Source organism: Pseudomonas sp. 1121_17 (assembly GCF_052850745.1).
In genome coordinates this window covers 1-113,962 of record NZ_VXCX01000001.1, presented here as the reverse complement: position 1 = coordinate 113,962, position 113,962 = coordinate 1, and the positions used below count along the sequence as shown (strand labels likewise).

The window sequence follows — 113,962 nt, the reverse complement described above, 5'->3', positions numbered from 1 at the left end:
TTCCATGGCCGCCAGCAGGTTTTCATTGGGGCGCAGGCGCTGCAAGCGATCACGCATGCGGTTGAGCGCCGAGAACAGGTTGGCCGCGGTGGGCCGCGCTTCGGCCAGATCGAGAAAGTCTTCTTCGATCGACTCTTCCCAGTCGCCCTTCTCGGCAAGCCGGGCACGCAGCGCCAGGACCAGCCCGTAAGCGGCGCTGATGCCGATGGCCGGCGCACCGCGCACCGCCATCGAGCGGATCGCGCTCACCACCTGAGACACGTCGGTACAGGCCAGCCAGCGCTCTTGCGCCGGCAGCAGGCGCTGGTCGAGCAGATGCAGGGTGCCGTCACGCCACTGAATGCCGGTCACCTTCTCTGCCGCCATAAGTCGCTCGCGCATCGCCTCTCCCCGTGCTTTGCTGATCAAAAGCCGGCGATTATAGCGAGCCTCAGCCGCGGGCGCTCGGGTATACTGCGCGATCCGCCCAAACCCTTCAGGTAGCTGCCGCATGCCGACCTCCGTAGCCCCCCTCGACCTGCTCCTGGTGCCGACCTGGCTGGTGCCTGTGGAGCCAGCCGGCGTGGTACTGGAAGGGCACGCGCTGGGCCTGCGCGACGGCTTGATCGCCTGGCTCGGCCCGCGCGAGCGCGCGCCGGCGGCGCTACAGGTGCGCGAGTTGCCCGACTGCCTGCTGTGCCCAGGCCTGATCAACGCCCACGGCCACGCTGCCATGAGCCTGTTCCGCGGCCTGGCGGACGACTTGCCGCTGATGACCTGGCTGCGTGAGCACATCTGGCCGGCCGAGGGCCGCTGGGTCGATCCGGGCTTTGTCCGCGACGGTACCGACCTGGCCATCGCCGAACAGCTCAAGGGCGGCATAACCTGCTTTGCCGACATGTACTTCTTTCCGCGCGAAGCCTGCGAGCAAGTCGAGCAGAGCGGCATTCGCGCCCAGGTGGCGGTGCCGCTGCTGGACTTCCCGATACCCGGTGCAGCGACTGCGGACGACGCCCTGCATCAGGCCATCGAGCTGTTTGGCGAGTTGCGCCACCACCCGCGCATCACGATCGCCCTCGGCCCCCACGCGCCGTATACGGTCGGTGACGAGACGCTGGAGAAGATCCGCGTGATTGCCGATCAGCTCGATGCGCCGCTGCACATGCACATCCACGAGACCGCCAGCGAAGTCGAGCAGGCCGTTGCCGAGCACGGCGAACGGCCGCTGGCTCGGCTGGCGCGGCTTGGCCTGCTGGGGCCGAGCCTGCAGGCGGTGCACATGACCCAGATCAGCGACGACGACCTGGCGCTGCTGGTAGAAAGCAACACCAGCGTGATCCACTGCCCGGAATCCAACCTGAAACTGGCCAGCGGCTTCTGCCCGGTTGAGCGTTTGTGGCAGGCCGGGGTCAATGTCGCTATAGGCACCGATGGCGCGGCCAGCAACAACGACCTCGACCTGCTCGGCGAGACCCGCACCGCTGCCCTGCTGGCGAAAGCGGTGGCCGGCTCGGCGTCGGCGCTGGACGCCCATCGCGCCTTGCGCATGGCGACCCTTAATGGCGCTCGCGCCCTGGGTCTGGACGCACAGATCGGCTCGCTGGAGCTGGGCAAGGCCGCCGACCTGGTGGCGTTCGACTTGTCTGGCCTGGCCCAGCAGCCGGTACACGACCCTGTGTCACAATTGATCTATGCCACCAGCCGCGACTGCGCGCAGCATGTCTGGGTCGCCGGCGAGCAGCTGCTCGAAGAGCGCCGCCTGACCCGTATGGACGAGGCGGCACTGACCGCCATGGCCCGCGCCTGGGGCGCGCGCATCGCAGGCAAGGAATGACCACGCTCCAGCTGCGGCTGGCGCTTAGTGACACCTTTTATTCAAGTTTCAGAGGATCTGTTCAATGAGCAACGTCGACCACGCCGAAATCGCCAAGTTCGAGGCCCTCGCCCACCGCTGGTGGGACCGCGAAAGCGAATTCAAACCCCTGCACGACATCAACCCGCTGCGGGTCAACTGGATTGACGAGCGCGTCAGCCTGGCCGGCAAGAAGGTGCTCGATGTCGGCTGCGGCGGTGGCATCCTCAGCGAAGCGATGGCGCAACGCGGCGCCACCGTGACCGGCATCGACATGGGCGAAGCGCCGCTGGCGGTAGCCCGCCTGCACCAGCTCGAGTCGGGCGTCGAGGTCGAGTACCGGCAGATCACCGCCGAGGCCCTGGCCGAAGAAATGCCCGAGCAGTTCGACGTGGTCACCTGCCTTGAGATGCTCGAGCACGTGCCTGACCCGTCGTCGGTAATCCGCGCCTGCTACCGCATGGTCAAGCCGGGTGGCCAGGTGTTCTTCTCGACCATCAACCGCAACCCCAAAGCCTACCTGCTGGCGATCATCGGCGCCGAGTACATCCTCAAGATGCTGCCGCGCGGCACCCATGACTTCAAGAAATTCATCCGCCCGTCCGAGCTGGGCGCCTGGAGCCGGGTTGCCGGGCTTGAAGTCAAAGACATCATCGGCCTGACCTACAACCCGCTGACCAAGCACTACAAGCTGAGCAGCGACGTCGACGTCAACTACATGATCCAGACCCTGCGCGAGGTGTGAGCATGCGTTTGCGAGCAGTACTTTTCGACATGGACGGCACGCTGCTGGACACCGCGCCTGACTTCATCGCCATCTGCCAGGCGATGCTCGCCGAGCGCGGCATGGCGCCGATCGCCGACAAGCTGATCCGCGACGAGATCTCCGGCGGCGCGCGGGCGATGGTTGCCGCGACCTTTGCCATGAGCCCTGAAGACGAAGGCTTCGAGGCATTGCGCCTGGAATTTCTCGAGCGTTACCAGCGTGACTGTGCAGTGCACAGCAAGCTGTTCGAAGGCATGCCCGAGCTGCTCGACGATATCGAAAAAGGCGGCCTGATCTGGGGTGTGGTGACCAACAAACCGGTGCGTTTCGCCGAGCCGATCATGCAGCGCCTGGGCCTGGCCGAGCGCTCTGCGTTGTTGATCTGCCCGGACCATGTCAAGAACAGCAAGCCGGACCCCGAGCCACTGATCCTGGCCTGCAAGACCCTGGATCTGGACCCGGCCAGCGTGCTGTTCGTCGGTGACGACCTGCGTGATATCGAGTCGGGGCGCGACGCCGGGACCCGCACCGCAGCGGTTCGCTATGGCTATATTCATCCGCAGGACAACCCCAACAACTGGGGTGCAGACGTGGTGGTGGACCACCCGTTGGAGCTGCGCAAGGTGCTCGACAGCGCGCTGTGCGGCTGCTGATCAATCGCTGAGGGCGCGCCCGCCGCGCCCTGGCTTGCAAAGGATAGACCTATGTTCGATTACACCGCCCGCCCTGGCCTGCTCGCTGGCCGAGTGATCATGGTGACTGGCGCCGGCCGCGGCATTGGCGCTGCGGCGGCCAAAGCCTATGCCGCGCTTGGCGCGACCGTGCTGCTGCTGGGCAAGACCGAAGCCAACCTCAATGAGGTCTATGACGAGATCGAAGCCGCTGGCCACCCGCAACCGGTGGTGATCCCGTTCAATCTGGAAACCGCCCTCGCGCACCAGTATGACGAGCTGGCAGTAATGATCGAGAACGACTTCGGTCGCCTTGACGGGCTGCTCAACAACGCCTCGATCATTGGCCCGCGCACGCCGGTGGAGCAGCTCTCGGGCGACAACTTCATGCGCGTGATGCACATCAACGTGAATGCCACGTTCATGCTTACCAGCACGCTATTGCCGCTGCTGAAGTTGTCCCAGGATGCGTCGGTGGTGTTCACCTCCAGCAGCGTCGGGCGCAAGGGCCGGGCTTACTGGGGTGCCTATGGTGTGTCGAAGTTCGCTACCGAGGGCTTGATGCAGACCTTGGCCGACGAGCTGGAAGGCGTAGCACCGGTGCGCTCCAACAGCATTAACCCGGGCGCGACCCGCACCGCCATGCGTGCGGCGGCGTATCCGAGCGAGAATCCGCAGGACAATCCGTTGCCTGAAGAAATCATGCCGGTTTACGTGTATTTGATGGGGCCGGACAGCAAGGCGGTGAATGGGCAGGCGTTCAACGCCCAGTAACACCGCGGTGGCTGGATTGGGGCTGCTTTGCAGCCCTTCGCGGGCAAGCCCGCTCCCACAGGGTTAGCGTTGTGGCGCCAAGTCGCGATCAACCGGCTGCAAGACCCAGCCGCGTACGCCCAGCCTGACGCTGCTCGAGCTGCATGCAGCGCTCGAGGAACAGGTACATGCAGTCGTAGCTCTTGCACACCGCCTTGCGCAACTCGGCGCGCAGCAACGGCGTCGGGCTCTCCCCCACCAGTGTGCAGATGATCTCCAGCGCCTCCCAAGGGTGCGCATCGTCATACTGGGCATGCATTTTCAGCCACTTCATGGCGCGCTTGCGGGTCTCTTGCGGGAAGCCCTCGGCATACGCGCCATCCGCACAGACCACCGCCGACCATTCGCCGGTTGCGCCTTCAATCGCATAGTTGGTGGCCGCCATGGCAATCGCCAGCGACTCGGTCGAGCACACCCGCCAGCACCAGTCATTCAAGCCATTGAGCTCGGCCGGCACGTCCTGCGCCTGCAGATCACCCAAGGTCACACCGTGGGCATGGCACCAGTGCACCCAGTAATCAGCATGGTTAAGTTCGACGCGGATATTGCGCATCAGCCAGCGCCGGGCCATGTCCTCGCCAGGGTGGCGGGCAAAGCGGGTCTTGGTCAGATTGTGCGCCATGTACAGGGAAAACTGCTCAACCACTGGCCAGCCGCCAATCAGGTACTGGCGAATGGTCGCTTGACGCAGTTGACCATCGCGCAGGCGCTGGTAGAACTCGTGCTCGACTACCCGGCGCTTGCTCTCGCGGCAGTCTTCGATCATTTGTTGCGCCCACTGCGGGTAGCTGGCGGGATCCATCAGCGGCCCAATCCGAACGAATGCGTCACTCACTGTCAGCTCCTTGATTCCCTGTGATTTAGCCGTCCACTCTCAGCGAAACGTCCCTGGCGCGCGCTGCAGCAAAGGCCGTGCTGCAATTCGTTGGCGTTGCAGGCTATCGCAGGTAAACACCTGCGGCCGCTCGATCAGGTAGCCCTGGGCGTAGTCCACGCCGATTTCCTGCAGGGCCTGCTCGATCAACGGCGTTTCAACAAATTCGGCGATGGTGCGTTTGCCCATGACGTGGCCGATGTGGTTGATCACCTCAACCATAGCGCGATTAATCGGATCATCCAGCATGTCTTTTACAAAACTTCCGTCGATCTTCAGGTAGTCCACCGGCAAATGCTTCAAATAAGCGAATGACGACATTCCGGCGCAGAAGTCATCCAGCGAGAATTTGCAGCCCAGCCCTTTCAATTCATTGATGAAGCGAATGGCACTGCCCAGATTGGCGATGGCGCTGGTTTCGGTAATTTCGAAGCAAATCATCCGTGGCGGGATTTCAAACTCGCTGAACAGCCGTTGCAAATAATCAAGAAATTTATCGTCGCCGATGCTCGAACCGGACAGGTTGATCGCCACCAGTGCCAACGGCCCCGGGCGCCCCTCGTTCAGGCACTGGCGGATAACCTGGAATACGTTGCGCACTACCCAGCGATCAAGCGCCGTCATCAGCCCATAACGCTCGGCGGCGGGGATGAAGCTGTCGGGCAGAATGGTCCGCCCGCTTTCGTCGTGCAGGCGCAGCAGGATCTCGATATGCCCCGGCCCTTCCTGATCACTGAGGGCGGCAATCTCTTGGGCGTACAAGCAGAAGCGGTTCTCCTCGAGCGCCACATGCAGACGCTGAATCCAGGCCATTTCGCCAAAGCGCATGGACAGCTCGCTGTCGTCGGCGTGGTACACCTGAACCCGATTGCGGCCCTTCTCCTTGGCCATGTAGCAGGCCATGTCGGCAGCGCGCAAGGAGGCCTCAAGGGTGCCGGGCGCTTGCGCCATGCTCACCAGGCCAATGCTCACAGTGGTAATGAACGGCCGCCCCTTCCAGACAAAATGCAGGCTCTGCACCGCCTGGCGCAGTTGCTCGGCGATGCGCTCGGCCTGCTCCTGCGGACAGTTCTCGAGCAGTACGCCAAATTCGTCTCCCCCCAGCCGCGCCAGGGTGTCGCCCTCGCGCAGGCCGGACTGCAGCACCGCACAGATGTGGCGCAGCAGCTCGTCACCCGCGGCGTGGCCACAGGTGTCGTTGACCAGCTTGAACTGGTCCAGATCGAGAAACATCAACGCATGCCGGCCAGGCTGACGCGCCAGGCCGTTGAGCGCCTGTTCGAGGCGGTATTCAAACTCGCGGCGGTTGGCCAGCCCGGTCAGGGCGTCATGGGTGGCCTGCCACGACAGGTTGGCAATGTACTGCCGCTCCTGGGTCATGTCATGCAGCACCAGGACGATGCCAGTGGCCTGGCCATCGCTGAGGATCGGTGAGCCCACCAGGTTGACCGAGACCGTGCTGCCATCCAGGCGCTGGATCAACCGTGCATGCTCGGCGCCGCCGCGCAGGCTGCCTGCCAGCACCTGCTCGATCAAGGTGCGCGCGTCTTCATCGCTGTGCTCGTCGAGCAGGCTGAACAGCGCCGACAACGGCAGCCCCTGAGCTGATGCAGCTTGCCAGTGGGTCAGCTGCTCGGCGGCGGCGTTCATGTAGAGGATATTGCCGTCGACGTCGGTGGTGATCACCGCATCGCCAATCGAGGCCAGGGTGATCTGCGCACGGTCCTTTTCGGCCTGCAGTGCGCTGGCAAACGCCTGGCGTTGGGACAACAACTTGCTCGAACGGCGCCAGGCCATTGTAATCAGGAAGATTGCCGTCAGCAGGTTGCTGATCAGCAACACCTTGAGCAGCACCCGCGAGCCTTCGCCCAGGGCGTCGCTGAAGGCCTTGGCGGCCGGCGTCACGCCTTCGTTGATGGTGGCGATGCGCGCCTTCCACTCATTGACCTGCTCCAGGGTCGGCTGGCCGCTGCTGAAGCTGCTGTGGATTTCAGTCGCGAGCAGGTCGAGCTGGCGCAGGTAGTCGTCGCCGATATCCCAATAGGCAATGGCCTTCTGCATGAAGCTGATGTTACGAAAGTAGCTGTAGAACCAGATGATCCTACTGACGTCTTCAGGGTGGTTGCCGCCCTGCAGGATGCCGGTGCGGGCTGCAGCGTAGTCGGGTGTGGGCTGGTCCAGCGCGATGCGCAGTTCGTGATCGCCCTGGGGCACGGCGATGGCTTGGTGAAAACGCTGCAGAAAGCGCGGTTCAGGCCGCTCGGCGTATAAATTGAGGTAATAGATGGCGTCTTTCTGCGCCTTCGACCAGAGGCTCTCGCCGGCGACATAGGCACGCACGGCCGAAAGCGTGTACAGGCTCAGGCCGGCCAGCAAGACCTGCAGGATCACCACGGCGACAAACGGCCAGATGATACCCAGCAGCCTAGGCGCTTGATGAATTTGAGTTCCCTTCATGGAGTCCCTGTCACGGCGGCAGATAAAGCACTAATCAAACCAGACAAGCACAGCGTAGGCGAGAAACCGCTACTAGCTAGACGTTCGCATTGCAAATAAATGCAGGATTATCCTGCTCATGCAGCGCCGCCGGCGCCAGCCACTGCTCAGGTCTGCTGCAGATGGCCGTACAACTTGGCGTAAAGCCCACCGTCAGCTATCAATTGCTGATGATCACCGTCTTCGGCGACGTGCCCGCCGTCAAATACCAGGACCCGGTCGGCCTGCTTCACCGCCGAAAGCCGGTGGGCAATGATCAACGTGGTACGGCCACTGAGAAATCGCGCCAAGGCCTGATGCAGGTTGTATTCAGTGGCGGCATCGAGGGCCGAGGTGGCTTCGTCGAGGATCACCACTTTAGGCTCGGCGAGGACCATCCGGGCAATCGCCAGGCGCTGACGCTGGCCGCCGGACAAGCGCACACCAGAGCGGCCAACGACGCTATCAAGGCCCTGCGGCAAGGCACTGATGGTGCTGTCGAGCTGGGCGATGCGCAGCGCCTGCCAACAGGCTTCGTCACTGCACTCGCGGCCCATGGTCAGGTTGGCGCGCACGCTATCGTTGAACAAGGCCGGATGCTGCAGCACTACCGCAACGTTTTCGCGCAGGGTCTCCAGGCCAATCTCCTGCAGGCTGGCGCCGCCGAAACGAATGGTCCCGGCCTGAGCGGTGTACAGACCCAGCAGCAACTGAACGAGGGTGCTCTTGCCGCCGCCGCTGGCACCGACAATCGCGACCTTTTCGCCTGGCGCAATCGACAGATCGAGGTGCTCCAGCACCGGCTCGTCAGCGTAGGAGAAACGCAAGTCGCGCACCTCGATGCCAACCGTGTCGCGCCCGGCAAACGGATCGCTGGCAGCGGCGTATTGCGGCTCGTCCTCGCGCGCCAGCAGCTCGTTGAGGCGGCTCAGCGCGCCACCGGCGGCGTAGTAGGCGTATTGCAGATTGAGCAGCTGCTCGACCGGGCCGATCATGAACCACAGGTAGCTGAACACAGCGAGCATCTGCCCGATCGACAGGTCGGAGAACAACACGGTGAGCATCGCAGCAGCACGGAAGATGTCGATGCCGAACTGGAACAACAAGCCGCTGGCGCGCCCGCTGGCATCGCTTTTCCACTGCGAGGCCACGGCGTAGTCACGCACTTCACGGGCGCGCAGGCCAAGCCGACCGAGGAAATAACCCTGACGGTTGCCGGCGCGGATTTCCTGAATGGCATCCAGCGTCTCGGTCAGCGCCTGGGTAAAGCGCCCAGTGCTGTCGTTCTCGAGTTTCTTCAGGTGTTTGACGCGCTTGCCCAACTGCACGGTGAAGTAGATCACCAGCGGGTTGAACAGCAGAATCAACAATGCCAACTGCCAGTGCATCCACAACAGGATTGCCGCAGTGCCGGTCAGGGTCAGCATCGCCACCAGGAAGCGACTGAGGGTTTCGCCGACAAACTTGTCCAAGGTGTCGAGGTCAGTGACCAAGTGAGTGGCCACGGTGCCACTGCCCAGGCTTTCGTATTCCTTGAGCGAGATACGCTTGAGGCGCTCGATCAGGCGAATCCTCAGGCGGTAGACAATGTCTTTGGCCAGGCCGGCAAACAGCTTGGCCTGAACCACGTTGAAGGCCAGCGCGCAAACCCGCAGGCAGAATGTCGCCGCGAGCATCAAGCCGATATAGCCGGTTGCCTGCTGCCAGTGGCTTGGCAGCAGATGATTCATCCACTTGAGTGCAGCGTCGCCGTGGCCCAGCAGCACCTCATCGACCAGCAGTGGCAGCAGCAACGGGATCGGCACGCTGCACAGCACCGCCAGCATCGCCACCAGGTTGGCGCCCCACAAGGCCTTGCGGTGATGCAGTGCCAGCCGGCGGATTTCTGCCCAACTCAACCGATCAGGGGCGCCATGAGGCTTCCCCGGTACAGGGTCGGGCGACCCCGGCAGGTCAAGCACACGCGGCCTGCTGCAGCCAGCGGCCGAGCAAAGGCTGCAGGCTGGTCAGCGGCTGATAGCCGTTGGTCAGCAAGGCCAGTTGACCATTACGTTCGGCCAGCAGGGTCGGGAAACCGGCGATACCCAGGTCTTGCACCCAGCTGAAATCAGCGGCGGTAGCACTGCGGGTTTCGCTGCGAATCAGCGCTTCAGCGAACTGCGCGCGATCAAAGCCGGCCTGCTCGGCCAGGTCGACCAGTTGCGGCGGGCGGGTCACGTCCAGGCCTTGCTCGTAGAAGCCGGCCTGAATCAGCGCCAGCAACGGCCAGGCGCGTTCGGCGTCGAGCTCGCGCGCAGCAACCAGGGCACGGCAGGCCGGCTCGGTGTCATAGACAAAACCATCGGGCAGCGCGTCGTCGAATCGAAACGGCTGGCCGGTGGCTTCGGCGACCGCCTGCCAATGCTCGAGGATGTAGCGCCGAGTAGCGACATCCAGGGCGCTGCTGGCCGAGCGCAGGCCGCCCACCACCAGCCGCGTCGGCACGCCCGCCTCGGCTGCCTGGGCGATCAGCGCCGCAGCCACCGGGGCGAACCCCCAGCACCAGGAGCACATCGGATCCATCACATACAGCAGGCGTGCAGACATGCCTCAGGCCTCGGCTTTGTAATTGAAACCAATCGGGTGTGGCTGGTTGCGCGCCTTGGCCAGTTCGATCTGTTTCTGCCGGTCGATGGCGCTGCGGCGAGTCTTCTCGCTCAGGCTGTCCCAGCAATGCGGGCAGCTGACGCCTGGCGAATAATGCTCGGACGCACGCTCTTCGGCGTTGATCGGGTGACGGCAGGCATGGCACTGGTCGTACTCGCCCTCGGTCAAGTCGTGACGCACCGTGACGCGGTTGTCGAAGACGAAACAGTCACCATCCCACAGGCTCTCTTCCTGAGGCACTTCTTCGAAGTACTTCAGCACGCCTCCCTTGAGATGATAGACCTCCTCGAAGCCCTCACCGAGCATATAGCTGGAGGCTTTTTCACAGCGGATGCCGCCGGTGCAGAACATTGCCACCTTCTTGTGCTTGCTCGGGTCGAAGTTGGCCTTGATGTACTCGGGAAACTCGCGGAAGGTCTCGGTCTTGGGGTCGACCGCGCCCTTGAAGGTGCCGATCGCCACTTCGTAGTCGTTGCGGGTGTCGATCAAGAGCACTTCAGGGTCGCTGATCAGGGCGTTCCAGTCCTTGGGCTCAACGTAGGTGCCCACCTTGTGGTTTGGGTCCACGCCAGGCACGCCAAGGGTCACGATCTCTTTTTTCAGCTTGACCTTGGTGCGGTAGAACGGCTGCTCGTCGCAGTACGACTCTTTATGATCGATGTCGACCATGCGCGGGTCGCTGCGCAACCACTGGAGCAGGCCGTCGATCCCTTCGCGGGTGCCCGAGACAGTACCGTTGATGCCTTCCAGCGCCAGCAGCAGCGTGCCTTTGACGCCGTTGTCGAGCATGGCCTTGAGCAGCGGCTCGCGCAGTTCGAGGTAGTCTTCCAGGGTGACGAATTTGTACAGCGCCGCGACGACGATAGCTTGTGACATGTAACGAGTTCTCCAGGTGGTCACCCTCGTAAGGGGCGGACCGGAATGACAGTTTGAGCGGGTGGCCTTGAAACACACATGGGAGCGGCGATGCGCTGACCCAGGCTGAAAACAGCTCGGGTCAACGCACCACCGCTCCCACGGGGGATGTTGCGCAGTTTACCAGAATGCCTGGGAGGTTTCAGTGACCGCCGCCAGCACACACCGGCGATGCCGGTGCTGCGCCAACCTTGGCCCACTCCTCAGGGGTGTAGGTGTGAATGGCCAGGGCATGAATCTGCCCCATCAGATCGGCCATGGTCGCGTACACCCGCTGGTGGCGCTTGACGCTGTTGAGGCCAGCGAACTGCTCGCTGACCAGCACCGCCTTGTAGTGCGTCTCCAGCCCACGGCTGTGCATGTGGCTTTCGTCGAGCACCTCAAGGTGCACGTTGGCCAATGCCGCCAGTTGCTGTTCGATGCGTTGTTGCATGTTCATCAGCGTTGGCTCACTTCTTCGCAGGAGCGGCTTTGCCAGCGTTCGGGTCGAGCTCTTTGGTCATGTCTTCAAGCAGCTTGTTGACCACCGGTACCGCTGGCTCCAGGCTCTGCTGGGTCAGCTGGGCCGACTGCTGAGTGACCTTGGGCATTTCGCGCAGGACTTTCTTGCCCAATGGCGACTCGTAGAACTTGACCAGGTCCTGCAGCTCGCCTTCGGTGAAGGTCGCGGTGTACAGGTTGACCATCTGCGGCTTGAGCTTTTTCCAGCCAATGGCGTTGTCCAGAGCAGCGTTGGCCTTGGCCTGGTAGCTGTCGAGCACGGCTTTCTTGGAGGCTGGCGCCTTGGTCTGCTCGAAGCGCTGGGCAAACATCTGCTGCACCTGCATGTACACCGGAGTGCCCAGCTTGTCGGCATTGGCCAGGGTCAGGAACTTCTCGGCGGCTTGGTTGTGCGCAGGGGTTGCGGCAAGAACCGAACCGCTGGCGCAGGCCAGGGCGACGGCGGCACAAAGGACACGGAGACGGGTCATTGCAAATCCTTCAGGAAAGGGAGGCGAGTACCTCAGAGACGAGCATTCTGCGCCGCGCCGGGCGCTCTACTCAAGTAGCACGATGAGCGATTGAACCGCTCGGTCGAATCGGGGCCTAAACTGCGGATTCAGACGATTATGGAGTGAACGCCGCATGAGCCGTATCGAAACAGACAGCCTGGGCCCGGTCGAAGTTCCTCAGGACGCCTACTGGGGCGCGCAAACCCAGCGCTCGCTGATCAACTTCGCCATCGGCCAGGAGCGCATGCCGCTGGCCGTTTCGCACGCGCTGGCGCTGATCAAGAAGGCCGCCGCACGGGTCAATGACCGCAACGGTGACCTGCCGGCGGATATCGCCCGGCTGATCGAACAGGCCGCCGACGAAGTGCTCGATGGCCAGCTGGACGAGCAGTTCCCGTTGGTCGTGTGGCAGACCGGCAGCGGCACCCAGAGCAACATGAACGTCAATGAAGTGATCGCCGGGCGCGCCAACGAGCTGGCCGGCCAGGGCCGCGGCGGCAAATCACCGGTGCATCCGAACGATCACGTCAACCGCTCGCAGAGCTCGAATGACTGCTTCCCCACCGCGATGAACATTGCCGCGGCGCAGGCAGTGCACGACAAGCTGCTGCCAGCGATTGCCGAGCTTTCGTCGGGGCTGGCCGAGCTGTCTGCGCGCCATCACAAACTGGTCAAGACTGGCCGCACGCACATGATGGATGCCACGCCGATCACTTTCGGCCAGGAGATCTCGGCGTTCGTCGCCCAGCTCGACTACGCCCAGCGAGCGATTCGCGCAGCGCTGCCAGCAGTGTACGAGCTGGCCCAGGGCGGCACGGCTGTGGGCACCGGCCTGAACGCACCGCATGGCTTTGCCGAAGCCGTCGCCGCCGAGCTGGCGGCATTGTCCGGGCTGCCCTTCGTCACTGCGCCGAACAAGTTTGCCGCGCTCGCCGGGCATGAGCCGCTGGTCAACCTGGCCGGCGCGCTGAAATCACTCGCCGTAGCCCTGATGAAAATCGCCAACGACTTGCGCCTGTTAGGCTCCGGCCCACGTGCAGGGCTGGCCGAGGTGCGCCTGCCGGCCAACGAACCGGGCAGCTCGATCATGCCCGGCAAGGTCAACCCAACTCAGTGCGAGGCGTTGTCGATGCTGGCCTGCCAGGTGCTGGGCAACGACGTCACCATCGGCTTTGCCGCCAGCCAGGGGCATCTGCAGCTGAATGTGTACAAGCCGGTGATCATTCACAACCTGCTGCAGTCGATCACCCTGCTCGCCGACGGCTGCAGCAACTTCCAGCAGCACTGCGTGGCCGGCATCGAGCCGGATGCCGAGCAGATGGCCGAGCACCTTGAGCGTGGTTTGATGCTGGTGACTGCGCTGAACCCGCATATTGGTTATGACAAGGCGGCGGAGATTGCCAAGAAGGCTTACAGCGAAGGGACGACCTTGCGTGAAGCTGCCCTGGCGCTGCAGTATTTGACCAATGAGCAGTTCGATCAGTGGGTGCGCCCGGAGAACATGTTGGCGCCTGGCGCCAAGGGCTGAGTGAGTCGGGGCGCTGCGCGCCCCCATCATTATTAGCGGCCAACAATATTCAACCAACCTGCAACCGCGCACGCCTTGCCCGCCAACTGGCCAGCAGCGACGGCCCCAAGGCCACCAGCGCCGAACCCAGCACCACCGTCACCGCGCCGATATAACCCAGCGCATTGATCTGTTCGGCATGCACATACTCCGGCCACAGCCACGCAGCCAGCGCTACAGCGACAAACGTCACCAAGGGCGTCAACGCCAATGTCGCACTGACCCGCGACGCCTCCCAATGCGCCAGCGCTTCCGCAAAAGCGCCATATGCCACCAGAGTATTCAAACAGCAGGCCAACAGCAGCCAGCCTTGCAAGGGGCTCAACTGCAGCGCCTCGAGCGGGTGCACCCAGGGCGTCAGCAGCGCCGCGCAACCCAGGTAGATCACCATCATCACCTGCTGCGAATTCCATACGGTCAGCAGCTGTTTTTGGCTAAGCGCATAAAACACCCAGATGCTGGTCGCCAGCAAAATGGTCAAGACACCCGTGGTGTAGGTGCCCAACGACCCCAGCAGCTCGGCCAGGCGCTGATTGAAAAACAGCCCAAAGCCCAGCAGCAGCACGACCAGGCCCATGCCCTGGCCCCAACTGAAGCGCTCCCTGAATACGAATACGCTGGCCACCAACAACAGCACCGGGCCGATCTGCACCACCAGCTGGGCAGTGCCGGGGCTGAGCAGCTTGAGCCCGATCAGGTACAGCACGTAGTTGCCGAGCAGGCCGAAGATGGCCAGCGCCACCAGGCCGGTACGCTTGCGGCCCAGGCCGGCAAATGGCGGCAGGCGGCGCTTGGCCGACAGCCAGATGAACAACAGGCCACCGGATACCAGCAGGCGATACCAAGTCACCGTGACCGGGTCCATCACCTGCAGGACCTGCTTCAACTTGATCGGCAGGATGCCCCAGAGCAGCGCGGTCAACAGTGCCAATAGCAGGCCATGGACCCAGCGTCCGGAAGTGGTGTGCATAACGTCCTCGATCAAAGCCCGTGGTGGGGGTGATCGCAGTCTAAGGGCTTGGCGGGTGTAACAGGTCTAAAATGACTGGAAAAAAATGCATCAGGTCATTCCCTGGCGGCATGCCTACCTGCTGCGCGCTGGGCGCGACGCCGCAGGCAGGCCGTTTGCGGTTACTTCTTGTGCTTGGCGAACGCTGCTTCCAACGCCTCGTTGATGGTGCGCAGGACCTTGACCCGCGCCCAGCGCTTGTCATTGGCCTCGACCAGCGTCCAGGGTGCAATCTCGGTGCTGGTGCGGTCGACCATATCGCCGACAGCTTCGGTATAGACGTCCCATTTTTCGCGGTTGCGCCAGTCATCTTCGGTGATCTTGTAGCGTTTGAAGGGTATTTGCTCGCGCTCTTCAAAGCGCTCCAATTGGGTCTGCTGATCGATCGCCAACCAGAACTTGACCACTACCACGCCGGCGTTGCTCAGCTGCTCTTCGAAGTCATTGATTTCACCGTAGGCGCGCATCCAGTCGGCAGGCGTGCAAAAACCCTCAACCCGCTCCACCAGCACCCGGCCATACCACGAACGGTCGAAGATGGTGAACTTGCCGCGCGCCGGCACATGCCGCCAGAACCGCCACAGATAAGGCTGGGCGCGTTCCTCTTCAGTGGGTGCAGCAATCGGCACGATGCGGTACTGGCGTGGGTCGAGCGCAGCGGCCACACGGCGGATCGCGCCGCCCTTGCCGGCCGCATCGTTACCTTCGAACACCGCGACCAGGGCATGCTTGCGCATGTGCTTGTGACGCAGCAAACCGGCCAGGCGCGCTTGTTCGCTGACCAGCTGCTGCTCGTAGTCCTTCTTGTCCAGGCGCTGGCTCAAATCCAGCGCGTTGATCAGGTTGAGGTCGTCGATGCTGCGGCCCAGCGGGGCGACGTTGCCCTTGTGCTTGGCCTTGGGGTCCACAGCCAGCGCGGCCTGCATGCTCTCCAGCAGAATCTGACCGACGGCCAGGCTACGGTAATGCGGGTCGGCGCCTTCGATCACGTGCCAGGGCGCATAGTCGCGGCTGGTGCGGCGCAGCACGCGCTCGCCGAAGCGCACGAAGCGGTCGTAGGTCTGCGACTGTTGCCAGTCCAACGGGCTGATCCGCCAGCTGTGCAGCGGGTCGTCGCGCAGGGTCTTGAGGCGCGCCTTCATCTGCTTCTTGGACAAGTGAAACCAGAACTTGATGATCAACGCGCCTTCATCGCAGAGCATCTGTTCCAGCCGCTCGGCGCCGGCAATCGCTTGATCGAGCACGGCGTCCTTGAATTGGCCATGCACCCGGCCTTGCAGCATCTGGCTGTACCAGTTGCCGAAAAACACCCCCATCCGGCCCTTCGGTGGCAGCGCCCGCCAATAGCGCCAGGCGGGCGGCCGGGCCAGTTCTTCGTCGGTCTGCTGATCGAAGGTCAGCACGTCGATCAGGCGCGGGTCCATCCACTCGTTGAGCAACTTGACCGTCTCGCCCTTGCCGGCGCCTTCGATGCCATTGATGAGGATGATCACCGGTAGGCGAGACTGCTGCTTGAGCTCGTACTGAGCGTCGAGCAGCGCCTCGCGCAGCGCCGGCACTGCAGCATCAAAGGTGTCCTTGTCGATGTGGTGACCGATTTGCGCAGATTCGAACATGCTGGCGTGGCTCCTTCATTGGAATGACAAGACTAGCGGATCGGCAGCGATTTATGCGCTTGCGTGCAGCCTAAGACCTGCGCAATGGCTTAAAATCCCGCTTCCGCTGCCGCCGAGCCGACCATGCCAGACCCTACCCTCCCCCAGCACGCCCAGATTGACTGGGACGATCAGGGCCGCCCGCACTCGCGGCAATACGACGACGTGTACTTCTCCACCACTGAAGGCAGCCTCGAAACCCAGTACGTGTTCATCGAAGGCAACCGCCTGCGCCAGCGCTTTGCCGAGCTGCCAGCCGATGGCTGCCTGGTGATCGGCGAGACCGGGTTTGGCACCGGGATGAACTTCTACTGCGCCTGGCAGCTGTTTGCCGAGCAGGCCACGGCCGGCGCCCGCCTGCATTTCGTCAGCGTCGAAAAGTACCCGTTGAGCCATGCCGATCTGAGCCGCGCCGTTAAGCTGTGGCCGGAGCTGGCGGCTTACTGGCAGCCGCTGCTGAACCAGTACGTGGCAGTGCATCCGGGCTTTCAGCAGTTCACCTTCGACGGCGGCCGGGTGACCCTGACCTTGCTGATCGGTGATGTACTCGAGCAACTGCCGCTGCTCGATGCGCGCATCGACGCGTGGTTTCTCGACGGCTTCGCGCCCGCGAAAAACCCTGACATGTGGACACCCGAGCTGTTCGCGCAACTGGCGCGGCTGTCGCATGCAGGCACCAGCATCGGCACCTTCACCACCACCGGCTGGGTCCGCCGTAGCCTGATCGAGGCCGGCTTCAGCATGAAAAAGGTGCCTGGGCTGGGCACCAAGTGGGAGGTGATGCACGGCCACTACAGCGGCCAGCCGGCGGTGACGGCCACGGCACCGTGGTACGCCCGCCCAACAGCCACCGGCGGCCCGCGCCAGGCGCTGGTGATCGGCGCCGGGCTGGCTGGCAGCGCCAGCGCCGCCAGCCTGGCCACACGAGGTTGGCAGGTCACGGTGCTGGAGCGCCATGCTGCGCCTGCACAGGAAGCCTCGGGCAATCCGCAAGGCGTGCTGTATTTGAAGCTGTCTGCCCATGGCACAGCGCTGTCACAGATGATCGTCGCCGGCTTCGGCTACACCCGCCGTTACCTCGAACGCATGCAGCGCGGACGCGACTGGGATGCTTGCGGCGTACTGCAACTGGCCTTCGATGACAAGGAAGCCGTGCGTCAGGCCAAGCTCGCTGGCGCCTTCGACAGCAGCCTGCTGCGCCCGCTGAGCCAGCTCGAGGCCGAGCAGGTGGCAGGGGTCAGCCTGGCCAGTGGCGGCCTGTTTTATCCACAGGGTGGCTGGGTGCACCCGCCGGCGCTGTGCGCTGCGCAATTGCAGCACCCGCGCATTGAAGTAAAGGTGCATCAGGAAGTGCTCGAGCTGCGCCAGGTTGATGGCCTCTGGCAAGCCTGGGCCGGCGCGCGTCTGCTGGCCACTGCGCCGGTGGTGGTGCTGGCCGGCGCGGCCGATGTGCGCGCCTTTGCGCCGTGTGCGGAGCTGCCGCTCAAACGCATCCGTGGGCAGATCACCCGCTTGCCGGCCACTGCCGAGAGCCGCTCGTTGAGTACGGTGGTATGTGCCGAGGGCTATGTGGCGCCGGTGCGCGATGACGAGCACACGCTTGGCGCCAGCTTTGACTTCCACAGCGACGACCTGACCCCGACCGTGGCCGAGCATCAAGGCAACCTCGAGCTGCTCGAGGAAATTTCCACCGACCTCGGTCAGCGGCTGCAGCTCGCCACGCTGGACCCGGCACTGCTGCAAGGGCGCGCAGCGTTTCGCTGCACCAGCCCGGACTACCTGCCGATTGTCGGGCCGGTTGCTGACGCTCATGCCTTCAACGAGGCGTACGCCATGCTGCGCAAGGATGCTCGGCAGCTGCCTGCAGTTGACTGTCCTTGGCTGGATGGCCTGTATGTAAACACCGGGCATGGCTCGCGAGGCCTGATCACCGCCCCGCTCAGCGGTGAGCTGCTGGCGGCCTGGATCAGTGGCGAACCCTTGCCGGTGCCGCGGTCGGTAGCTGAGGCGTGCCACCCTAATCGCTTTGCATTACGCGCCCTGATTCGCGGCAAGGCCTGAGCAACGGGCTGCTTGCAGCCGACTGACCACTCATCCCTTATAACCGATTGATATAAAACTCTCAGAAACTGCTCCGGTCACTACCTAAGTGCCCGTCATCCGGCGAGGCACCTTCCCCAACGGCAAAACCGGTAAGGACTTATGTGCGGATTAGCTGGAGAGTTACGTTTTACCCCGATCAATCAGGCCCCGCGCCCCGCGGATCTCGCTGCGGTTGAGCGCATCACCCACCATCTGGCCCCACGCGGCCCAGATGCCTGGGGCTTCCATAGCCAAGGGCCGATTGCCCTCGGTCATCGGCGCTTGAAGATCATGGACTTGTCCGACGGCTCGGCGCAGCCGATGGTCGACAACAACCTCGGCCTGTCGCTGGCGTTCAACGGCGCCATCTACAACTTCCCGGAACTGCGCCAGGAGCTGCTCGACCTGGGTTATACGTTCTGGTCCGACGGCGACACCGAAGTGCTGCTCAAGGGCTATCACGCCTGGGGCGCCGCGCTGCTGCCCAAGCTCAACGGCATGTTCGCGCTGGCCATCTGGGAGCGCGACACCCAGCGCCTGTTCCTGGCACGTGACCGCCTTGGCGTCAAGCCGCTGTACCTGTCGCGCAACGGTGAACGCCTGCGCTTCGCCTCGACCCTGCCGGCACTGCTCAAGGGCGGCGATATCGACCCGGTGATCGACCCGGTAGCGCTCAACCACTACCTCAACTTCCACGCTGTGGTACCGGCGCCGCGTACCTTGCTGGCCAATGTGCAAAAGCTCGAGCCTGGCACCTGGATGCGTGTCGACCGCCACGGCGAAGTCGAACGTCAGACCTGGTGGCAGCTCAAGTACGGGCCAAATGCCGACGAGCAGAAGCTCGACCTCGAAGACTGGACCACCCGCGTCCTCGACGCTACCCGCGATGCGGTGGCGATCCGTCAACGCGCCGCAGTGGACGTTGGTGTACTGCTGTCGGGCGGGGTCGATTCGAGCCTGTTGGTCGGTCTGCTGCGCGACGTTGGCGTGGACGATCTGTCGACTTTCTCGATCGGCTTCCAGGACGCTGGCGGTGAGCGCGGCGACGAGTTCGAGTTTTCCGACCTCATCGCCCGCCACTACGGCACCCGCCACCATCAGTTGCGCATCGATGAGCACGAAATCATCGACCAGTTGCCGGCGGCGTTCCGCGCCATGAGCGAACCGATGGTCAGCCACGACTGCATCGCTTTCTATCTGCTATCGCGTGAAGTCGCCAAGCACTGCAAGGGCGTACAGAGCGGCCAGGGCGCCGATGAGCTGTTTGCCGGTTACCACTGGTACCCGCAGGTCGATGGCGCAGCGGACCCGTACTCGGCCTACCGCGATGCGTTCTTTGACCGCAGCCATGCCGAATACCGCGAGACGGTGCAGGCACCGTGGCTGCTGGACAACGACGCAGCAGGTGATTTTGTTCGCGAGCATTTCGCCCGCCCTGGCGCGGCCGATGCGGTAGACAAAGCGTTGCGCCTGGACAGCACGGTGATGCTGGTCGATGACCCGGTCAAACGGGTCGACAACATGACCATGGCCTGGGGCCTGGAGGCGCGCACGCCGTTCCTCGATTACCGCCTGGCGGAACTCTCGGCGCGGATCCCGGCACGCTTCAAGCTGCCCGATGGCGGCAAGCAGGTGCTCAAATCCGCCGCACGTCGGGTCATCCCGCATGAGGTGATCGACCGCAAGAAGGGTTACTTCCCGGTCCCTGGCCTCAAGCACCTGGAAGGAGCCACCCTGGGTTGGGTGCGCGACCTGCTGACCGACCCAAGCCAGGACCGTGGCCTGTTCAACCCGGCCATGATCGACAAGCTGCTGAGCAACCCGCACGGCCAGTTGACCCCACTGCGCGGCTCCAAGCTGTGGCAGTTGGCGGCACTGAACCTGTGGCTCAGTGAACAAGGAATCTGATCGATGAAAGCCCACGAAACAGCCTACGGCCAGCGCTTGCTGCGCGGCCAGGCCCCGTCCTACGCGCGGCTGCAGGCGCGCCTGGCCGAAGATGGCAGCGAGCCGCACGACCAGCCACGGGCAGTCCACTGCGGCTGGGGCCGGCTGCTGATCGGCCATACCTACCCGGACCCGAGCTGCCTGGCACAGGCGCTGCTGGATGAGGCCCCCGGTGAACGCGACATTGCCCTTTACGTGGCGGCGCCGCATCAGGTACTGGCGCACGCTCCGCAACAGCTGTTTCTCGACCCCTCGGACACCCTGCGCCTGTGGTTCAGTGACTACCGCCCGGCGCAGCGGGTGTTCCGCGGTTTTCGTATTCGCCGGGCACAGAGCGAAAGCGACTGGCAGGCGATCAATGCGCTGTACCAGGCGCGCGGCATGCTCCCGGTCAACGCCGAGCTGCTCACCCCGCGCCATCAAGGCGGGCCGGTGTACTGGCTGGCCGAAGATGAAGACACCCATGCTGTGATCGGCAGCGTGATGGGCCTCAATCACAGCAAGTCGTTCGATGACCCCGAGCATGGCAGCAGCCTCTGGTGCCTGGCCGTCGACCCGCGCTGCAGCCGGCCTGGGGTCGGCGAGGTGCTGGTGCGGCACTTGATCGAGCACTTCATGAGCCGCGAGCTGGCCTATCTGGATCTGTCGGTGATGCACGACAACCGCCAGGCCAAGCGCCTCTACGAAAAGCTCGGCTTTCGCAACTTGCCGACCTTTGCCGTCAAGCGCAAGAACGGCATCAACCAGACCCTGTTCCTCGGCCCTGGGCCTGAGGCCGAGCTCAACCCGTACGCGCGCATCATTGTTGACGAAGCCCACCGCCGCGGCATCGAAGTGCAGGTCGACGACGCCAAGGCCGGCTTGTTTACCCTCAGCCTGGGCGGGCGCCGGGTACGCTGCCGCGAGTCGCTCAGCGACCTCACCAGCGCCGTCAGCATGACCCTCTGTCAGGACAAGCGCCTGACCCAGCATGCGCTGGAAAAGGCCGGGCTGAAGGTGCCGGTGCAACAGCTGGCCGGCAATGTCGACGACAACCTGGCGTTTCTGGAAGAGCACGGCGCGGTAGTGGTCAAGCCGGTCGATGGCGAGCAAGGCCAGGGTGTGGCGGTCAATCTGACCACGCTTGAGGAGGTTTCCCAGGCCGTCGCACACGCCCAGCGTTTTGATAGCCGCGTACTGCTCGAGAGCTTCCATCCGGGGTATGACCTGCGCATCGTGGTCATCGGCTACGAAGTGGTGGCCGCAGCCATTCGCCACCCGGCACAGGTGATCGGTGACGGCACGCACAGCGTCAAGGCGCTGATCGAGGCCCAGAGCCGCCGCCGCGAGGCTGCCACGGCTGGTGAAAGCCGCATTCCGATGGATGAAGAAACCGAGCGCACCGTGCGTGCGGCAGGTTATGAATACGGCGATATTCTGCCGGCAGGCGAGCACCTGGCGGTACGCCGTGCGGCCAATCTGCACACCGGCGGCATTCTCGAAGATGTCACCGAACGTTTGCATCCGGCCTTGGCCGATGCCGCCGTGCGCGCGGCGCGGGCGCTGGATATTCCCGTGGTCGGCCTGGACTTCATGGTGGGCGATGCCAGCCAGCCCGACTACGTGATCATCGAAGCCAACGAGCGCGTTGGCCTGGCCAACCATGAACCGCAACCCACGGCCGAGCGCTTTGTCGATCTGCTGTTTCCGCACAGCCGGGCACCAGCCTGAATCACCCAGGGGGCCTGCGCGGTAACCGCGTCAGGCCACCCTCCCCCACCGCCTAGGAGTGACTATGTCTGTAACCCACCCCGAACCGGATCTGGACTACCTGAAACGCGTCCTGCTGGAAATGCTCGCCATCCCCAGCCCGACCGGCTTTACCGATACCATCGTGCGCTATGTCGCCGAACGCCTGGATGAATTAGGCATTCCGTTCGAGCTGACCCGCCGCGGCACCATCCGCGCCACCCTCAAAGGCCGGCAAAGTTCGCCTGACCGCGCTGTATCAGCCCACCTCGACACCATCGGCGCCAGCGTGCGCCAGTTGCAGGACAACGGCCGCCTGGCCCTGGCGCCGGTCGGCTGCTGGTCGAGCCGGTTTGCCGAGGGCAGCCGGGTCAGCGTGTTTACCGACACCGGTGTGTTCCGCGGCAGCGTGTTGCCGCTGATGGCCAGCGGGCACGCCTTCAACACCGCTATCGACCAGATGCCGATCAGTTGGGACCACGTCGAAGTGCGCCTGGACGCCTACTGCGCGACCCGCGCCGACTGCGAGGCGTTGGGGATCTCGATTGGTGATTTCGTCGCCTTCGATCCCCTGCCCGAGTTCACCGAAAGCGGCCATATCAGCGCCCGCCATCTGGACGACAAGGCCGGTGTGGCAGCGCTGCTTGCTGCGCTCAAGGCGGTGGTGGAAAGCGGCCAGCAGCCGCTGATCGACTGCCACCCGCTGTTCACCATCACCGAAGAGACTGGCTCTGGTGCTGCAGGTGCATTGCCGTGGGACGTCAGTGAATTTGTCGGCATCGACATTGCGCCGGTGGCACCTGGTCAGGCCTCCAGCGAGCATGCGGTGAGCGTGGCGATGCAGGACTCGTCGGGGCCGTACGATTACCACCTGTCGCGGCACCTGCTCAAGCTTGCCAATGACCAGCAACTGCCGGTACGCCGCGATCTGTTCCGTTACTACTTCAGCGATGCGCACTCGGCGGTTACGGCGGGCCATGACATCCGCACGGCGTTGGTGGCGTTTGGTTGCGATGCCACCCACGGGTATGAGCGGACCCATATCGACAGCCTGGCAACCCTCAGCCGGCTGCTCTCGGGTTACCTGCTCAGCCCACCGGTGTTTGCCAGCGATTCGAACCCGGCCAATGCTTCGCTGGAGCGCTTCAGCCACCAGATAGAGCATGACGCGCAGATGGAGAGCGATACCCGTGTGCCGCCGGTTGACAGCCTTTTGGGTAACAAGCTGTGACGCCTGTGGTGCGCGAATCGCGTAGCATGGCGGGATTGTCGATCAATCTACGAAGTTGCCCATGCTGATCCCTTACGACCAACTCGAAGCTGAAACCCTGACCCGCCTGATCGAGGACTTCGTGACGCGCGAAGGCACCGATAACGGCGATGACACGCCGCTGGAAACCCGTGTGCTGCGGGTGCGCCAGGCATTGGCCAAGGGTCAGGCGTTTATCCTGTTTGATCTGGAAAGCCAGCAGTGCCAGCTGCTGGCCAAGCATGATGTGCCCAAGGAGCTGTTCGAGTAATGCTGTGGGGGGCTGCGAGCCGGTCCCCCTTTTTACTGCTCCTGCACTTTGCGGGCTTTGATTCGCTTGTAGATTTCACAGCGGTGTACGGGTAGGTCGCGTGGGGCGTCGATGCCCAGGCGGACGATGCCATGGTCGATCGCTACTACCACGATCTGGATGTCATCGTTGATGGCGATGACCTGGCCAACTTCGCGAGTCAGTACCAGCATGCTTTGATCCTCCTCGTTCCAGGGAAGATTGGAGACTGCACTGGGTACATTCGCCTACACAACGTTGCTCCTGCTAAATAGATCGGTCCTACGCTTGAGGGTAAAAACCCCTACAGATTTGGGGTGGTTTTGAGGGGGGTGTTTCTTGATTGGGGTGGGCTTATCCTTTTTTTGTGGTGGCGGGTAGGGCCCCTTTCGCCCTTACGGCGAGTCACTTTTTTGACAAACGCCTCAAAAAAGTAACCAAAAAAAGGCTGGCTCCTACATCCGGCCCCTTCGCTGCGCTGCGGGGTTCCCTCGCTCCGGCCTTGCTCCCGGGAGGACCGCGCTGTACGGGCCTCCTGGCCCGCAGCGCTTGCCGGCCATCCATGGCCGTCACCTCCCTCCGCAAGACCTGCGCTCGGCCTCCTGAAGTCGCAGGTAGATCAAGATCAAAAGCAGATCAAGATCAAGAGCACGCCTCGCTGCGCTGGCGCAGATCAAGAACGCAGATCAAAAGCGAAGGTCAAAAGCGAAGGTCAAGGCTGGGGCAGCTTTGTGGCCATCCGTAGCGGTCCGCCTTGCCCGCGAAGGGCCGCGCCGCGGCCCCGCTCTTGATCTGCGCCAGCGCAGCGAGGCGTGCCTTTGATCTTGATCCACCGGCGACTCAGGAGGCCGAGCGCAGGTCTTGCGGAGGGAGGTGACGGGCATGGATGCCCGGCAAGCGCTGCGGCCCAGGATGGGCCGTACAGCGCGGTCCTCCCGGGAGCAAGACCGGAGCGAGGGAACCCCGCAGCGCAGCGAAGGGGCCGGATGTGGAGCCAAGACCTTTTTTGGTTACTTTTTTGGGGCGTTTGCCAAAAAAGTGACTCGCCGTAAAGGCGAAAGGGGCCCGACCGGCCAACACAACAAACGGATAAGCCCCCATAACCGAGCACGACCCACCGAAGCCGAGAGCTGAACATCAACCAGCAAATCAGCCCTGCTGCAACCGCGGCCCAAACACAATAATCGTGGCCCCTACCACACACAACAGCGCCCCGATCCAATCACTCCCCAACGGCCGAACCCGCTCAATCAGCGCCAACCAGAGCAGCGAAGAAACGATATAGATCCCGCCATAAGCCGCATAAGCCCGCCCCGCATAGGCCGCTTCGACGCGCGTCAAAATCAGCCCAAACACACTCAGGCTGACCAGGGCCGGCACCACCCACCAGGCACTCTTGCCCAACCGCAACCAGAGGTAAAACGCATAGCACCCGCCAATCTCGAACAACGCCGCAAGAAAGAACCAGAAGTAATTGACCACAGCCACGCCCGTGCAGATTCAAAGCTGCCGAGCATACCTCACTCGCCCACTACTGCCGTGCCTTGGCGCGCATCTTCACCGCCATCCCAGCCATCTCCGCATACAACAATTCCGGCGTCTGGCACTTAAGCTTCCAGGCAGCACGCCCCGCCTCATGCGGCAAGATCAAAAACTCATCCGCAGCAATCCGCTCATGCATGTAATCGGCAATTTCGGCAGCGCTGATCGGCGAGCCTTCGAGCAACTTGCCCACTTGGGCTTTCATTGCCGGGTCCGGCCCGCGGAAAGAATCCAGCAGGTTGGTCTGGAAGAACGACGGGCACACCACATGCACCGCCACCTGCACCTGACGCAGCTCGACCAGCAGGCTTTCCGATAACGCCAACACCCCGGCCTTGGCCACGTTGTAGTTGCTCATGCCTGGGCCCTGCATCAATGCTGCCATCGAGGCGATGTTGACGATCCGCCCCTGGCTGCGTTCCAGTAACGGCAAAAATGCCTTGCAGCCCTTGACCACCCCCATCAAGTTGACCGCCAATTGCCAATCCCAGTCTTCCAGTGACAACTCGGCAAAAAAACCGCCCGAGGCCACCCCGGCGTTGTTGACGATCATGTCGATGCCGGCAAACCTTTCTTCACAGGCCTGGGCCAGCGCCGTCAGCTGGCTGTAGTCGCGAACGTCGCAGCGCTGCACGAACCCTTCGCCACCGGCGGCCTGCACCCACTCAAGGGTTTCCCGCAGGCCGGCCTCGTTGACATCGGCCAGCGCCAGGCGCCAACCCTCGCGCGCCCAACGCAGGGCAATTTCACGGCCGAGGCCAGACCCGGCGCCGGTAATCATCATTCGCTTGTGCATGCTGCAGGCCTTGTTCGGTGGGCAATAGCGCGAGTCTAGCCAAGGCCGGCCAGGGCCTGGTGCGCTATCGAAATGCTGAATGAGCGAACATGCCGACAAGGCAGACAATCGATTGAATTTTCTTGTAACAGCTGCGGTCGGAAATGTAAGCGGCCAGGATTGCCCGGCCCCTTCCCCCACGAAAACACGCAAGGATTCTGCCCATGACCACGATCCTCATCATCATCCTGATTCTGCTGCTGATTGGCGGCTTGCCAGTCTTCCCTCACTCGCGCAGCTGGGGCTATGGCCCGTCCGGCATCATTGGTGCGGTCCTGGTGGTTCTGTTGGTGCTGTTGCTGCTTGGCATGATATGACCCGGCACCGGTTCGGCTGACAGCTTCTCCAGCTGTCCTTCGAGCTGGTGCATAGCCAGGTGCAGCGCGTGTTTCGCGCGCTGCACTACGGCCACATTGCTTGGCTGTTGACGACAGCATCGCTCAAGTTCTTCACACGCTTCCAGCAACGGCCTCGCTCGGGCTATCTGCGCCCCGCCTTTGATCCGATGGGCCAATACGGCCAGTTCTTTCGGATCGTCTGGTTGCTGCTGTAACTGCCGTGAATCCTCGGTCAAACTCCCGCGTAAATCATTCAACAAGCCGCGCAAGGCCTGCTGATCATCGCCGACCAGACGTTGCAGATGGGCAAGGTCCAGCGCTGCGCCTACTCTGGCCGCCCCGGCCTGTGACGCGCCAGCGGTCCCCGCACCTGGGCCGGTCGCCAGTGCTGCGGCCAGGCTGCTCAGTGCCAGCGGTTTGAACAGGCAAGCGTCCATACCTGCCGCCCGGCAGCGCTGGCGTTCCTCCTGCACCGCATTGGCGGTCAGCCCGAGCACGCGGCATCTGGGCCTTCGCGTACGCCGCTCATGCAGGCGAATGGCCCGGGCCAGCGCGTAGCCATCCAGGCTTGGCATGCTGCAGTCGCTGATGACCACATCAAATGGCTGGCCAAGCCACAGGCGCAAGGCTTGCGCACCTTCTTCGGCAATGCAGGTGCGGTGGCCGAGGTATTCCAGTTGCTGGGCCAACAGCAGACGGTTGGCGGGATAGTCGTCGACCACCAGCACCCGCAGGTGGTGCTCGGCTGCAGGCGGCACGGCGAGCGGCGCCGGCTGCCGCTGGCCGTGCCAACGCTGACAACTCAGCAGGATCAACGCCTGTGTGCCGGCGCCGAGCACACTACGCAGGCGCAACTGGCCGCCCATCAGCTCGCACAGGCTGCGGCTGATACTCAGCCCCAAGCCGCTGCTGCAACGCGTTGATTGCTTTTGCCCGGCCTGGCGAAACGGCTGACCCAGTTCGGCCAGGTCTGCCTCGGCGATACCACTGCCGCTGTCCTTGACCTGCAGCTCCAGCGCCAGGCTTTCGCCACGCTCGCGCACACACAGACTGACCTCGACGCGTCCCGCGCGAGTGAACTTGATCGCATTGCTCAACAGGTTGGCCAGCACCTGCTTGAACCGCAGTGGGTCGAGCAGAACCTGGACATCGCCCGCACCCTCGCTATGCAGCAGCAGCGTCAGGCCTTTACGCCGCGCCTGCTGTTGAAACAGTTGCACCACCTGCTCGACCTGCTCGCGCAACTGCACCGGCTGCATTGCCAACTGCAGTTGCCCGGCTTCGATGCGGGTGATGTCCAGAATATCGCCGATCAGCGCCAGCAAGCCGCGCCCGGCATCGGCCGCCACATCAATCGCCACACGGTCCAGTGTGCCTTGCTCGGCCTTGTGCTGAGCCAGTTCGAGCATGCCCAGCAAGGCGTGCATGGGCGTGCGAATCTCATGGCTCATGGTCGCCAGAAAACGCGTCTTGGCCAGGTTAGCGGCTTCTGCCGTGTGCTTTGCGTGGCGCAGTTCGGCATGCAGCCGGCGCAGGTAACGGACCCACAGCAGCGCCAGCAGCAACAGCAATAGCATCAGGCCGAAACCGAGCAGGATGTTCAGTCGCTGACGCGGCCACAGGCCATCGGCGACGATCATCGGATTGCGCCAGCGCCGCACCAGCGTCTCCGTCTCGCGCGGGGTCAGGCTGAGCAGTGCCTTGTTCACGATACCCTGCAGCTCGACCTCGCCTCGCAGGCTGGCCAAGGCAAAGTGAGCAGGTGGCATGGTCAGGCTGGCGCTGATGCGCAACTGACGTGGGTACCAGCGCGCGATCAATGGGCGCGCATCGTCGAGGGTCAGCACTGCAGCCGTCGCCCGGCCGATGGCCACCGCTTGCAGCGCGGCCAGCGGCCCTTGAACCTGGAGCACGCGTACCTGTGGATAATGCTGGGCCAGTTCATCTTGCACAGCGCTGCCCCACACCACTGCCAGCGACTGCCCCGCCAACTGGCCAAGGCTGCTCGGCGCGGCCGGCTCGGTACGGCTGACCAGCACACGCGCAGCGCTCAGGTAAGAGCGACTGAAGCTCAACTGCTGGGCCAGCGCCGGGCTCTGGGGCAAACCAGCGATCAGTTGGGCGTGGCCCTGGCGCAATTGCCCAAGCATGCCCTCGACGCTGCTTGCGGAGGCCAGCTCGAACTGCAGGCCGCTGCGCCGGCTGATCAATTCCAGCACCTCCACGCTTAAACCGCGCCAGTGGCCGCTGCTATCGCGGTAGCTCAGCGGCAGCGAGTGCTCGTCGAGCAGTACATTCACCGTTGGATTGGCCTGCAACCAGCGTTGCTCATCTTCGCTCAGCTGCAACAGCACAGGGCTCGAGGGGACGGCACCGGTCACGCTCCAGCGCTGCTCGATGCGGGCGCGTTGCCTGGGCGACAACCCTTTGAGCACTGAATCGAGCATGTCAGCCAACGGTGCTGCGTCGCGGCGCAGGGCAAAGCCAATATCCTGCCCGGCCAGGCCAGCATTGCCGATTTCCTCGATACCGCGCGGCGAGGTCCGCGCCAGAGCATAGCGCCCCGCCAGGGCATGCCCCAGATACAGGTCGGCCTGGCCCAGGGTCAGTGCGGCCAGCGCGCTCAACGTTGTCGAATGCAGCTCGATCCGCGCCAGCGGATAGAGCTGGCGCAACTGCTCGACGGTGCGATAGCCCTCAACTGCAACCAGTCGAAACGCAGCGCCAGGCGGCGGCGCGGGCTGATCGCCTTGGCGTGCCATCAGCAGCGGCTGGTCCTGCGCATACGCATGCGACAGGCGCAGGCCTGCGGTCTGGGCACGCTCGCGGCTTACCGAGCCGAGCAGGTCAACCACGCCATCGCGTAATCCGGCCACGGCGGCGTCAAACGAGGCAAAGGTATGCACGCTGATGGACAGGTTCAGTTGCTCGGCCACGAGCCCGGCATAGTCGGCAGTGATGCCTTCATAGGCCTGGCCAGTGCCGAGGATGTCCAGTGGCGCATCGTCACGCGCGATCACCCCCAGGCGCAGTTGCCGGCGCGCCCACAACCAGCGCAGATCAGCATCGTCGGGCTCGACTCGCTGGTCATCGAGGCTGGCCCTGGCGTGCAACAACGGGGCGGCACCGGCCGGCAGCGTGAACAGCGCCAGAACGCCGCACAGGGCTGCCAGAAAGACACGCGGGCGCACCGGCTGACGACGTCAGAGCAGTTCATTGCGGCGGGCGAAATCCGCCAGATCGATCAACGAATGCAGGCGCAGTTTTTCCAGCAGCCGGCTCTTGTAGGTGCTGATGGTCTTGTTGCTGAGCAGCATCGTTTCGCCGATGGCCTTGTTGCTCAAGCCGCGTGCCAGGTGCTGCAACACCGTCAGCTCGCGGTCGGTGAGGCCGGCAATGCACTCCCGTTCGGTGGCGCGCAGGTCCTGGCTGCGCACCGAACTCAGGGCCACATCGGGGAAATAGGTAAAGCCGGACAACACCGCACGCACCGCCTTGTTCAGTTCAGCCAGATCGTCGGTTTTCGACACATAACCCGCGGCGCCCGCCTGCAGGCAGCGCAACGAGTAGGCTTCGGCCAATTGCGAAGTGAGGATCACCACCTTGGCCGGTTGCGCCAGGCTCTTGAGCCTGGCGATCACCTCGAGGCCATCCAGTCCAGGCATGGCGATATCGAGGATGATCAGGTCCGGTGCATGCTCACGGGCCAGCAACACGGCGTCGACGCCGTTGTCGGCCTGCGCTACCACCTCGACCTGTTCCCGGCGCAGCAGCATGCACACCGTGGTGCGGATGAATGGGTGATCATCTACCACCAATGCCCTATGCATGGTGCGCTCCGCCCACACTCAGGCAGTCAGAGTTCAGCATCGAAGATCACCGTAGCTTCGCCGGAATAAGTAGTGCCCGGTTGCTTGAGCATGGCCTGCACACCGTTGCGGGCCACGCTGAAATGCAGCTGGCCGCCACGGTTCAGGGTTGGCTGCATCGATTCGAACTGCAGCGCTGCCGCAGGCCCGGTGGGCAACGACAGTCGGGTCACCGGCCGGCCCTGGTGGAGGATACCTGCGGGCAGGGTCATGGCAATCTCCACCGGAACTTGATCGTGGTGCTGATTACGGATGCCGCATTGATCGCCAAGCGTGTACTGGCAAGTTTTGTAGACCTTGAACGGCCCGGTCGACCACAGCCGGAACGGCAGGTCACGGTACACCTGCGACGGCGCCGCTGCCCCGCCCAGCCATGCCTGCCAACCGTCTTTGGGCTCCAGCACCGCCCGCTCGGAGCCGGGTGGAAACTCAAAAATGAACGCGTGCTGCACATCAAGCACGAAATTGACCGTGAGGCTGTCGCCGCTCAGCGCAGTGACACCGCTGCCAAAGTCAAAATCACCACCAGGACCAATGCTGTAGGTCAGGCTACCGCGATAAATGCCGGCGGCGAGGCGGTAAGGCGGCGGAATATCCAGCAGAAATGACACCCCCATCTGGGTGACTTCAGAGTTGTCGACATGATTCACCGGCGCCCAGGAATAGCTTGCCCAGCACGGCTCCGGGGCCTGCGGCTGGCGCATATAGGTATGGAAGGTGACCGTACGCGCAGCATGGCTGGAGAGCCGGCTGCCATTACTGCAACCGCCATGCACACTACCCTGCAACGGGCTGTAACTGAAGTTCGACGGGGTATGCACCTGTTGGCTGACCGAGAGGATGTCAAAATTCATCCGGCGCATTTCGCCATTGAGCTCGTGAAACACCTCGACCTGTTTGCGTGACGGCATCTTCAGGTAGTACCTGTCGCGTAGATCCCCCGCGCTTTGCTGGCTGCGTTTGGAGTAGGCAATCGGCACGTCGACGGTGGATTTGCCGTTACACAGTCCCGACCACAGCCGACACAGCGCAGCCGGTGGCGTGGTATTGACGAACCGCCCACTGCCACCACCGCGATACTCGGCGCTGATGGTCACCTCCAGCGCCTGTGCCGTAGGCAGCCAGCCGAGTATCGCCATGGCCGCACCCGCCCAACGCAGCGTGTATCGAAGGCCCCGTGCACTGCTCACCCGGGCACCACCAGTGTCTTGCGCTGGTCGCCTTCGTACATCTCGAACTGGAACACCGGCTTGCCCGCCACCGGCTCGAAGCGCCGCGTACTGCCGGGCAACAAGTGATGCTTGGTGGCGGCTTCGCATTTCTGGTCGGCCGCCTGGCACTGGCGAAAGTGATCCAGCACCACCGTGGCGTTGCCTTGATTGACCACCTGCAGGCGACCGCCCTGGCCCGTTACATCGGTCTGATACTGCGCCGCCGCCGGGTGCACGAACAACAGTGTGCCGTAGCCGGCCAGCAGGTTGACGCCCGCCTTGAGGCTGTCGCGATAGCTTTCGGCCTCCGCTTCGGTGACGACAAAGCCATCGCCCTGCTCGGGCAATACCGGGATGAAGCGCAGGCGGAAATAGCGTTCCTGGGCTCGCTCACCGCGGTACAGCAAGCGCACCGCCTGCATGCCACGTGCGGGGATGATCAGCCGCGCCGGGCTGGCGATCAGGCCGCGCTGCTCCAGTGGCAGTTGCGTCTGGTCGATCTCGCGGGGCACACCGTCGGCGTCGTACACCAGCTCGGCGACGCTGAGCTTGACGAAGGCGGTGCTGTCGCCGCCATTACGCACCCGTTTGAGCAAGGTGCTGCGGTTACCGTCCAGGTAATCGTACAGCCCACCGACGTTGAGTTCCGGCGCAGCCTGCAGCGGCAATGGCGCCAGCAGTAGCGACAGGTAAAAGAGTTTCCACGGTTTCATCTGCAACCTCGTTGGATGGTGCCAGGCAAACAGCCAGCGCTCATTTGTGCACATGTGCTGCCGGCAAGAAAGTCAGACCGTTCCGATAAAAAAGAAGAAATTTCCTAGAGACGACTGCTACTCACAGCTCATCATCGAAGACCACACCTGCGCAGCTTCGACCAGCGGGCCGCAGGCAACCAGCAGTGCGCTGGGCAGCGCCAGCAGCAACCGATACAGTCTGCCGTTCATCCTCGTTCTCCTGTGCTCAGCGGATCACTGCCACCCAGCAATTGCGGTGGCGCGCAGACCTGATCGCCGGCCAGCAAGACATTGCCCTCGCGAGGCAGCTGCTTTGGCTCGAGCCTGAGCAGGCAAGCGATCTTGCCCGCCTGGCGTATCTCCAGCGTCGGCGTGCCTTCACTCATCTCCACCGCAAAGATCCCGCTGGCCTCGCTGACGCTGCGGCTGGCGTGATTGATCACCAGCGCACCGCGCATGGGCTGGCGCTGCTGATCGAGCAGGCGGCCAAGCACGGTCACCGTGCGCAACACCTTCAACTGGCGATACTCGACGCCGCCGCGATTGAGGTGGTAGTCCAGGCTGGCCGGCTGAATCACCGCGTCGGGGTCATGTTTGCCAGCGAAATCGAACTGCACGGTGCCAGCCCGATAGGCACTTACAGGGATAATGTTGCGCCCTGGGCGCAGGGTGGCACCCAGCCCGTTGAAGTCGTCGGCGCGCAGCTCCAGGTCATCCAGATCGCTGTCGATGTCGACCACCAGCCCGGCCTCGTGGGGCAGGTATTGGCCACTCAGGGCCAGCTTGCCGCCGCCCATGGCGAGCGTGCTCTGCAGGTTCAGGCCGGCGCTGAGCTGGCCGCTGTAGGACGACGACTGCGCGTAGGCGTCGCCATACACCTGCTGGTTCTGAAACTGGGTGTTGGCGCCGAAACCTGCCCCGTAGCGGTCGACATTGAGCGTGCCGCCAACACTTCGTATTGCGCCCAGCTGCACGTCCTGCTGATAGCTCAGCGATGCATTCTGATCGCGTCCGCCATCGCGCGAAGTGCGACTGCCAAAGCTGGCGGCGATGCGCTGGCCGGGGCCGCCAAGGCTCATGCTCAGGCTCAGGTTGACGCCACGGTTGCGGCTGTCGCTCGTGCTTGCGGTGCCAGGGCGGTCGAACAGCGACAGGCGCCAGTTGGCATCCGAGCCGCCGAGCTTGCCATAGTACGACCAGCCCAGGTCGATCCCCAGGCCGTTGGCGGCACCAGAGCTGTGGGCCAGGCGCAGGCTCGCCGTGCTGCGTGCATCGAGACGCTGGCTGAGTGACAGCGAACTCTGGCTGATCTCCTGCTGGCGGCGTGCGCCACGCCAGCCTGAATTGCCGGTGTCGATCCAGGTGCGGCTGTGGCTCGCCACCAGCGAGCCATTAGGCAGGTTGCTGATCACCTGCAGGTCGTAACCGGTGCCTTGATTGTCGCTGCGGTAGACGTTGCCATACAGCTTGAGCTGGTCGAACGCATCCCAGTCCAGCGAGGTGCCGTACTGGATGGCTTCGTCGACCCGCTGTGCGGACACACCGAGCACGGCGCGCGGGTGCAGCAGATAGTTGGCCAGCACGCCCGCGCCGAGGCTGTCCTGGTGGTCCTTGTCCCAGTTGCTCAACAAGTTGCTCTGGCGACCGGCGTAGACGTTGTAACGCCAGCGGCTGTCGGGATTGCTCCAGTTGCTTGGTTTGTAGATGAAGGCGTCGCTGCGCGAGGTTTCCTGGCCGTCTTCGAGCAGGCGTACCTCGATCTGATAAATGCCGCCGGGCAATACCCGCGTGTCGAGGGTCTGCAGACCGGCCTGCACCGGCTGACTGTTGATCAGCACGCCGTTGCGGTAGATCTCGACCACGCCTGGCCGATTGGGGGTGACATACACCGGGGTGGCGCTGGCTTGGCCGTTGTCGATCAACAGGCTGTCACTGCTGCCGAACATCACCCCCAAGGTGGTATCCGGGCTGCTGCCCAGCAGGCGCGGCTGGCGGGTCAGGCCTTGCGCGCTCGGGGTGAAATAGCCCAGCCGCAGAAATTGCTGGTCGAACAAGCGCTCGGCGTACAACTGATCGAGGCGGTGACGGACCCGGTCGGATTGATCGTTGCCGCGGTCAAACTGCGCATCGGCGAGGGTTGTCCAGTTGCCGATGCTGCCTTGGCCCTGGGCGGCGAAGCGGCCGTTGGTCTGGCTGCCGTTGCGCACCAGATTGAGCTGGTTACGTAGCAACAGGCCGCTGCTGCCCTGTTCGGGAAGGCTATAGTAGCGCGGCTGCTCGAGGTTGGCTTCGGCGCTGGAGGTCACCAGCGATAGCTGTGAATTGACCAGGCTGTAATGAATGGCCTGGAGCCCGTCGGCACAGTCGCTGACGCAGGCCCCCAGTGGTCGCCCGTCAGCCAGGCGCTGCAACCAGCGGCTGCGCAGTTGCGCCGGTTCGCGGCTTTCCTGGGTGTCGGTGAACTCCAGCAACTGAACCTGGCTGGCGCGGCTGAGCACCACCATCGCATCGCCCAGGTAACGGCCATCCAGATCGACGCGTACCGCGAGCGGCACATCAAAGAAATGCGCTTCGAATTCTTTCGGCAAGCCTTGCGCCTGGCTCACCATGTTCAACGCTGCCGGCGGCGCCGCCCAGGCTGGCAACAGCGCGCAGCAGGCGCCGAGGGCGATGCCCCAACGCCGGGTAACAGCATATGTAGGAATGGACGGCATGACCCTGCCTGCAAGCAATGACCGCCCTCGCCGCCGGAGAGCAGCCGGGCGGCAAAGGGGGGTACAAACGGATGAAGAGGATGCGCTGCGGGATGCGATCAAGGGATCGGCGCGGCGGTCTCGAACATCATGCTGACCAGGCCTTGGTAGCTACCCGGCTGATAACCACCGGCCGGTACGGTTGGCTCGACCATGAAGTCCAGGGTCGTGCCGGTAGCGGCTTGCGGCGCTGCGAGCACCTCGGTTGCGGTGGTGGTCAGGGTGGTAGCGCCAACCTTGACGTTCAGATCGATCACGTTGACACCGCTGGTGACGGCGGCCGGAGTCAGCAGGTGCGCGGTGATCGGGCCGATGGTGCTTTTGGCTTGCAGTTGCTTGCGGATCGGCTCGAGGGTGCCTTGAAACGAGTTCCAGGCCATGTCTTGAGGGTCGTTCATCCAGTTGCCGCCGACCGGCTCGACGTAGAACGCGGCAGTCGGGACGGTGGCGGTGATCAGCACCTGTTTTTCGATCGGGTCAGCCGCGATGGCCGAATTGGCGGCCAGAACAGCCAGGGGAAGCGCCAGCACAAATGCTTTCACGAATGTATCTCCTTGGATCCTGTAAGGAACGCCACAGGAAGCGTGCACAAGCGGCACAGCGCCGTTGGCAGGAGCGATTATTCGGAAATGCCGGTGGGCAAACTCTAGGATTGGTCTGACCGCGCTTGGGAAATTTCCCAGCGTGCGGGTTGAGCAGTTCTTGCCGCAGCAAAAACGACAACGCCCCGACTATGCGGGGCGTTGTTCAATGCTCAGAGCAGGTTAGTGAGAAACCGCACCACTGGCACCCAGGCCGGTTTGCGAACGAACGAACTGCGGGAAGAACAGCGCACGCTCGTTGGCTGCCTCCTTGGACTTGTCGGTGACCGAGAAGAACCAGATACCGACGAAGGCAATCAGCATCGAGAACAGTGCTGGGTATTCGTACGGGTAGATGGCTTTTTCGTGACCGAGGATCTGCACCCAGATGGTCGGGCCAAGCACCATCAGGCCAACGGCACTGATCAGGCCCAGCCAGCCGCCAATCATGGCGCCGCGGGTGGTCAGCTTCTTCCAGTACATCGAAAGCAGCAGAACCGGGAAGTTGCAGCTGGCGGCGATAGAGAACGCCAGGCCGACCATGAAGGCAATGTTCTGTTTCTCGAACAGAATGCCCAGGCCAATGGCCAGGATGCCGAGGAAGATCGTGGTGATCTTCGACACGCGGATCTCGTCCTTGTCGTTGGCCTTGCCTTTGCGCCAGACGCTGGCATACAGGTCATGCGACACTGCCGAGGCACCGGCCAGGGTCAGGCCGGCAACCACCGCCAGGATGGTGGCGAAGGCCACTGCCGAGATGAAGCCGAGGAAAATACTGCCCCCCACAGCGTCAGCCAGGTGCACCGCAGCCATGTTGTTGCCACCCAGCAGCGCGCCGGCGGCGTCCTTGAAGTCCGGGTTGGTGCTGACCAGCAGGATCGCGCCGAAACCGATGATGAAGGTCAGGATGTAGAAGTAACCAATGAAGCCGGTCGCGTACAGCACGCTCTTGCGCGCTTCCTTGGCATCGCTGACGGTGAAGAAGCGCATCAGGATGTGCGGCAGGCCGGCGGTACCGAACATTAGTGCCAGGCCCAGCGAGAACGCCGAAATCGGGTCTTTGACCAGGCCACCCGGGCTCATGATTGCTTCACCCTTGGCGTGTACCTTGATCGCTTCGGAGAACAGCGTGTTGAAATCGAAGTTGACGTGTTTCATCACCATCAGCGCCATGAAGCTGGCACCGGACAGCAGCAGCACGGCCTTGATGATCTGCACCCAGGTGGTCGCGAGCATGCCGCCGAACAGCACGTACATGCACATCAGGATGCCGACCAGAATCACCGCAACGTGGTAGTCCAGGCCGAACAGCAGCTCGATCAGCTTGCCGGCGCCAACCATCTGCGCAATCAGGTAGAACGCTACCACCACCAGCGAGCCCGAGGCCGACAGGGTGCGGATCTGTTTTTGCCCGAGGCGATAGGACGCCACGTCGGCAAAGGTGTACTTGCCCAGGTTACGCAGGCGCTCGGCGATCAGGAACAGAATGATCGGCCAGCCGACCAGGAAGCCGATCGAGTAGATCAGGCCGTCGTAACCGGAGGTGAACACCAGCGCGGAAATACCCAGAAAGGACGCCGCAGACATGTAGTCACCGGCAATCGCCAGGCCGTTCTGGAAACCGGTGATCTTGCCGCCGGCTGCGTAGTAGTCCGAGGCTGACTTGTTGCGCTTCGAAGCCCAGTAGGTAATCCCCAGGGTGAACAACACAAAGGCCAGGAACATGAGAATGGCAGCCATGTTCAGGGGCTGTTTCTGCACCTCGCCGGTGAGCGCGTCAGCCGCCCACACAGCGGGTGCGAAGACACCGCAGGCCAATACGGCCAAAGTTTTGGTAGGTCGCATCATTGCTTGGCCTCCGCCAGAATTGCCTTGTTCAGTTCGTCGAACTCGCCGTTGGCGCGACGCACATAGATGGCGGTCAGCACAAAGGCTGAAAGGATCAGGCCGACGCCCAGGGGGATGCCCCAGGTGATGGACGACTCTGGGCTGATCTTGGCGCCGAGCAGGTGCGGGCCATAGGCGATGAGCAAGATGAATCCGCAGTAGAGGCCGAGCATGATTGCCGAAAGAATCCAGGCGAATCGCTCGCGTTTGCTGACCAGTTCCTTGAAGCGCGGACTGTTCTGTATCGAGAGGTAAATGCTGTCGTTCATTGTTTTTGTCCTAGCAGCACAGATTATGGATAACCCACCTGTAACTTTATGCTGCTGTTGGACGCCAACCAGACGACCTTAGTCTTAGATGCAAGAGTGTTTTGCGGTTTTGGTAACAAACATCAGCCAGTGCAGTGTTGATTTGGCTGAAAACAGCGCGCCCAAGGTGACGACTCAACCTTGGGCGGCGATGCTGCTATGGCTCGTTCAACGCGTTACTTGGCAGTCCACTCCGCCACGCGCTCAGGGTGTTTGGCGACCCAATCCTTGGCCGCTTGTTCTGGCTTGGCGCCATCCTGAATGGCCAGCATGACTTCGCCGATCTCATCCTTGGACTGCCACTGGAACTTCTTCAGGAACGCTGCAACTTCCGGGGCCTTCTTCTCCAGGTCCTTGCTACCGATGCTGTTGACGGTCTCAGCCGCGCCGAACACGCCTTTCGGGTCTTCGAGGAACTTCAGCTTCCACTTGGCGAACATCCAGTGCGGCACCCAACCGGTGACAGCAATCGAATCCTGCTTTTTCTCGGCGCGGCCCAGTTCGGCGGTCATGCCGGCGCCGGAGCTGGCTTGCAGCTTGTAACCGGTCAGGTCGTAATCCTTGATCGCCTGCTCGGTCTTGATCATCACGCCCGAGCCTGCGTCGATACCGACGATCTTCTGCTTGAAGCTGGTGTCGGTCTTGAGGTCTGCGATGCTGTTGGCCTTGACGTACTCAGGCACGATCAAGCCAATCTTGGCGTCTTTGAAGTTAGGACCGAAGTCGACCACCTTGTCCTTGTTCTTGGCCCAGTATTCACCATGGGTCACCGGCAGCCAGGCCGAGAGAATCGCATCGAGTTTACCGGTCGCAACCCCTTGCCACATGATCCCGGCTGCCACTGCCTGCAGCTTGACGTCATAGCCGAGTTTTTCCTTGATAACCTCGGCGGCGACGTTGGTGGTCGCAACACTGTCGGCCCAGCCATCGACATAACCGATGCTTACTTCTTTAGCCATGGCCTGCCCAGCGCTCATGGCCAACAACAGGGCGGACCCCACCCCCAGCATACGTCGCATGTTCATCAATGCATCCCCTCGTCAGGTCTCGGAGATAGCATCATCAACCTGCAACAAAGCGCGACCTGCTCCAGCCGCGACCTCTACCTTAACCAGATGCGACAGCACTTGGCCATTAGCGCCATCGGCCGACATTGGCCTGCGCGATCCTTGCATGCCAATGCGTTGGCGCCGGCGATTTGCGGCTATCATCTAGCCCTTTGCGCCTGACGATGGACCGCCCGATGCCCCGCTCCGCCCGCAATCTGCTGCCACTCTTTCTATTCGCCTGCCTGCTCGCCCTTGCCGGGCTGGGCACGCTCTGGTACGGGCTGGGGAAGCCGGTGCTGCTGCCCGACGCCGCCAGCCCGACGCATAAACTGCAGTGCGCCTCGTACACCCCGTTCGACAAGGACCAATCGCCGTTCGACCAGCCGTTTCGCCTGCGGCCGGCGCGGATGGACGCCGACCTGGCCCTGCTGGCCGAACGTTTTCAGTGCATCCGCACCTATTCGATGACCGGTCTTGAGGCGATCCCGGCGCTGGCGCGCAAGCATGGCCTGAAAGTCATGCTCGGCGCCTGGGTGAATGCCAATCCGATCGACAGTGACAAGGAAGTCGCATTGCTTATTGCCGCGGCCAATGCCAACCCCGATGTGGTCAGTGCAGTGATCGTCGGCAACGAGACCCTGCTGCGCAAGGAAGTCACCGGCGAGCGCCTGGCCGAGCTGATCAAGCGGGTCAAGGCCCAGGTCACGGTGCCAGTGACCTACGCCGATGTCTGGGAATTCTGGCTGCAGCATCCACAGATCGCGCCGGCAGTAGACTTCCTGACCATTCACCTGCTGCCGTACTGGGAAGATGACCCACGCAGCATCGACCAGGCATTGGCCCATGTCGCCGAGGTGCGCCAGGTGTTCGGCGCCCGTTTTGCGCCCAAGCAGATCATGATCGGCGAGACCGGCTGGCCCAGCGAAGGCCGCCAGCGTGAAACGGCGCTGCCCAGCCGGGTCAACGAGGCACGCTTCATTCGCGGTTTTGTAGCGATGGCAGAGCAGAACGACTGGAGCTACAACCTGATCGAAGCCTTCGACCAGCCCTGGAAGCGCGCCAGCGAAGGTGCGGTGGGCGGTTACTGGGGGTTATACGACGCCGACCGGCAGGATAAAGGTATTCTCGAAGGGCCGGTCAGCAACCTGGCTCTGTGGCCACAGTGGCTGGCGGCGAGTGCGCTGTTGCTGCTGGCGGCGCTGCTGTTTGCCGGGCGCCCGGTCAATGCCCGGGCCGCACTGCTGCTGCCGTTGCTTGCAGCGATTGGTGCTGCCAGCCTTGGCTTATGGGGCGAATTGATGCGGACCAACGCACGCTTTGCCGGCGAATGGCTGTGGGCAGTGTTGCTGGCAGGCCTGAACCTGCTGGTGCTGGCCCACGCCCTGCTGGCCTTGGCGCAGCGCCAGGGTTGGCGTGAGCGGCTGTTTGCCTGGTTTGAAGCCCGCGCCGGCTGGCTGCTGCTGGCGGCGGGTTTTGCCGCTGCAGTGAGCATGCTGGCGATGGTCTTCGAGCCGCGTTATCGCAGCTTCCCGACTGCCTCGTTGCTGTTGCCGGCGCTGGTGTACTTGCTGCGACCAGTCGTGGCGCGTCGGGCCGAGGTGGCCTTGCTGGCATTCATCATCGGCGCGGGAGTGCTGCCACAGCTGTACCGTGAAGGGCTGGCCAACCAGCAAGCCTGGGCCTGGGCAGTGGTCAGCATACTGATGGTCGGCGCGTTGTGGCGCAGTTTGCGCACGCGCTGACGCTCATGCCAATCTGGCGACTTGTGCCTGACGCACCAGGCGCAAGCCGGCCAGGACCACCGCGAACACGGCGATACTGGCGGTATACAGCACCAGCGCGCTGAGCCCGAACAGCAAGCCGACAGCGGCCAGATACCAGCCGGCGCGGCCCTTGAGCAGTTGCGCGAGCACGCTCAGGGCCACAGCCAGCCAGGCAATCAACTGAAAATGAATCGCCAGGCCCAGCAGCGAGCGCACCTGGCATTGCCAATACTGCGCAGGCACGCCGCACAGGCCAACCCACTGGCCGTCCTCCATCAGCCCGTAGCGCACGCCATAGCTGGCTGCCAGCCACAACGGCAGGCACAGCAGCAGGACAATGACGGGCAATGAACGAGGCATGAAGATCTCCGGGCAAATGTAAACAAACGCCAGCATAATCAATGGCGGCATCTGTGCAAGGCAAGATTTCCCGGCAGCAGCTATGTTGCACAGAGCGATCGTTACCGCGCTATTCACTGGCGCGGTAAAAACTGGCATAACAAATGGCCATGCCCCGGCAACTTTGCCTGCTGGGCCGTGGTCAGAGCCTGCGTACCGTCATGCCTTGCCGAATATTCTGGGGGATTCAATGCTTCGATCACTGCGCCTCGCTGCCCTTCTGGGTGGCTTGCTTATGGCTGCGGCCGCCTCGGCGCGGGATATCGACGCCGCCAGCTATGGCTTTCCCTTGACCAACCCGTTCGAGGCGACAATTGCCTCCACCCCGCCTGAACTGCGGCCGACGCTGCCCAGTGATGAAGACATCACCCAGGCAGACTACAGCCTCACCCTGCGTCCGGAGCGTGAGTTCACCCTGCCGGACAACTTCTGGCCGGTAAAAAAGCTCAAGTACCGCATGGCCCGTCAGGACCACGAGGCGCCGCTGATCTTCATCATTGCCGGCACCGGCGCGCCCTACAGCAGCTCGACCAACGAATACCTGAAAAAGCTCTACTACCAGGCAGGCTTCCATGTCGTGCAGCTGTCGTCGCCGACCAGCTGGGATTTCATGAGCGCCGCTTCGCGCTTCGCCACGCCTGGCGTGACCAAAGAGGATGCCGAGGACCTGTACCGGGTCATGCAGGCGGTGCGCGCGCAGCACCCGCGTCTGCCGATCAAGGACTTCTACCTCACTGGTTACAGCCTGGGTGCTCTGGACGCGGCGTTTGTCAGCCATCTGGACGAAACCCGGCGCAGCTTCAACTTCAAGCGCGTACTGCTGCTCAACCCGCCGGTGAACCTTTACACCTCGGTGAGCAACCTCGACAAGCTGGTGCAGACCCAGGTCAAGGGCATCGACCGCAGCACCACGTTCTACGAGCTGATGCTGGAAAAGCTCACCCGGTACTTCCAGGACAAGGGCTACATCGACCTCAACGACGCGCTGCTGTATGACTTCCAGCGCTCGCGCGAGCATCTGTCCAACGAGCAAATGGCGATGCTGATCGGCACTTCGTTCCGCTTCTCGGCGGCCGACATTGCCTTTACCTCCGACCTGATCAACCGCCGCGGCCTGATTACCCCGCCAAAGCAGCCGATCACCGAAGGCACCAGCTTGACCCCGGCGTTCAAGCGCGCCCTGCAGTGCGACTTCGAGTGCTACCTGACCGAGCAGGTGATCCCGATGTGGCGCGTGCGCACCGACGGTGGCAGCGTGCTGCAGCTGGTCGATCAAGCCAGCCTGTACGCCCTTGAAGGCTACCTGAGCAAAAGCCCGAAGATTGCCGTCATGCACAATGCCGACGACCTGATCCTCGGCCCTGGCGATATCGGTTTTCTGCGTAAAGTATTTGGCGATCGGCTGACCCTGTACCCGCACGGCGGCCATTGCGGCAACCTTAATTACCGCGTCAACAGCGACGCCATGCTGGAGTTCTTCCGTGGTTAAACGACTGCTGCTCGTCACCGCTTTGCTCGCCGCCGGGCATGCCCAGGCCGAGGAGATCGCGCCGCGTACCAGCGTGATCGATGCCAACGTGGCCGATGCGCCGGTCGAGCAAAGCGATGGCTTTCTCGACCCGTTACGCTCGCTCAAATTCAACCCTGGGCTGGACCAGCGTGAGTTCGAGCGCTCGACCCTGACCGCGCTGAATGTCTACGATCCGCTGGAGTCGGTGAACCGGCGCATCTACCACTTCAACTATCGCTTCGATCAGTGGGTGCTGCTGCCTGCCGTCGACGGTTATACCGCGATCACGCCACGCTTCGTGCGTACTGGGGTGAGCAACTTCTTCAGCAACCTTGGCGATGTGCCCAACCTGTTCAACAGCGTGTTGCAGCTCAAGGCCGAGCGGTCGGCGAAGATCACTGCAAGGCTGATGTTCAACACCATCATCGGTGTCGGCGGCCTGTGGGACCCGGCGACCAAGATGGGCCTGCCGCGCCAGAGTGAAGACTTCGGCCAGACCCTGGGCTTCTATGGCGTACCCGACGGGCCGTACATCATGCTGCCGATCCTCGGCCCATCAAACCTGCGCGACACCACCGGGGTGGTGGTGGACTACGCCGGCGAACAGTCGATCAACTACCTGGACATGGCCAATGTCACCAGCGACCACCCGGAGATCCTGTTCCTCCGGGCTGTGGACAAGCGCTACACCACTGCCTTCCGTTATGGCCAGCTGAATTCGCCGTTCGAATACGAGAAGGTGCGCTACGTCTACACCCAGGCGCGCAAACTGCAGATCGCCGAGTAATCAGCATATTGGGGCCGCTTTGCGGCCCCAAAACTTACAAGCCGAGAAAACGACTCAGCGCCCCCCGCTTGGCCAGGGCATCGCGCCGGCCCAGCTCGATCAGCTCGCTGCAATAACTCGCCTCGAACAGCAGATAACTCAACACCCCTGCCCCACTCGTGCGGGTTGCCCCGGGCCCACGCAGGAACATGCGCAAAGCCGCCGGTAACTGGCGTCGATGACGCGCGGCGATTTCATCCAGCGGCTGGCTCGGCGCAACCACCAGTACCTCGATCGGCGCCAGGCCCAGCGCCCGCGCATTCAAATGCGCCGGCAGCAGGTGGCTGAGGTGATTGAGCCGTTGCAACAGCTCGATGTCGTCTTCCAGGCTATCGATAAAGGTGCTGTTGAGCATATGCCCGCCGATCTGCGCCAGGCTTGGCTGGCGACCACTGAACAGACGCTGGCTGGGCAACGGCGGCGCCGGCCGTTGCGGGTTGCCGCTGACGCCGACCACCAGCACCCGGCTCGCGCCCAGGTGCAAGGCAGGGCTGATCGGCGCCGACTGGCGCACCGCACCATCGCCAAAGTACTCGTCGCCAAGCTTGACCGGGGCAAACAGCAAGGGGATCGCCGAGCTGGCCAGCAAGTGCTCGATGCTTAGCGCGGTTGGCACGCCAATCCGGCGGTGGCGCAGCCATGGCTGAATCGTCTCGCCGCCTTGATAGAAGGTCACTGCCTGGCCCGAGTCGTAGCCAAAAGCGGTAATGGCCACGGCGCGCAATTGCTCGCTGGCCAGCGCCTCGCCAATGCCGTCAAGATGCAGGTGCGCTTGCAACAGGCCACGAAGCGGGCTGCTATCGAGCAACGCCACCGGCACGTCGCCGCCAAAACCCAACAGGCAGTGGCTGACAAACCGGCTGGCCTGGCGAATCACCCCGGGCCAGTCGCTGCGCAGCACCAGGTGACTGCTGAAGTTCTGCCAGAAGGCGGTCAGGCGCTGCACCGATTCGGCAAAACGCGTGGCACCGCTGGCCAGCGTCACCGCATTGATGGCCCCGGCCGAGGTGCCAACGATCACCGGGAACGGGTTGGCCGCGCCAGGCGGCAGCAACTCGGCAATACCTGCCAGCACCCCCACCTGATAAGCCGCGCGGGCACCGCCGCCAGAGAGAATCAGGCCCGTGGTTGCAGTCATGTGATCCTCCCTGGAAGCACTGGCGTCAGCGCTGCTTCTTGTCGTATAGCCGTGGCGCGCCCTCAGGGCGGGACTTGAAGCGGCGATGCGCCCACAGGTATTGCTCCGGGCATTCACGCAGCACGCTCTCGACCCACTGGTTGATGCGCAGGCAGTCGGCCTCCTCGGTCTCGCCCGGGAAGTCCTGCAGCGGTGGATGCACAACCAAACGGTAACCGCTGCCATCCTCAAGCCGGCGCTGAGTGAACGGAATCACCCGCGCCTTGCCCAGACGGGCAAACTTGGTGGTAGCGGTAACCGTTGCCGCCGGGATACCGAATAGCGGCACGAACACACTCTGCTTGGCGCCGTAGTCCTGATCCGGTGCGTACCAGATCGCGCGGCCGCTGCGCAGCAGCTTGAGCATGCCGCGCACGTCCTCGCGCTCGATCGCCAGCGAATCGAGGTTATGCCGCTCGCGGCCACTGCGCTGGATGAAGTCGAACAGCGGATTGCCATGCTCGCGGTACATGCCGTCGATGGTGTGCATCTGGCCGAGCAGTGCGGCGCCGATTTCCAGAGTGGTGAAGTGCACCGCCATCAGAATCGCGCCCTGGCCATCGCGCTGGGCGGCCTGCAGGTGCTCGATGCCTTCGATATGCGCCAGCTGCGCCAGCCGGGCCTTTGGCCACCACCAGCTCATGGCCATTTCGAAGAAGGCGATGCCGGTGGAGGCGAAGTTTTCTTTAAGCAACCGCAGCCGTTGGTCGGCGGAAAGCTCAGGGAAGCACAGCTCGAGGTTGCGCGCAGCGATGCGCCGACGCTCGCCGGCAAAGCGATACATCACCGCGCCCAGCGCACGGCCCAGCGCCAGCAGTGCCCGATAAGGTAGTTGCACAGTCAGCCACAGCAGCCCCAGGCCCAACCACAGGCCCCAGAATCGCGGGTGGAGAAAATAACGACGAAAACGCGGGCGTTCCATTCAAGCTTCCGGAAAGACAAAGGCCGCGCATTCTACAACGGATCGCCTCCGGTTGCGGGCAACCCGCGTTCTCGTTATAAGTCAGGGCACTTTTTCCGTTACAAGCCGTCTATGCAGACCATGAGCCCAAACCACACCCCCGAACACGCCCCCGCGTTCCAGCTCAAGGGCAGCATGCTTGCCATTACCGTTCTGGAACTGGCGCGCAACGACCTTGAATCGCTGGACCGCCAGCTGGCGGCCAAAGTCGCCCTGGCACCGAACTTCTTCAGCAATACACCACTGGTGCTGGCGCTGGACAAACTGCCGGCCGGCGAAGGCGCCATCGATTTGCCCGGGCTGATGCGCATCTGCCGCCACCATGGCCTGCGCACTCTGGCGATCCGCGCCAACCGTATCGAAGACATCGCTGCGGCGATTGCCATCGACCTGCCCGTGCTGCCGCCGTCCGGTGCCCGCGAGCGGCCATTGGAGCCTGAGCCGGAAGTAAAGAAGCCCGAGCCAGAACCAGTGCCGGTGGTGCCCGCCGAGCCGGAAGTGCGGCCGACCCGGATCATCACCACGCCGGTGCGCGGTGGCCAGCAGATCTACGCCCAGGGCGGTGACCTAGTGGTAACCACATCGGTCAGCCCGGGTGCGGAACTTCTTGCCGATGGCAACATCCATGTCTACGGCGCAATGCGTGGTCGGGCCCTGGCGGGGATCAAGGGCAACACCAAGGCGCGCATCTTCTGCCAGCAGATGACCGCAGAGCTGGTCTCGATTGCCGGTCAGTACCGGGTCTGCGAAGACCTGCGCCGCGACCCACTGTGGGGTTCGGGGGTACAGGTCAGCCTGTCTGGCGATGTGTTGAACATCACCCGGCTTTAACGGATACTTGCGGCATTTTTAGAGCAACTTTTTCATCGTTGCCGTTTTGTGCTTTTTCAGGGACTGCTGTCCCGACTATTTTATTTAGGGGTGAAACACCTTGGCCAAGATTCTCGTGGTTACTTCCGGCAAAGGGGGTGTGGGCAAGACCACCACCAGCGCCGCCATCGGTACCGGCCTGGCCCTGCGCGGGCACAAGACTGTCATCGTCGACTTCGACGTCGGCCTGCGTAACCTCGACCTGATCATGGGCTGCGAGCGTCGCGTAGTGTACGACTTCGTCAACGTGGTCAACGGCGAAGCCAACCTGCAGCAGGCCCTGATCAAGGACAAGCGCCTTGAGAACCTGTTCGTGCTGGCCGCCAGCCAGACCCGCGACAAAGACGCGCTGACCCAGGAAGGCGTCGAGAAGGTCCTGATGGACCTGAAGGAAAACTTCGAATACGTGGTCTGCGACTCCCCTGCGGGTATCGAAAAGGGCGCCCACCTGGCCATGTATTTCGCCGACGAAGCGATCATTGTGACCAACCCGGAAGTCTCCTCGGTACGTGACTCGGACCGCATGCTCGGCCTGCTGGCAAGCAAGTCGCGCCGCGCCGAGCGTGGTGAAGACCCGATCAAGGAACACCTGCTGATCACCCGCTACCACCCAGAGCGCGTGAGCAAGGGCGAAATGCTCGGCGTCGAAGACGTCAAGGACATCCTTTCGGTTGACCTGATTGGTGTGATTCCGGAATCGGAAGCCGTGCTCAAAGCCTCGAACCAGGGCGTGCCGGTAATCCTCGATGACCAGAGCGATGCAGGCCAGGCCTACAGCGACACCATCGACCGCCTGCTCGGGAAGACCCTTCCTTTGCGGTTCATCGAAATGCCGAAGCAAGGATTCTTCGCGCGCCTGTTTGGAGGCAAGTAAACCATGAACCTTTTTGACTTCTTTCGTGGCAGACAGAAACAGAGCAGTGCGTCGGTAGCGAAAGAGCGTCTACAGATCATCGTGGCGCACGAGCGCGGTCAGCGCACCACGCCGGACTACCTGCCGGCGCTGCAGAAAGAACTGGTCGAGGTGATCCGCAAGTACGTCAATATTGGCAACGATGACGTGGTGGTTGCCCTGGAGAACCAAGGCAGCTGCTCGATCCTCGAGCTGAACATCACCCTGCCCGAGCGTTAATAAACGCTGCGGGCACACCTGCAGGAGCGGCCCTGAACCGCGAAGCAGCCACTGACGCAACCAGAACATCTGGTGCCGTCCGTGGCTGTTTTGCGGTTCAGGGCCGCTTTTGTCAGTTTTTCCAGAGAAGACGCACCAATGCCCCTGTCGAACGTGCACATCCTTCATCAGGACGACGCTGTCCTGGTCATCAACAAGCCGACCCTGCTGCTTTCGGTGCCGGGCCGCGCCGACGACAACAAGGACTGCCTGATCACCCGCCTGCAGGAAAACGGCTACCCGGAAGCGCTGATCGTGCATCGCCTCGATTGGGAAACCTCGGGGATCATCCTGCTCGCTCGGGATGCCGACAGTCATCGAGAACTGTCGCGCCAGTTTCATGATCGCGAAACCGAAAAGGCCTACACCGCACTGTGCTGGGGCCAGCCTGCGCTGGACAGCGGCAGCATCGACCTGCCACTGCGCTATGACCCGCCGACCAAACCGCGGCATGTGGTCGACCATGACCAAGGCAAGCATGCACTGACCTTCTGGCGCATCGTCGAGCGCTGTGGCGACCATTGCCGGGTCGAGCTGACGCCGATCACCGGCCGCTCGCATCAACTGCGCGTGCACATGCTGTCGATCGGCCATCCGCTGCTCGGCGACCGGCTGTACGCCAACCCGGAGGCGCTGGCTGCTCATGAGCGTCTATGCCTGCACGCGAGCATGCTCAGCTTTACCCATCCGGTTAGCGGCGAGCGCTTGAAGTTCGAGTGCCCGGCTCCGTTCTGAAGTCGCTGTGCGCCGACACAAAACGTCGCAGAACTGCGTTAAACTCGCGCCATTGCTGTCTGGAGTGAACTATGCGCGATGTTTTGAACCAGGGCCTGATCGAATTCCTCAAGGCCTCCCCGACGCCCTTCCACGCCACGGCAAGCCTGGTCCAGCGCCTCGAAGCCGCTGGATTTCAGCGCCTCGACGAGCGTGACAGCTGGGCCACCGTGCCTGGCGGGCGTTACTACCTGACCCGCAACGACTCGTCGCTGATCGCGATCAAGCTCGGTTCGCTGTCACCGCTGCTGAGCGGTATCCGCATGGTTGGCGCGCACACCGACAGCCCGTGCCTGCGAGTCAAGCCGCAGCCTGAACTGCAGCGCCAAGGCTTTTTGCAGCTGGGCGTCGAAGTCTACGGCGGCGCGCTGCTGGCGCCGTGGTTCGACCGCGACCTGTCGCTGGCCGGGCGGGTAACCTTCCGCCGCGACGGCAAGGTCGAAAGCCAGCTGGTCGACTTCAAGCTGCCGATCGCGGTGATCCCCAACCTGGCGATCCATCTCAATCGCACCGCCAACGAAGGCTGGCCGATCAATGCCCAGCTCGAACTACCGCCAATCATCGCCCAGGTGGCCGGTGATGAGCGGGTCGATTTCCGCGCTGTGCTCACCGAGCAGTTGGCCCGCGAACACGAACTCAATGCCGACGTGGTGCTCGACTACGAGCTGAGCTTCTACGACACCCAGGACGCGGCCCTGATCGGCCTCAATGGTGACTTCATCGCCGGCGCTCGCCTCGACAACCTGCTGTCGTGCTATGCCGGCCTGCAGGCGATGCTGGCAACCGACAGCGACGAGACCTGCGTGCTGGTCTGCACCGACCATGAAGAAGTCGGGTCCAGCTCGGCCTGTGGCGCCGACGGCCCAATGCTCGAACAAACCCTGCAGCGCCTGCTGCCGGATGGCGACGAATACGTTCGCGTGATCCAGCGTTCGCTGATGATCTCGGCCGACAACGCCCACGGCGTGCACCCCAACTACGCCGACAAGCACGACGGTAATCATGGGCCCAAGCTCAATGCCGGGCCGGTGATCAAGGTCAACAACAATCAGCGCTACGCCACCAACAGCGAAACCGCCGGGTTCTTCCGCCACCTGTGCATGGCTGAAGAAGTACCAGTGCAGAGCTTTGTGGTGCGCAGCGACATGGGTTGTGGTTCGACCATCGGCCCGATCACCGCGAGCCACCTGGGTGTGCGCACGGTCGATATCGGCTTGCCGACCTTTGCCATGCACTCGATCCGCGAGCTGTGCGGCAGCCATGACTTGGCTCACCTGGTCAAGGTTCTGAGCGCGTTCTACCGCACCCGCGAACTGCCGTGAAGGCAACCTGCCGAGGGTCAATGGCCACCCTCGGCGCAGCCGCTATGCTGGATGCATAGTGGCTCTCCAGTTACCCCGCAGAAGGATTCTGTCGCATGTCGCCCTTTCTCTCGTTGTTCGTTCCGGTATTCCTGTTCCTGATGCTGCTGACCATCGGCTTCAGCCTGCGCGAGCGCAACGCCGGGGTGCTGATGATGTGGATCGGCACCTTGGGCATTTTCGGCATCATGTGCTGGAAGATCCTCGAGAAACTGCCCACATAAACCTCTACACTCGGTCGATCGATTGTCCTGAGGTAGTTTTTCCGGTGCCTGTCTTCCTGCGTTGCCTGACCCTGCTGCTGTTGCTGTTCATCACGCCGAGTTATGCCGCCGGCATTCCCGGCCTGCTCGGCTCGAACGCGCCGGCACAACCGCAAGCCAGCGAGCCGCTGGCAAAGTCGCTGGACGAGGTGATCAAGAACCTCGAAAACGACCAGCAACGCAGCAAGCTGCTGGCCGACCTGAAAAAACTCCGTGATGCCAGCAAACAGACCCAGGCCAACCCGGAACAAGGTGTGCTCGGGCTCATCAGCGGCGCCCTGCATGACATTGAAAAGCAGTTCAGCGGCGATGAAAGCCCGTTTCGGCGTTGGTCGCTGGAAATCAATCAGGCTCAGGATGAGCTCAGCGCGCTGATGGTGCCGGTGCAGCAGTGGCCGGCAATTCTGTTCGGCTTCGCGGCTGTGATTGCGGTGTGGAGCTTGCTGGCCATGCTGTTCAACTGGATAGGTCAGCGCGTGCGCCTGCGCTTCGGTCTCAAGGCTGAGCTGCCGCAACACCCGCGCACCGGTGACCTGGTGTTGTTTGCCTTGCGCAAACTGGGGCCTTGGCTGGTAGCACTGATCATCACCGTCTACCTGAGCTTCGCCCTGCCCCCATCGCTGGGCAAATCGATGGCGATGGTGCTGGCTTACGCGTTGGTAGTGGGCACCTGCTTCTCGGCGATCTGCGTGATTGCCTTCTCCCTGCTCGATGGCCCGCACCGCCACCGCGCCCTGCATATTCTGCGGCATCAGGCGTTTCGCCCGCTGTGGCTGATCGGCAGTTTCGCGGCGTTTGGCGAAGCGATGAACGACCCGCGCCTGACCGCAGCGCTGGGCCCCCATCTGGCCCACGCTCTGGCGACCATGGCCAACGTGCTGGCGGCGCTGTGCACCGGATTGTTCGTGCTGCGCTTCCGCCGCCCGATTGCCCACCTGATTCGCAACCAGCCACTGTCGCGTCGGCTGAACCGGCGCACCCTGAGTGACACCATCGAGATTCTCGGCAGCTTCTGGTTCATTCCGGCAATGATTCTGGTGGCGATCTCGCTGGTGGCCACCTTCGTTTCCGCTGGCGATACCAGCACGGCCCTGCGCCAGTCGCTGATGTGCACCGTGCTGGTGGTGGTGTGCATGGTGGTCAATGGCCTGGTGCGCCGCCACGCGGCCAACCCGAAGCGGATCAATCGCCGTCAGGCGGTGTATGCCGAGCGCTTGCGCAACTTTGGCTACGCCCTGCTGCATGTGCTGATCTGGCTGGCGTTCATCGAGCTTGGCCTGCGCGTCTGGGGCCTGTCGATGATCGGCTTTGCCGAAGGCGAAGGGCATGACGTCAGCCTGCGTCTGCTCGGCCTGGCCGGCACCCTGATCGCCGCCTGGCTGGTGTGGATCCTCGCCGACACGGCGGTGCATCATGCGCTGGTGCGCTCGCGCCGTGGTCTGGCCAACGCCCGCGCGCAGACCATGATGCCGCTGATCCGCAACGTCATGTTCGTGGCCATCTTCATCATTGCGGTGATTGTCGCCCTGGCCAACATGGGCATGAACGTCACGCCGCTGCTGGCCGGTGCCGGTGTCATCGGCCTGGCCATCGGCTTTGGTGCGCAGTCGCTGGTCGCCGACCTGATCACCGGGCTGTTCATCATCATCGAAGACTCACTGGCCATCGACGACTATGTCGAAGTCGGCGGCCACCTGGGCACCGTCGAGGGCCTGACCATCCGCACCGTGCGCCTGCGCGATATCGATGGCATCGTGCATACCATCCCGTTCAGCGAAATCAAGAGCATCAAGAACTACTCACGTGAGTTCGGCTACGCGATCTTCCGCGTGGCCGTGCCTCACGGCATGAGCATCGACAAGGCCATCACCCTGATCCGTGAGGTCGGCCAGACCCTGCGCAGCGACCCGCTGATGCGCCGCAACATCTGGTCGCCACTGGAGTTGCAAGGGGTGGAAAGCTTCGAGGCTGGCCAGGCGATCCTGCGGGCGCGCTTCAAGACTGCTCCGATCAAGCAGTGGGAAGTGTCGCGGGCGTTCAACCTAGCGCTCAAACGCCAGCTTGATGAGGCCGGCCTGGACCTGGCGATGCCGCGCTTGTCGGTGCAAGTGGTCACAGCAGGAGGCGGCGGGCTGAGCGAAGCGGTTGCCGGCGAAACGCCAGCAGCAAAGCCGTCTCTATAATCGCTCTATAATTGCCTATAAATCTTTTGGGAGGCACCGTAAGGTGTCTTCCAGCATGCAGCTCTGCATGGAAACCAACTACCCCGCCTCCGCCCTGATCCGTACTGCATCATGGCGCCAGTACTCCAGGTCGCAGTCGATCAGATGTCCCTGCTGATCGCAGTTGACCCGGGTTACCTGCAAGCCAGGGCTGCCCGCCGAGATCTTTAGCGCACTGGCGGCGGCCAGAGGCAGCGCGGTGGGCAGGATCTCGAAGCAGACCCGGCCATATTCAATCTGATACTCGCGAGCGTAGATCTCGGTCAGCGACTGACTGAGGTCCTGCTCGAGAATCTGCGGGAAGTACGCTGGCGCCAGGTAGTGCTCGGTATACAGCACCGCGCGCCCGTCAATCCGCCGGACCCGGCAGATCTGCACCACGCTGGACAACCCCGGCAGGCGCAAGCGCGCGCAGATCGCCGCCGAGGCCGGCTGCAGGCGCGCCGACAACAGCTCGGTGGCCGGCACCCGCCCCTGCTCGCGAACCATCGCGTGGAAGTGGCTACGGGCAATCAGGTCATAGCTTAACCGCTGCGGCGCAACGAACCAGCCACGGCGCTCTTCGCGATAGATCAAACCCTGTGCCTCCAGCTGCAGCAGTGCTTCGCGCAGGGTGATGCGCGTGGTGGCGAAGACTTCACTGAGTTTGCGCTCGGCCGGCAGTTTGCCGCCCGGCGCCAGCAGGCCGTGTTCGATCTGCTCCTGCAGGGCATGACAGATGACTGTTACCGCGCGCGCTGGCGTCGCTTGCATCAAAGGTTACCTATCTGGACTAGTCCAGCCCCACCACAGGGCAACTGGAGGATAGTGCAAGCCTAGGCACAGGCCATGAACATCCGGTTACAGAAGCCGCTCAAGGGTGTCATTGAAAATGCATCAGGCCAGGCGAATCAAGGCCTGGGATCTGGTCTACGCTGTATTTTCAGGCATCCCGGTAGGCCGGCCAAGGCGCTGTCCTACATCAAACTGTCACGCTGGCAGCCTACCTTGGCGCAAGGTTTGCTGACCTAGACCACTTACGTCACGCGCACGGTTTGCATCCTCATATCGCCTGCAAGGCATTCCCACCCAAGGAGCTTCGGATGAAACAGTTTTTCATGGCGTCATTGCTCGGTTCGGCCATCGCCCTGTGCACCTCGGCAATGGCCGCCGACGACCTCAAGACACTGGAAGATGCAGCCCGCAAGGAAGGCGCGGTGAACAGCGTGGGCATGCCCGATGCGTGGGCCAACTGGAAAGCCACCTGGGATGACCTGGCCAGCAAGTACGGCCTCAAGCACATGGACACCGACATGAGCTCGGCGCAGGAAATCGCCAAGTTCGAGTCGGAAAAGGACAACGCCAGCGCCGACATCGGTGACGTCGGTGCCGCCTTTGGCCCGATCGCCGTGGCCAAGGGCGTGAGCCAGCCGTACAAGCCAAGCACCTGGAATCAGGTACCGACCTGGGCCAAGGACCAGGACGGCCACTGGGCGCTGGCCTACACCGGCACCATTGCTTTCATCATCAACAAGCAGCTGGTCAAGGAAGGCGAGCGGCCAAAAACCTGGCACGACCTCGAGAAGGGCAAGTACAAGGTCGCCATCGGTGACGTCGGCACCGCAGCCCAGGCGGCCAACGGCGTGCTCGCTGCGGCCATCGCCTACAAGGGTGATGAACGCAACATCGAGCCAGGCCTGCAGCTGTTCACCAAGCTGGCTCAGCAGAAACGCCTGTCGCTGGCCAACCCGACCATCCAGACCCTGGAGAAAGGCGAAGTGGAAGTCGGCGTGGTCTGGGACTTCAATGGCCTGAGCTACCGCCAGCAGATCGACCCTGAGCGCTTCGAGGTGTTGATCCCGGCTGACGGCTCGATTACCTCGGGCTACACCACCATCATCAACAAGTACGCCAAAAACCCCAACGCGGCCAAGCTGGCTCGCGAATACATCTTCAGCGACGCCGGCCAGATCAACCTGGCCAACGGCCACGCGCGGCCGATCCGTGCCGAGCACCTGAAGCTGCCGGCTGATGTACAGGCCAAGCTGCTGCCCAACGAGCAGTACGCGCCGGCCCAGCCAATCAAGGACGCCACAGCCTGGGAGACCACCTCCAAGGCGCTGCCGCAAAAATGGCAGGAGCAGGTCATCATCGAGATGGAATGACGCTTGCTTGGGTAATGCTCTGAACAGCTCTCTGCACCGTAACAGCGGGGCAGAGGGCAACCCCACCGTGTGATCCACCTGCCGTGGAGTCTCCATGCCACACAACGTCATTCTCGTCCTGCTCGACGGCCTCAACCACGAGGTCGCCCACCATGCGATGGGCCACCTGCACGCTTACGTCGAGGCTGACCGCGCCGCGCTGTACCGGGTCCAGTGCGAGCTGCCGTCGCTGTCGCGGCCGCTGTACGAATGCATCCTCACCGGCGTACCACCACTGGAAAGCGGCATCGTCCACAACAACGTCAACCGCCTGTCCAACCAGCGCAGCGTGTTTCACTACGCCCGCGAGGCAGGCCTGGGCACTGCTGCCGCCGCGTATCACTGGATGAGCGAGTTGTACAACCGCTCGCCGTTCGACCCGCTGCGCGACCGCCACACCCATGCGCCGAAGCTGCCGATCCAGCATGGGCTGTTCTACTACGCCGATCACTACCCCGACTCGCACCTGCTGGCCGACGCCGAGTACCTGCGCCGCCGCCACGCCCCGAATTTCTTGCTGGTGCACCCGATGAACATCGACGATGCCGGCCATCGTCATGGCCTCGACAGCAGCCAGTACCGCAATGCCGCGCGCGGCGCCGACATCCTCTTGGCCGACTACCTGCCGCGCTGGCTCGAAGAGAGATATCAGGTGCTGGTGACCGCCGACCATGGCATGAACAACGACCGCTCGCACAATGGCCTGCTGGCCGAGGAGCGCGAGGTGCCGCTGTTCGTCTTCGGCAGCGCCTTCAGCCTCGACCAGAATGCCAAGCCGCTGCAGACCGAGCTGTGCGGAACGATCTGCGAGCTGCTCGGCGCCGCCCATGACAAAAGCGTTTGCCGCGAGCTGCTGTCGTGATGGCCGGCACCCGCGGGCGCTACCTGGCCATGCTCTGCCTGCTGCCGTTCGCGCTGTTCTTTCTGGTATTCCAGATCGCGCCGCTGGGCTGGGTGGCAATTAACAGCGTGCAAGCCGAGGGCGGCTGGAGCCTGGACAACTTCGGCAAGGTGTTCGCCTCCAAGTTTTATCTGCAGGCGCTGCAGCGCAGCCTGGAGATCAGCTTCTGGTCGAGCCTGTTCGGCATCATCATTGCCACCCTTGGTGCCTATTCGCTGCGCCAGGTCGACTCGAAGCTGCGCGACTTCGTCAGTGCCTTCGCCAACATGACCAGCAACTTCGCCGGAGTGCCGCTGGCCTTCGCCTTCATCATTCTGCTCGGCTTCAACGGCGCACTGACCTTGCTGCTGAAGCAGATCGGCTTGCTCGAAGACTTCAGCATCTACTCCAAGACCGGTTTGATACTGGTGTACACCTACTTCCAGATCCCGCTCGGCGTGTTGTTGCTGTACCCGGCGTTCGATGCCCTGCGCGAAGACTGGCGCGAATCTGCAGCGCTGCTCGGCGCCAGCCACTGGCAATTCTGGCGGCACATCGGCCTGCCGGTGCTGACCCCGGCGCTGCTCGGCACTTTCGTGATTCTGCTGGCCAATGCCCTCGGTGCCTACGCCACGGTCTATGCACTGACTACGGGCAATTTCAACGTGCTGCCGATCCGCATCGCGGCGCTGGTGGCGGGTGACATCAGCCTCGACCCGAACCTGGCCAGCGCCCTGGCGATGGTGCTGGTGGGGCTGATGACGCTGGTCACGGTGGTCCATCAATGGCTGCTGAAGAGGAGCTACCATGCGCGCTGAATCCCGCCCTGGCGGCTGGTACCACCGCGCCATGGTCTACCTGCTGTTTTTGATCCTGCTGCTGCCGCTGGCCGGCACCCTGCTCTACTCGCTGTCGACCAGCTGGTCGGCGAGCCTGTTGCCCAGCGGCCTTACTTTCAAATGGTACGTGGCGCTGTGGAGCGAGCCGCGCTTTCTGGCCGCCTTCGGCCAGTCGCTGCTGGTGTGCGTCGGCGCGCTGCTGTTGTCGGTGGTGCTGATCCTGCCGTTGCTGTTTGTGGTGCATTACCACTTTCCGCGGCTGGACGCGCTGATGAACATCCTCATCCTGCTGCCGTTTGCGGTACCGCCGGTGGTGTCGTCGGTGGGCTTGCTGCAGCTGTATGGCAGCGGGCCGATGGCGATGGTCGGCACGCCGTGGATTCTGATCGGCTGCTACTTCACTGTAGCGCTGCCGTTCATGTACCGGGCCATCACCAACAACCTGCAAGCGATCAACCTGCGCGACCTGATGGACGCTGCCCAACTGCTCGGCGCCAGCACCTGGCAGGCGGCGTTTCTGGTGGTGCTGCCAAACCTGCGCAAGGGCCTGATGGTGGCGCTGTTGCTGTCGTTCTCGTTTTTGTTCGGCGAGTTCGTGTTCGCCAACCTGCTGGTCGGCACACGCTACGAAACGCTGCAGGTGTACCTGAACAACATGCGCAACAGCAGCGGCCACTTCAACAGCGCGCTGGTGATTTCCTATTTCGCCTTCGTCCTGGTGTTGACCTGGGTGGCCAATCGCTTGAACAAGGACAAACCCTGAGATGAGCTTCGTCAGCGTAGAGAAACTGCAAAAGAGTTACGCCGGCAGCCCGGTGTTCGACGATATCGACTGCCAGATCCAGCGCGGCGAATTCGTCACCCTGCTCGGCCCGTCCGGTTGCGGCAAGTCGACCTTGCTGCGCTGCATTGCCGGCCTGACCCCGGTCGACAGCGGCCGGATCCTCCTCGACGGCCACGACCTGGTGCCGCTGAGCCCGCAAAAACGCGGCATCGGCATGGTCTTTCAGAGCTATGCACTGTTCCCCAACATGACCGTCGAGCAAAACGTCGCCTTTGGTTTGCGCATGCAGAAAACCCCCGCTGAAGAAAGCCGCACGCGGGTGCGCGAAGTGCTCGAGCTGGTCGAGCTGGGCAGCTTTGCCGGGCGCTATCCGCATCAGTTGTCGGGCGGCCAGTGCCAGCGGGTGGCGCTGGCCCGATCGCTGGTGACCAGGCCGCGCCTGTTACTGCTGGATGAGCCACTGTCAGCACTGGATGCACGCATTCGCAAGCACCTGCGCGAGCAGATTCGGGCGATTCAGCGCGAGCTTGGGCTGACCACGATCTTCGTCACCCACGACCAGGAAGAGGCGCTGACCATGTCCGACCGCATCTTCCTGATGAACCAGGGTCGGATCGTGCAGAGTGGCGACGCCGAAACCCTCTATACCGCGCCGGTGGACCTGTTTGCCGCAGGCTTTATCGGCAACTACAACCTGCTCGATGCCGACAGCGCCAGCCGCCTGTTGCAACGCCCGGTCAGCAGCCGCCTGGCGATCCGCCCCGAGTCGATCAGCCTGGGTCTCACCGGCGAACTGGACGGCCAGGTGCGCAGCCATAGCCTGCTCGGCAACGTCATCCGCTATCGGGTCGAGGTGCGCGAGGTCGAACTGGTGGTTGACGTGCTCAATCGCTCGTCAGAGGATCTGCATGCGGACGGTCAACGGGTATCCTTGGCTATCGACCCAACGGCGCTACGCGAAGTGGCATAGAAGTAGTTCAGGAGAAGTACCGATGGCTTTGGCAATTTTCGATCTGGATGAAACCTTGATCCATGGCGACTGCGCGTCGCTGTGGAGTGAGCACATGGTGCGGCTGGGCTGGGTCGATGGCGAGTCGTTTCTGCGCCGTGACCGCGAGATGATGGAAGCGTACAACAAGGGTGAGATGGCCATGGAAGACTACATGGCCTTCAGCCTCGAGCCGGTTGCCGGGCGCACACTGGAGGAGCTGGCGCACCTGGTCGAGCCATGGGTGGAAGATGTGATCGAGCCGATCATCTTCGGCGACGCCTGCCACTGCATTGCCGAGCACCGCAAGCAAGGTGATCGGGTGCTGATCATCTCGGCTTCTGGCACCCACCTGGTCGGGCCGATTGCAGCGCGCTTGGGTGTAGACGAGTATCTGGCGATTGAGCTGGAAGCGATCAATGGCGTGTACACCGGCAACACTCACGGCGTGCTGACCTACCGCGAGGGCAAGGTCACCCGGCTGCTGGAGTGGCTGGATCAGGAGCAGGAAAACCTCGAGGACGCGAGTTTCTATTCGGACTCGCGCAATGACCTGCCGCTGCTGCTCAAGGTCGATCATCCCAAGGCAGTCAACCCGGACCCGGTCCTGCGCGCCCATGCCGAGCAGCATGGCTGGCCGATCCTCGCCTGGAAGTGAAACAGCCGGGGCCGTAGCCCCGGCATGGCTGACTCAGGCCAGCGTCTGGTCGATCACCAGCACCAGCTTGCCGGAGACCTGATTGGTCGCAAGCTCGGCGTAGGCGGCCTCGGCGAACGCGACCGGATAGGTGTCCACCAGTTGCGCCTTGAGCCGGCCATCGGTGAACAACGGCCAGACCTGCTGGCCGAGCTCCTTGAGCAATTCGGCCTTGAAGTCGTCATGGCGATTGCGCAAGGTCGAGCCGGTCAGCTGCAGGCGCTTGCCGAGAATCTGTGCCAGGTCCAGTTCGACCTTGCGCCCGCCCATCAAGCCGATCATCACCCAGCGCCCGTCGCGGGCCAGCAGCTCGACATTGAGCGGGCCGTAGCTGGCGCCAACCGGGTCAAGGATCACGTCGAACGGGCCCAGTTGCTTGAGGTCATCGAGGTTGGCATTGCGCACCACCCCACCGGCAGCGCCCAGCGCCTCGCAGTAGGCCAGCCGCTCTGGCGAGCCGACGCTGACCCAGACCGGATTACCCAGCGCCTTGCACAGTTGAATCGCCGCCGAGCCGACGCCACTGGCGCCGGCATGCACCAGCAGTTTTTCCCCAGGCTTGAGCCCGCCGAGCTGGAAGATATTCAGCCAGGCCGTGGCATACACCTCGGGGATCGCCGCCGCTTCGTGCAGGCTCAGGCCCTCTGGCACCGGCAGCACGTGGCGAGCATCGACCACCACTTCCTCGGCCATGCCACCGCCCGCCAGCAGCGCACAGACGCGCTCGCCGACGCGCCAGTCGGTGCCGGGGCCGACTTCACTGATGATCCCGGAACATTCCAGCCCCAGGTACGGGCTGGCGCCCGGCGGCGGTGGGTAATTGCCCGCGATCTGGAGCATATCCGCCCGATTCAGGCCTGCCGCGGCTACGCGAATGCGTACCTGGCCGGCATCACAGGTCGGGCGCTCGGCCTCGACCCACTCCACATGTCCGTCAACGCCTTGCAATGCCTTCACAGTGCCTCCATAGTTGAGTCATGACTGAGCCCGGGATCGCCTTGCCCCGGGCTTTTTGCAGTATTTGCCCGGCTCCATGGAACCGGCGAACGGAATAGACGGCCTACTATGCGTGATCAATTGCCTTTACGTCGAATCAGCATGAAGCATTTTCTGCCCAGCACCGCCCTCGCCCTGCTCATTGGCGTTGGCAGCCTGACGCTTGGCGGCAATGCGGCCGCCGCCAACAAGTGGGAAAGCCTGCAGCCAGACCGGGATGAGGTGGTTGCCAGTCTCAATGTGGTCGAGCTGCTCAAGCGCCACCACTACAGCAAGCCGCCACTGGATGACGCCCGTTCGGTGATCATCTACGACAGCTATATCAAGCTGCTCGATCCATCGCGCAGCTACTTCACGGCCTCGGACATCGCCGAGTTCGACAAGTGGAAGACCCAGTTCGACGATTTCCTCAAGAGCGGCAATCTCGATCCGGGCTTCACCATCTACAAGCGTTACCTGAACCGCGTCAAAGCCCGCCTGGACTTTGCCCTGGCCGAACTCAACAAGGGCGTCGACAAGATCGACTTCAGTGTTGACGAGTCGCTGCTGGTCGATCGCAAAGACGCGCCATGGCTGAAAAACGACGCCGAGCTGGACGACCTCTGGCGCAAACGCGTCAAGGATGAAGTACTGCGCCAGAAGATCGCCGGCAAGGACTTCAAGCAGATCCAGGAAACCCTGATCAAGCGCTACAAGAACCAACTTGCGCGGCTTGACCAGACCCGTGCCGAAGACATCTTCCAGGCCTACATCAACACCTTCGCCCAGTCCTACGACCCGCACACTAATTACCTGTCGCCGGACAACGCCGAAAACTTCGACATCAACATGAGCCTGTCGCTCGAAGGCATCGGTGCGGTGCTGCAGAATGACAACGATCAGGTCAAGATCGTCCGTTTGGTACCGGCCGGCCCAGCCGCCAAGACCAAACAGGTCGCCCCGGCCGACAAGATCATCGGTGTGGCCCAGGGCAACAAGGAAATGGTCGACGTGGTCGGCTGGCGTCTGGACGAAGTGGTCAAGCTGATCCGCGGCCCGAAAGGTTCGGTGGTGCGTCTTGAAGTCATCCCGGCCAGCAATGCGCCGAGCGACCAGACCAGCAAAATCGTTTCGATCACCCGCGAAGCAGTCAAGCTTGAGGAGCAGGCGGCGAAAAAGTCGGTGCTCAAGCTCAAGCAGGATGGCCGTGACTACAAGCTGGGGATCATCGAGATCCCGGCCTTCTACCTCGATTTCAAGGCCTACCGTGCCGGCGATCCTGAGTACAAGAGCACCACGCGCGACGTCAGGAAACTGCTCACCGAACTGCAGAACGAGAAAGTCGACGGCGTGGTCATCGACCTGCGCAACAATGGGGGCGGCTCGCTGCAGGAAGCCACCGAGCTGACCAGCCTGTTCATCGACAAAGGCCCGACCGTGCTGGTACGCAACAGCGATGGCCGCGTCGATGTGCTTGAAGATGAAAACCGCGGCGCGTTCTACAAAGGTCCGCTGACGCTGCTGGTCAACCGTCTCTCGGCCTCGGCTTCGGAGATTTTTGCCGGCGCCATGCAGGACTACCACCGCGCCTTGATCATCGGTGGCCAGACCTTCGGCAAAGGCACCGTGCAGACCATCCAGCCGCTCAACCATGGTGAGCTGAAACTGACCCTGGCCAAGTTCTACCGGGTTTCCGGACAGAGCACTCAGCATCAGGGCGTGCTGCCGGATATCGATTACCCGTCGATCATCGACACCAAGGAAATCGGCGAGAGCGCCCTGCCCGAGGCCATGCCATGGGACACCATCAAGCCGGCGATCAAGCCTGCCGTGGACCCGTTCAAGCCGTTCCTCACCGAGCTGAAAGCCCGCCACGACGCCCGTAGCGCCAAGGATGCCGAGTTCACCTACATCCGTGACCGCCTGGCCCTGAGCCAGAAGCTGATGAGCGAGAAGAGTGTCAGCCTCAACGAGCAGACCCGTCGCGCCCGCCACGATGAGATCGAGGGCAAGCAACTGGCCCTGGAAAACATCCGCCGCAAGGCCAAGGGTGAAGAGCCGCTCAAGGAACTGAAGAAAGAAGACGAAGACGCCCTGCCGGTGGAAGATGAAAACACCAAACCGGAAGACGACGCCTACCTGGCCGAAACCGGGCGTATCCTGCTTGATTACCTGAGCCTGAGCTCGTCGGTAGCCAAGAAGTGACCGCCGGCTGACGCCAGTCGCAAAAAAAGGGGGTGGACGCCTAGAATGTCCACCCCCTTTTCTTTGTCTGCAGTTTGCTCAGACAAACGCGCTGCGGCGCTCAGGCTTCTTCTGAATAGGGGTGCTCGAATACCCTGGCCACTTCCGAGGCGTGCCAGGAGGCTGCTTCCATGCCATCGACCGGCCCGGTAAACCTGCCCAGGCGCTCGGCACATTCGAAAAAGCCGGTACGCGGCAGGCGGCTTGCGCCCTGGCTGATTACCAGCGAGCTGCGCAGCGGCTGTTCGGCGCGTGCGTCGATGGCGGCCAGATGCTCCAGCGCAGCGGTCAGCGTCTGCATGGCCGGGGTTGGCAGCTGCAGACGCTCGAGCAGGGCACGGTAGGTCAGCAGGTGGCGCTGGCGGCGGGCCATGTCCAGCTCGCCGAGCAGCCCGTCCCATTGCTGGCGACTGATCCTGACGCCACTCATGACGGCTCGCTCCAGCCAGCAATACCCAGGTGCCAGGCCAGGCTGCGCAGGATCGGCGCACCCGCTTCACGCTCACCGGCTTCGATCATGGCCAGGTAGGCCGGGCTGATGCCGACGCTGCGCGCCAGCGCCTCAGGGGCCAGGCCCTTGGCTTCACGCAGGCGGGCCAACTCGCTGATTGCTGGCAGGCTGGCAGGCGCTGCAGCAGGCTCTGCTAGCGTCTGCTCTGCCTTGGCAGGGCTGGACGCAGGCGCCTGGCCGGCAGCGACCAGCAGGGCCTGATACTGCTCCCAGGGAATGACGGCGTATTCGGGCTTATCGTCCCGGCTGATGACCTGAATTTCCATTGCAAACCCCTCACGTAGGACTACTGCATGTAGCCCGTAGGCATAACCTTTATGCCAATTATATGACCAAGCGCGAGGGTCTGTGCAGATCAGGCTGAATTCAAGGCGTACCGCGCTCCAGGCGCAGTGCCTCGGGGGTGTCTGGCAGGCGCTCTACCACGCGCAAACGCTCCGGCGTCTGGGCATCGCGCCAGGCCTTGAAACGGCCCAATTCGTCAGCCACGGTCTTCAATACCCAGCCGAGCACGGCGATGTCATCGAGAAAGCCGACGCCCAGCAGCCAGTCGGGGATCGCATCCAGCGGGCTGACGAAGTACAGCAGGCCGGCCACGATGGTCACCAGCGCCTTCGGGCTGATGGCGCGGTACTCGCCGCGCCACCAGGCCAGGCACAGGCTCTGCATCAAGCGCAGGTCTTCACGCAGCTGGCCAAGCTTGGGACCTTTGCGCGCGACCGCAAACAACAGTGCCGGCAACCGGCCACGGCTGAGCAGGCGCTCGGCCAGGGGCAGAAATCGGCTGAAATTCCAGGGTGCACTCATGGGGCCTCCAAGCGATGAGGTTATCCACATTTATTGTGGATAACCTTGTGAACAGGGCACAGTTTCCGCCGCCCCGTGCCGACAGGGCAAGGGTCGCGCTTAGATCGGGCGTTTTTTACCCAATCGTGACAGTTACGCAAACGTTTTGCGTCATCGGGCAGACATGTACCGGCCACCCAATCTCGGACAAGCAATGCCGGCCGAGGTTCGTCTGGGTGCCCGCAAAAACGACAACGCCCCGTCGAGACGGGGCGTTGTAGACACGCTAAGGCTTACTGAGCCGGAGCTTCGGCTGGCGGCTCGGCGCCTTCGAGCTTGCTCGGATCTTTGATCGCCAGCAGTTCCAGGTCGAACACCAGTACCGAGTTGGCCGGGATCAGCGGGCTTGGGCTCTGTGCGCCGTAAGCCAGGTCAGCCGGGATGTACAGCTTGTATTTCTCACCGACGTGCATCAATTGCAGGCCTTCGACCCAACCTGGGATCACACCGCTGACCGGCAGATCGATCGGGCTGCCGCGCTCGACCGAGCTGTCGAACACCTTGCCATCGATCAGCTTGCCTTCGTAGTGAACGGTCACAACGTCAGAGGCTTTTGGCTGTGGGCCATCGGCTTTCTTCACGACTTCGTACTGCAGGCCGGAAGCGGTGGTCACGACGCCCTGCTTCTTGGCGTTTTCTTCGAGGAACTTCTTGCCAGCCGATGCGGCTTCTTCGCTGGCTTTGGTCAGGCGCTCTTCGGCACGCTTTTGCAGCGCGGTGAAGGCCTCGACCAGTTCGTCATCCTTGATGCGCTGCTCTTTCTTGCTGACAGCGTCATCGATACCCATGGCGACTGCTTTCGAATCAAGGTCTTCCATGCCTTCCTGAGCCAGGCTCTTGCCCATGTTCAGGCCGATACCGTAGGAGGCTTTCTGTGCCGGGGTTTTCAGCTCGACGTCGCTGGTCTGAGCGTCGCAGCCCGCCAGAACCAAACTTACCAGGGCAACCGCAGCCGCCAAACGATGTTGTTTCATGCTAGTTCCTTGTTCATGCGCCATAAGGGCAATCAGGGTAAAGCCGCGAGCTTAGCAGGCGGTCGTTACCAATGGCTACCGGCATAGGAGCCGCTTGCGGGCAGTAAGTTCAGTAGGTGAAAGGTTGTTCATGGCAACGCTGCAGCCACTGGCCAGTATTGAGCCCAGATGCCACCTGCGGCGGGTATTGTGGCTATTTATGTCTGCCCTGCTAAACATGACAGATCCGTCAGGGATAAAGCCCTTCGCGGTACTCCCCGGCCAACTCGCGCAGCACCTCGCACACCCACTGCGCCGGAAGACTCTGCGGCAGCGCGGCATTGCGGCAGATGCCCACCGAGCCACCCGGTTCGTAGATGCCAAGGTCCAGCTCGACCAACTCGCCGCGGCCCAGGTCGATCAGCACCGCGTCACGCGGGGCGACCCAGACTGCATCGCTGCCCAGCAGGTAGCGCCGGCTCAGCGCCAGCGACAAGGTCTCCAGACGTTGCGCCGGCATGTGGATGCCGCACTGCACAAACAGGCTGTCGGCGTGTTGGCGGATGGTGGTGCCAAGCGGAGGCAACACCAGCGGATAGTCACCAACCCGGCTGCGCTCGAGCGGCTGCAGCGCCAGCAGCGGATGGCCCGGACGCACCACCAGACTCATCGATTCGCTGTACAGGTGCTCGAATGACAAGCCCTGAATCTGCGGGCTGTCGGTCATGCGCCCGACTACCAACTCCAGCTCACCCAGGCGCAATTGGCCGAGCAACTGCGCACTGACCCCGGTGCTCACGCTGATCAGCAACGCCTGATGGCGCTGATGCAGGCGGCACAGCGCCTCGGGCATGAGCAGGCCTTCGACGGTCGAGAGCACGCCAATGCGCACCTGCGACGGCGCCCGCGCCTCGCCGCGCACACTGCTCACGCCATCGCGCAGGGCCTGCACGCTGGGGCCGGCGTAGCGCATGAAGCGCGTGCCGGCGGTGGTCAGCTCGACGCCCAGCCGAGTGCGCTCGAACAGTCGCGTCTCAAGCAACTGCTCAAGCTCCTTGAGGGTCTTGGAAATCGCTGGCTGGCTGATCGCCAGAACGTCAGCCGCACGCGCCAGGCTGCCCTGGCGGGCGATTTCCAGAAAGCACAGCAAGTGGCGGTACTTGATTCGAGTGTCGAGGTTCATGCGTAAGAGCAGCTCTGCCCGCGGTCAGCGTCGGTCAGCCATCTTAGCGCATCGCCACCTCGACAGCCTCCCCTGCCAGGCGCACCGGCCAGGTCCGCAGCGCCTGCTGCGGGTCTTCCAGGCAGCGCCCGCTGCGCAGGCTGAAATGCTGCTTGTACAACGGCGCCGCCACCGTCAGCTCGCCACCGATGCTGCCGATCAGACCGCGGCCGATGATATTGGCGCCCGAGCGCGGGTCGCGATTGGCCACGGCATAAAGCGGCTGAGCCTGGCCAGGCAGGTAGAACAGCGCCACCTGCTCGCCGTCCAGCCACACCACCACACCGGAATCGGCGACCAGATCGCCGCGCTGGCAAACCGTTTGCCAGTTGGGTTGTTGCGCTACTGCGACATTGGATGAGTTCATCAGACAGCCTCCTCGACAGTTGGGATCAGGTGCAGCGCGGCCACTGGCCGGCGTTGTTCGCGTTCGCGCACGAAGTGCACGTCCGGGTCAGCGCGCTGGTCGTTGACGAAGGTGCGGAAGCGTTTGAGTTTTTCCGGGTCGTTGAGGGCGTTGGCCCATTCGCATTCATACTGATCGACCACGTGCTGCATCTGCGCTTCGAGCTCGCTGCCAAGCTGCAGGCTGTCATCAAGGATCACCGCCTTGAGGTAATCCAGGCCACCTTCCAGGCCCTCGCGCCAGACCGAGGTGCGCTGCAGCTTGTCGGCAGTGCGGATGTAGAACATCAGCACGCGGTCGATCATGCGGATCAGGCTGTCGTCATCGAGGTCGGTGGCAAACAACTCGGCATGCCGCGGGCGCATGCCGCCGTTGCCGCAGACGTAGAGGTTCCAGCCCTTGTCGGTGGCGATCACGCCGATGTCCTTGCTCTGCGCCTCGGCGCACTCGCGGGTGCAGCCGGACACGGCAAACTTGAGTTTGTGCGGCGAGCGCAGGCCCTTGTAGCGGTCTTCCAGGCGCAGGGCCATGGCCACGCTATCCTGCACGCCGTAGCGGCACCAGGTGCTGCCGACGCAGGATTTGACCGTACGCGTCGACTTGCCATAGGCGTGACCGGTCTCGAAGCCCGCAGCGATCAGCTCGCCCCAGATCAGCGGCAATTCGTGCAACTGCGCGCCGAACAGGTCGATGCGCTGACCGCCGGTGATTTTGGTATAGAGGTCGTATTTTTTCGCCACCTGGCCGATCACGATCAGCTTGTCCGGGGTTATCTCGCCACCGGGAATGCGCGGCACCACCGAGTAGGTGCCGTTTTTCTGCATGTTGGCCATGAAGGTGTCGTTGGTGTCCTGCAGCGGCACCAGCGCGGCGTCCATGATCGGCTGGTTCCAGCATGAGGCCAGGATCGAACCCACCGCCGGTTTGCAGATGTCACAGCCAACATGGCCTTTACCGTAACGCTTGAGCAGCTCATTGAAGGTGCGGATGCCCTCGACCCGGACCAGCCCATAAAGCTCCTGGCGGGTATAGCCGAAGTGCTCGCAGAGGCTCTTGTCGACGGTGACCCCACGGGCAGTCAACTCGTGCTCGAAGACCTGTTTGAGCAGCGCCGCGCAACCGCCGCAACCGCTGGCCGCCTTGGTGCAGCTCTTGACCGCGGCGAGGTCGCTGCAGCCGCTGTCGATGGCTGCACAGACCGCGCCCTTGCTGACGTTGTGGCAGGAGCAGATGGTCGCCGTATCGGGCAAGGCATCGGCACCCAGCGCCGGCGCGCCGCCGCCCTGCGGCAGGATCAGCGTGGCCGGATCAGCTGGCAGGGCAATGCCGTTCTGGCAGTACTGCAGCAGGGTGTCGTAGTAGCTGTTGTCGCCAACCAGCACCGCGCCGAGCACGTGCTTGCCGCTGGCATCGACCACCAGCCGGCGATAGGCCGCGTTGGCCTCGTCGATAAAGCGATAACTGCGCGCGCCGTGAGTCGCGCCATGGGCATCGCCGATAGAGCCGACATCAACCCCAAGCAGCTTGAGTTTGGTTGACATGTCGGCGCCGGTGAACGGGGTGGACGATTCACCAAGCAACAGCGCAGCAAGGTTGCGCGCCATGCTGTAACCGGGCGCGACCAGGCCGAACACGCTGCCATTCCACGAGGCGCACTCGCCGATGGCGAAGATCTGCGGGTCGCTGCTGCGGCAATCGTGGTCGATCGCCACCCCGCCACGCGCACCAATCTCCAGGCCGCAGGCGCGGCCGAGGGCGTCTTGTGCGCGGATACCGGCAGAAAACACGATCAGGTCGGTTTCAAGATACTCGCCACCGTCGAAATTCATTCGATAGCGGTACTCACTGCCCGTGCTGATCGACTGGGTGGCGCGTGACACATGCACCCCCACGCCCAGCGCCTCGATCTGCGCCTTCAAGGCAGCACCGCCTTCGCTGTCGAGCTGCACCGGCATCAAGCGCGGCGCGAACTCCACCACGTGTGCTTCCAGGCCCAGCGACTTTAAGGCGTTGGCCGCCTCGAGGCCCAGCAGGCCGCCACCGACCACCACACCCCGGCGGCTGCCGCTGGCGGCGGCGCGAATGGCGTCAAGGTCATCCAGGGTGCGATAGACCAGCCGCGACGTGCCGCTGGAGCCTTCGACTGGCGGCACGAACGGATAAGAGCCGGTGGCCAGGACCAACTGGTCGTAGCCATAACGGCCCTCTGCGGTGACCACTTCGCAGCGCTCGCGATCGATCTCGAGCACGCCCTCGCCGAGGTGCAGGTGCACGCCGTGGCGATCGTAGAAATCCGCCTCGCACATGGCCAGCGCTTCGCTGTCGCTGCCAGCGAAGTACTCTGAGAGGTGTACGCGATCGTAGGCGCGCTGACGCTCCTCGCCGAATACGCGCACCTCGAAGCGCGCCAATGCGCCGCGCTCGACCAGTTGCTCGACGCAGTGATGGCCGACCATGCCGTTGCCGACGATGACCAGTCGCTGAAGTTGTCCGCCGTTCGCTGTTGCCTGCATAGCCGATCCTCGATCACGGGTTGGCGGGGTTGGCCGCCGCAAAGACAAAAAAAACGCCTGGAGCCGAAGCTCCAGGCGCCTTTGCCTGTTCTCATCTGGGTGAGGCCCCTGATTGATCGCCGTTGATCAGTGGGGCGTGTTGTGGATGGGGTGTAGCAGGGACTGTGCCAATTTTCAGCGATGGCTTTGACCGGGGGCCGCTTTGCGGCCCTTTCGCGACACGAGGCCGCTCCTACAGAGGATCGGCGCTGGTGCAGACGGGGGTGGTGAGAAAGCCGATGCGCCGCCATGGGGGATTTTTGACTCGTCTTGGTGCACGCGTCCCCATCCTGGGGCACGGCGCCGCGGTGGCAAGGCTGGGTGCCATGGGGATATGCTGCAGCCTGATTCAAGCGAGGTCTTTGAAGCGCCAATGTCCCAAGTCATCCTCAAGACAGCCGAACAACTCGAGCTGATGCGCCGCGCCGGCCAGTTGCTGGCCAAGGTATTCGCCGAGCTCGACAGTTTTATCCGTCCCGGCATAACGACCATGCAGATCAACGACCACGCCGAGGCGTTCATCGTCCAGACCCTGCGCGCCAGGCCGGCCAGCAAGGGCCAGTACGGTTTCCCCTATTCGCTGAACACTTCGGTCGATCACGTCGTCTGTCACGGCATGCCCAAGGCTGACGAAGTGCTCGCTGAAGGCTCGATCGTCAACGTCGACATCACCCTGGAACAAGGCGGTTATATCGCCGACTCGTCGAAGATGTACCGCATCGGCGCGATCAGCGCTGAAGCCGAGCGGTTGGTAGAAACCACTTATGACGCGCTCTGGCGCGGCATCGAGCAAGTTCGCCCGGGGGCCACTCTGGGCGACATCGGCCACGCCATTCAGAGCACCGCCGAAGCGGCCGGCTACAGCGTGGTACGCGAATACTGCGGCCACGGCATCGGCCAGCAGATGCACGAAAAACCGGAGATCCTCCATTTCGGCCAACGCGGCATGGGCATGAAGCTCAAGCAGGGCATGGTCTTCACCATCGAGCCGATGATCAACCAGGGCGCGCGCGGCACCCGCGAGCTGAAAGATGGCTGGACGGTGATCACTCGCGACGGCGCGCTGTCGGCGCAGTGGGAACACACCGTTGCGGTCACTGCTGACGGTTATGAAGTGCTGACCCTGCGCGAGGAAGAACGTCTGGCCGGAAAAACGGTCAGCTGAAGCGCCATCCCGAGCAGGCCATTTGCCGCCGTGCTGGCCGCTATTTACAATCGCCACCCGCAAGGCCGGCCGCCCTCCCTGTTCTGCCCCGGCCCAGGAGTCCGTGTCATGGAAGAAACTGCGCAGCATTGGCTGCATGCCTTGTCCGCACCGATGGCTGCCCTCAACGGTGCCAGCTACACCGCGCCGGACTATCACGAGGGCGACGACCAGAGCGACCTCGAACGCTGGTGGGGCATCAGCAACCGTGCGCAGTTGCTGGACATGCTCGGCATGGCTGACAACGGCCACGCCACCGAGCTGTCCGAAGCCTACTGGCAGTTCCAGCGTTGCTTGCCCAGCCAGTGGCAAGCACTGCTCGAGCGCCTGTCCGAACGGGACCGGATCAAGTACCAGTACGCCGCCCGCACCTACCCGGACTGCGGCCCCGGCGGCACCCGCGCCTGGGACCTGGGGCGGATGAGCTTTCTGCTGCGCGCCGGACTGAAAAAGTCCTTTATCACTGCCGAAGAAAGCCTCTACCTGCATTACCGCCTGGCCTTGCGTGCCCGCCATTACTACAACAGCTGGGACGGCTACCTGGCCGGCTACCTGTTCGGCAAGGCGCTGTGGAACGTCTCTGACAGCAGCGACCAGGCACTCGCCGCCGAACTCGAACGCCAGGGCAATGAGCACTGGAACCGCTGCATCCTGCTCAACCTGCGGCTGGGTGCCAGCGAGCTGCTGGCCAGCCTCAGCTGGGATCTGCCATTACCTGAACCGGAACGCCCGGCATCGCTGGAAGAGGACTGCTGGTCATGAGTTGCTGGATACGCCTTGGCCTGGAACCGACCCAGGACCTCAATCTGATCCGCCAGGCCTACCGCGGCCTGCTGCCGGCACATCATCCGGAAACTGACCCGCAAGGTTTCCAGGCGCTGCGCGAGGCCTACGAACAAGCGCTGCGCCTGGCCCGTGAAAGCGAGGCCGACGCCGCGCCAGTCGTCGAAACCGAAGCCAAAGCTGACGAGATGTCAGCCGCATTGCGCGGTTTTCACCGGTTGCTGGAAGACCCCACCCTGCGTTTCGATCCCGCCGCCTGGCAGGGCTACATCGCCGAGCTCAACGAACTGCCGTTGGACGAACTGGAACAACTGAGCTGGCAGCTGCTGCATGAACTGCGCAGCTGCGGGCCCATTTCGCACCGCTGCGCCGGCCTGTTGGCACAGCGCCTGGGTTGGGCTGAACAGTTGCTGCGCCTGCAAGACCCGCAGGAGGTCGAAGCATTCCTCCAGCGCCTGAGCGAACCCGATCCGTTCGATACCGCCCTGATGCGCGACTGGCCACCCGCTGCGCAATTGGAGACGCTGTGGTACTTCCGCAGCCTGGAATACTGCTTCAATCAGCGCCCGCTGTTCGAGTACGAGCAGTTTGTGCAGGCACACACCTGCCTCGCCTTCCCCAACGACGAGGCTCTGCTGCAACGTCTGCTGGTGCAGTTCTGCCAGGCCGGGATCGGCAGCCAGACCCTGCACGCGCAGGTGCAGCAGCAACTGCAACAGGCGCCTGACGATGTCGACCTGCTGTATCTGCTGGCGCGCCAGGCCGAGGCGCTTGGCGCTGAACAGCAGGCACTGGAATGCTGGCTGCGGCTGTGGCGCGAACATCGCCACCCGCAGGCCGAGCGCTGGCTGCTCAACCTGTGCGCACGGCACCAGCCGCAGCGCTTGCCGCTGCTGATCCAGGCGTTCGACCTGCAGACCCCGTGCGACAGCTGGCCGACCGACCTCGCCGACCCGGCGCAGGCCTGGGGTAGCCCGTCGCAGAGCCCGCAGACTTTGTCGCGCTGGCTCGAAGCGGCGCGGCTTGAACCGGGCGACATTGCCGCGACATTCATCGATTGGCGCCTGGACGGTGACGACGAATTGCCGCTGCTGGCCTGGTTGCTGCAGGAGCAGCCGGACGCAGACTTGCAGCGCTTGTACTGGCTGGCCTGGGCCCTGCAACGCGGTGAAGCCGAGCTGCTGCGTCTGGTAGTCGCTGAGCCAGCGCGGGAAGACACTCTCGATAACCTGATCCTCGAAGGCTTGCAGGCGCAAGCGGCGCAGCAGCTGCGCTGGCTCGAACAGTCGCCGGTGGTGCAGGCATTGGTGGATTTCTGCACAGCCAATGATCCACGCGCACAGTTGCCTGAAGCGCTCGGTGAAGACGCCATCCGCCCGGTCTGCCGCGAGTGGCTGCGGCGTATGCGGGTGTATCCCGAGCAGGCGCTGCATGAACTCAATAGCCAGTTCGACATGCGCCGCATGTTCACCCGGCCGTTCGCCCTGCAGGCTCAGGAAGCCCTGGCCGCCCATGGCGCGCCACTACCAGCGCCGGCAGCAGGCGAATCACTGTGGGCCTGGCACCGTCAGCAGCTGTTCATGCTGGCGTTGTTCGACCAGCCAAGCCGCTGGCTGGCGTTGATCGACCCGCAACTGCCCGGGCAACTGCACTACCCTGCCGAGCACCCGTTTGCCACGCTGCACAGCGCGCTGCTGCAGGCCATCGCCGGGCCACATGGCAGCAGCGATGTGCTGGCCGCGCTGGACTACAACGAACCGCTGCAAGGCCTGCTCGCCAGCCGCGTGCTGAGCCTGCGCACGGCCCTCGACAGCAGCCGCCTGCCCACCGCTGCGCAGTTGCTGACCTGCCTGGAAAACGAACCGGCGGTGCTCGACGATTACCCACTGGGCAAAATGCTGTTCTGCGCCGTGCTCTATCACGATCGCAGCCTCGACGAAGCCCAGCGCACCCGCCTGCGCGATCGCCTCGAGGCGCTGTACATCGAGGACTACTGGTACGAGCCGTTACGCCGCAGCCTGGTGGCCGGCAAGTGCACACATCCAAGCGGGCAGCTACTGCGTAAACAAGGGATGGCCAGCGCCCCGTTCAACGACGCTCTGGATGCCCTCGACAGCCTGCTCAATGACTGCGCACCGCCGAAAACGCGGTTGTTGCGTAGGTTGCAGAAAGCCAAGGACAACGTCGACCTCGACCCCGGCCTGCGCTGCGCGATCATGGCGTTGCTGGGCTGGACCGAGCGCATGCTGCGCAACAACAGCAAGCAGGTGGCGGAACCAATGTGGGCGGTGTGGAAGCTCAACAGCCGCCTCGACCGCAAGGGCTTCGGTCTGCATCTGTTAGCGGTGATCGCCTGCGGCAGCCTGATGACCTTGCTGCCGGCGATGGCAGCGCCGATGGTGCTGTTGATGGTCAGCGCCATGCTGCGCCGCCTGCGTGATCTTGGCCAGGGCGTGCCGGTGCTGATCCTGCTTGTGGTGCTCAGCCGGGTGCTGCCGGTGGTGCCGCTGATACTGGTGAGCCTGCCGGGCGACAAACTGCCCAACCGCTATGGGCCAGTGCCGGGCAAGGCGGCCGATCTGGAGGGTGGCTTGCAGGCGGCCTTGCGCCGGATGAACGGCTAGCCATCACCCTGAGCAAGGCAACGGGCCGCAGTGCGGCCCGAGCCAAGATCAGTAACGCAGCTCGTCCAGCGCCTGGCTCAATTGCTGGCGCTGGCGGCTGATCTCGCCGGCCTGCTGCCCGGCCAACACTCCATTGAACGTATCCAGCCAGCTGCCGATCAGCTCGCGCTCATCGCCCAGGCTCTGCATCCAGGCTCGCTCCAGCCGCGCCAGCAGGGTGCGGTTGGGCAAGGCATCGCGTGGGTGAATCTTCAGCCGCGACAAGCGCTCATGGCTGGCCTGGCGCGCGTCCTGATCCAGCCCGGTCGGGCTGCGGTCAATGCTGTGGCTGTGTTTGAGGCCGGTTTCGATGAATGTCACATCGACTTCAAGCAAGCCGTTGATGTCGTAGCTGAAACGCACATCCAGTGACTGGATCTGCCCGGTCGGCTGCAGCGGGACCTCGAAACTGTCGACCAGAATATTGTCGCGCACCCAGGGCCGCTCGCCTTGGTACACCGCGATACGCACGCTTTTCTGCTCCGGGTGAGTGCTGTAGAAGCGCTCGACCCGTGAGGTGGGGATCACCGTGTTGCGCTCGATGATCGGCGAAAACGCGCCGGCGCTCTGCTCGCCACGCTGCGAGGCAATGCCCAGGGTGTACGGGCACACGTCGGTCAGGATCAGTTCGTCGATAGCCGCATCGCGTGCCTTGCAAGCCGCCTGGCTGGCGGCGCCGAGGGCAACGATGGTGTCTGGGTCCAGGTGCCGGTACGGCAGCCGGCCAAACAGCTTGGCCACAAGTTGCTGCACCTGCGGCATGCGCGTGGCGCCGCCGACCAGCACCAGGCTGTCGAGCTCCTTGGGGCTCAGGCGCGCATCGCGCAGGGCCTGTTCGATCGGTGCGCGCACCCGCGCCAGCAACGGCGCCCAGATGCCCTGCAGCCTGAGTTCGTCGAGCTGCCACTCACGGGCCTGGCCGTCGCCTTGCCAGGTCAAGGTCCATTGACCCTCACCCAGCGCATGTTTGAACTGGTCGATGGCGTCGTGCAGGCTGGCCAGCGCCTGTGGCTCGAGCTGCTCGAGTTTGAGCCCCCAGTCGCGCAGGCACGCCAGCAACAATGCATCGGTAAAGTCTTCACCGCCCAGATAGTTGTCACCGGTGGAGGCATGCACTTCGATCAGCGGCAGCGCGTATTCCAGCACAGTCACATCGAAGGTGCCGCCGCCCAGGTCGAATACCAGTGTGCGCTCGAACTTTTGTTCGTGCAGGCCGTAGGCCATGGCTGCTGCGGTTGGTTCGTTGATCAGCCGCTGCACCTTGAGCCCGGCCAACTCTGCGGCAAACACCGTGCGCTTGCGCTGCTCGTCACTGAAATAGGCTGGAACCGAGATAACCGCTTCGCTGACCGGGCAGCCCAGATACGCTTCGGCATCCTGCTTCAAGGCACCCAGCACCAGCGCCGACAGTTCTTCAGGGGTGAAGCGATGCTCGCCCAGCTCGAAGCGCTTGTCGCTGCCCATGAACCGTTTGAAGGCAGCCGCGCTGCGCAGCGGATGGGTGGTCAGGCGGGCTTTGGCGGCTTTGCCGACCAGAATACTGCCATCGTCATCGACGCTGACCACCGATGGCGTCAGTACGTCGCCGAGGGCATTGGCGATCAGTTGGGCTTGGCCATCCTGCCATACGGCGATCAGGCTGTTGGTGGTGCCCAGGTCGATACCGAGCAAGGGCGCCGCAGCGGCGGGCATTGGAGAGGTACTGGCATCCTGCATGGTCGGTCTCTTGCGTGCAATGAAGAGCCGGAGCACAGCCTGTTGGCCGCGACCGGCGGACAAGGCATTCTGACGCAATGCCAGAAACAAAAAAAGCGACCCTAAGGTCGCTTTCTCTGTCGCTTCAAGGTGTTCAGTGGGCCTTGAAGCTCAATATGGCGCAGCGGACGGGACTCGAACCCGCGACCCCCGGCGTGACAGGCCGGTATTCTAACCGACTGAACTACCGCTGCGCTATACATCGAGTGGTGGGTGATGACGGGATCGAACCGCCGACCCTCTGCTTGTAAGGCAGATGCTCTCCCGGCTGAGCTAATCACCCTTCGTCTCGGTGTGGCGCGCATTCTACGGAGGACATACCACCCTGGCAAGCACTTTTTTCAAATAATTTTGCAGGCCTTTCAAGGACCTAGCGCTATCACGCTTTTATTGACCATTAACCGCCTGATGGCCCTCTGACAGGGTTGGCCGCATGGCCCCAGTCGGAGAATAATGCCCGCCTTATGCATTAAGGAGAGATCTACCCCCATGTGGTTCAAGAACCTGCTGACCTACCGCCTGACCCAGGAAGTCCCATTCGAGCCTGAGGCACTGGAAACTGCCCTGGCCAGCAAGCCGGCCCGTCCGTGCGCCAGCCAGGAGCTGACCACCTATGGTTTCGTCGCGCCGTTCGGCAAGGGTGAAGACGCCCCGCTGGTGCACGTCAGCGGCGAGTTCCTGCTGATTGCCGCGCGCAAGGAAGAACGCATCCTGCCCAGCAGCGTGGTCAACGACGCGGTCAAAGAAAAGATCGAAGAGATCGAGACCGAGCAGATGCGCAAGGTCTACAAAAAAGAACGCGACCAGATCAAGGACGAGATCATCCAGGCCTTCCTGCCACGCGCATTCATTCGTCGCTCGATGATCTTTGCCGCCATCGCCCCGCGTCAGGGCCTGATCCTGGTCAACTCGGCCAGCGCCAAGCGCGCCGAAGACCTGCTGTCGACCCTGCGTGAAGTCATGGGCTCGCTGCCGGTTCGCCCGGTCACCGTGAAGGCCGCGCCTAGCGCGACCATGACAGAGTGGGTCACTTCGCAGGCGGCTGAGGACTTCCATGTCCTGGACGAGTGCGAGCTGCGTGACACCCACGAAGACGGCGGCATCGTCCGCTGCAAGCGTCAGGACCTGAAAAGCGACGAAATCCAACTGCACCTGGGCAACGGCAAGGTCGTCACCCAGCTGGCCCTGGCCTGGCAGGATAAGCTGTCGTTCGTGCTCGACGACAAGACCGTGATCAAGCGTCTGAAATTCGAAGAACTGCTGCAAGAGCAGGCCGAGCAGGACGGAGGTGAAGAAGCGCAGCAGCAGTTCGATGCGAGCTTCCTGCTGATGATGATGACCTTCAAGGAGTTCCTGCCGGCGCTGTTCGAAGCGCTGGGTGGTGAAGACATTCCGCAGGGCGTCTGATTGCGGCCTGGGGTTGCCCGCGCAGCCCCACCTGCATCGATTGGCTACTTAATAGAAGAACAAGGATTGCTCCATGCGTGCCCTCGCCGCCCTCAGCCGCTTCGTCGGCAACACCTTCGCCCTTTGGGTATTGCTGTTTGCCTGCCTGGCGTTCCTGCAGCCGCAATGGTTCATCGGCCTGAAGGTAGCCATCGTGCCGCTGCTCGGGCTGGTGATGTTCGGCATGGGCCTGACCCTCAAACTCGACGACTTCGCCGCCCTCGCCCGCCAGCCCTGGCGAGTAGCGCTGGGCGTGGTCGCACATTTCGTGATCATGCCGGGCATGGCCTGGCTGCTGTGTCAGCTGTTCCATCTCCCGGCAGAGATTGCCGTCGGTGTGATTCTGGTCGGTTGCTGCCCTAGCGGCACGGCCTCGAACGTGATGGTCTGGCTGTCCAAGGGTGACCTGGCGCTGGCGGTGGCGATTGCGGCGGTGACTACCCTGCTGGCGCCGTTGCTGACGCCTGCGCTGATCTGGTTTCTGGCTTCGGCCTGGCTACCGGTCTCGTTCATGGACATGTTCTGGTCGATCCTGCAGTTGGTGATGCTGCCGATCATTCTCGGCGTGCTCGCCCAGCGCTTGCTTGGCGCACGGGTGCAGGCTGCGGTGCAGGTGCTGCCGCTGGTATCGGTGGTGAGCATCGTGATGATCGTCTGCGCGGTAGTTGCAGCCAGCCAGGCGAAGATCGCAGAGTCGGGGTTGCTGATCATGGCGGTGGTGATACTGCATAACAGCTTTGGCTATTTGCTTGGCTACCTCACCGGCAAGCTGTGCAAGTTGCCGCTGGCTCAGCGCAAGTCGCTGGCTCTGGAGGTGGGCATGCAGAACTCGGGGCTGGGCGCGGCGTTGGCGGCGGCGCATTTTTCGCCGTTGGCGGCAGTGCCGAGCGCGTTGTTCAGCGTGTGGCACAACATCTCTGGGGCGTTGCTTTCAACCTGGTTCCGGCGTATGCAGGAGCCTGGGGAAACGCAGACCGAGACCAGGCCTGAGGCGCACTGACCTTGCCTTGGTAAATGCACTTGTGCAATATAGTGCACATGTGAGGACGACCTCACCGCGCATTGCGTGATCAGCCTGGGGACGGCCCCATCCTTAATACGATGGAGACTCACAGATGTCCTGGATCATTCTGTTTTTCGCCGGCCTGTTCGAAGTGGGCTGGGCGGTGGGCTTGAAATATACCGACGGGTTTACCCGGCCGTTGCCTACGGTGCTGACCGTGGGGGCAATGGTGGTCAGCCTTGGCTTGCTGGGGTTGGCCATGAAGGAGTTGCCGCTGGGGACTGCTTATGCCATCTGGACTGGGGTGGGGGCAGTGGGTACGGTGATTGCCGGGATCATCCTGTTTGGAGAATCGATGGCGCTGATCCGACTGCTCAGCGTCGCCCTGATCATCACGGGCCTGGTCGGCCTCAAAGTCAGCGCCAGCTGATCCCCCCTGTTCAAGGCAGCAAATGTGCGAGGGGTGTCCCGTTTCCGACGGCTCCCCCCCACCTGACCCTGTTTAACGCCGATTGCCGCGCAGGGCACCGACCTGCGCGCGCAATGCTTCTGGCTGCGCCGCCTCCACCGAGATGGCAGCGCCCGCGACTATGGTCACACGTGACCACAGGCGCTTGAACAGGCCCTTGGCCGGATCGCGGCTGAAAAAGCTTCCCCACAACCCCTGCAAAGCCAGCGGAATAACCGGTACCGGGGTTTCTCGCAGGATCCGCTTGACCCCACCCTTGAACTCATCGATCTCGCCATCGGCCGTCAGCTTGCCCTCGGGGAAGATGCACACCACCTCCCGCGCCGCCAGAACTTCGGCGATACGGGCGAAGGCTCGCTCATGGATGGCTTCATCCTCGCTTCGTCCGGCGATCGGGATCGCCCCAGCCGTACGGAAGACAAAGTTGAGCACCGGCAAGTTATAGATCTTGTAGTACATGACAAACCGAATCGGCCGGCGAATCGCCCCAGCGATCAGCAGCGCATCGACGAACGACACATGGTTGCACACCAGCAGTGCCGCCCCCTCATCAGGAATACGCTGCAGGTCCCGATGCTCGACCCGATACATCGAGTGACTCAGCAGCCAGATCAAGAAGCGCATGGTGAATTCAGGCACGATGCTGAAGATATAAGCGTTAACGGCAATATTAAGCAGCGACACCACCAGAAACAGCTGTGGAATGGTCAGCTCGACCACGCTCAACAGCACAATGGTGACCAACGCCGACACCACCATGAACAACGCATTGAGAATGTTGTTGGCAGCAATCACCCGCGCCCGCTCACCCTCGGCAGTCCGCGCCTGAATCAGCGCATACAGCGGCACGATATAGAACCCGCCAAACACCCCAAGACCAACGATCGACAGCATGATCCACCAGGCCTGATGCATGCCCAACAACGCCAGCCAGTCGTGCGCCACGTCGGTGCTCGGCACATCGCCCGAATGCCACCACCAGAGCAGGCCGAACAAGGTCAGGCCAAACGAGCCGAACGGCACCAGGCCGATTTCCACCTTGCGCCCACTGAGCCGCTCGCACAGCAGCGAACCCAACGCGATGCCTACCGAGAACAACGTCAGTACCAGCGTCACCACCGTCTCGTCGCCGTGCAGCCAGTCCTTGGCGTAGGCTGGGATCTGGGTCAGATAGATAGCCCCGACAAACCAGAACCACGAGTTGCCAACAATCGAGCGCGACACCGCCGGCGTCTGCCCAAGCCCCAAGCGTAGGGTCGCCCAGGACTGCTTGAAGATGTTCCAGTCGAGCTTCATCTGCGGCGCCACAGCAGCAGCGCGCGGGATCCAGCGGCTGGCCAGATAGCCGAGCACGGCAGTGCCGACGATGCCGCCGGCGACCACCGTTGCATAGCTGCTGGACGACATCATCACCCCAGCGCCAATGGTGCCCGCCAGAATAGCCAGGAACGTACCCATCTCGACCAGGCCATTACCGCCGACCAGCTCATCCTCGCGCAGCGCCTGCGGCAGGATCGAATACTTGACCGGCCCAAACAGCGCCGAGTGGGTGCCCATGGCGAACAGCGCCAGCAGCATCAGCACCAGGTGATTGCTGACAAAGCCCACCGCGCCGATCGCCATGATGACGATCTCGGCCAGCTTGATCGCCCGTATCAGCGCATCCTTGGCGAACTTCTCGCCAAACTGCCCGGCCAGTGCCGAGAACAGGAAGAACGGCAGAATGAACAGCAGCGCGCACAGGTTGACCCAGATCGAGCGGTCGCCCTCCAGGCTGAGCTTGTACAGGATCGCCAGGATCAACGACTGCTTGAACAGGTTGTCATTGAACGCGCCCAGTGACTGGGTGATGAAAAACGGCAAGAAGCGCCGCTTGCCGAGCAAGGTAAATTGCGAGGGGTGACTCATCAATCGATTCCCTGAGTGATGCCGGTGGCTGTTTGTTGATTAGAATGCACCTGAGCGTCATTGCGCCACATCCAGATGCAAGTCGCCTGCACTCAGGCCGCACTGCGACGACACGCCACTGCGACCATGGTCGACGCTGACGACGCGCAAGGCACATGCCAGACTTGTTCACCGGGCCCACGCTCTACCCTATTGCTGCGGAGTTTTCATGTCGTTGTCCAGCGGGCTGATCGCCGTGGTCGCCCTGGTCTATATGGCCATCATGTTCGCCATCGCCTTTTACGGCGACCGCCGCAGCACGCCTCTGCCGCCGCGCCTGCGCGCCTGGGTATATAGCCTGTCGCTGGCAGTGTACTGCACCAGCTGGACATTCTTTGGCGCGGTCGGCCAGGCCGCCGAACAGCTCTGGGCGTTCTTGCCGATCTATCTGGGGCCGGTGCTGCTGTTGGTGTTCGCGCCGCAGGTCGTGCAGAAGATGGTGTTGATCAGCAAGCAGCAGAACATCACCTCGATTGCCGACTTCATCGCCGCACGCTATGGCAAATCGCAGAGCCTGGCGGTGGTAGTGGCGCTGATCTGCCTGGTCGGCGTACTGCCCTACATTGCCTTGCAGCTGAAGGGTATCGTGCTCGGCGTCAATCTGCTGATCGGCGCCAATGCCGATGCCACCGGCACCCGTGTGCAAGACACCGCACTGGTGGTGTCACTGGTGCTGGCGCTGTTCTCGATCGTGTTCGGCACGCGCAGCCTGGACGTCACCGAGCACCACCGCGGCATGGTCCTGGCGATTGCCTTCGAGGCGCTGGTCAAGCTGCTGGCGTTTCTTGCCGTGGGCGTGTTCGTGGTGTTCAACCTGTATGACGGCTTCGACGACCTGTTCACCCAGGCGCGCCAGTCGGTGCAGTTGGAGAGTTACTGGCAGGAGACCATCAACTGGCCGTCGATGGTGGTCCAGACCGGGGTGGCAATGATGGCGATCATCTGTCTGCCGCGGCAATTCCACGTCACCGTGGTCGAGAACATCGAAGCGCAGGACCTGCGCACGGCGCGCTGGGTGTTCCCGATGTACCTGGTACTGGCAGCGCTGTTCGTGGTGCCGATTGCCCTGGCTGGGCAGATGCTGCTGCCGGGCACGGTGATCTCCGACTCGTTCGTGATCAGCCTGCCACTGGCCGAAGCGCATCCAAGCCTGGCCTTGCTGGCCTTTATCGGCGGCGCCTCGGCGGCCACCGGCATGGTCATCGTCGAGGCTGTGGCGCTGTCGACCATGGTCTCCAACGACATGCTGCTGCCGTGGCTGCTGCGGCGCAAAAACGCTGAACGCCCGTTCGAAGCGTTCCGCCACTGGATGCTCTCGGTGCGCCGGGTGACCATCGTGGTAATCCTCTTGCTGGCGTATGTCAGTTACCGCCTGCTGGGCTCCACCGCGAGCCTGGCGACCATTGGCCAGATCGCCTTTGCTGCGGTCACCCAGCTGACCCCGGCGATGCTCGGCGCGCTGTACTGGAAACAGGCCAACCGCCGTGGCGTATTCGCCGGGCTGGCGGCGGGGATCTTCCTCTGGTTCTACACCCTGGTGCTGCCGATTACCGCGCACAGCCTGGGCTGGTCGCTGCAACTGTTTCCGGGCCTGACCTGGCTCGACAGCAACCCACTGAACCTGCCGATCACGCCGCTGACCCAAGGTGTAGTGCTGTCGCTGGCGGGCAACTTCATCCTGTTTGCATGGGTCTCGATCCTGTCGCGCACGCGCGTGTCCGAGCACTGGCAGGCGGGCCGGTTCATCGGCCAGCAAACCAGTGAGCGGCCAAACAGCCGTTCGCTGCTGGCGGTGCAGATCGACGACCTGCTCAACCTCGCCGCCCGCTTTGTCGGCGAAGAACGCGCCCGGCAGAGCTTCATTCGCTTCGCCTACCGCCAGGGCAAGGGCTTCAACCCCAACCAGAACGCCGATGGCGACTGGATCGAACACACCGAACGGCTACTCGCCGGCGTACTCGGCACCTCCTCGACCCGCGCCGTGGTCAAGGCTGCCATCGAAGGCCGCGACATGCAGCTGGAAGACGTGGTGCGCATCGCCGACGAGGCCAGCGAGGTGCTGCAGTTCAACCGTGCGTTGCTTCAGGGCGCCATCGAGAACATCAACCAGGGCATCAGCGTGGTCGACCAGAACCTGCACCTGGTGGCCTGGAACCGGCGTTATCTGGAGTTGTTCAACTACCCTGAGGGGCTGATCAGCGTGGGTCGGCCGATCGCCGATATCATCCGCTACAACGCCGACCGCGGCCTGTGCGGCCCGGGCGAGGCGCAGGTGCATGTGGCGCGCCGGCTGCACTGGATGCGCCAGGGCCGGGCGCACACCTCCGAGCGGCTGTTCCCCAATGGCCGGGTGATCGAGCTGATCGGCAATCCGATGCCGGGTGGTGGTTTTGTCATGAGCTTTACCGACATCACCCCGTTCCGCGAGGCCGAGCAGGCCCTCAAAGAGGCCAACGAAGGCCTCGAACAACGGGTCGCCGAACGCACCCATGAGTTGTCCCAGCTCAACCAGGCGCTGACCGAGGCGAAGAGCCGGGCTGAGGCCGTAAGCCAGTCGAAAACCCGATTCCTCGCTGCGGTCAGCCATGACCTGATGCAGCCGCTCAACGCTGCACGCTTGTTCTCGGCCGCGCTGTCGCAGCAAGCCGAGGGCATGAGCAGCGAGTCCCAGCAACTGGTGCAGCACATGGACAGCTCACTGCGTTCGGCTGAAGAGCTGATCAGCGACCTTTTGGACATCTCGCGCCTGGAAAACGGCAAGATCACTCCCGACGTGAAAGCCTTTGCCCTGAGCGATCTGTTCGACGCGCTGGGCGCCGAGTTCAAAGTGCTGGCGGCAGAAAAGGGCCTGGAGTTCCGTGTCCGTGGCAGCCGCCTGCGGGTGAACAGCGACATCAAGCTGCTGCGCCGGGTGCTGCAGAACTTCCTGACCAATGCCCTGCGTTACGGCAAAAGCCCGATCCTGTTTGGCGTGCGCCGCCAGGGTGGCCGGCTATGGCTGGAAGTGTGGGACCGCGGTCCGGGCATAACCGACGACAAACTGCAGGTGATCTTCCAGGAGTTCAAGCGCCTGGACAGCCACCAGACCCGCGCCGAAAAAGGCCTGGGCCTGGGCCTGGCGATCGCCGATGGCCTGTGCCGGGTACTCGGCCATGCCCTGGAAGTGCGCTCGTGGCCGGGCAAAGGCAGCGTGTTCCGCGTCAGTGTGCCGATTGCCAGCGGCAGCGTCGCGCCGGCTGCAGCCGTTGAACAGCAGCCAGGGCAACCGCTGGCGGGCCTGCAGGTGCTGTGTGTCGACAACGAAGACAGCATCCTGCTCGGCATGAACAGCCTGCTCAGCCGCTGGGGCTGTCAGGTCTGGACTGCGCGCAGTCGTCAGGAATGCGAAACGCTGCTGGCCAATGGCATGCGCCCGCACCTGGCGCTGGTCGACTTTCACCTGGATGAAGGCGACACCGGCACCGAGCTGATGGCCTGGCTACGCACGCGCCTCGGTGAGCCGGTGCCCGGTGTGGTGATCAGCGCCGATGGCCGCAGCGAAACCATTGCCATGGTCCACGCCGCCGGCCTCGATTACCTGGCCAAGCCGGTCAAGCCAGCCGCCTTGCGCGCCCTGCTCAACCGCCATCTGAGCCTGGTTCAGTAAGCGCTTCGTCACTCAAGGCGCGCTCCAGCAAGTCCGCCGGCAGGCTCTTGCTGGCCCGCGCGCCGAGCAACTTGAGCTGCTCACTGCGGCTGATCAGGTTGCCACGCCCTTCACAGAGCTTGTTGCGCGCGGCGGAGTAAGCCTTGTCGACCTGCTGCAAGCGACTGCCGAGCTCGTCCAGATCCTGGATGAACAAGACGAACTTGTCGTACAGCCAGCCGGCCCGCTCGGCGATTTCCCGCGCGTTCTGGCCCTGGCGCTCCTGCTTCCAGAGGCTGTCGATCACGCGCAGGGTGGCAAGCAAGGTGGTAGGGCTGACAATCACGATCTGCCGATCGAATGCCTCCTGGAACAGGTTCGGCTCGGCCTGCAATGCCGCGGAGAAAGCCGCTTCGATCGGCACGAACAGCAGCACGAAATCCAGGCTATGCAGCCCCTCGAGGCGGCTGTAGTCCTTGCCGGACAAGCCTTTGACGTGGCTGCGCAGCGATTGCACATGCTGCTTGAGCGCCGCTTCGTCATTGCCGCTGACCCACTGCTGATAGGCCGTCAGGCTGACTTTGGCGTCGACCACCACCTGCTTGTCGCCGGGTAGCATGATCAGCACGTCCGGCTGAAAGCGCTCGCCGTCGGCGCTTTTCAGGCTGACCTGGGTTTGGTACTCGCGACCCTTCTCCAGCCCTGCGTGTTCGAGGACCCGCTCAAGAATCAGCTCGCCCCAGTTGCCTTGAGTCTTTTGCCCTTTGAGCGCCTGGGTGAGGTTGGTGGCTTCATCCGACAGGCGCAGGTTGAGCTGCTGCAGACGCTCCAGCTCCTTGCTCAGCGAGAAGCGCTCACGGGCCTCCTGCTGGTAGGTTTCGTCGACGCGCTTCTCGAAGGCATGGATACGTTCCTTAAGCGGATCAAGTAACTGTCCGAGTTGCTGCTGGCTAGTCTGGGTGAAGCGCTGCTCGCGCTCGTCGAAAATCTTTGTAGCCATTTCGGCGAACTGCGCGCGCAACGTGTCGCGGGCCTCTTGCAGGTCTTCCAGGCGCTGCTGATGGCTCTCCTGCTGCTCGCGCAGCTCGGCTTGCAAGCCGGCGGCATGGGCTTCCAAACGGCGTAGCTCGGACTCGCGGTTGCTGCGTTCGAGTTGCCAGGCATGGGCGGCGTCGCGGGCATTGTCACGCTCGACCTGCAGCAGCTCGACCTCGCGGCCCTGGGCGGCCAGGCTGGCCTGCTTGGCGCTATTGGCCTCGGCCAGGTCGCTGATTTCGTCACGGCTGGCATCAAGCTGGGCCTGCAGCCCTTGCTGGGCGAGCAATGCCGTGCTCAGGCGCTCTTCGAGCAAGGCCCATTGCCGTTGCTGGGCAGCATGGCGCTGCTGTAGGTGCCAGACCCAGCCCAGGCAAGGAATTGCCGCTGCTACAAGGCCCAGCACGATGCTGAGCAGATCCACCGCCATAGCTACCTCAATTGCGTCTATCCAGAGGCAGGCAGCTTAACAGGCCGGCGCAGCGGCTTCAGGAAGGATTGTGCTCGCTGGCCGGATTCAACCGGGCGTACTCGGCCTGAGCCTGCGGATCGCCGGCACGTGCGGCCTGGCGCAGCAGCTCGTGGCCGATACGCCGGTCGCGGGCATTGCCGCAGTCACGACAAAGCATTTGCCCCAGACGACTCTGGGCGACCACCACCCCTTGCCGCGCAGGCTGCTTGAGCAGGCGTCCAGCCAGGTGTTTGACGCTGTGCTTTTCGCCCAAGCGCGGGCTGTCGAGCAACCACAAGGCGACCTTCAAGGAAAAACGCTTGGGTGCGGGCGCAGATAAAGGCGATGGAGCAAGGTTTTTACCGCGAAAATTCATAACCGACAGCGATGGCAATTCGTGAGGCGCGCCACTCTACCGGATTTTTCAACGGAAGGGCTGCGCCTCTGTTGATGAAATTTTCACAAAATCTGCCGTTCCTTTATTGACCTTTTCAAACGGGCCACACTGCCCCGGGTATTTCGACAGGATTGTCCGACAGCAATCGAAAGTGCTGGCACGCCCGTGCTAGAGCGAACGCGCGGGACAATCCACAGAACCTGTGGATAACTCGGTGGACAACCACTTCATGATGTCTTCAAACCCTTGTGAAATGGGGGCTGCAGTCAAGTTGACGATTTTTTCACCAGCTCAAATAAGTGTTTTTTTTCATTGACTTAAGGACGCGGCCCAGGCATTGCCCGAGCTATCCGAACGAATGGCGCAGCCTGACAATAGCTGCGCTGAATGTGTACAAGTGCACCGCAATGCTGCAACCAAATGAGCCAAAGTGGCCCATCACGGCTCACGAAGGCTACACAATTGCCCCTTCACAGGCGTGTGCATAACCGCCATAATGATCGGCTTCGCGGGTCATTCTCTAAATAAATTTGCTAGCCTCGGATTAATCCTGTAGGGTGGCCCTCGTTAGTACCCAGCTGAAAGTCAATTCTGGCCAGTAAGGTCCCTGCAGTGTCCGGCTCCCCCCAAGAGCACGAACTGCTGAAACAGGACCGGCCCTTTCGATGATTCACTCGGCAGCCAAAGCTGCTCAAGCGCGAATCACCCTTGCAGATTGATCGGGATCTTCACCCAGAGGCCATGAACCTTTGCCTCGGTGTGCCTGCCCGCCTTTTGACGTACCTACCAGTCAGCCAAGCGCCTACCTATTTTGATGCGCCACCTCTGGCTGCCCTGTTCCAGTCAGGTTCAGCGCCACTTTAATAAAGGCGTCACTGGAACGTTTATAAGATGCACGGATCGAATCCCGTGTCCAAAGCAGGAACCTCCACATAATGACAAATCATCATCAGTTTCACAGTGCCGTTGGCACGCTTTCTCAGGCCTTCGCTCCACTGAAGTGTCTTATCGTTGCCCCGCGTAAGGGCAGCTTCAGCTTCACCCTGGTTGACGAGCATGGCATTGCTTGCCACAGCGAACGTCTGTATCCAGAACAGTACAACCGCGCCGGCCCACTGCAGGCAGTGATCGACCGCACGCGTCAGTCGCTGGTCGCGTAAGGGCTGAATATCAGCCCATTCGCGCGCTGAATTTGCCATCGAAACTACTGCCGGTTGGCTCTTGGCTTAATTGCTGCAAAGCATATGGCCCCCAACCTCTGGCAGTAATCGATTTAAAAACAGGCCTTTACACCGTGATTATCACACTACACTTCAACTCGAGCGGTGCGATCCGCTTCCGACGGGCCTGACCCTTCCCCAGCTGCCAAGCTCCAGCGCCCGTCGGCCCTTAATTGAATGAGGGCATCATGGGTATCGCTGCCAGTGAATTGTGTCGCTATGTAATCAAACCCACCCTGGTTTACCTCGGCCGGCATTGCGCCAGCGCCGAAGCTTTGCTGCTGGGCGTTGCAGCCAGCCAGTCGGCTTTGGGCTCTGCCCTGCACGACCGCCGCGGGCACGGCCTCTACCGAATCGGCGAAAGCCGCCACCAGGCGCTCTGGGACGAATTTCTTGCCCACGACCCGGAACTAGCCAGCCTGATCCGCGGCCTGGCCAGCCAGCATGCCTTCCTGCGCGGGCCGCACCTGGAGCTGGCCGTCAACCTGCGCTACTCCACCGCCATCGCCTGGATGCTGATCGAACAGCGTGCGTTGCCCTTACCGGCGGCAGACGACCTGCTCGGGCACGCGCGAATATGGCGGCAGATTTTCCATCCGCAGGGACGGCTACGTGACTTTACCCATGCCTGGCATACCTGTATCGAGCCAGTGATGGCGCCGGAGTCGTAGGACTGCTCCTACAGAAATCGAGAAAAAACACGATTCTGGTCGGATTGTCCTACAAAACCGCTCTATCTCCTGCGTTTGGGGCTATAGCGCAGCGCGCGATTTGTTGGTAGCTTTTCGCCCCGGAGATCCCAAGGAGTTTCACAATAATGAAAAAATCAATGCTCAAAACCTCCCTCGGCGTTGCTGTTGCCCTCGCTTCCAGCCAATTGCTGGCCAGCGGCTTTGCGCTCAACGAGCAGAGCATCAGCGGTATGGGGACAGGTTTCGCGGGTCGTTCTTCTTCTGCCGAAGACGCCAGCACCGTGTTCGGCAACCCTGCCGGCATGTCGCGGCTCAAGCGCGAACAAGTCACCGTCGGTGGTGCAGCCGTGATTGCCAAGTCCAAGATCAGCGGTCAGGGCAGCTATGGCGGTGAAACCGATGGCGATATGGTGCCGGTCGTCGGCGTACCCATGGGTTACTACGTCAAGCCGATCGATGATCACTGGAGCGTCGGTTTTGGTGTCTATGTGCCGTTTGGTCTGGTTACCGACTACGGTAGCGACGACGCTGCGCGCTACTGGGGCAAAAAAAGCCACGTAGAAGTGGTCACCTTCCAGCCGACTGTTAGCTACGCCTTCAACGACAAAGTGTCGGTCGGCTTCGGCCCAACCTTCAACCGCATCGAAGGTGAACTGGGATCGAATCTGCGTAATCTGGTTCCAGGCGGCGCAGATGGTGAGGTCAAGATCAAGGGCGACGACGTTGCCGTAGGCTACAACATTGGCGTGATGGTGCAGGCGACCGATCGCACTCGCCTGGGTCTGACTTACCATTCGATGGTCGACTACAAGCTCGAGGGCAAGACCAAGGTCGGTTATTCGGTGCCGCCGCTGGGCATCAACATCGACGACAAGTTCGATGCGACTTTGAAGATCAAGACGCCTGAGTCAGTCGACTTCTCCGTTACCCACGAGTTGGACGATCAGTGGACCTTGTTCGCAGGCAGCACCTGGACTCGCTGGAGCCGACTGGAGGCCATTACCGTCAATAACGAGCTGCCAGCCGGTCTGGCTGCCAACCCGATTGGCGGCGCCTTCGGCACCATCAGCGAAGAGCAGCACTGGCATGACACCTGGGCGCATGCCATCGGCGCATCGTACAAGGTCAACAAACAGTGGACCCTGCGTACTGGCTTCTCGGTCGATCAGTCGCCGACCAACAACGAAAACCGCTCGCCGCGGATCCCGACTGGTGACCGCAAGATCTTCAGCCTTGGCGCAGGCTGGAGCCCGAACGACGACATGACCATCGACGTGGCCTACTCCTACCTGTGGGAAGAAGACACCAAGGTCAACAACCGTCCGGATACCCCGCAGGAAGGCGCCTTGAAAGGCTCGTACCAGGCCAAGTACGAAAACAGCGCTCATGGCGTAGGTGCATCGCTGACCTATCGCTTCTGAGGTTGAGGTACGGGGGCCGCTCTGCGGCCCCCAATTCACGCTGGCACAGGCCAGACATCACCTAGACACTCCTGCAGATAATCCATGAATGCACGCACCTTGGCGGTCATGGCAGAGCGGTCCGCCACGCACACAAACACATCCATCGGCTCGGTCTGCGCGTAGGCCTGGCCTGCATCGCGGTTTTCAAACAACGCCACCAGCGCCCCAGACTGCAAATGCGGCCTGACGATAAACTCGGCCAGGCGAGTGATACCCCCGTCGTTCAAGGCCATTTGCGCCAATGCATCGACGTCATCGCTGACCAGCACCTGGCCAAACTCGGCGTCAAAGCGCAAGCCGTCACGGATGAACCCCCAGCGCAGGTAACGGCCATCCACCGGATACCGGAACACCAGGCAACGGTGCGTGCGCAGCGACTCGGGCGCAGGCGGCATGCCCATCTTGGCCAGATAACCGGGCGATGCACAGCAGACGAAAGGAATCTGCGCCAGATGCCGGGCGACCAGATTGTCTTCAAGCTGAGCGCTGATTCGCAGACTGACATCGACCCCTTCCCGAGCGTGGCTGACGCGTCGATCAGTCGTTATCAACTCTATTGAAAGATGTGGGTATCGCGCACTGAACGCAGGGATCAGCGGCGCCAGCACATGCCGGCCAAACGCCGAGGTTGAGGCAACGCACAGCCGCCCCTGGGGCTCGCTGTCCGGCGTGGTCACCGCCAGTTCGGCCAGCGCCAGATCATGCTCGATTTGCCTGACCCGCTCGTAATAAAGGCTGCCCGCGGGCGTCAGGCTCATGCTGCGCGTGGTTCGTGCCAACAGGCGCACCTGCAGGTGCGCTTCCAGCCGGGCCAGATTCTGGCTGACTGCGGCAGGCGAAAGGCCCAGCGTGCGGGCGCCAGCGGCAATGCTGCCGGCTTCGACCACCTTGATGAAGCTGCGAATGGTGTTGAGCAGGTCCACAGTACAGATCCCGGTATTCGTAAGATTCTCTTTATAAAGAACTCAACGAACCCGGTCTACAGGAGCAACCGAGCACTTGCTAATCTGCAGGCCTGAATCGGCTAACCAGCGAGAGCTCTCTCATGCAAGAACTGTCTCAAACCCGCTCTAACCGCAAATTGCGCCCCGCCGCCACGCCTTATGTATTCGCTCTGTATATGTCGGCGATCATGGCGTGCCTGATGTGCTTCGTCATCACCGCTGCCAACTCCGGCATCAACGACGATTACCTGCGCAACGTGTTCAAGGCCTACCAGCTGGCCATGCCGGTAGCCTTCCTCTGTGTGCTGATGGTACGGCCAGTGGTAGTGCGCCTGGTTGCAATTACCGTGCACCCGCACTGACATCACGGCTTGGACGCGATGGCCTTGGCGATTGCGGCCTTGAATTCCGGATCGTCCGGTTTGGTCAGACTGGAGAAGTTACCAATGACCTTGCCCTGGCGATCAACCACATATTTGTAGAAGTTCCACTTTGGCGCGCTGCTTTGCTCGGCCAGCTTGACGAAAAGCGGCGTCGCGTCGCTGCCGCGCACATGCTGCGCCTGGGTCATGGTGAAGGTGACGCCATAGTTGGCGTAGCAGACCTTGGCGGTCTTCTCGCTGTCCTTGTCTTCCTGCTTGAAGTCATTGGAGGGCACGCCGAGGATTTCCAGGCCTTGCTCTTTATTGGCCTTGTAGACGGCCTCCAACCCTTCGAACTGCGGAGCGAAACCGCAATAGCTGGCAGTATTGACTACCACCAGCGGTTTGCCGGCGAAGCGCTGGCACAGGTCGATCTGCTCTTTGCCGCCCAGCTTGGGCAGGCTGCCCTGCAGGAGTTCGGGGCAGTCCGCCGCCCAGCTCGCGGCCAGCGGAGCCAGGCACAGCAACGGTATCGATAGCCAGCGTGCATGCATCATTCTCAGTCACTCCTGCAAGTCCTTGAACCTGCAGGGTAGCCCTTAACAGACGCCCATGCCCAGCTGCATCAATGCCAGACCGCCCTGCTGCCATCCCCACCAGGCCACCGCCAGCAGCAGCAAGCCTGCCCCGGCCAGCAAGCCCTGCAGCACATAGCGCCTCATGCCGGCTGCACCTGCAGGCGCGCGACAGGCCGTTCGCGCACTGGCCAGTTGAGCCCAGCCGCGACCAGGCTGAGCACAATCGCGATCTGCCAGACCAGGTCATAGTTGCCCGTCTGGTCGTAAACCACCCCGCCCAACCAACCGCCGAGGAACGCCCCGATCTGGTGGAAAAGGAAGACGATCCCGCCCAGCATCGACAGATTGCGCACGCCAAACAGGGTTGCCACCGTGCCGTTGGTCAGCGGCACCGTCGACAGCCACAGCAGGCCCATGGCGATGCCAAACAGGTAGGCACTGAACTGAGTCACCGGCGCCCACAGGAACAGAACAATGACCACCGCGCGCAGCAGGTACAGCGCGGTCAACAGGCGTGGCTTGGACATCCGCCCACCGAGCCAGCCGGCGGTGTAGGTGCCGACAATATTGAACAAGCCGACCAGCGCCAGCACCGTTGTCCCGGTCGCGGCAGGCAGATGTTGGTCAACCAGATACGCCGGCAGGTGCACACCGATGAACACTACCTGGAAGCCGCAGACGAAAAAGCCCAGCGCCAGCAGCCAGAAGCCCGAATGCGAACAGGCCTCGCGCAGCGCCTGGCCGAGCGTCTGATCGACGCCCTGGCTGGGCATGGGGCGATCCTTGAGCATGGCCACGAACGGCACGATCAGCGCCACCATCAGGCCCAGCACCAGCAGCGCCGCCGACCAGCCCAGCCACTGAATCAGGCCCTGGGTGCCGGGCAGCATGGCGAACTGGCCGAACGAGCCGGCGGCGCTGGCGATACCCATGGCCATGCTGCGCTTTTCCGCTGGCACCGCGCGGCCGACCACGCCGAGGATGACCGAGAACGAGGTGCCGGAAAGGCCGATACCGATCAGCAGGCCGGCGCTCAGCGACAACGACCAGAGCGAGTCAGCCATGCTCATGGTCAGCAGGCCAGCGGTATAAAGGATGCCGCCAATGATCACCACTTTCGCCGCGCCGAGGCGGTCCGCCAGGGCGCCGGCGAAGGGCTGGGCGAGGCCCCAGATCAGGTTCTGCAGGGCAATGGCAAAGGCAAATACCCCACGCCCCCAGCCAAATTCCGTGCTCATGGGGTTGAGAAACAGGCCAAAGCCATGCCGCACGCCAAGCGACAAGGCCAGGATCAATGCTGCGCCGAGAAGCACCCAGCCGCTGGTTCGCCACACCGATGTCATTATTGTTTTCTCCAGCAAGTCGCAAGGTTAATTACAGGTATATACCCGTTTATAGTCGAACCACGTCAGGCCAAAACGCCCAGCAAGCGCACCAGTTCGTCACGTTGTCCAGCGCCGAGCTTGTCCAGCAATGACAGTTGCGCCTGCTCCCAGGCCGGACCGGCGTCATGCAGGCAGGTCGCTCCCGCCTCGCTCAACAGCACCACCCGATTACGCTGGTCGGCACCCTCGGCCAACGTCACCAGGCCTTCAGCCTCGAGCACCTTGAGGTTGCGTCCCAGGGTACTCCGGTCCAGGCCCATGACTTGCGCCAGAGTGGTTATGCTCGGGCGGTCCAGCCGCTGCAGCTGACGCAACAGGGAAAACTGGGCGACGTTGATGCCGAAGTCAGCCAAGGCCTCGTCATAGTGTCGGCTAACCCCGCGGGCGGCACGACGTAGGTGGGTGCAGATGCATTCACTGGTCAACATGATTACGTGTATATACCCGCACCCCATTTGTTGCAACAGGTTTCATCTGCGCCGCTAAGCACCGGGGGCGCCTGCCTGCGGCTGCAAGCTTCGTCGAATCGGCTCGAATGCGGGGGTAGCCTTGCGCGCTATTGGATCTGCCGCGCCCTCATCGATGGCTTGCCAGTAACGCCATGGCACCTTGCCGGTGCCTAGCTCATAGTCCATGCCATCCCAGCTGTCTTCACGGAAGCTGTAGAAGGCCCAGTGCAGCGCGTTGCTGTCGGTAACTGCAAGCACGTCTTCAAGATATTGCTGGCAGCCGGGCAGACGGCGCATGCAACCGAACTCGCCGACCACCAGCCGCGAACGCGGCAGCTGCACGGCATCGGCCCAGTCCAGCGATTGCTGCAGGTATGCCGCCACTCGCTGGCCGTCCCAATACTCTTCGCGCCCGGCGAACGGCACCGTACCCGGGTAGGCCAATGGCACCTTGCGGGTCATGTTGGGCGCGCTGGTGGCTGCGTACGGTTCGTACATATGCACGCTGTAGAGCAAGCGCTGATCAGCCAACGGCTCTGGCCAGTAACTGAACGCATCAGCCGCAGCAAACCAGCCGGCATCGAGCATGATCGGGGTGACGCTATCAACTTCTCGGACAGCTGCAATGATCTGCTTGTACAGCGCTGGCAGGTCGCGTGCGCCGCCCTGTTGCGCGGCGTACCACTGGCGCATTTGCTGGCGGTCGGCATGCTCGGCCAGCCCGCCCTGCTTTTCTGGTGCTGGTTCGTTGATCAAGTTGTAACCAGCGACTGCCGGATGGTCCTTGAGCACGTCCGCCAGGTCACCCCAGAACGCAGCGGCCTGGTCCCAGTAGCGTTTGTCTTGCCACAGGCGGTCATCGAATTGGCCTTGGTTGTTCTGCGACCAGCGCATGCCCGGCAACGACAGCGGCGCGATAACCACCTTGAGCCCGGCGGCATGGGCGTGGTCGAGCACCTGACGTAACTGACTCACGTCAGCAGCCGCCAAGCCTTGGTAGGCGTCGGCATCGCCGAGCAGGAAGTCGCGTTGCTCCGGGCGCCATTTGTCGTAGGACAACCGCACCCAGGTGGCGCCGTAGCCATGCAAGGCTTCGAAGTAGGCTTGGGTCGGTGGGAGCCGATTGAAACTGTTGCCGCCATGGCGCGGTGTATCCCAGAAACTCATGAGATCGGCCGCAGTAACGTGCGCGCTGGTCAGGAGCAACAGGCTGGCGAGAATCCACTGACGCATGAGCAGTGCCTCCAAGGTAGAGGTTAACGGGCGGCCGAGGATACGCCCGCCCCTGCTCAGCGGCATCTAATGAACGATTGCCGCAAATTGCGCGATATTTCCAAACATGTTCCGACCGCATATGACTCAGGCCAGTGGCATCAAGGCCAGGCTCAGCACCACTGTCAGCTCCAGCAATTCCAGTACGGCACCGGCGGTATCGCCGGTAGTACCACCCAGCCGACGGCACATCGCCCGGCGCAGGCCGATAAACACCAGCAACGCCAGCAGCCCTGTCCACAGCGCAGCCCAGCCGCCGAGCCAGACGCAGCCCAGCACGGTGGCGAGCAGGACTCCGTTGCCGGCGCGACGCGGCAAGTGCTCTGCCAGGGCTTGCCCCAGGCCACCTGCGCGCACATACGGAGTACTCAGGAACAACCCAAGCATCGCCGCCCGTCCAACTACAGGCGCCAGCAGCAGCCAAGCCCCCGCGCCGCGCTCGATCAATACCCACAGCGCGCAGAATTTGAGCAGCAGCACCAGCATCAGGGTGACCACTGCAATCGGCCCGCTGCGCGGGTCTTTCATGATCAGCAGCGTGCGTTCACGATCACCGAAGCCACCCAGCCAGGCATCGGCGCTGTCGGCGAGTCCATCCAGGTGCAGCGCCCCGCTGAGCAGTACCCACAGTGTCAGCAGCAGGGCAGCCTGCAACGGCGCGGCGGTGCCTTGCAAGAGGTAGCTGGCCAGCCACAGCAGCACGCCAAACAGCAAGCCCACCAACGGATAGAACAGCAACGAGCGGCCCATCTGACGCGCCTCGGGCATGCCTGCCAAGGTCACGGGCAGGCTGCTGAGAAACTGCAGGGCGATCCACCAGGGCAGCATCTCAGAGCACCTCGTGAAGGATGCCGGCCTGCCATTGCAGGCGCGCCCGCGCACCGTGGCCGACCTCGACCTGCAGCAACTGCTCACGCGGCAAGCCCCGCGCCCGCGCCAGCAGCAGGCGCATCACACCGCCGTGGGTCACCAGCAATACATGCCGCCCGGCATATTCGAGCGCAAGGCGGTCGATGGCCGCCAGCACCCGTTCAGCAAAGTCAGCCACGGTCTCGCCGCCGGGCGGCGTGTAGGCGTAAGGATCGGCCCAGAACTGGCCGAGCTGATCGGCCTGGTCCTGCATGATCTGCAGCGCGGTGCGCCCCTCCCAATCACCGAAGTGCAGTTCACGGATACCCGCTTCGCGCTGCACCGGCAGCGCCAGTTGCTGCCCCAGCTCGTCGGCAAACAGTGCACAGCGCTGCAATGGCGAGGTGATCAGCGCCTGCCACGGAGCGGTCTGCTCCACTGCCGTACGCATCTGCGCCCACCCCTTGGCCGTCAGGGCGTCATCCAGGCTGCCACGCAGGCCGCCGCCCAGTTCGGTTTCGCCATGGCGCAGCAGGTCGATGATCATGCCGGGCGATCCGCGACTGCCGCTTCGGCAAAGGTCGCCATTTGCCCGTGCAGCGCGCAGGCCAGCCGCAGCAGCGGCACCGCCAGAGCTGCGCCACTGCCCTCGCCCAGACGCAGGCCGAGGGCCAGCAACGGCTCGGCGTGCAGCGCCTCGAGCAGCACCTGATGGCCCGGCTCGGCGCCCTGATGGGCAAACAACAGCCAAGGCCGGCACTGCGGATTGAGGCGCACGGCGACCAGCGCCGCGACGCTGCAGATAAAGCCGTCGACCAGAACTGCAACACCCTGCTGGGCACAGCCCAGATAAGCCCCCACCAGCGCGGCAATTTCAAAGCCGCCGACACAGGCCAGCGCCCGCAGCGGGTCATCTGCCTGCAGGCCATGCAGTTTCAGCGCGCGCTCGATCACGGCGGCCTTGTGTTGCACGCCGGCACTGTCCAGGCCAGTGCCCGGGCCACTCAGTTCACGCGCTGGGCAAGCCAGCAGCACGCTGGCCAGGGCCGCCGCAGCAGTGGTGTTGCCGATGCCCATCTCACCGCCAATAAACAGCTGAGTACCCTGCTCGGCAGCACGCTGGGCGCTGTCGCGGCCGGCCTGCAGGGCGGCCTGCAATTGCGCGTCGGTCATCGCTGGCTGCTGAGCGAAGTTGGCGGTACCGGCCCCCAGTTGCAGGTGGCGTACACCTGGCAGCTGCAGGCTTGGCTCGATGGTACCGAGGTCGACCACCTCAAGGCTCGCACCCAATTGCCGCGCCAGTACGCTGATCGCCGCACCGCCGCCGACAAAGTTACGCAGCATCTGCCCGGTCACTGCCTGCGGGTAGGCCGAGATGCCCTCTGCGACCACGCCATGGTCACCGGCAAAAATGCTGATGGCGACCTGCTCCAGGCTTGGCCGCTCGCGGCCCTGCAGGCCGGCCAGGGTCAGCGTAAGGGTTTCCAGCTGACCGAGTGAGCCGGCCGGTTTGGTCAATTGCTGCTGACGCGCACGGGCCTGTTCGATGGCGGCGTGATCAACAGCTTGGCAGGCATCACGCCACCAGAAAGTGTTCATAGAGCAGGTCCTTTAAGCATGAGAGGGAGGCCGGCGACCGTCAGCACTACGCGCTGGCAGCGCTCGGCCACTGCCTGGTGCAACAGGCCGGCCAGATCGACGTAGCGGCGGGTCAGTTCGCCCATGGGCACCACGCCCAGGCCGCTTTCGTTGCTCACCAGAATAAGCGTGCCCGGCAATCTCGGCAGGCACTCGAGCAGAGCATCGCGCTCGGCGGCGAGGCGCTCGGGGTCGTCGAGCATGAGCAGATTGGTCAGCCACAGGGTCAGGCAGTCGATCAGCAGGCAGCGGCCTTCGGCGGCTTCGGCGCGCAGCACAGCGGCGAGCTGCACGGGCTCTTCGATCAGACCCCAATGTGCCGGACGGCGCTGGCGATGCAACTGCACGCGCTCGTTCATTTCGCCGTCGAGAGGCTGGCTGGTGGCGATGTAAGTCACCGGCAGTGCGCAGCTGTCTGCCAGTTGCTCGGCCAGGCGGCTCTTGCCCGAACGGGCACCACCCAGAATCAGACTATGCATGGCCGGCGACTCCACACAGTTGGCGCAGTTGGTCAGTGTCCAGGTGCTTTTCGATCAGATCAGCCAGGCGCTCGATATCGCGCTCGCGCAGTGCTTCATAGTCGATGCTCTGCACGGCTTCCAGGCCCGCCCAGCGCAGCAGCGCCGCGCAGGACTGGCTGCCTTCGAACAGGCCGTGCAGATAGGTCGCGAGGATCTGCCCGTCAGCGCTGATTGCGCCGTCGCAGCGGCCGTCGGCCAAGACCACCGCAGGTCGCTCCAGCGCCGCGCCCTGAGTGACGCCAGCGTGGATCTCGTAGCCGGCCACCGGTGACTGCTCCAGCAGCAGGCTGCCGGCAACATTGCGCAGTTGTTTGTCGGCTGCAAGTTCGGTGACGTAGTCGAGCAGGCCCAGACCCGGGCTGGTGCCTGCCGGGCCCTCCAGCCCGAGCGGATCGCGCACTTCATGGCCGAGCATCTGCAAACCGCCACAAATGCCGATCAGCTTGCCGCCGTAGCGCAGGTGACGCTCGATGGCCGTGGCCCAGCCACGCTCGCGCAATTGCGCGAGGTCGGCGCGCACGCTCTTGGAGCCGGGCAGGATGATCAGGTCGGCCGGCGGGATCGGCTGGCCGGGCCCGATGAACTGCAGATCGACCTGCGGATGCAGGCGCAGCGGATCGAAATCGGTGTGGTTGCTGATCCGCGGCAGCACCGGCACGATCACCTTGAGCGCCCGCTCGGCCTTGGCCGGCTGGCGCGCATCGATGGCGTCCTCGGCCTCTAGGTGCAGATCGGTAACGTACGGCAGCAGGCCCAGCACTGGTTTGCCGGTGCGCTGCTCGAGCCAGTCGAGGCCCGGCTGGAGCAAAGCGATGTCGCCACGAAAACGATTGATGACAAAACCTTTGACCCGCGCCTGCTCGCTGGCCGAGAGCAGCGCGAGGGTCCCCACCAGATGGGCGAACACGCCACCACGGTTGATATCAGCCACCAGAATCACCGGGCAGTCGACCGCCTCGGCAAAGCCCATGTTGGCAATGTCGCCAGCACGCAGGTTGATCTCGGCCGGCGAGCCGGCGCCTTCGACCATCACCACCGGATATGCCGCTTGCAGGCGTTGGTGCGAGGCCAGCACGGCTTGCATGGCGATGGCCTTATAGTCGTGATAGGCGACCGCATTCATGCTGGTCACGGCGCGGCCATGGATGATCACCTGGGCACCGGTGTCACTGTTGGGCTTGAGCAGCACCGGGTTCATGTCGGTGTGCGGTGCCAGCCGGCACGCTTGCGCCTGCACAGCCTGGGCACGACCGATTTCGCCGCCGTCGGCAGTGACAGCACTGTTGAGCGCCATGTTCTGCGGTTTGAACGGCACCACGGCAACGCCCTGGCGCAGCAGCCAACGGCACAAGGCAGTCACCAGGGTGCTCTTGCCGGCGTCGGAGGTGGTGCCTTGCACCATGAGCGTGGTCATGCCGATTCCTTTTGATAGTCAGCCAGCGCCTGGGCCAGGCGCTGCTCTTCTGCCGCGCAGGCGGGCAGGCCGAAGCGCAGCGCTGCGGGGTGCTCGAACAGGCGCACAAGGATGCCGCGGCGGGCGAGAAATGCATGCAGATGACGGGCTTGTTCAAAACGCAGGTACTGGAACAGCTCGCAGCCGCCGGTTGCGCTCAGGCCTGCGTCGTCCAGCACAGTCGCCAGGCGCTGGCTGGCCTGCGCGCAGCGGACGGTCTGGGCCAATTGCGCAGCGCTGTCGTTGAGGCAGGCCTGACCCAGCACGCGGGTCGGCCCCGGCACGGTCCACGGCCCGAGCAGTTCGGCCAGGCGGGCCAACAGGCTTGGTTCGGCCATGGCAAACCCCAGCCGCACACCGGCCAGGCCAAAGAATTTGCCGAACGAACGCAGCACGATCAGCCCCGGTCGCTCGGCACAGTCGACCACGCTTTGGGCTGGGCTGGTATCGATGAACGCCTCGTCGATCACCAGCCAAGCACCACGCCGAGCCAGCCGTGCATGCCAGGCAAGCAACTGCTCGCGCATGAACAGCCGGCCGCTGGGGTTGTTGGGGTTGACCACAACAAGCACGTCGAGGCTATCCAGCACCTGCTCGACATCATCCTCGGCCAGCTCGATCAGTTGGTGCCCGGCACGCTGCCAGGCGTAGGGATGTTCGGCATAGCACGGCGTCAGCACCCCTACCCGGCCCGCCGCGCGCAGGTGTGGCAAGGCTTGAATGGCGGCCTGCGAGCCTGCCACGGGCAGCAGCTGCGTGGCGCCGTAGTAGTGACGCGCAGCTTGCTCCAGACCATCTTCGCTCTCCGGCAAGCGCGCCCAGGCAGCCTGCGCAATCGCCGGGATTGCAAAGGGCCATGGGGCAATACCGCTGGACAGGTCCAGCCACTGCTCGCGGGCAATCCCGTACTCACGCACTGCGCGTTGCAGGCGGCCGCCATGTTCAAGCATTCAGATACGCTCCCAGACAGATCAGCAGCAGCCACAACCAGACGCCGCGTTGCACCAGGCTCCAGCCGCGCTCGATGGCGTCGGCATCGGCCGGTGGCCCCTCGCCCAGCTGCGGCCGCTCGTGCAGCTCGCCGTGATAAACCGCAGGGCCACCCAGCTCGACACCGAGCGCACCGGCACCGCTGGCCATCACCGGGCCTGCGTTGGGGCTGTCCCACAGCGGCGCCTGACGCCGCCAGCAGGTCAGCGCCAGGCGGGTCTTGCCGAGCAGCGCGTAAGTAAGGGCGACCAGCCTTGCAGGAATGTAGTTGAGGACGTCGTCGATGCGCGCCGCCGCCCAGCCGAAGCGCTCGAAGCGTTCGTTGCGATAGCCCCACATGGCATCGAGCGTGTTGCTCAGCCGGTACAGCACCACCCCGGGCGCACCGGCGATGATGAACCAGAACAAAGCAGCAAACACTGCATCGCTGCCGTTCTCCAGGACTGATTCGCTGGCAGCGCGGGCGACGGCAGTTTCGTCCAGTTCAGCGGTCTCGCGGCTGACCAGGTAGCCGACCCGACGCCGGGCTTCGGCCAGATCACCGCGGCGCAGTGCGTCAGCCACCGGCATTACGTGCTCACCCAGGCTACGCAGCCCCAACGCACAGTAAAGCGCCAGCACATCGACCAGCCAGCCGATCAGCGGCAGCCAGGACAGCAACAGTGCCAGCAAGGTCAACGGCACCACGGCCAGGAACCAGGCGCTGACGCCATGGCTGCGCCAGCCGCGACCACCCGCATTCAGGCGCTGCTCCAGGCGTGCGGCAAAATTGCCGAAAGCAACCAGCGGGTGGCGCCGTTTCGGCTCACCCAGCAGCGCGTCGAGGGCAACACCGGCGACGGTCAGCAAGGCCACGCTCATGCGCGTTCTCCCCATTGGTTTTCGTAGAGCATGGCGCTCAGTGGCTGTTGTTCGGCCCAGTTTTCCAGGGCCAGCATCGGTGCTGGGTAGAACGCCTCGACCGGGCCCAGGCAGAGCACCGCCACCGGCTTGGCATCGGCTGGCATGGCCAGCAGCTCGGCCAGTGCCTGCGGGTCGAACAACGATACCCAGCCCATGCCCAGGCCTTCGGCGCGCGCGGCCAGCCAGAGGTTCTGGATCGCGCAGGCGAGCGAGGCCAGGTCCATTTCCGGCAGGGTGCGGCGGCCGAAGATGTGCGCTTCGCGCTTGTCCATCAGCGCTGCCACCCAGAGCTCGGCGCAGTCGTTGATGCCTTCGACCTTGAGCTTCATGAATTCGTCGGAGCGCTCGCCAAGGGCTTCGGCGGTGCGCGCCCGCTCCTGCTCGACCAGTGTCTGGATGCGTCCGCGCAAGTCGCGCTGACTGATGCGGATAAACCGCCACGGTTGCATCAGGCCAACACTGGGGGCCTGATGCGCGGCCGCCAGCAGGCGTGTAAGCACCTGCGGCGCTACTTCGCCACCGGCAAAGTGGCGCATGTCGCGGCGCTCACCGATCGCCCGGTAGACCGCGGCGCGTTCGGCATCGGAGAAGGCATGCTCGCTCATGGTCGCAACAGCGCCGCCGCCGCGTGTGGGTCGGAGGGGAAATAGAAGTGCACGTAAGAAGCCGTCAGCCGGCCCAGGCGGTACACCGCCTCGTTGCCGCGGCCGCCGTTGGGGCTGAGGCCACGGGCGATTGGCTCCAGCTCGCTGGTGGTCAACGAGTGGTGATAGGTGTGTCCGCGCAGGGTGCCTTCGGGCAGTTCCACCGCTTGCAGGGCCAGTGCTGCCAGGCGCTTCTGCATCACCGCCTCGCCAGTCAACAAACCAACCAGCGCGGCGCGTTCACCGGCAACATCGGTCAGGTTTTCAAGCAGGTAGAGCATGCCGCCGCACTCGGCCAAAAGCGGCTTGCCAACATTATGGTGAGCGCGAATCGCGTCCAGCATCGGCGTATTGGCGGCCAGCGCATGATGGTGCAATTCGGGGTAGCCGCCTGGCAGATAGAGGCTGTCGACCTGCGGCAGCTCGCTGTCGTGCAGCGGCGAGAAAAACTCCAGCTGAGCCCCCATGGCCCGCAGCAAGTCGAGGTTGGCGCCATAGATGAAGGCAAATGCTTCGTCTTGCGCCACACCGATGCGCACCCCGGCCAACGAGGGCAACGGTGCTGGCAAAGCGGGGCCATCGAAGCTCACCGCTGGCGGCAGCGCTGCATCGCAGCTGCCAGCCAGGGCCTCGGCGGCGGCGTCGAGGCGCTGGTCAAGGTCGTTCAGTTCGCTGGCTTGCACCAGGCCCAGGTGGCGACTCGGCAGCTCGATGCCGCGCTCGCGCGACAGCCCGCCGTACCAGCGCAGGCCTTCGGTCAGGCTGCCTTCAAGTAGTTGCGCGTGGCGCAGGCTGCCAACCCGATTGGCCAGCACCCCGGCGAACGGCAAATCGGCCTGGTAGCGTGCCAGGCCCAGGGCCAGCGCACCAAAGGTCTGGGCCATGGCGGTACCGTCGATCACCGCCAGCACCGGAACGCCGAAATGGCGCGCCAGATCAGCGCTGGACGGAGTGCCATCGAACAAGCCCATGACCCCTTCGATGAGGATCAGGTCGGCCTCGCCGGCAGCTTCCCAGAGCAGTCGCCGGCTCTCTTGCGCGCCAATCATCCACAGATCGAGCTGGTACACCGGTGCGCCGCTGGCCCGCTCCAGAATCATCGGGTCGAGAAAGTCCGGACCGCACTTGAACACCCGCACCTTGCGCCCGAGGTTGCGGTGCAAGCGCGCCAGGGCTGCGGTCACGGTGGTCTTGCCCTGCCCGGAAGCGGGCGCTGCGATCAGCACCGCCGGGCACCGGCGCGGGTCACTCATAGTTCCACGCCCTTCTGGGCGCGGATACCGGCCTGGAAGGCGTGCTTGAGCATGCCCATCTCGGTAACGGTGTCGGCCAGTTCGACCATTTCCGGTTTGGCGCCGCGGCCGGTGACGATCACGTGCTGCATTGGTGGACGAGCCTGAATGTCACTGAGCACCTGGTCCAGATCGAGGTAACCATGCTTGAGGGCGATGTTCAGCTCATCCAGCACAACGAAATGAATCGACGGGTCCTGCAGCATTTGCCGCGATACCGCCCAGGCGGCTTCTGCCGCGGCGATGTCGCGCTGGCGGTCCTGGGTTTCCCAGGTAAAGCCCTCGCCCATCACGTGGTAGCGCACCTGCTCGGGGAAACGGCGGAAGAACAGCTCCTCGCCGGTGCTGTTGCGGCCCTTGATGAACTGCACCACGCCGCACTGCATGTCATGGCCCAGCGCGCGGGCGAGCATGCCGAAAGCCGAGCTGCTTTTGCCCTTGCCATTACCGGTCAGCACCAGCAGCAGGCCGCATTGATTGGGAGAGTTGGCGATACGCTCGTCGATGATCGCCTTTTTGCGCTGCATGCGCGCCAGGTGACGTTCGTCGCGTTCGGGGTTGTCGCTCATAAGGTTCTCCGCAAGTGCCTGCGCGCGCACCGGGCGGCGACAGATCGAAAGGCAGGCAAACGGAGAACGCGCAGGCGCCGTGGCGCAAACCACAGTGAACTGTGCATCACCCTCCGTGATGCCGTTGGCAGTAACAGGCCGGTCTCCGGGCTCGTGAGCGCTACGTACGCGGCTCACCTACCGTTGCGGGGGCAGCGCCGGACTGGTACCGGCTTCCCAGTTTCACCCCGCCAGACCGCCGTCCGCAGGGCACCTGAAACACGCCGCGAAGGTTAGAGGGTTGCACCGGGAGCGTCAATGAAACAAGGCCGGTTTGGCCTGGATCAATGGCCGATTCGACAGTACAGCGCAGACTGCTAGCATTGACATCATATCGCCATCACTGTAGCTGACCGCGATAATCACAATAAGGAGTGCGCAGCATGCAAGGTCTGATCATCAACAACCCGCGCCTGGAGTTTTTGCGTCCTGCCCTGGAGCGCTGGGTCGACTGCATCGATCGCTTCGCCGAACTCAACCATGCCAGCGACGCGCCGTACTGGCATGGTGCAGCGGCCAACGTCGGCCTGCTGGCTGCCGCCGCCTGGCAAGCCGAGCTGGTCGCCCTGACCCAGTTTGCCAGCAGCAAGCAACGCGAAGAAGGCGAGCGCGAAGGCCGTTGTGACCTGACCATCAGCACCGCCGAGGAGTCGATCCACACGCACGCCAGCCAGCGCTGGCCGCGCATTGCCCGGCTCGACCTGACCGCCGCCCTGCAAGAAACCACCAGCGCCGCCAAGCCGATTGCCTATGCCAGCCAGCTCAAAGCCGGGGCGCTGTTCGTCAGCCCGTGGAAAGCCGGCCAGCACGCCAGCCCGGAAGAACTCCAGGACCTGGTCGATGACCTGCAAAAGCACACCGCCTGCGCCGTTGCCTGGTACTTCCCGTACGCCTATCGCAAGCTGCACAACGAGCTCGGCCAGTATTTCCCAGGTGTTGCATTGCTGTTCAAGCAAGCGTGAAGCACCCCTGCGCCGCGCCGGGTTGAACCTCGCCCGGCGGCTATGGTTCTGTATGCCATAGCCCTTGTCGAGAGCCCGCCCATGAACAGAATGCGCAGTGCCGTTGTGCTCGCCTTGCTCGCAGGCCTCGGCGGCTGCGGCGAGACCGCCAGCCTCAGGGTCAACGATGGCATCGGCCCCACACCGCAGTTACCGGCGCCAAACAAAACCCTGTTGCCAACCGTCAACGTCGCGCCAGCGGTCGGCTGGCCGCAGGGTGGCAAACCGGTTGCAGCGGCCGGCACTCAGGTTGCGCTATTTGCCGACCACCTCGACCATCCGCGCTGGCTGTATGTGCTGCCCAATGGCGACGTGCTGGTCGCCGAAACCAACGCACCGGCCAAGCCGGACGACAGCAAAGGCCTGCGCGGCTGGTTCATGAAACGAGCCATGTCCTTGGCCGGTGCAGGCGTCCCCACCGCCAACCGCATCACCCTGCTGCGCGACCGCGACCATGACGGCGTTGCCGAAACCCGCAGCCGCTTTATCGAAGGGCTCAACTCGCCCTTCGGCATGGTGTTGGTAGGCAAGGACCTGTACATCGCCGATACCGACAAGCTGCTGCGCTTCGATTACGTGACCGACGCGTTGCAGATCGACGGGCGCGGGCAGAAGGTCATCGACCTGCCGGGTGGCACCCTCAATCACCACTGGACCAAGAACGTGATTGCCAGCCCCGACGGGCGCAAGCTGTACGTCACGGTAGGCTCCAACAGCAACGTGGCAGAGAACGGCATGCAGCAAGAGCAAGGCCGCGCGGCGATCTGGGAAGTGGACCGCGCCACCGGCAGCCACCGCATCTTCGCCTCCGGGCTGCGCAACCCGAATGGATTGGCCTGGCAGCCGCAATCCGGGGCGCTATGGACGGCAGTCAACGAGCGCGACGAGATCGGCAGCGACCTGGTCCCGGACTACATCACCTCGGTCAAGGATGGCGGTTTCTACGGCTGGCCGTACAGCTACTACGGGCAGCACGTAGACGTGCGGGTGCAACCACAAGACCCAGCCAAAGTCGCCCAGGCGCTGGTACCGGATTACGCCGTGGGGCCACATACCGCTTCGCTTGGCCTGGCCTTCATCGAGCCGGGTTTATTGCCCGCACCGTTTGGCCGTGGCGCGCTGATTGGTCAACACGGCTCGTGGAACCGCAAGCCACACAGTGGTTACAAAGTGATCTTTGTGCCGTTCGATGCGAATGGCAAGCCGGCAGGCCAGGCAATAGACCTGCTGAGCAGTTTCTTGAATGAACAGGGTGAGGCAATGGGCCGGCCGGTTGGCGTGGTCAGCGATCAGAGCGAAGGCGTGCTGGTGGCTGATGATGTGGGCAACGTAATCTGGCGAGTGAGCGCAGCGAAGTAACTGAAAAAGCCACTCAGCCACTGCTTTTGACTCTCGCCCTTGATCTGCGCCAGCGCAGCGAGGCGTGCTCTTGACCTTGATCTGCTTTTGATCTTGATCCATCGGCGACTCAGGAGGCCGAGCGCAGGTCTTGCGAAGGGAGGTGCCGGCCATGGATGGCCGGCAAGCGCTGCGGCCCAGGATGGGCCGTACAGCGCGGTCCTCCCGGGAGCAAGGCCGGAGCGAGGGAACCCCGCAGCGCAGCGGAGGGGCCGGATGTGGAGCCAAGCATTTTTTTGGTTACTTTTTTGGGGCGTTTGCCAAAAAAGTGACTCGCCGTAAGGGCGAAAGGGGCCCACAAGACCACCACAGAGAATGGATAAGCACGCAGCACCAGTGAACGACCAGAGATCACCGGTGCCGCGTAGGTCGCTAATTCAGGGATTCTGCGCCAAATGCCCAGCCGGCAATATCCGCTTGGCCTGCAAATACGCCTTGGCCCAATAGCTATTACTCAGATAATCCAACCGCACAGTCCCGCCAGTCCGCGGCGCATGAACAAACCGCCCTTCCCCGACATAGATCCCGGCATGGCTAACCTGCGAGCCGCCCCCGGTAGCAAAGAACACCAAATCCCCCGACTGCAGCGAATTGACATCAATGCTAGGCGCCCGCATCACAATCATCTCGCGAGTCGACCGCGGCAAGCTGATACCAGCAGCATCCCGGTACACATAGCCAATCAGCCCACTGCAATCAAAGCCCGAATCCGGCGTATTGCCGCCCCAGCGATAAGGCGTGCCAACCAACCCGATAGCCCGGAACAACACATCCGCCGCAACCGGCGAAGAGCTGGGTTGTTGATTGAAGGTGATTTGTGGCTGAACCACAGGCGCCGGTGCCGGAGCACGGCTGGAGCAGGCAGCGAGCATCGCCACCAGCGAAAGAAATGCGAAGCGCGCCACTGTCACCATGGCTGAAACTTCCTGTAAGAGGCCGATCGACCGCAGTCGAAAAGAGTTGAGAAATTAGATTAGACGCTTTCTGTAAATGCGCACGGCGGCGAGCTTTTTAAGCATCGCCGCCGTGCGAATATAGCAACTGGCTATCAGTTACGCGAGATCATCGTTGGCGCCATGGCCAGGGCGCGTTTGGCCTCGATAAAGGTCTTGCTCCAGTAGCGATCCTGGAGATTATCGATGCGCACACCACCGCTGCGACGGCTGCTCGAGTGGATGAACTGATTGTCACCCAGGTAAATGCCGGCATGGCTTACCCGACCGCGACCGTTAGTGCTGAAGAACAGCAGGTCGCCTGGCTTGAGCTTGTTGCGGGCTACTTTGGGTGCGTCGACACTGATCATTTCGCGGGTCGAGCGTGGCAGGTTCATGCCAGCCTCTTCGCGGAACAAATAACCGATGAAACCGCTGCAATCGAAACCGGACTTCTCCGAAGTGCCGCCAAAGCGATAGCGGGTGCCGATCAAGGCCATGCCGCGCTCCAGAATGCTGTCGGCAAGGACAGGCAACTGGTAAGGCTTGCTGCTGGAGAATGCCTCGAGGTCATCCTCGGTAGCTATTGGCTCTTCGCCGAAGACCGAAGAAGCAGAAGGTTTGATCAGGTCCGCAGACTGTGCGGCAACCTGTGGGTGATCCTGGGGCTCGGAAACCGGGCCATGCGCCGCGCAGCCAAAAAGCAGGGTCACAAGTGCGAGTGGCACGAGGGGTGCGAAGTGCTTGAGCATGTGCACGACCGTGTCTTTAGTTCTAAAGGAGGCTGCGACTATGCCTTCTATCAAGGTTATTTGCAAATTTTATCGAAAAAAATGTGACTTTTCCGTTTTTCCGCTGTAGCCCGCTGGTTTCAGGGCTTTACCAGCCCAGAGTTTCTTTCAGAAAAGGGATGGTCAGCTTGCGCTGAGCCTGCAGCGAGGCCTGATCAAGCCGCTCAAGCAGATCAAACAACGCACTCATGCTGCGCGCGCCGCGGGTGAGGATGAAATGGCCGACCTCGTCGGTCAGGTGCAAACCGCGGCGCGAGGCACGCAGTTGCAGGGCGCGCAGCTTGTCTTCATCGGACAGCCCGCGCATCTGGAAGATCAGCGCCAGGGTCAGGCGCGACTTGAGGTCGGCAAGCTTGATCGGCAATTCGCGCGGCGAACTGGATGCGGCCAGCAGCAAGCGTCGGCCGCTGTCGCGCAGGCGGTTGAACAGATGGAACATGGCCTCTTCCCAGTCGGCTTTACCAGCGATCACATGCAGATCGTCGATGCACACCAGCTCGTACTGTTCGAGGTGATCGAGCAGCTCGATACCGCGATCGAGCAACTGCGCCAGGGGCAGGTAGACCGCCAGCTCTCCGCGCTGCTGGAAACGCTGGGTGGCAGCCTGCAACAGGTGGGTGCGACCCACACCCTGCTTGCCCCATAGATAGATGAGGCTCTCGGTCCAGCCGGCGTCGGCTTCGCACAAGCGCTCGACATAGCCCAGTGCTGCGGCATTGGCGCCCGGATAGTAGTTGATGAAGGTGGCGTCATCTCGCAGACGCACACCCAGGGGCAACTGGATCGGTTTCATGCTGGGCTGACGGTCACGAGGACCACGGGGCCTTGGAGGAAAGTCTGCAAAGTCTATACCTGCAGCGCGGGCGGCACAATCAGCGCCGGCGAGAGGGCAAGTAAAATCAAGGGCTTGCACCGAAGCGGGGGCTGCACTCGCAGCCCCCTCCCCCGCGTTAAAGCTGAGGGTCTTCTTCGCCGCCGTACAGGTCCGACTCCTTGTACATCTCGTGGGCATGGCGCAGCAGCACCATGATCACCGCGGCTACCGGCAAGGCCAGCAGGACACCAGTGAAGCCAAACAGCTCACCGCCGGCGAGGATCGCAAAGATCACCGCCACCGGGTGCAGGCCAATCCGGTCGCCTACCAGCAGCGGAGTCAGCACCATGCCTTCAAGCGCTTGGCCGATCATGAACACAGCAACGATACCCAGCATCGGATAGAGGTCACCGCCGAACTGGAACAGCCCGGCAATCAGCGCCGCGCCAATGCCGATGATGAAGCCCATATAAGGCACGATTGCAGCAAGGCCGGCCAGCAGGCCGATCAACAAGCCAAGCTCGAGGCCGACCAGCATCAGGCCACTGGCATAGATCACCCCCAGCGCCAGCATCACCAGCAACTGCCCACGAACAAATGCACCAAGCACTTCGTGGCATTCGCCTGCCAGCTCGACGATCTGCTCTTCGCGCTGACGCGGCAGCAGGCTGCGCAGCTTGGCCATCATCAGGTCCCAGTCACGCAGCAGGTAAAAGCCCACTACCGGGATCAGCACCAGATTGGCCAGCCAGGCCAGCAGGGCCAGGCTCGACGCCGTGGCCTGACTCAGTACCGCACTGACAATGTCGGTGGTCTGGCCCATATGCTCGCTGATGGCGGCCTTGATCTTGTCAAACTTCCAGAAACCATCGGCCAGCCCCAAGCGGGTTTGCACCCACGGCAGCGCCACATGCTGCAGCCAGTCGAGCATCTGCGGCGTCAGCTCGTACAGGCGTACCAGCTGCTTGGCCAGCATCGGGATCAGCACTAGCAGCAAGGCCATGAAGATCAGCGTGAACAAGGCGAACACCACCACTACGCCCCAGGTGCGAGACAGACCCGCCCGCTCCAGGCGGTCGACCAACGGGTCAGCCAGATACGCCAGAAGGATGCCGACCAGAAACGGCGACAAGATGTTGTGCAGGCTATACAGCAGTACCGCCACTACCAGGGCCACGCCCAGCCATACCCAGCGACGCTGATCAGTCATCATGTTCATGTTTTCTCTTACCAGGCAAAGCGCAAGCCATCGAAAGGTTTCGCTGCCGGAGCTCGCGCAGCCCCGGCTGGTTCATTTGTAACAGGGGCTGCAGGTGCGGCGGCGGCCGGTTCGGCTGGCAGTTCACGGAGTTTGGCCAGGCCCAGCTGGGCGCGCAGTTGCTCGCGGTTGCCGCTGACCTGATAGGTCAGCTTGTCGCCATCGGCCAGTTGCAGGCGCGGACCGTAGGGTTCGAGCACGCGGCTGAGCTCGGCATAACGTTTGAGGTTCATGCCTTGTACCTGCACCAGCAGCTCGCTGCTGGCACCCGGTCGAGTGACATAGCGCGGCGCCAGACGAGTACTCACCGCCAGCATCACCGCGTCGGCCAAGGCAGCCTGATCAGCGCCTTCGGCATCGCCTTGCTCACGTTGGTCACCCAGCCACAGCTGCCATTTGCCCTGCCACTTGCCGTCGGCTTCATGAGCGTGGACGGCCAACAGCGCATCGGCAGCGTAACGCTCGGAAGCTTCGCGCAGCGCGTTCGGATCCTTGCCTTCCAGCTGCTTGGCATTGGCGATCAGTTGCTCCTGCAGGTCGGCCAGCGGCAAGCGCAGCGGCAGGCCGCGATGTTGCGCAGCGCGGCGTAGCGGCTCAGCGGCGCTCTGGCCATCGCCGACCAGGCTGCTGCCGTCGACGCTGTCGTTCAACCACCAGCTGAGGATCGACGGCCGATTGCTGCCCCACAAGGCCAGGCCAGCCTGACGCAAGGCACGCTCGGTACTGCCTGCGTCGAACTCGACCAGCACGCTCTCGGGCGGGCCGGCCTCGTTGCCGACCTGATTGATGATCTGTTGCGGGTCCTTGCGCAGCGCGGCCAGGGCTGGCGACTGCGGCGCCTTCGGATCGCCGGTCAGACGCAGGATCAACGTGTCGAGCGCACGTGCTGTGGCCTGGGTGCGTGCCTCGCTGCCCTGGCCGTCGACCGTTTCACGTACTTGATAAAGCCCGGCAACACTTTCGGCCTGGGCCGCACTCGCCAGCAAGGCGAGGCAACCGGCAGCCAGGTAATTGAGAAGACGCATGGAGGATTCCTGTCCAGATGAACGAGGGCGCGGAGCCTGTACCTGCTGGCGGTGACCGCAGCGCCTGTCGATCGCTCCGTCCGCCGGCAATTTTGTCCCCGCGCCATACCTATACCTTATACAGCGACCGGTCAGGCAACCAGTCGCGGCCCATGAAAGGATGTTTTTAAACATTTACCGCCCTGCCCGTCGGCCTGAGGATGGCCGCTGCCCGGCAACCCTGATAAAATCGCGCGCCTTCGCAGACCAGTGACGAACAGGCAGCCGCCGCTGCAACAGCCGGCCTTGGCCGTCGCGGTCGTTTTTCCGTATCCCTACCTCTAAAGGCCTGGATCAATGAGCAAGCAACCCTCCCTGAGCTACAAAGACGCCGGTGTAGACATCGACGCCGGCGAAGCACTGGTCGAACGCATCAAGGGCGTGGCCAAGCGCACCGCACGCCCTGAGGTCATGGGTGGCCTGGGCGGCTTTGGCGCCCTCTGCGAGATCCCGGCCGGCTACAAACAGCCGGTGCTGGTCTCCGGCACCGACGGCGTCGGCACCAAGCTGCGCCTGGCACTGAACCTGAACCGCCACGACAGCATCGGCCAGGATCTGGTCGCCATGTGCGTAAACGACCTGATCGTCTGCGGCGCTGAGCCGCTGTTCTTCCTCGACTACTACGCCACCGGCAAGCTCAACGTTGACGTTGCAGCGACCGTGGTAACCGGTATTGGCGCAGGTTGCGAGCTGGCTGGCTGCTCGCTGGTCGGTGGTGAAACCGCCGAGATGCCTGGCATGTACGAAGGCGAAGACTACGATCTGGCCGGCTTCTGCGTCGGTGTGGTCGAAAAAGCCGAGATCATCGATGGCTCGAAAGTCGCCAGCGGTGACGCCTTGATCGCCCTGCCTTCGTCCGGCCCGCACTCTAACGGCTACTCGCTGATCCGCAAGATCCTCGAAGTCTCCGCGACCGACATCGAGAGCACCCAGCTCGACGGCAAGCCGCTGGCCGACCTGCTGATGGCGCCAACGCGCATCTACGTCAAGCCGCTGCTCAAGCTGATCAAGGACACTGGCGCCGTCAAGGCCATGGCCCACATCACCGGTGGTGGCCTGCTCGACAACATCCCGCGCGTCCTGCCGAAAAACGCCCAGGCGATCATCGACGTGGCCAGCTGGCAGCGTCCGGTAGTGTTCGATTTCCTCCAGGAAAAAGGCAACGTCGACGAGCACGAAATGCACCGCGTCCTGAACTGCGGCGTGGGCATGGTCATCTGCGTTGGCCAAGACCAGGTCGAAAACGCCCTCAACGTGTTGCGTGCAGCCGGTGAGCAGCCATGGGTGATCGGTCAGATCGCCGATGCCGCCGAAGGCGCACCTCAGGTCGACCTGCAGAACCTCAAGGCGCACTGATGCCGGGCAAGACCTGTAATGTTGTGGTGTTGCTGTCGGGTACCGGCAGCAACCTGCAGGCGCTGCTCGACAGCTGTAAGCCAGACGGCCCGGTGCGCATCTGCGCAGTGATCTCCAACCGCGCCGATGCCTATGGCCTGGAACGGGCCAAAGCGGCCGGCATCGCGACTGCGGTGCTGGAGCATCAGGGTTTCACCGGTCGTGAGGCATTCGATACAGCGCTGATGGCGCTGATTGACGGCTTCACCCCGGACCTGGTGGTGCTCGCCGGTTTCATGCGCATCCTCAGTGGCGGTTTCGTGCGTCACTATCAAGGCCGCCTGCTGAATATCCACCCTTCGTTGCTGCCCAAGTACAAAGGCCTGCATACCCACCAGCGCGCCCTGGAAGCGGGTGATGGCGAGCACGGTTGCAGCGTGCACTTTGTCACCGAGGAACTCGATGGCGGGCCTCTGGTCGTACAGGCAGTGGTTGCGGTGGCAGCAGTTGACACCGTGCAAAGCCTGGCAGCCCGGGTTCACCACCAGGAGCACCAGATCTACCCGCTGGCGGTGCGCTGGTTCGCCGAAGGACGCTTGCGTCTGGGCGAGCACGGTGCGTTACTGGATGGCCAGCCGCTGGCGGCCAGCGGTCACTTGATTCGTCCCTAGGAGATTTTATGCGTCGCGCCCTGCTGATGGCTCTCGCCGTGCTTGCCCTGCCTCTTCAGGCAGCTGATCTGAAGCCCTTCTCGGCCAGCTACACCGCCGACTGGAAGCAGCTGCCCATGAGCGGCACCGCCGAGCGTAGCCTGGTGAAGAATGCCAACGGGACCTGGAGCCTGAACTTCAAGGCTTCGATGATGATTGCCAGCTTGACCGAGCAAAGCACCGTTCGGGTGGACAAGGATGCGTTGTTGCCGCAGACCTACCACTTCGAACGCGGTGGCCTGGGCAAGGCAAAGAAAGTCGACCTGGACTTTGATTGGGCAAGCAAGAAGGTCACCGGTAGCGATCGTGGTGATGCGGTGAGTCTGCCGTTGAATCGTGGCGTGCTGGACAAGTCTTCGTATCAGCTGGCGCTGCAGCATGACGTAGCGGCGGGCAAGAAGAGTGTGTCGTATCAGGTGGTCGATGGCGATGAGATCGATACCTATGACTTCCGGGTTTTGGGCACTGAGAAGGTGACTACCAAGACTGGGCAGGTCGATGCGATCAAGGTCGAGCGCGTGCGTGATCCTAGCCAGAGCAAGCGGATTACCGAGCTTTGGTTCGCCAAGGATTGGGATTATCTGCTGGTGCAGTTGCGTCAGGTTGAGACTGATGGCAAGGAATACGTGATCGTGCTGCAGGATGGTACGGTTGATGGGCGGTCGGTGAAGGGCAATTGATTTTGTCTTGAGCTGAATCCGCTGTGAAACGACCCCACTTTGATGTGGGGTTTTTTATGAGTTGAATATGAGTGCTTTTGCGCTGGACGTGGGGGGCTTACCGAGAGCGTCCATCAGAACGGTGGAGTTCATCGGTGAAAGACACCTCAGCTGTGGTGCATCGGTTGTCGGCTTTCGCTGGCCTACGGGCAGCGCGTGGTTTTTTCGCCGGCCGCTGGCCTGGGCGCACGGCCCATAGATGGGCGTTCTCACGCAGGCGTTCCTGAATGTGAGGCGGCCTGTCGGCCAAAGTGGTTAGCGGCGGGATGGGTTTACCGGGTAGTCCTGCTTCGCGGATGATTTTTGGCCAGCGCGGTTTCCAGCACAGCAGCAGGCTTAGCCAATGGCCCAAACCGAGGATGAGGAAGGCGGGCGAGATAAGAACAAGGCCTAACTTGATGATCCGCGAAGAATGACGGAAGTAGTGGGTAAGCCCCTCGAATTGCGGGGTGAATGCCTGCCATGGCCATGGGAAGTGTGAGGTGATGCGTGGGCGGGGGAGGTCCTCGGGGCCTTCGTCCATGAAGCGACGGATGAATTCCCATTCGGCCTGGATTTCAGATTGATTGTTTCCTGCTTTGCCGACCCATGCACACTCTGGGTAATGGCTCAGAGTAAACGCTCTAGGCCAGTGAAGAAATAGAGGCAGTCCGACACCTCCTGCAATTGAAGAGCTACTGTTCGCCCCTGAACTACAGACCCCGATCCATGGCAATGTCACTATGCCGCCGCAGTAGTTGGGGCGGTGTAGATATACCTGCTGAGTGCTGCGGTTGAATCGTACAAGCAGTTGGCGTGATGTGAATATTTCCAGTCTGGACATTGGGAGGCCGAGTTTTAGATAGCCTAGCGCCAGACATGCACTAACAAGACCGAGGTAAGTGCTCAGCACGAGTGCGCCGATATCTACCGTGCTGCCATTGGTTGGATGGCGATACGGTACTGCCCAGGCGAAGAATGCTGCTCCTGTGAAACCGATGCAGATAACGAAAATAATTGCTAACGAAATGATAGTAATAAGGCCCCGTTTTTCCTGCCACATACCGCATCGCATCTCCAATATGTCGTGATTGAATACGTAAGTTGGGCCTCTTGTATTAGGCGTCGGGCTTGCGCTCAATCGCGCTGCTGTCAGTGCCTCGATTTCATCGCTTTCGTACGCGGGGATGTTCACGGAATTAATTTTGGTAGGTGACTTTTTGCTGGGCTCCTTGGTGTTGGGCTTTATGACGGACTGCCAATAACCCCACTCAAAAAAGAACATTAAAGAATCTCCGAAATAGAATTGGCTAATGCGGCGAGTTCTTCATGATCTAAGTCATAGCGTTTGCTGCCGCTGTTTCGGCTAAAGCAGCACCTGTCGCACCATTTTTCAAAAGCGTTCTCATCGATAATCAGGATAGCTAGCGTTATGATGATCGCGATCGCGCCGCCTATCCAACTCATACGATTTAGTATTAGTAAAAGTTGGCGATTGCCTGCCAAGATATTGGACCATGAAGCAAAAATCCTTGCAGATCCGCTGAGATTTTTACTCCGCAGACTTTGAGCTAGCCATTGAAAGTAGGCACCAGCTTGAGAGAACGCGATTCCTCCCTGCCCGCTGATAAGGGACAATGTCGCGATTGCCCTCGCAGAGTAAGCGCCGACTAACAGTCGTTTTTTGGAATCGCGTGTAGGCCCGCTTATGGCAGCCATACTGACTGCATCGCTGATATCCCAGGCGATGCTCACTATCCCTCCTACGCTGGCCATTGCGGCCCCCCAGACTCGATACCGCCCTAGGCTTATATTCGCTCCCCTCGCTAAGACCCCCCTACGGTCAAGAGATGCCAGTGCCTGCTCTGTCCCCACTGCCAACAGCTCCATCCCCGCCGCCGCGCTCGTCAACGCCCCCGCAGCCACT

Annotated in this window: 104 protein-coding genes, 2 tRNA genes, 1 pseudogene and 1 riboswitch (1 of these 108 cut by a window edge); of the genes and pseudogenes, 44 read left to right on the top strand and 63 right to left on the bottom strand. The window is 62.9% G+C overall.

The genetic code is table 11. The features are described 5' to 3' along the window. On the bottom strand, window positions 1-381 hold the start of the coding sequence (gene mtnA, locus FW789_RS00535) for an S-methyl-5-thioribose-1-phosphate isomerase (RefSeq protein ID WP_103438212.1). It extends 696 nt beyond the left edge of the window; the window shows 381 of its 1,077 coding nt (coding positions 1-381); its start codon is at window positions 379-381; the stop codon falls past the left edge of the window. A 109-nt stretch (window positions 382-490) separates the two neighbouring features. Between mtnA and FW789_RS00530 the strand changes: the two genes are divergently transcribed. The 4 genes from FW789_RS00530 to FW789_RS00515 all read left to right on the top strand — a co-directional run bounded on the left by FW789_RS00530 (window position 491) and on the right by FW789_RS00515 (window position 4,042). Next, window positions 491-1,813 (top strand): TRZ/ATZ family hydrolase, encoded by a 1,323-nt coding sequence (locus FW789_RS00530; RefSeq protein WP_446430732.1) that lies wholly within the window; start codon window positions 491-493, stop codon window positions 1,811-1,813. 64 nt (window positions 1,814-1,877) lie between these two features. Next, window positions 1,878-2,576 carry a bifunctional 2-polyprenyl-6-hydroxyphenol methylase/3-demethylubiquinol 3-O-methyltransferase UbiG gene (ubiG, locus tag FW789_RS00525; RefSeq protein ID WP_101321657.1) on the top strand — a complete coding sequence of 233 codons (699 nt, stop codon included), beginning with the start codon at window positions 1,878-1,880 and terminating at the stop codon, window positions 2,574-2,576. A gap of 2 nt (window positions 2,577-2,578) precedes the next feature. Next, window positions 2,579-3,250, top strand: a complete 672-nt coding sequence (gene mupP / locus FW789_RS00520; protein WP_103438214.1) for an N-acetylmuramic acid 6-phosphate phosphatase MupP — start codon at window positions 2,579-2,581, stop codon at window positions 3,248-3,250. A gap of 51 nt (window positions 3,251-3,301) precedes the next feature. Next, window positions 3,302-4,042 carry a YciK family oxidoreductase gene (locus tag FW789_RS00515; protein WP_411564448.1) on the top strand — a complete coding sequence of 247 codons (741 nt, stop codon included), beginning with the start codon at window positions 3,302-3,304 and terminating at the stop codon, window positions 4,040-4,042. Window positions 4,043-4,130: 88 nt separating this feature from the next. Here FW789_RS00515 and FW789_RS00510 read toward each other — a convergent pair whose 3' ends face one another. The 7 genes from FW789_RS00510 to FW789_RS00480 all read right to left on the bottom strand — a co-directional run bounded on the left by FW789_RS00510 (window position 4,131) and on the right by FW789_RS00480 (window position 11,962). Beyond that, entirely contained in the window at window positions 4,131-4,916 is a 786-nt protein-coding gene (locus FW789_RS00510) for an iron-containing redox enzyme family protein (RefSeq protein WP_207073677.1), read from the bottom strand. A 39-nt stretch (window positions 4,917-4,955) separates the two neighbouring features. After that, window positions 4,956-7,412, bottom strand: coding sequence for an EAL domain-containing protein (locus tag FW789_RS00505; protein WP_186699966.1), 2,457 nt, complete (start codon window positions 7,410-7,412; stop codon window positions 4,956-4,958). 146 nt (window positions 7,413-7,558) lie between these two features. Next, window positions 7,559-9,391 carry an ABC transporter ATP-binding protein gene (locus FW789_RS00500; RefSeq protein WP_446430731.1) on the bottom strand — a complete coding sequence of 611 codons (1,833 nt, stop codon included), beginning with the start codon at window positions 9,389-9,391 and terminating at the stop codon, window positions 7,559-7,561. Continuing rightward, complete coding sequence (locus tag FW789_RS00495) at window positions 9,384-10,016, bottom strand: DsbA family protein (protein WP_207073675.1); 633 nt, start codon at window positions 10,014-10,016, stop codon at window positions 9,384-9,386. Before FW789_RS00495 ends, FW789_RS00500 begins: the two co-directional genes overlap by 8 nt. 3 nt (window positions 10,017-10,019) lie before the next feature. Continuing rightward, complete coding sequence (gene trhO, locus FW789_RS00490; RefSeq protein ID WP_101321664.1) at window positions 10,020-10,952, bottom strand: oxygen-dependent tRNA uridine(34) hydroxylase TrhO; 933 nt, start codon at window positions 10,950-10,952, stop codon at window positions 10,020-10,022. Between the two features lie 181 nt (window positions 10,953-11,133). Further along, the gene (locus FW789_RS00485; RefSeq protein WP_101321665.1) at window positions 11,134-11,430 is read right to left on the bottom strand and encodes a BolA family protein; all 297 of its coding nucleotides are present in this window, start codon (window positions 11,428-11,430) and stop codon (window positions 11,134-11,136) included. Window positions 11,431-11,440: 10 nt separating this feature from the next. After that, complete coding sequence (locus FW789_RS00480; RefSeq protein ID WP_101321666.1) at window positions 11,441-11,962, bottom strand: DUF2059 domain-containing protein; 522 nt, start codon at window positions 11,960-11,962, stop codon at window positions 11,441-11,443. Between the two features lie 154 nt (window positions 11,963-12,116). Between FW789_RS00480 and FW789_RS00475 the strand changes: the two genes are divergently transcribed. Next, window positions 12,117-13,511 (top strand): class II fumarate hydratase, encoded by a 1,395-nt coding sequence (locus FW789_RS00475; protein ID WP_430328292.1) that lies wholly within the window; start codon window positions 12,117-12,119, stop codon window positions 13,509-13,511. Window positions 13,512-13,560: 49 nt separating this feature from the next. Here the strand turns inward: FW789_RS00475 and FW789_RS00470 are convergent, their stop codons facing one another. Together FW789_RS00470 and pap are read right to left on the bottom strand one after the other, a co-directional pair. Further along, window positions 13,561-14,520 (bottom strand): DMT family transporter, encoded by a 960-nt coding sequence (locus tag FW789_RS00470; protein ID WP_446430730.1) that lies wholly within the window; start codon window positions 14,518-14,520, stop codon window positions 13,561-13,563. 161 nt (window positions 14,521-14,681) lie between these two features. Next, window positions 14,682-16,175 (bottom strand): polyphosphate:AMP phosphotransferase, encoded by a 1,494-nt coding sequence (pap, locus tag FW789_RS00465; RefSeq protein WP_103438220.1) that lies wholly within the window; start codon window positions 16,173-16,175, stop codon window positions 14,682-14,684. Window positions 16,176-16,298: 123 nt separating this feature from the next. Between pap and mnmC the strand changes: the two genes are divergently transcribed. The 5 genes from mnmC (at window position 16,299) to FW789_RS00440 (ending at window position 23,491) form a co-directional block, all read left to right on the top strand. Beyond that, window positions 16,299-18,275, top strand: coding sequence for a bifunctional tRNA (5-methylaminomethyl-2-thiouridine)(34)-methyltransferase MnmD/FAD-dependent 5-carboxymethylaminomethyl-2-thiouridine(34) oxidoreductase MnmC (gene mnmC / locus FW789_RS00460; RefSeq protein WP_446430729.1), 1,977 nt, complete (start codon window positions 16,299-16,301; stop codon window positions 18,273-18,275). A 141-nt stretch (window positions 18,276-18,416) separates the two neighbouring features. Then, window positions 18,417-20,204 carry an N-acetylglutaminylglutamine amidotransferase gene (locus FW789_RS00455; RefSeq protein WP_103438222.1) on the top strand — a complete coding sequence of 596 codons (1,788 nt, stop codon included), beginning with the start codon at window positions 18,417-18,419 and terminating at the stop codon, window positions 20,202-20,204. Between the two features lie 3 nt (window positions 20,205-20,207). After that, a complete protein-coding gene (gene ngg, locus FW789_RS00450) occupies window positions 20,208-21,953 on the top strand; it encodes an N-acetylglutaminylglutamine synthetase (RefSeq protein ID WP_207073672.1) in 1,746 nt (581 codons plus the stop codon). Between the two features lie 64 nt (window positions 21,954-22,017). Then, the gene (locus tag FW789_RS00445) at window positions 22,018-23,202 is read left to right on the top strand and encodes an osmoprotectant NAGGN system M42 family peptidase (RefSeq protein ID WP_103438224.1); all 1,185 of its coding nucleotides are present in this window, start codon (window positions 22,018-22,020) and stop codon (window positions 23,200-23,202) included. A gap of 61 nt (window positions 23,203-23,263) precedes the next feature. Further along, window positions 23,264-23,491, top strand: a complete 228-nt coding sequence (locus FW789_RS00440; RefSeq protein WP_101321674.1) for a YheU family protein — start codon at window positions 23,264-23,266, stop codon at window positions 23,489-23,491. A gap of 32 nt (window positions 23,492-23,523) precedes the next feature. Here FW789_RS00440 and csrA read toward each other — a convergent pair whose 3' ends face one another. From csrA to FW789_RS00425, 3 genes are all read right to left on the bottom strand, one after another. Continuing rightward, window positions 23,524-23,703: a carbon storage regulator CsrA gene (gene csrA, locus FW789_RS00435; RefSeq protein WP_103438225.1), complete on the bottom strand. Its 180-nt coding sequence runs from the start codon at window positions 23,701-23,703 to the stop codon at window positions 23,524-23,526. A 955-nt stretch (window positions 23,704-24,658) separates the two neighbouring features. Next, window positions 24,659-24,991 (bottom strand): YnfA family protein, encoded by a 333-nt coding sequence (locus FW789_RS00430; RefSeq protein WP_103438833.1) that lies wholly within the window; start codon window positions 24,989-24,991, stop codon window positions 24,659-24,661. A 49-nt stretch (window positions 24,992-25,040) separates the two neighbouring features. Then, complete coding sequence (locus FW789_RS00425; protein WP_103438226.1) at window positions 25,041-25,847, bottom strand: SDR family oxidoreductase; 807 nt, start codon at window positions 25,845-25,847, stop codon at window positions 25,041-25,043. A gap of 197 nt (window positions 25,848-26,044) precedes the next feature. On the opposite strand from FW789_RS00425, the gene FW789_RS00420 reads away from it, so the two are divergent. After that, window positions 26,045-26,203 carry a DUF3309 family protein gene (locus FW789_RS00420; protein ID WP_181003848.1) on the top strand — a complete coding sequence of 53 codons (159 nt, stop codon included), beginning with the start codon at window positions 26,045-26,047 and terminating at the stop codon, window positions 26,201-26,203. On the opposite strand, the gene FW789_RS00415 is transcribed toward FW789_RS00420, so the two are convergent. From FW789_RS00415 to FW789_RS00375, 9 genes are all read right to left on the bottom strand, one after another. Then, on the bottom strand, window positions 26,131-29,415 hold the full coding sequence (locus tag FW789_RS00415) for a transporter substrate-binding domain-containing protein (RefSeq protein ID WP_446430728.1): 3,285 nt from the start codon (window positions 29,413-29,415) through the stop codon (window positions 26,131-26,133). The two genes, FW789_RS00420 and FW789_RS00415, sit on opposite strands and share 73 nt — an antisense overlap. 12 nt (window positions 29,416-29,427) lie before the next feature. Further along, window positions 29,428-30,054, bottom strand: a complete 627-nt coding sequence (locus FW789_RS00410) for a response regulator transcription factor (protein ID WP_186699949.1) — start codon at window positions 30,052-30,054, stop codon at window positions 29,428-29,430. A 26-nt stretch (window positions 30,055-30,080) separates the two neighbouring features. Next, a complete protein-coding gene (locus FW789_RS00405; protein WP_446430727.1) occupies window positions 30,081-31,232 on the bottom strand; it encodes a hypothetical protein in 1,152 nt (383 codons plus the stop codon). A gap of 47 nt (window positions 31,233-31,279) precedes the next feature. Beyond that, the gene (locus tag FW789_RS00400) at window positions 31,280-32,017 is read right to left on the bottom strand and encodes a molecular chaperone (RefSeq protein WP_446430726.1); all 738 of its coding nucleotides are present in this window, start codon (window positions 32,015-32,017) and stop codon (window positions 31,280-31,282) included. A 227-nt stretch (window positions 32,018-32,244) separates the two neighbouring features. After that, complete coding sequence (locus FW789_RS00395; protein WP_411564439.1) at window positions 32,245-34,752, bottom strand: TcfC E-set like domain-containing protein; 2,508 nt, start codon at window positions 34,750-34,752, stop codon at window positions 32,245-32,247. Window positions 34,753-34,850: 98 nt separating this feature from the next. Further along, window positions 34,851-35,333, bottom strand: coding sequence for a CS1 type fimbrial major subunit (locus FW789_RS00390; RefSeq protein ID WP_186701526.1), 483 nt, complete (start codon window positions 35,331-35,333; stop codon window positions 34,851-34,853). Window positions 35,334-35,555: 222 nt separating this feature from the next. Then, a complete protein-coding gene (locus FW789_RS00385) occupies window positions 35,556-37,220 on the bottom strand; it encodes a cation acetate symporter (RefSeq protein WP_103438228.1) in 1,665 nt (554 codons plus the stop codon). Then, window positions 37,217-37,528, bottom strand: a complete 312-nt coding sequence (locus FW789_RS00380; protein WP_101321679.1) for a DUF485 domain-containing protein — start codon at window positions 37,526-37,528, stop codon at window positions 37,217-37,219. The genes FW789_RS00385 and FW789_RS00380 overlap by 4 nt, the downstream gene beginning before the upstream one ends. Window positions 37,529-37,743: 215 nt before the next feature. Then, window positions 37,744-38,592: a glycine betaine ABC transporter substrate-binding protein gene (locus tag FW789_RS00375; RefSeq protein WP_186701525.1), complete on the bottom strand. Its 849-nt coding sequence runs from the start codon at window positions 38,590-38,592 to the stop codon at window positions 37,744-37,746. 206 nt (window positions 38,593-38,798) lie between these two features. On the opposite strand from FW789_RS00375, the gene FW789_RS00370 reads away from it, so the two are divergent. Then, on the top strand, window positions 38,799-40,358 hold the full coding sequence (locus tag FW789_RS00370) for a glycoside hydrolase family 17 protein (protein WP_103438230.1): 1,560 nt from the start codon (window positions 38,799-38,801) through the stop codon (window positions 40,356-40,358). 3 nt (window positions 40,359-40,361) lie between these two features. Here the strand turns inward: FW789_RS00370 and FW789_RS00365 are convergent, their stop codons facing one another. After that, window positions 40,362-40,739 carry a hypothetical protein gene (locus tag FW789_RS00365; protein WP_103438834.1) on the bottom strand — a complete coding sequence of 126 codons (378 nt, stop codon included), beginning with the start codon at window positions 40,737-40,739 and terminating at the stop codon, window positions 40,362-40,364. Between the two features lie 229 nt (window positions 40,740-40,968). On the opposite strand from FW789_RS00365, the gene FW789_RS00360 reads away from it, so the two are divergent. Further along, window positions 40,969-42,267 (top strand): serine/threonine protein kinase, encoded by a 1,299-nt coding sequence (locus FW789_RS00360; RefSeq protein ID WP_103438231.1) that lies wholly within the window; start codon window positions 40,969-40,971, stop codon window positions 42,265-42,267. Next, window positions 42,260-43,075: an MlaA family lipoprotein gene (locus tag FW789_RS00355; protein WP_103438232.1), complete on the top strand. Its 816-nt coding sequence runs from the start codon at window positions 42,260-42,262 to the stop codon at window positions 43,073-43,075. Before FW789_RS00360 ends, FW789_RS00355 begins: the two co-directional genes overlap by 8 nt. 34 nt (window positions 43,076-43,109) lie before the next feature. Here FW789_RS00355 and FW789_RS00350 read toward each other — a convergent pair whose 3' ends face one another. Together FW789_RS00350 and FW789_RS00345 are read right to left on the bottom strand one after the other, a co-directional pair. After that, window positions 43,110-44,252 carry a patatin-like phospholipase family protein gene (locus FW789_RS00350; protein WP_446430725.1) on the bottom strand — a complete coding sequence of 381 codons (1,143 nt, stop codon included), beginning with the start codon at window positions 44,250-44,252 and terminating at the stop codon, window positions 43,110-43,112. A 25-nt stretch (window positions 44,253-44,277) separates the two neighbouring features. Further along, window positions 44,278-45,213: a lipid A biosynthesis lauroyl acyltransferase gene (locus FW789_RS00345; protein ID WP_186701523.1), complete on the bottom strand. Its 936-nt coding sequence runs from the start codon at window positions 45,211-45,213 to the stop codon at window positions 44,278-44,280. A gap of 111 nt (window positions 45,214-45,324) precedes the next feature. On the opposite strand from FW789_RS00345, the gene minC reads away from it, so the two are divergent. The 7 genes from minC (at window position 45,325) to FW789_RS00310 (ending at window position 51,874) form a co-directional block, all read left to right on the top strand. Next, entirely contained in the window at window positions 45,325-46,083 is a 759-nt protein-coding gene (minC, locus tag FW789_RS00340; protein ID WP_103438235.1) for a septum site-determining protein MinC, read from the top strand. Window positions 46,084-46,183: 100 nt separating this feature from the next. After that, entirely contained in the window at window positions 46,184-46,996 is an 813-nt protein-coding gene (gene minD, locus FW789_RS00335) for a septum site-determining protein MinD (RefSeq protein ID WP_103438236.1), read from the top strand. Window positions 46,997-46,999: 3 nt separating this feature from the next. After that, the gene (gene minE, locus FW789_RS00330) at window positions 47,000-47,254 is read left to right on the top strand and encodes a cell division topological specificity factor MinE (protein WP_101321688.1); all 255 of its coding nucleotides are present in this window, start codon (window positions 47,000-47,002) and stop codon (window positions 47,252-47,254) included. A gap of 90 nt (window positions 47,255-47,344) precedes the next feature. Next, complete coding sequence (locus tag FW789_RS00325) at window positions 47,345-48,028, top strand: RluA family pseudouridine synthase (RefSeq protein ID WP_264081776.1); 684 nt, start codon at window positions 47,345-47,347, stop codon at window positions 48,026-48,028. A gap of 71 nt (window positions 48,029-48,099) precedes the next feature. Further along, on the top strand, window positions 48,100-49,389 hold the full coding sequence (locus tag FW789_RS00320) for a M18 family aminopeptidase (RefSeq protein ID WP_103438238.1): 1,290 nt from the start codon (window positions 48,100-48,102) through the stop codon (window positions 49,387-49,389). A gap of 95 nt (window positions 49,390-49,484) precedes the next feature. Then, window positions 49,485-49,652 carry a hypothetical protein gene (locus FW789_RS00315; protein WP_178080787.1) on the top strand — a complete coding sequence of 56 codons (168 nt, stop codon included), beginning with the start codon at window positions 49,485-49,487 and terminating at the stop codon, window positions 49,650-49,652. A 44-nt stretch (window positions 49,653-49,696) separates the two neighbouring features. Further along, on the top strand, window positions 49,697-51,874 hold the full coding sequence (locus tag FW789_RS00310) for a mechanosensitive ion channel domain-containing protein (RefSeq protein ID WP_207073664.1): 2,178 nt from the start codon (window positions 49,697-49,699) through the stop codon (window positions 51,872-51,874). 78 nt (window positions 51,875-51,952) lie between these two features. Here the strand turns inward: FW789_RS00310 and FW789_RS00305 are convergent, their stop codons facing one another. Continuing rightward, entirely contained in the window at window positions 51,953-52,666 is a 714-nt protein-coding gene (locus FW789_RS00305; RefSeq protein WP_101321692.1) for a UTRA domain-containing protein, read from the bottom strand. 329 nt (window positions 52,667-52,995) lie between these two features. Between FW789_RS00305 and FW789_RS00300 the strand changes: the two genes are divergently transcribed. The 6 genes from FW789_RS00300 to FW789_RS00275 all read left to right on the top strand — a co-directional run bounded on the left by FW789_RS00300 (window position 52,996) and on the right by FW789_RS00275 (window position 58,245). Further along, the gene (locus tag FW789_RS00300) at window positions 52,996-54,057 is read left to right on the top strand and encodes an ABC transporter substrate-binding protein (RefSeq protein WP_186701519.1); all 1,062 of its coding nucleotides are present in this window, start codon (window positions 52,996-52,998) and stop codon (window positions 54,055-54,057) included. Between the two features lie 94 nt (window positions 54,058-54,151). Next, complete coding sequence (locus FW789_RS00295) at window positions 54,152-54,958, top strand: alkaline phosphatase family protein (protein ID WP_446430724.1); 807 nt, start codon at window positions 54,152-54,154, stop codon at window positions 54,956-54,958. Next, entirely contained in the window at window positions 54,958-55,794 is an 837-nt protein-coding gene (locus FW789_RS00290; protein WP_411562706.1) for an ABC transporter permease, read from the top strand. The genes FW789_RS00295 and FW789_RS00290 overlap by 1 nt, the downstream gene beginning before the upstream one ends. Further along, window positions 55,784-56,578 (top strand): ABC transporter permease, encoded by a 795-nt coding sequence (locus FW789_RS00285; RefSeq protein WP_103438242.1) that lies wholly within the window; start codon window positions 55,784-55,786, stop codon window positions 56,576-56,578. The genes FW789_RS00290 and FW789_RS00285 overlap by 11 nt, the downstream gene beginning before the upstream one ends. Before the next feature lies 1 nt (window position 56,579). Further along, window positions 56,580-57,569: an ABC transporter ATP-binding protein gene (locus tag FW789_RS00280; RefSeq protein WP_186701517.1), complete on the top strand. Its 990-nt coding sequence runs from the start codon at window positions 56,580-56,582 to the stop codon at window positions 57,567-57,569. A 22-nt stretch (window positions 57,570-57,591) separates the two neighbouring features. Then, window positions 57,592-58,245, top strand: a complete 654-nt coding sequence (locus FW789_RS00275; protein ID WP_186701516.1) for an HAD family hydrolase — start codon at window positions 57,592-57,594, stop codon at window positions 58,243-58,245. Between the two features lie 33 nt (window positions 58,246-58,278). Here the strand turns inward: FW789_RS00275 and FW789_RS00270 are convergent, their stop codons facing one another. Next, window positions 58,279-59,241 carry an NAD(P)H-quinone oxidoreductase gene (locus FW789_RS00270; RefSeq protein WP_103438245.1) on the bottom strand — a complete coding sequence of 321 codons (963 nt, stop codon included), beginning with the start codon at window positions 59,239-59,241 and terminating at the stop codon, window positions 58,279-58,281. Window positions 59,242-59,382: 141 nt separating this feature from the next. Here FW789_RS00270 and FW789_RS00265 point away from each other — a divergent pair, with 141 nt between their 5' ends. Beyond that, on the top strand, window positions 59,383-61,464 hold the full coding sequence (locus FW789_RS00265) for a carboxy terminal-processing peptidase (RefSeq protein WP_181003816.1): 2,082 nt from the start codon (window positions 59,383-59,385) through the stop codon (window positions 61,462-61,464). 100 nt (window positions 61,465-61,564) lie between these two features. Here FW789_RS00265 and FW789_RS00260 read toward each other — a convergent pair whose 3' ends face one another. From FW789_RS00260 to nirB, 7 genes are all read right to left on the bottom strand, one after another. Beyond that, a complete protein-coding gene (locus FW789_RS00260; RefSeq protein WP_103438247.1) occupies window positions 61,565-61,933 on the bottom strand; it encodes a hypothetical protein in 369 nt (122 codons plus the stop codon). Further along, entirely contained in the window at window positions 61,930-62,280 is a 351-nt protein-coding gene (locus tag FW789_RS00255) for a helix-turn-helix domain-containing protein (protein WP_103438248.1), read from the bottom strand. Before FW789_RS00255 ends, FW789_RS00260 begins: the two co-directional genes overlap by 4 nt. A gap of 100 nt (window positions 62,281-62,380) precedes the next feature. After that, window positions 62,381-62,821: a YkvA family protein gene (locus FW789_RS00250; protein ID WP_101321703.1), complete on the bottom strand. Its 441-nt coding sequence runs from the start codon at window positions 62,819-62,821 to the stop codon at window positions 62,381-62,383. Between the two features lie 272 nt (window positions 62,822-63,093). After that, the gene (locus tag FW789_RS00245) at window positions 63,094-63,834 is read right to left on the bottom strand and encodes an FKBP-type peptidyl-prolyl cis-trans isomerase (RefSeq protein WP_446430723.1); all 741 of its coding nucleotides are present in this window, start codon (window positions 63,832-63,834) and stop codon (window positions 63,094-63,096) included. 229 nt (window positions 63,835-64,063) lie between these two features. Then, window positions 64,064-64,996, bottom strand: coding sequence for a pca operon transcription factor PcaQ (gene pcaQ / locus FW789_RS00240; RefSeq protein ID WP_101321705.1), 933 nt, complete (start codon window positions 64,994-64,996; stop codon window positions 64,064-64,066). Between the two features lie 43 nt (window positions 64,997-65,039). Then, window positions 65,040-65,402, bottom strand: coding sequence for a nitrite reductase small subunit NirD (gene nirD / locus FW789_RS00235; protein ID WP_103438249.1), 363 nt, complete (start codon window positions 65,400-65,402; stop codon window positions 65,040-65,042). Further along, the gene (gene nirB, locus FW789_RS00230; RefSeq protein WP_446430722.1) at window positions 65,402-67,954 is read right to left on the bottom strand and encodes a nitrite reductase large subunit NirB; all 2,553 of its coding nucleotides are present in this window, start codon (window positions 67,952-67,954) and stop codon (window positions 65,402-65,404) included. Before nirB ends, nirD begins: the two co-directional genes overlap by 1 nt. A 412-nt stretch (window positions 67,955-68,366) precedes the next feature. Here nirB and map point away from each other — a divergent pair, with 412 nt between their 5' ends. From map to FW789_RS00215, 3 genes are all read left to right on the top strand, one after another. Then, the gene (gene map / locus FW789_RS00225; RefSeq protein ID WP_446430721.1) at window positions 68,367-69,158 is read left to right on the top strand and encodes a type I methionyl aminopeptidase; all 792 of its coding nucleotides are present in this window, start codon (window positions 68,367-68,369) and stop codon (window positions 69,156-69,158) included. A gap of 108 nt (window positions 69,159-69,266) precedes the next feature. Further along, window positions 69,267-69,959, top strand: a complete 693-nt coding sequence (locus FW789_RS00220) for a DUF1266 domain-containing protein (RefSeq protein WP_207073657.1) — start codon at window positions 69,267-69,269, stop codon at window positions 69,957-69,959. After that, window positions 69,956-72,604, top strand: a complete 2,649-nt coding sequence (locus tag FW789_RS00215; protein WP_446430720.1) for a molecular chaperone DnaJ — start codon at window positions 69,956-69,958, stop codon at window positions 72,602-72,604. Before FW789_RS00220 ends, FW789_RS00215 begins: the two co-directional genes overlap by 4 nt. Window positions 72,605-72,652: 48 nt before the next feature. On the opposite strand, the gene FW789_RS00210 is transcribed toward FW789_RS00215, so the two are convergent. From FW789_RS00210 to FW789_RS00200, 3 genes are all read right to left on the bottom strand, one after another. Further along, on the bottom strand, window positions 72,653-74,359 hold the full coding sequence (locus FW789_RS00210; RefSeq protein ID WP_446430719.1) for an Hsp70 family protein: 1,707 nt from the start codon (window positions 74,357-74,359) through the stop codon (window positions 72,653-72,655). 156 nt (window positions 74,360-74,515) lie between these two features. Beyond that, window positions 74,516-74,592: transfer RNA gene (locus FW789_RS00205), tRNA-Asp, on the bottom strand. A 13-nt stretch (window positions 74,593-74,605) separates the two neighbouring features. Then, window positions 74,606-74,681: transfer RNA gene (locus FW789_RS00200), tRNA-Val, on the bottom strand. A 206-nt stretch (window positions 74,682-74,887) separates the two neighbouring features. Here FW789_RS00200 and rdgC point away from each other — a divergent pair. From rdgC to sugE, 3 genes are all read left to right on the top strand, one after another. Then, window positions 74,888-75,805, top strand: a complete 918-nt coding sequence (gene rdgC / locus FW789_RS00195) for a recombination-associated protein RdgC (RefSeq protein ID WP_103438253.1) — start codon at window positions 74,888-74,890, stop codon at window positions 75,803-75,805. A 73-nt stretch (window positions 75,806-75,878) separates the two neighbouring features. Further along, on the top strand, window positions 75,879-76,844 hold the full coding sequence (locus FW789_RS00190) for a bile acid:sodium symporter family protein (protein WP_103438254.1): 966 nt from the start codon (window positions 75,879-75,881) through the stop codon (window positions 76,842-76,844). 115 nt (window positions 76,845-76,959) lie between these two features. Then, a complete protein-coding gene (sugE, locus tag FW789_RS00185) occupies window positions 76,960-77,277 on the top strand; it encodes a quaternary ammonium compound efflux SMR transporter SugE (protein ID WP_103438255.1) in 318 nt (105 codons plus the stop codon). A 72-nt stretch (window positions 77,278-77,349) separates the two neighbouring features. On the opposite strand, the gene FW789_RS00180 is transcribed toward sugE, so the two are convergent. Beyond that, window positions 77,350-79,224, bottom strand: coding sequence for an MFS transporter (locus FW789_RS00180; protein ID WP_207073655.1), 1,875 nt, complete (start codon window positions 79,222-79,224; stop codon window positions 77,350-77,352). A gap of 208 nt (window positions 79,225-79,432) precedes the next feature. Here FW789_RS00180 and FW789_RS00175 point away from each other — a divergent pair, with 208 nt between their 5' ends. Further along, the gene (locus FW789_RS00175) at window positions 79,433-82,909 is read left to right on the top strand and encodes a hybrid sensor histidine kinase/response regulator (protein ID WP_103438257.1); all 3,477 of its coding nucleotides are present in this window, start codon (window positions 79,433-79,435) and stop codon (window positions 82,907-82,909) included. Here FW789_RS00175 and rmuC read toward each other — a convergent pair. After that, entirely contained in the window at window positions 82,881-84,239 is a 1,359-nt protein-coding gene (gene rmuC / locus FW789_RS00170; protein WP_178080838.1) for a DNA recombination protein RmuC, read from the bottom strand. The genes FW789_RS00175 and rmuC overlap by 29 nt on opposite strands. A 181-nt stretch (window positions 84,240-84,420) precedes the next feature. After that, a pseudogene (locus FW789_RS00165) lies at window positions 84,421-84,750 on the bottom strand (sel1 repeat family protein); the annotation flags it as partial. A gap of 956 nt (window positions 84,751-85,706) precedes the next feature. On the opposite strand from FW789_RS00165, the gene FW789_RS00160 reads away from it, so the two are divergent. From FW789_RS00160 to FW789_RS00150, 3 genes are all read left to right on the top strand, one after another. Then, window positions 85,707-85,931: a hypothetical protein gene (locus tag FW789_RS00160; RefSeq protein ID WP_101321718.1), complete on the top strand. Its 225-nt coding sequence runs from the start codon at window positions 85,707-85,709 to the stop codon at window positions 85,929-85,931. A 248-nt stretch (window positions 85,932-86,179) separates the two neighbouring features. Next, window positions 86,180-86,662, top strand: a complete 483-nt coding sequence (locus FW789_RS00155; protein ID WP_103438260.1) for a hypothetical protein — start codon at window positions 86,180-86,182, stop codon at window positions 86,660-86,662. Window positions 86,663-86,808: 146 nt separating this feature from the next. Beyond that, window positions 86,809-88,104, top strand: coding sequence for an OmpP1/FadL family transporter (locus FW789_RS00150; protein WP_103438261.1), 1,296 nt, complete (start codon window positions 86,809-86,811; stop codon window positions 88,102-88,104). A 35-nt stretch (window positions 88,105-88,139) separates the two neighbouring features. Here the strand turns inward: FW789_RS00150 and FW789_RS00145 are convergent, their stop codons facing one another. Continuing rightward, on the bottom strand, window positions 88,140-89,069 hold the full coding sequence (locus tag FW789_RS00145; protein ID WP_186701507.1) for a LysR substrate-binding domain-containing protein: 930 nt from the start codon (window positions 89,067-89,069) through the stop codon (window positions 88,140-88,142). 122 nt (window positions 89,070-89,191) lie between these two features. On the opposite strand from FW789_RS00145, the gene FW789_RS00140 reads away from it, so the two are divergent. Beyond that, window positions 89,192-89,452 carry a DUF2798 domain-containing protein gene (locus FW789_RS00140; protein WP_103438263.1) on the top strand — a complete coding sequence of 87 codons (261 nt, stop codon included), beginning with the start codon at window positions 89,192-89,194 and terminating at the stop codon, window positions 89,450-89,452. A 2-nt stretch (window positions 89,453-89,454) separates the two neighbouring features. On the opposite strand, the gene FW789_RS00135 is transcribed toward FW789_RS00140, so the two are convergent. The 15 genes from FW789_RS00135 to cobO all read right to left on the bottom strand — a co-directional run bounded on the left by FW789_RS00135 (window position 89,455) and on the right by cobO (window position 101,995). After that, entirely contained in the window at window positions 89,455-90,006 is a 552-nt protein-coding gene (locus tag FW789_RS00135; RefSeq protein ID WP_446431044.1) for a glutathione peroxidase, read from the bottom strand. A 45-nt stretch (window positions 90,007-90,051) separates the two neighbouring features. After that, entirely contained in the window at window positions 90,052-90,174 is a 123-nt protein-coding gene (locus FW789_RS00130; RefSeq protein WP_256585591.1) for a hypothetical protein, read from the bottom strand. After that, window positions 90,171-91,373: an MFS transporter gene (locus FW789_RS00125; protein ID WP_422778103.1), complete on the bottom strand. Its 1,203-nt coding sequence runs from the start codon at window positions 91,371-91,373 to the stop codon at window positions 90,171-90,173. The genes FW789_RS00130 and FW789_RS00125 overlap by 4 nt, the downstream gene beginning before the upstream one ends. A gap of 65 nt (window positions 91,374-91,438) precedes the next feature. Further along, complete coding sequence (locus tag FW789_RS00120) at window positions 91,439-91,843, bottom strand: MarR family transcriptional regulator (RefSeq protein WP_207073653.1); 405 nt, start codon at window positions 91,841-91,843, stop codon at window positions 91,439-91,441. Window positions 91,844-91,897: 54 nt separating this feature from the next. Then, window positions 91,898-93,097, bottom strand: coding sequence for a glycoside hydrolase family 5 protein (locus FW789_RS00115; RefSeq protein ID WP_446430718.1), 1,200 nt, complete (start codon window positions 93,095-93,097; stop codon window positions 91,898-91,900). A gap of 126 nt (window positions 93,098-93,223) precedes the next feature. After that, a complete protein-coding gene (locus FW789_RS00110; RefSeq protein ID WP_186701504.1) occupies window positions 93,224-93,964 on the bottom strand; it encodes an adenosylcobinamide-GDP ribazoletransferase in 741 nt (246 codons plus the stop codon). A 1-nt stretch (window position 93,965) separates the two neighbouring features. Further along, complete coding sequence (gene cobC / locus FW789_RS00105) at window positions 93,966-94,532, bottom strand: alpha-ribazole phosphatase family protein (protein ID WP_340612922.1); 567 nt, start codon at window positions 94,530-94,532, stop codon at window positions 93,966-93,968. Further along, the gene (cobT, locus tag FW789_RS00100; RefSeq protein ID WP_186701502.1) at window positions 94,529-95,584 is read right to left on the bottom strand and encodes a nicotinate-nucleotide--dimethylbenzimidazole phosphoribosyltransferase; all 1,056 of its coding nucleotides are present in this window, start codon (window positions 95,582-95,584) and stop codon (window positions 94,529-94,531) included. The genes cobC and cobT overlap by 4 nt, the downstream gene beginning before the upstream one ends. Continuing rightward, window positions 95,581-96,102: a bifunctional adenosylcobinamide kinase/adenosylcobinamide-phosphate guanylyltransferase gene (gene cobU, locus FW789_RS00095; protein ID WP_103438270.1), complete on the bottom strand. Its 522-nt coding sequence runs from the start codon at window positions 96,100-96,102 to the stop codon at window positions 95,581-95,583. The genes cobT and cobU overlap by 4 nt, the downstream gene beginning before the upstream one ends. After that, window positions 96,095-97,558 (bottom strand): cobyric acid synthase, encoded by a 1,464-nt coding sequence (locus FW789_RS00090; RefSeq protein WP_446430717.1) that lies wholly within the window; start codon window positions 97,556-97,558, stop codon window positions 96,095-96,097. The genes cobU and FW789_RS00090 overlap by 8 nt, the downstream gene beginning before the upstream one ends. Then, window positions 97,555-98,547: a threonine-phosphate decarboxylase CobD gene (gene cobD / locus FW789_RS00085; RefSeq protein WP_411562694.1), complete on the bottom strand. Its 993-nt coding sequence runs from the start codon at window positions 98,545-98,547 to the stop codon at window positions 97,555-97,557. Before cobD ends, FW789_RS00090 begins: the two co-directional genes overlap by 4 nt. Then, window positions 98,540-99,448: an adenosylcobinamide-phosphate synthase CbiB gene (gene cbiB / locus FW789_RS00080; RefSeq protein WP_101321732.1), complete on the bottom strand. Its 909-nt coding sequence runs from the start codon at window positions 99,446-99,448 to the stop codon at window positions 98,540-98,542. The genes cobD and cbiB overlap by 8 nt, the downstream gene beginning before the upstream one ends. Beyond that, complete coding sequence (gene bluB, locus FW789_RS00075) at window positions 99,445-100,095, bottom strand: 5,6-dimethylbenzimidazole synthase (protein WP_103438274.1); 651 nt, start codon at window positions 100,093-100,095, stop codon at window positions 99,445-99,447. The genes cbiB and bluB overlap by 4 nt, the downstream gene beginning before the upstream one ends. Beyond that, a complete protein-coding gene (locus FW789_RS00070; RefSeq protein WP_186701498.1) occupies window positions 100,092-101,387 on the bottom strand; it encodes a cobyrinate a,c-diamide synthase in 1,296 nt (431 codons plus the stop codon). The genes bluB and FW789_RS00070 overlap by 4 nt, the downstream gene beginning before the upstream one ends. Continuing rightward, window positions 101,384-101,995 carry a cob(I)yrinic acid a,c-diamide adenosyltransferase gene (gene cobO, locus FW789_RS00065; RefSeq protein WP_101321735.1) on the bottom strand — a complete coding sequence of 204 codons (612 nt, stop codon included), beginning with the start codon at window positions 101,993-101,995 and terminating at the stop codon, window positions 101,384-101,386. The genes FW789_RS00070 and cobO overlap by 4 nt, the downstream gene beginning before the upstream one ends. A gap of 119 nt (window positions 101,996-102,114) precedes the next feature. Then, window positions 102,115-102,267: riboswitch (cobalamin riboswitch) on the bottom strand. A 150-nt stretch (window positions 102,268-102,417) separates the two neighbouring features. Here cobO and FW789_RS00060 point away from each other — a divergent pair. Both FW789_RS00060 and FW789_RS00055 read left to right on the top strand, forming a co-directional pair. After that, window positions 102,418-102,996, top strand: coding sequence for a hypothetical protein (locus FW789_RS00060; protein ID WP_446430716.1), 579 nt, complete (start codon window positions 102,418-102,420; stop codon window positions 102,994-102,996). An 81-nt stretch (window positions 102,997-103,077) separates the two neighbouring features. After that, entirely contained in the window at window positions 103,078-104,394 is a 1,317-nt protein-coding gene (locus FW789_RS00055) for a PQQ-dependent sugar dehydrogenase (RefSeq protein ID WP_446430715.1), read from the top strand. A 416-nt stretch (window positions 104,395-104,810) separates the two neighbouring features. On the opposite strand, the gene FW789_RS00050 is transcribed toward FW789_RS00055, so the two are convergent. The 5 genes from FW789_RS00050 to FW789_RS00030 all read right to left on the bottom strand — a co-directional run bounded on the left by FW789_RS00050 (window position 104,811) and on the right by FW789_RS00030 (window position 109,253). Further along, window positions 104,811-105,347, bottom strand: coding sequence for a C40 family peptidase (locus FW789_RS00050; protein WP_103438278.1), 537 nt, complete (start codon window positions 105,345-105,347; stop codon window positions 104,811-104,813). Between the two features lie 134 nt (window positions 105,348-105,481). Beyond that, on the bottom strand, window positions 105,482-106,117 hold the full coding sequence (locus FW789_RS00045; RefSeq protein WP_446430714.1) for a C40 family peptidase: 636 nt from the start codon (window positions 106,115-106,117) through the stop codon (window positions 105,482-105,484). Window positions 106,118-106,244: 127 nt separating this feature from the next. Beyond that, a complete protein-coding gene (gene hda, locus FW789_RS00040; RefSeq protein ID WP_101321740.1) occupies window positions 106,245-106,949 on the bottom strand; it encodes a DnaA regulatory inactivator Hda in 705 nt (234 codons plus the stop codon). Between the two features lie 157 nt (window positions 106,950-107,106). Further along, window positions 107,107-108,180 (bottom strand): AI-2E family transporter, encoded by a 1,074-nt coding sequence (locus tag FW789_RS00035; RefSeq protein ID WP_103438837.1) that lies wholly within the window; start codon window positions 108,178-108,180, stop codon window positions 107,107-107,109. A 17-nt stretch (window positions 108,181-108,197) separates the two neighbouring features. Beyond that, window positions 108,198-109,253: a DUF2066 domain-containing protein gene (locus tag FW789_RS00030; protein ID WP_427118136.1), complete on the bottom strand. Its 1,056-nt coding sequence runs from the start codon at window positions 109,251-109,253 to the stop codon at window positions 108,198-108,200. 336 nt (window positions 109,254-109,589) lie between these two features. On the opposite strand from FW789_RS00030, the gene purM reads away from it, so the two are divergent. The 3 genes from purM to FW789_RS00015 are packed head-to-tail and all read left to right on the top strand — an operon-like array spanning window position 109,590 to window position 112,017. Continuing rightward, window positions 109,590-110,648 (top strand): phosphoribosylformylglycinamidine cyclo-ligase, encoded by a 1,059-nt coding sequence (gene purM / locus FW789_RS00025; RefSeq protein ID WP_101321742.1) that lies wholly within the window; start codon window positions 109,590-109,592, stop codon window positions 110,646-110,648. Further along, a complete protein-coding gene (purN, locus tag FW789_RS00020) occupies window positions 110,648-111,298 on the top strand; it encodes a phosphoribosylglycinamide formyltransferase (RefSeq protein ID WP_446430713.1) in 651 nt (216 codons plus the stop codon). The genes purM and purN overlap by 1 nt, the downstream gene beginning before the upstream one ends. Before the next feature lie 8 nt (window positions 111,299-111,306). Beyond that, complete coding sequence (locus FW789_RS00015) at window positions 111,307-112,017, top strand: DUF3108 domain-containing protein (RefSeq protein WP_101321744.1); 711 nt, start codon at window positions 111,307-111,309, stop codon at window positions 112,015-112,017. Between the two features lie 97 nt (window positions 112,018-112,114). On the opposite strand, the gene FW789_RS00010 is transcribed toward FW789_RS00015, so the two are convergent. Next, window positions 112,115-113,320, bottom strand: a complete 1,206-nt coding sequence (locus FW789_RS00010; protein ID WP_446430712.1) for a DUF6708 domain-containing protein — start codon at window positions 113,318-113,320, stop codon at window positions 112,115-112,117. Continuing rightward, window positions 113,320-113,790: a hypothetical protein gene (locus FW789_RS00005; protein WP_207073642.1), complete on the bottom strand. Its 471-nt coding sequence runs from the start codon at window positions 113,788-113,790 to the stop codon at window positions 113,320-113,322. The genes FW789_RS00010 and FW789_RS00005 overlap by 1 nt, the downstream gene beginning before the upstream one ends. Window positions 113,791-113,962 lie beyond the last annotated feature (172 nt).

Bases quoted from the DNA above. Each gene is read 5' to 3' on its own strand.
- FW789_RS00375 (WP_186701525.1), bottom strand. From the start codon at position 38,592: ATGAACATGCGACGTATGCTGGGGGTGGGGTCCGCCCTGTTGTTGGCC.
- FW789_RS00140 (WP_103438263.1), top strand. From the start codon at position 89,192: ATGCAAGAACTGTCTCAAACCCGCTCTAACCGCAAATTGCGCCCCGCC.
- ubiG (WP_101321657.1), top strand. From the start codon at position 1,878: ATGAGCAACGTCGACCACGCCGAAATCGCCAAGTTCGAGGCCCTCGCC.
- FW789_RS00370 (WP_103438230.1), top strand. From the start codon at position 38,799: ATGGACCGCCCGATGCCCCGCTCCGCCCGCAATCTGCTGCCACTCTTT.
- FW789_RS00485 (WP_101321665.1), bottom strand. From the start codon at position 11,430: ATGAACATGCAACAACGCATCGAACAGCAACTGGCGGCATTGGCCAAC.
- rdgC (WP_103438253.1), top strand. From the start codon at position 74,888: ATGTGGTTCAAGAACCTGCTGACCTACCGCCTGACCCAGGAAGTCCCA.
- FW789_RS00385 (WP_103438228.1), bottom strand. From the start codon at position 37,220: ATGATGCGACCTACCAAAACTTTGGCCGTATTGGCCTGCGGTGTCTTC.
- FW789_RS00305 (WP_101321692.1), bottom strand. From the start codon at position 52,666: ATGCAAGCGACGCCAGCGCGCGCGGTAACAGTCATCTGTCATGCCCTG.
- FW789_RS00130 (WP_256585591.1), bottom strand. From the start codon at position 90,174: ATGAGGCGCTATGTGCTGCAGGGCTTGCTGGCCGGGGCAGGCTTGCTG.
- FW789_RS00115 (WP_446430718.1), bottom strand. From the start codon at position 93,097: ATGCGTCAGTGGATTCTCGCCAGCCTGTTGCTCCTGACCAGCGCGCAC.
- FW789_RS00505 (WP_186699966.1), bottom strand. From the start codon at position 7,412: ATGAAGGGAACTCAAATTCATCAAGCGCCTAGGCTGCTGGGTATCATC.
- FW789_RS00120 (WP_207073653.1), bottom strand. From the start codon at position 91,843: ATGTTGACCAGTGAATGCATCTGCACCCACCTACGTCGTGCCGCCCGC.
- FW789_RS00160 (WP_101321718.1), top strand. From the start codon at position 85,707: ATGACAAATCATCATCAGTTTCACAGTGCCGTTGGCACGCTTTCTCAG.
- FW789_RS00315 (WP_178080787.1), top strand. From the start codon at position 49,485: ATGTCGCCCTTTCTCTCGTTGTTCGTTCCGGTATTCCTGTTCCTGATG.
- cobD (WP_411562694.1), bottom strand. From the start codon at position 98,547: ATGCTTGAACATGGCGGCCGCCTGCAACGCGCAGTGCGTGAGTACGGG.
- FW789_RS00400 (WP_446430726.1), bottom strand. From the start codon at position 32,017: ATGAAACCGTGGAAACTCTTTTACCTGTCGCTACTGCTGGCGCCATTG.
- hda (WP_101321740.1), bottom strand. From the start codon at position 106,949: ATGAAACCGATCCAGTTGCCCCTGGGTGTGCGTCTGCGAGATGACGCC.
- FW789_RS00395 (WP_411564439.1), bottom strand. From the start codon at position 34,752: ATGCCGTCCATTCCTACATATGCTGTTACCCGGCGTTGGGGCATCGCC.
- FW789_RS00495 (WP_207073675.1), bottom strand. From the start codon at position 10,016: ATGTCTGCACGCCTGCTGTATGTGATGGATCCGATGTGCTCCTGGTGC.
- FW789_RS00010 (WP_446430712.1), bottom strand. From the start codon at position 113,320: ATGTTCTTTTTTGAGTGGGGTTATTGGCAGTCCGTCATAAAGCCCAAC.
- ngg (WP_207073672.1), top strand. From the start codon at position 20,208: ATGAAAGCCCACGAAACAGCCTACGGCCAGCGCTTGCTGCGCGGCCAG.
- FW789_RS00045 (WP_446430714.1), bottom strand. From the start codon at position 106,117: ATGCTCAAGCACTTCGCACCCCTCGTGCCACTCGCACTTGTGACCCTG.
- FW789_RS00470 (WP_446430730.1), bottom strand. From the start codon at position 14,520: ATGCACACCACTTCCGGACGCTGGGTCCATGGCCTGCTATTGGCACTG.
- FW789_RS00410 (WP_186699949.1), bottom strand. From the start codon at position 30,054: ATGCATAGGGCATTGGTGGTAGATGATCACCCATTCATCCGCACCACG.
- pcaQ (WP_101321705.1), bottom strand. From the start codon at position 64,996: ATGAACCTCGACACTCGAATCAAGTACCGCCACTTGCTGTGCTTTCTG.
- FW789_RS00290 (WP_411562706.1), top strand. From the start codon at position 54,958: ATGGCCGGCACCCGCGGGCGCTACCTGGCCATGCTCTGCCTGCTGCCG.
- FW789_RS00380 (WP_101321679.1), bottom strand. From the start codon at position 37,528: ATGAACGACAGCATTTACCTCTCGATACAGAACAGTCCGCGCTTCAAG.
- FW789_RS00260 (WP_103438247.1), bottom strand. From the start codon at position 61,933: ATGAGTGGCGTCAGGATCAGTCGCCAGCAATGGGACGGGCTGCTCGGC.
- FW789_RS00245 (WP_446430723.1), bottom strand. From the start codon at position 63,834: ATGAAACAACATCGTTTGGCGGCTGCGGTTGCCCTGGTAAGTTTGGTT.
- cobC (WP_340612922.1), bottom strand. From the start codon at position 94,532: ATGATCATCGACCTGCTGCGCCATGGCGAAACCGAACTGGGCGGCGGC.
- csrA (WP_103438225.1), bottom strand. From the start codon at position 23,703: ATGCTGGTACTGACTCGCGAAGTTGGCCAGGTCATCGCCATCAACGAT.
- sugE (WP_103438255.1), top strand. From the start codon at position 76,960: ATGTCCTGGATCATTCTGTTTTTCGCCGGCCTGTTCGAAGTGGGCTGG.
- FW789_RS00475 (WP_430328292.1), top strand. From the start codon at position 12,117: ATGAGCCGTATCGAAACAGACAGCCTGGGCCCGGTCGAAGTTCCTCAG.
- map (WP_446430721.1), top strand. From the start codon at position 68,367: ATGTCCCAAGTCATCCTCAAGACAGCCGAACAACTCGAGCTGATGCGC.
- FW789_RS00125 (WP_422778103.1), bottom strand. From the start codon at position 91,373: ATGACATCGGTGTGGCGAACCAGCGGCTGGGTGCTTCTCGGCGCAGCA.
- FW789_RS00015 (WP_101321744.1), top strand. From the start codon at position 111,307: ATGCGTCGCGCCCTGCTGATGGCTCTCGCCGTGCTTGCCCTGCCTCTT.
- FW789_RS00455 (WP_103438222.1), top strand. From the start codon at position 18,417: ATGTGCGGATTAGCTGGAGAGTTACGTTTTACCCCGATCAATCAGGCC.
- FW789_RS00155 (WP_103438260.1), top strand. From the start codon at position 86,180: ATGGGTATCGCTGCCAGTGAATTGTGTCGCTATGTAATCAAACCCACC.
- FW789_RS00265 (WP_181003816.1), top strand. From the start codon at position 59,383: ATGAAGCATTTTCTGCCCAGCACCGCCCTCGCCCTGCTCATTGGCGTT.
- FW789_RS00425 (WP_103438226.1), bottom strand. From the start codon at position 25,847: ATGCACAAGCGAATGATGATTACCGGCGCCGGGTCTGGCCTCGGCCGT.
- purN (WP_446430713.1), top strand. From the start codon at position 110,648: ATGCCGGGCAAGACCTGTAATGTTGTGGTGTTGCTGTCGGGTACCGGC.
- FW789_RS00190 (WP_103438254.1), top strand. From the start codon at position 75,879: ATGCGTGCCCTCGCCGCCCTCAGCCGCTTCGTCGGCAACACCTTCGCC.
- FW789_RS00060 (WP_446430716.1), top strand. From the start codon at position 102,418: ATGCAAGGTCTGATCATCAACAACCCGCGCCTGGAGTTTTTGCGTCCT.
- trhO (WP_101321664.1), bottom strand. From the start codon at position 10,952: ATGTCACAAGCTATCGTCGTCGCGGCGCTGTACAAATTCGTCACCCTG.
- FW789_RS00350 (WP_446430725.1), bottom strand. From the start codon at position 44,252: ATGACTGCAACCACGGGCCTGATTCTCTCTGGCGGCGGTGCCCGCGCG.
- FW789_RS00365 (WP_103438834.1), bottom strand. From the start codon at position 40,739: ATGCCTCGTTCATTGCCCGTCATTGTCCTGCTGCTGTGCCTGCCGTTG.
- FW789_RS00150 (WP_103438261.1), top strand. From the start codon at position 86,809: ATGAAAAAATCAATGCTCAAAACCTCCCTCGGCGTTGCTGTTGCCCTC.
- FW789_RS00180 (WP_207073655.1), bottom strand. From the start codon at position 79,224: ATGAGTCACCCCTCGCAATTTACCTTGCTCGGCAAGCGGCGCTTCTTG.
- FW789_RS00255 (WP_103438248.1), bottom strand. From the start codon at position 62,280: ATGGAAATTCAGGTCATCAGCCGGGACGATAAGCCCGAATACGCCGTC.
- purM (WP_101321742.1), top strand. From the start codon at position 109,590: ATGAGCAAGCAACCCTCCCTGAGCTACAAAGACGCCGGTGTAGACATC.
- FW789_RS00405 (WP_446430727.1), bottom strand. From the start codon at position 31,232: ATGGCGATACTCGGCTGGCTGCCTACGGCACAGGCGCTGGAGGTGACC.
- mnmC (WP_446430729.1), top strand. From the start codon at position 16,299: ATGCCAGACCCTACCCTCCCCCAGCACGCCCAGATTGACTGGGACGAT.
- FW789_RS00215 (WP_446430720.1), top strand. From the start codon at position 69,956: ATGAGTTGCTGGATACGCCTTGGCCTGGAACCGACCCAGGACCTCAAT.
- FW789_RS00300 (WP_186701519.1), top strand. From the start codon at position 52,996: ATGAAACAGTTTTTCATGGCGTCATTGCTCGGTTCGGCCATCGCCCTG.
- FW789_RS00320 (WP_103438238.1), top strand. From the start codon at position 48,100: ATGCGCGATGTTTTGAACCAGGGCCTGATCGAATTCCTCAAGGCCTCC.
- FW789_RS00480 (WP_101321666.1), bottom strand. From the start codon at position 11,962: ATGACCCGTCTCCGTGTCCTTTGTGCCGCCGTCGCCCTGGCCTGCGCC.
- FW789_RS00360 (WP_103438231.1), top strand. From the start codon at position 40,969: ATGCTTCGATCACTGCGCCTCGCTGCCCTTCTGGGTGGCTTGCTTATG.
- FW789_RS00055 (WP_446430715.1), top strand. From the start codon at position 103,078: ATGAACAGAATGCGCAGTGCCGTTGTGCTCGCCTTGCTCGCAGGCCTC.
- nirB (WP_446430722.1), bottom strand. From the start codon at position 67,954: ATGCAGGCAACAGCGAACGGCGGACAACTTCAGCGACTGGTCATCGTC.
- minC (WP_103438235.1), top strand. From the start codon at position 45,325: ATGCAGACCATGAGCCCAAACCACACCCCCGAACACGCCCCCGCGTTC.
- FW789_RS00070 (WP_186701498.1), bottom strand. From the start codon at position 101,387: ATGAGTGACCCGCGCCGGTGCCCGGCGGTGCTGATCGCAGCGCCCGCT.
- FW789_RS00530 (WP_446430732.1), top strand. From the start codon at position 491: ATGCCGACCTCCGTAGCCCCCCTCGACCTGCTCCTGGTGCCGACCTGG.
- FW789_RS00220 (WP_207073657.1), top strand. From the start codon at position 69,267: ATGGAAGAAACTGCGCAGCATTGGCTGCATGCCTTGTCCGCACCGATG.
- cobO (WP_101321735.1), bottom strand. From the start codon at position 101,995: ATGAGCGACAACCCCGAACGCGACGAACGTCACCTGGCGCGCATGCAG.
- FW789_RS00030 (WP_427118136.1), bottom strand. From the start codon at position 109,253: ATGCGTCTTCTCAATTACCTGGCTGCCGGTTGCCTCGCCTTGCTGGCG.
- FW789_RS00135 (WP_446431044.1), bottom strand. From the start codon at position 90,006: ATGCATGCACGCTGGCTATCGATACCGTTGCTGTGCCTGGCTCCGCTG.
- FW789_RS00090 (WP_446430717.1), bottom strand. From the start codon at position 97,558: ATGACCACGCTCATGGTGCAAGGCACCACCTCCGACGCCGGCAAGAGC.
- FW789_RS00110 (WP_186701504.1), bottom strand. From the start codon at position 93,964: ATGCTGCCCTGGTGGATCGCCCTGCAGTTTCTCAGCAGCCTGCCCGTG.
- FW789_RS00035 (WP_103438837.1), bottom strand. From the start codon at position 108,180: ATGACTGATCAGCGTCGCTGGGTATGGCTGGGCGTGGCCCTGGTAGTG.
- minE (WP_101321688.1), top strand. From the start codon at position 47,000: ATGAACCTTTTTGACTTCTTTCGTGGCAGACAGAAACAGAGCAGTGCG.
- FW789_RS00210 (WP_446430719.1), bottom strand. From the start codon at position 74,359: ATGCAGGATGCCAGTACCTCTCCAATGCCCGCCGCTGCGGCGCCCTTG.
- FW789_RS00445 (WP_103438224.1), top strand. From the start codon at position 22,018: ATGTCTGTAACCCACCCCGAACCGGATCTGGACTACCTGAAACGCGTC.
- FW789_RS00275 (WP_186701516.1), top strand. From the start codon at position 57,592: ATGGCTTTGGCAATTTTCGATCTGGATGAAACCTTGATCCATGGCGAC.
- FW789_RS00515 (WP_411564448.1), top strand. From the start codon at position 3,302: ATGTTCGATTACACCGCCCGCCCTGGCCTGCTCGCTGGCCGAGTGATC.
- pap (WP_103438220.1), bottom strand. From the start codon at position 16,175: ATGTTCGAATCTGCGCAAATCGGTCACCACATCGACAAGGACACCTTT.
- FW789_RS00250 (WP_101321703.1), bottom strand. From the start codon at position 62,821: ATGAGTGCACCCTGGAATTTCAGCCGATTTCTGCCCCTGGCCGAGCGC.
- mupP (WP_103438214.1), top strand. From the start codon at position 2,579: ATGCGTTTGCGAGCAGTACTTTTCGACATGGACGGCACGCTGCTGGAC.
- nirD (WP_103438249.1), bottom strand. From the start codon at position 65,402: ATGAACTCATCCAATGTCGCAGTAGCGCAACAACCCAACTGGCAAACG.
- FW789_RS00440 (WP_101321674.1), top strand. From the start codon at position 23,264: ATGCTGATCCCTTACGACCAACTCGAAGCTGAAACCCTGACCCGCCTG.
- FW789_RS00285 (WP_103438242.1), top strand. From the start codon at position 55,784: ATGCGCGCTGAATCCCGCCCTGGCGGCTGGTACCACCGCGCCATGGTC.
- cbiB (WP_101321732.1), bottom strand. From the start codon at position 99,448: ATGAGCGTGGCCTTGCTGACCGTCGCCGGTGTTGCCCTCGACGCGCTG.
- FW789_RS00050 (WP_103438278.1), bottom strand. From the start codon at position 105,347: ATGGTGACAGTGGCGCGCTTCGCATTTCTTTCGCTGGTGGCGATGCTC.
- cobT (WP_186701502.1), bottom strand. From the start codon at position 95,584: ATGAACACTTTCTGGTGGCGTGATGCCTGCCAAGCTGTTGATCACGCC.
- cobU (WP_103438270.1), bottom strand. From the start codon at position 96,102: ATGCATAGTCTGATTCTGGGTGGTGCCCGTTCGGGCAAGAGCCGCCTG.
- bluB (WP_103438274.1), bottom strand. From the start codon at position 100,095: ATGAGCGAGCATGCCTTCTCCGATGCCGAACGCGCCGCGGTCTACCGG.
- FW789_RS00280 (WP_186701517.1), top strand. From the start codon at position 56,580: ATGAGCTTCGTCAGCGTAGAGAAACTGCAAAAGAGTTACGCCGGCAGC.
- FW789_RS00175 (WP_103438257.1), top strand. From the start codon at position 79,433: ATGTCGTTGTCCAGCGGGCTGATCGCCGTGGTCGCCCTGGTCTATATG.
- FW789_RS00345 (WP_186701523.1), bottom strand. From the start codon at position 45,213: ATGGAACGCCCGCGTTTTCGTCGTTATTTTCTCCACCCGCGATTCTGG.
- FW789_RS00295 (WP_446430724.1), top strand. From the start codon at position 54,152: ATGCCACACAACGTCATTCTCGTCCTGCTCGACGGCCTCAACCACGAG.